Source organism: Polymorphospora sp. NPDC050346 (genome assembly GCF_040655695.1).
GTDB lineage: Bacteria > Actinomycetota > Actinomycetes > Mycobacteriales > Micromonosporaceae > Polymorphospora > Polymorphospora lycopeni.
The window spans coordinates 1-98487 of record NZ_JBFAKM010000028.1 but is presented as its reverse complement, the minus strand read 5'-3'; the positions used below and the strand labels follow the sequence as shown (position 1 = coordinate 98487).

General features: G+C 73.5%; 78 protein-coding genes, 1 tRNA gene and 3 pseudogenes. 28 read left to right on the top strand and 54 right to left on the bottom strand.

The genetic code is table 11. The features are described 5' to 3' along the window. Window positions 1-149: 149 nt before the first annotated feature. From AB0I42_RS25730 to AB0I42_RS25705, 6 genes are all read right to left on the bottom strand, one after another. Window positions 150-680 carry a hypothetical protein gene (locus AB0I42_RS25730; protein WP_357540867.1) on the bottom strand — a complete coding sequence of 177 codons (531 nt, stop codon included), beginning with the start codon at window positions 678-680 and terminating at the stop codon, window positions 150-152. Window positions 681-729: 49 nt separating this feature from the next. After that, complete coding sequence (locus AB0I42_RS25725; protein WP_357540865.1) at window positions 730-1239, bottom strand: hypothetical protein; 510 nt, start codon at window positions 1237-1239, stop codon at window positions 730-732. A gap of 51 nt (window positions 1240-1290) precedes the next feature. After that, window positions 1291-3549 (bottom strand): UvrD-helicase domain-containing protein, encoded by a 2259-nt coding sequence (locus tag AB0I42_RS25720; protein ID WP_357540889.1) that lies wholly within the window; start codon window positions 3547-3549, stop codon window positions 1291-1293. Between the two features lie 240 nt (window positions 3550-3789). Continuing rightward, a complete protein-coding gene (gene gsmA / locus AB0I42_RS25715; RefSeq protein ID WP_357540863.1) occupies window positions 3790-4872 on the bottom strand; it encodes a sporangiospore maturation cell wall hydrolase GsmA in 1083 nt (360 codons plus the stop codon). Window positions 4873-4986: 114 nt separating this feature from the next. Next, window positions 4987-6630 carry a CocE/NonD family hydrolase gene (locus tag AB0I42_RS25710; RefSeq protein WP_357540861.1) on the bottom strand — a complete coding sequence of 548 codons (1644 nt, stop codon included), beginning with the start codon at window positions 6628-6630 and terminating at the stop codon, window positions 4987-4989. Then, entirely contained in the window at window positions 6630-7184 is a 555-nt protein-coding gene (locus AB0I42_RS25705; protein WP_357540887.1) for a MarR family transcriptional regulator, read from the bottom strand. The genes AB0I42_RS25710 and AB0I42_RS25705 overlap by 1 nt, the downstream gene beginning before the upstream one ends. A gap of 130 nt (window positions 7185-7314) precedes the next feature. Between AB0I42_RS25705 and AB0I42_RS25700 the strand changes: the two genes are divergently transcribed. Further along, the gene (locus AB0I42_RS25700; protein WP_357540859.1) at window positions 7315-9459 is read left to right on the top strand and encodes an MMPL family transporter; all 2145 of its coding nucleotides are present in this window, start codon (window positions 7315-7317) and stop codon (window positions 9457-9459) included. 56 nt (window positions 9460-9515) lie between these two features. Here the strand turns inward: AB0I42_RS25700 and AB0I42_RS25695 are convergent, their stop codons facing one another. Further along, window positions 9516-10370 (bottom strand): lytic transglycosylase domain-containing protein, encoded by an 855-nt coding sequence (locus AB0I42_RS25695; protein ID WP_357540857.1) that lies wholly within the window; start codon window positions 10368-10370, stop codon window positions 9516-9518. Between the two features lie 461 nt (window positions 10371-10831). Beyond that, window positions 10832-12181, bottom strand: a pseudogene (locus AB0I42_RS25690) (VTT domain-containing protein); the annotation flags it as partial. 131 nt (window positions 12182-12312) lie between these two features. On the opposite strand from AB0I42_RS25690, the gene typA reads away from it, so the two are divergent. From typA to AB0I42_RS25655, 7 genes are all read left to right on the top strand, one after another. Further along, the gene (gene typA / locus AB0I42_RS25685) at window positions 12313-14181 is read left to right on the top strand and encodes a translational GTPase TypA (RefSeq protein WP_357540855.1); all 1869 of its coding nucleotides are present in this window, start codon (window positions 12313-12315) and stop codon (window positions 14179-14181) included. A gap of 74 nt (window positions 14182-14255) precedes the next feature. Continuing rightward, on the top strand, window positions 14256-15113 hold the full coding sequence (locus AB0I42_RS25680) for a serine hydrolase (protein ID WP_357540853.1): 858 nt from the start codon (window positions 14256-14258) through the stop codon (window positions 15111-15113). A gap of 56 nt (window positions 15114-15169) precedes the next feature. Beyond that, window positions 15170-16240, top strand: coding sequence for a dipeptide epimerase (locus AB0I42_RS25675; RefSeq protein ID WP_357540851.1), 1071 nt, complete (start codon window positions 15170-15172; stop codon window positions 16238-16240). Window positions 16241-16358: 118 nt separating this feature from the next. Further along, window positions 16359-17279, top strand: coding sequence for an NlpC/P60 family protein (locus AB0I42_RS25670; protein ID WP_357540849.1), 921 nt, complete (start codon window positions 16359-16361; stop codon window positions 17277-17279). A 222-nt stretch (window positions 17280-17501) separates the two neighbouring features. Further along, the gene (locus AB0I42_RS25665) at window positions 17502-17795 is read left to right on the top strand and encodes an antibiotic biosynthesis monooxygenase family protein (protein WP_357540847.1); all 294 of its coding nucleotides are present in this window, start codon (window positions 17502-17504) and stop codon (window positions 17793-17795) included. Between the two features lie 57 nt (window positions 17796-17852). Beyond that, on the top strand, window positions 17853-18173 hold the full coding sequence (locus AB0I42_RS25660) for a hypothetical protein (protein ID WP_357540845.1): 321 nt from the start codon (window positions 17853-17855) through the stop codon (window positions 18171-18173). Continuing rightward, the gene (locus AB0I42_RS25655; RefSeq protein WP_357540843.1) at window positions 18173-19423 is read left to right on the top strand and encodes a DUF6745 domain-containing protein; all 1251 of its coding nucleotides are present in this window, start codon (window positions 18173-18175) and stop codon (window positions 19421-19423) included. The genes AB0I42_RS25660 and AB0I42_RS25655 overlap by 1 nt, the downstream gene beginning before the upstream one ends. 11 nt (window positions 19424-19434) lie before the next feature. Here AB0I42_RS25655 and AB0I42_RS25650 read toward each other — a convergent pair whose 3' ends face one another. The 6 genes from AB0I42_RS25650 to AB0I42_RS25625 all read right to left on the bottom strand — a co-directional run bounded on the left by AB0I42_RS25650 (window position 19435) and on the right by AB0I42_RS25625 (window position 25683). After that, window positions 19435-20340, bottom strand: a complete 906-nt coding sequence (locus AB0I42_RS25650) for a virginiamycin B lyase (protein WP_357540841.1) — start codon at window positions 20338-20340, stop codon at window positions 19435-19437. A gap of 133 nt (window positions 20341-20473) precedes the next feature. Then, window positions 20474-21361 (bottom strand): STM4011 family radical SAM protein, encoded by an 888-nt coding sequence (locus AB0I42_RS25645; protein WP_357540839.1) that lies wholly within the window; start codon window positions 21359-21361, stop codon window positions 20474-20476. Next, window positions 21358-22758, bottom strand: coding sequence for an STM4012 family radical SAM protein (locus AB0I42_RS25640; RefSeq protein WP_357540837.1), 1401 nt, complete (start codon window positions 22756-22758; stop codon window positions 21358-21360). The genes AB0I42_RS25645 and AB0I42_RS25640 overlap by 4 nt, the downstream gene beginning before the upstream one ends. Beyond that, the gene (locus tag AB0I42_RS25635) at window positions 22755-23606 is read right to left on the bottom strand and encodes an STM4013/SEN3800 family hydrolase (protein WP_357540835.1); all 852 of its coding nucleotides are present in this window, start codon (window positions 23604-23606) and stop codon (window positions 22755-22757) included. Before AB0I42_RS25635 ends, AB0I42_RS25640 begins: the two co-directional genes overlap by 4 nt. Then, complete coding sequence (locus AB0I42_RS25630; RefSeq protein ID WP_357540833.1) at window positions 23603-24763, bottom strand: STM4014 family protein; 1161 nt, start codon at window positions 24761-24763, stop codon at window positions 23603-23605. The genes AB0I42_RS25635 and AB0I42_RS25630 overlap by 4 nt, the downstream gene beginning before the upstream one ends. Then, window positions 24760-25683 (bottom strand): STM4015 family protein, encoded by a 924-nt coding sequence (locus AB0I42_RS25625; RefSeq protein WP_357540831.1) that lies wholly within the window; start codon window positions 25681-25683, stop codon window positions 24760-24762. Before AB0I42_RS25625 ends, AB0I42_RS25630 begins: the two co-directional genes overlap by 4 nt. Window positions 25684-25857: 174 nt before the next feature. Here AB0I42_RS25625 and AB0I42_RS25620 point away from each other — a divergent pair, with 174 nt between their 5' ends. Further along, complete coding sequence (locus AB0I42_RS25620; RefSeq protein WP_357540829.1) at window positions 25858-26622, top strand: SDR family oxidoreductase; 765 nt, start codon at window positions 25858-25860, stop codon at window positions 26620-26622. 25 nt (window positions 26623-26647) lie between these two features. On the opposite strand, the gene uvrB is transcribed toward AB0I42_RS25620, so the two are convergent. Next, the gene (gene uvrB, locus AB0I42_RS25615; protein ID WP_357540827.1) at window positions 26648-28780 is read right to left on the bottom strand and encodes an excinuclease ABC subunit UvrB; all 2133 of its coding nucleotides are present in this window, start codon (window positions 28778-28780) and stop codon (window positions 26648-26650) included. Window positions 28781-29119: 339 nt separating this feature from the next. Here uvrB and AB0I42_RS25610 point away from each other — a divergent pair, with 339 nt between their 5' ends. After that, a complete protein-coding gene (locus tag AB0I42_RS25610) occupies window positions 29120-30865 on the top strand; it encodes a hypothetical protein (protein ID WP_357540825.1) in 1746 nt (581 codons plus the stop codon). A gap of 55 nt (window positions 30866-30920) precedes the next feature. On the opposite strand, the gene coaE is transcribed toward AB0I42_RS25610, so the two are convergent. Together coaE and rpsA are read right to left on the bottom strand one after the other, a co-directional pair. Continuing rightward, complete coding sequence (gene coaE, locus AB0I42_RS25605; protein ID WP_357540823.1) at window positions 30921-32105, bottom strand: dephospho-CoA kinase; 1185 nt, start codon at window positions 32103-32105, stop codon at window positions 30921-30923. A 231-nt stretch (window positions 32106-32336) separates the two neighbouring features. Further along, the gene (gene rpsA / locus AB0I42_RS25600) at window positions 32337-33824 is read right to left on the bottom strand and encodes a 30S ribosomal protein S1 (RefSeq protein WP_357540820.1); all 1488 of its coding nucleotides are present in this window, start codon (window positions 33822-33824) and stop codon (window positions 32337-32339) included. Between the two features lie 379 nt (window positions 33825-34203). Here rpsA and AB0I42_RS25595 point away from each other — a divergent pair, with 379 nt between their 5' ends. The 4 genes and pseudogenes from AB0I42_RS25595 to AB0I42_RS25580 form a co-directional block, all read left to right on the top strand. Further along, the gene (locus tag AB0I42_RS25595; protein ID WP_357540818.1) at window positions 34204-35025 is read left to right on the top strand and encodes a class I SAM-dependent methyltransferase; all 822 of its coding nucleotides are present in this window, start codon (window positions 34204-34206) and stop codon (window positions 35023-35025) included. Between the two features lie 133 nt (window positions 35026-35158). Next, window positions 35159-35383: a hypothetical protein gene (locus tag AB0I42_RS25590; RefSeq protein WP_357540816.1), complete on the top strand. Its 225-nt coding sequence runs from the start codon at window positions 35159-35161 to the stop codon at window positions 35381-35383. A gap of 83 nt (window positions 35384-35466) precedes the next feature. Next, window positions 35467-35691 (top strand): DUF2945 domain-containing protein, encoded by a 225-nt coding sequence (locus tag AB0I42_RS25585; protein ID WP_357540814.1) that lies wholly within the window; start codon window positions 35467-35469, stop codon window positions 35689-35691. Between the two features lie 27 nt (window positions 35692-35718). Beyond that, window positions 35719-36048 (top strand): annotated as a pseudogene (locus AB0I42_RS25580) (DUF3140 domain-containing protein); the annotation flags it as partial. Between the two features lie 44 nt (window positions 36049-36092). Here the strand turns inward: AB0I42_RS25580 and polA are convergent. The 11 genes from polA to AB0I42_RS25525 all read right to left on the bottom strand — a co-directional run bounded on the left by polA (window position 36093) and on the right by AB0I42_RS25525 (window position 48615). After that, entirely contained in the window at window positions 36093-38780 is a 2688-nt protein-coding gene (gene polA / locus AB0I42_RS25575) for a DNA polymerase I (RefSeq protein ID WP_357540812.1), read from the bottom strand. Between the two features lie 126 nt (window positions 38781-38906). After that, window positions 38907-39659 carry an amino acid ABC transporter ATP-binding protein gene (locus tag AB0I42_RS25570; protein ID WP_357540885.1) on the bottom strand — a complete coding sequence of 251 codons (753 nt, stop codon included), beginning with the start codon at window positions 39657-39659 and terminating at the stop codon, window positions 38907-38909. Between the two features lie 127 nt (window positions 39660-39786). Next, window positions 39787-40761, bottom strand: a complete 975-nt coding sequence (locus AB0I42_RS25565) for an amino acid ABC transporter permease (RefSeq protein WP_357540810.1) — start codon at window positions 40759-40761, stop codon at window positions 39787-39789. 2 nt (window positions 40762-40763) lie between these two features. Further along, complete coding sequence (locus AB0I42_RS25560) at window positions 40764-41669, bottom strand: ABC transporter substrate-binding protein (protein WP_357540808.1); 906 nt, start codon at window positions 41667-41669, stop codon at window positions 40764-40766. A gap of 39 nt (window positions 41670-41708) precedes the next feature. Next, window positions 41709-42419 carry an ABC transporter ATP-binding protein gene (locus tag AB0I42_RS25555; RefSeq protein ID WP_357540806.1) on the bottom strand — a complete coding sequence of 237 codons (711 nt, stop codon included), beginning with the start codon at window positions 42417-42419 and terminating at the stop codon, window positions 41709-41711. Next, window positions 42409-43218 (bottom strand): ABC transporter ATP-binding protein, encoded by an 810-nt coding sequence (locus tag AB0I42_RS25550; protein WP_357540883.1) that lies wholly within the window; start codon window positions 43216-43218, stop codon window positions 42409-42411. The genes AB0I42_RS25555 and AB0I42_RS25550 overlap by 11 nt, the downstream gene beginning before the upstream one ends. 1 nt (window position 43219) lies before the next feature. Further along, the gene (locus tag AB0I42_RS25545) at window positions 43220-44329 is read right to left on the bottom strand and encodes a branched-chain amino acid ABC transporter permease (RefSeq protein WP_357540804.1); all 1110 of its coding nucleotides are present in this window, start codon (window positions 44327-44329) and stop codon (window positions 43220-43222) included. Further along, window positions 44326-45276 carry a branched-chain amino acid ABC transporter permease gene (locus AB0I42_RS25540; RefSeq protein WP_357540802.1) on the bottom strand — a complete coding sequence of 317 codons (951 nt, stop codon included), beginning with the start codon at window positions 45274-45276 and terminating at the stop codon, window positions 44326-44328. The genes AB0I42_RS25545 and AB0I42_RS25540 overlap by 4 nt, the downstream gene beginning before the upstream one ends. 107 nt (window positions 45277-45383) lie before the next feature. Continuing rightward, window positions 45384-46544, bottom strand: coding sequence for a branched-chain amino acid ABC transporter substrate-binding protein (locus AB0I42_RS25535; RefSeq protein ID WP_357540800.1), 1161 nt, complete (start codon window positions 46542-46544; stop codon window positions 45384-45386). 254 nt (window positions 46545-46798) lie between these two features. Then, window positions 46799-47932 (bottom strand): hypothetical protein, encoded by a 1134-nt coding sequence (locus AB0I42_RS25530; RefSeq protein WP_357540798.1) that lies wholly within the window; start codon window positions 47930-47932, stop codon window positions 46799-46801. A gap of 44 nt (window positions 47933-47976) precedes the next feature. Beyond that, window positions 47977-48615 (bottom strand): response regulator, encoded by a 639-nt coding sequence (locus tag AB0I42_RS25525; RefSeq protein ID WP_357540796.1) that lies wholly within the window; start codon window positions 48613-48615, stop codon window positions 47977-47979. Between the two features lie 98 nt (window positions 48616-48713). Here AB0I42_RS25525 and AB0I42_RS25520 point away from each other — a divergent pair. The 5 genes from AB0I42_RS25520 (at window position 48714) to AB0I42_RS25500 (ending at window position 53196) form a co-directional block, all read left to right on the top strand. Beyond that, window positions 48714-48800 (top strand) — tRNA-Leu (locus tag AB0I42_RS25520). Window positions 48801-49045: 245 nt separating this feature from the next. Beyond that, window positions 49046-49588: a hypothetical protein gene (locus AB0I42_RS25515; RefSeq protein ID WP_357540794.1), complete on the top strand. Its 543-nt coding sequence runs from the start codon at window positions 49046-49048 to the stop codon at window positions 49586-49588. 105 nt (window positions 49589-49693) lie between these two features. Next, entirely contained in the window at window positions 49694-50236 is a 543-nt protein-coding gene (locus tag AB0I42_RS25510) for a PLD nuclease N-terminal domain-containing protein (RefSeq protein WP_357540792.1), read from the top strand. Window positions 50237-50426: 190 nt separating this feature from the next. Further along, window positions 50427-51449: an LLM class flavin-dependent oxidoreductase gene (locus AB0I42_RS25505; protein ID WP_357540790.1), complete on the top strand. Its 1023-nt coding sequence runs from the start codon at window positions 50427-50429 to the stop codon at window positions 51447-51449. A 298-nt stretch (window positions 51450-51747) separates the two neighbouring features. Continuing rightward, the gene (locus AB0I42_RS25500) at window positions 51748-53196 is read left to right on the top strand and encodes a pyridoxal-dependent decarboxylase (RefSeq protein WP_357540788.1); all 1449 of its coding nucleotides are present in this window, start codon (window positions 51748-51750) and stop codon (window positions 53194-53196) included. Between the two features lie 124 nt (window positions 53197-53320). Here AB0I42_RS25500 and AB0I42_RS25495 read toward each other — a convergent pair whose 3' ends face one another. The 8 genes from AB0I42_RS25495 to gltB all read right to left on the bottom strand — a co-directional run bounded on the left by AB0I42_RS25495 (window position 53321) and on the right by gltB (window position 66389). Continuing rightward, window positions 53321-53791: an Rrf2 family transcriptional regulator gene (locus AB0I42_RS25495; RefSeq protein WP_357540786.1), complete on the bottom strand. Its 471-nt coding sequence runs from the start codon at window positions 53789-53791 to the stop codon at window positions 53321-53323. A gap of 4 nt (window positions 53792-53795) precedes the next feature. After that, a complete protein-coding gene (locus AB0I42_RS25490; RefSeq protein WP_357540784.1) occupies window positions 53796-54698 on the bottom strand; it encodes an acyl-CoA thioesterase II in 903 nt (300 codons plus the stop codon). Further along, window positions 54695-56143, bottom strand: coding sequence for a pyruvate kinase (pyk, locus tag AB0I42_RS25485; RefSeq protein ID WP_357540782.1), 1449 nt, complete (start codon window positions 56141-56143; stop codon window positions 54695-54697). The genes AB0I42_RS25490 and pyk overlap by 4 nt, the downstream gene beginning before the upstream one ends. Before the next feature lie 132 nt (window positions 56144-56275). Then, window positions 56276-56509 (bottom strand): hypothetical protein, encoded by a 234-nt coding sequence (locus AB0I42_RS25480; protein WP_357540780.1) that lies wholly within the window; start codon window positions 56507-56509, stop codon window positions 56276-56278. Window positions 56510-56659: 150 nt separating this feature from the next. Beyond that, window positions 56660-57544, bottom strand: coding sequence for a hypothetical protein (locus AB0I42_RS25475; RefSeq protein ID WP_357540778.1), 885 nt, complete (start codon window positions 57542-57544; stop codon window positions 56660-56662). Further along, the gene (locus AB0I42_RS25470) at window positions 57545-60103 is read right to left on the bottom strand and encodes an FtsK/SpoIIIE domain-containing protein (RefSeq protein ID WP_357540776.1); all 2559 of its coding nucleotides are present in this window, start codon (window positions 60101-60103) and stop codon (window positions 57545-57547) included. Between the two features lie 219 nt (window positions 60104-60322). Continuing rightward, window positions 60323-61798 (bottom strand): glutamate synthase subunit beta, encoded by a 1476-nt coding sequence (locus AB0I42_RS25465; RefSeq protein WP_357540774.1) that lies wholly within the window; start codon window positions 61796-61798, stop codon window positions 60323-60325. After that, window positions 61791-66389, bottom strand: a complete 4599-nt coding sequence (gltB, locus tag AB0I42_RS25460) for a glutamate synthase large subunit (protein WP_357540772.1) — start codon at window positions 66387-66389, stop codon at window positions 61791-61793. The genes AB0I42_RS25465 and gltB overlap by 8 nt, the downstream gene beginning before the upstream one ends. 146 nt (window positions 66390-66535) lie before the next feature. On the opposite strand from gltB, the gene AB0I42_RS25455 reads away from it, so the two are divergent. Continuing rightward, the gene (locus AB0I42_RS25455) at window positions 66536-67384 is read left to right on the top strand and encodes a GNAT family N-acetyltransferase (RefSeq protein ID WP_357540770.1); all 849 of its coding nucleotides are present in this window, start codon (window positions 66536-66538) and stop codon (window positions 67382-67384) included. 99 nt (window positions 67385-67483) lie between these two features. On the opposite strand, the gene AB0I42_RS25450 is transcribed toward AB0I42_RS25455, so the two are convergent. Further along, window positions 67484-70546 (bottom strand): BTAD domain-containing putative transcriptional regulator, encoded by a 3063-nt coding sequence (locus tag AB0I42_RS25450; RefSeq protein WP_357540768.1) that lies wholly within the window; start codon window positions 70544-70546, stop codon window positions 67484-67486. Window positions 70547-70900: 354 nt separating this feature from the next. Here AB0I42_RS25450 and AB0I42_RS25445 point away from each other — a divergent pair, with 354 nt between their 5' ends. Then, window positions 70901-71848 carry a hypothetical protein gene (locus tag AB0I42_RS25445; RefSeq protein WP_357540766.1) on the top strand — a complete coding sequence of 316 codons (948 nt, stop codon included), beginning with the start codon at window positions 70901-70903 and terminating at the stop codon, window positions 71846-71848. Window positions 71849-71854: 6 nt separating this feature from the next. Here AB0I42_RS25445 and AB0I42_RS25440 read toward each other — a convergent pair whose 3' ends face one another. From AB0I42_RS25440 to trpC, 5 genes are all read right to left on the bottom strand, one after another. Continuing rightward, the gene (locus AB0I42_RS25440; protein ID WP_357540764.1) at window positions 71855-73063 is read right to left on the bottom strand and encodes an NAD(P)/FAD-dependent oxidoreductase; all 1209 of its coding nucleotides are present in this window, start codon (window positions 73061-73063) and stop codon (window positions 71855-71857) included. A gap of 25 nt (window positions 73064-73088) precedes the next feature. After that, complete coding sequence (gene lgt / locus AB0I42_RS25435) at window positions 73089-74357, bottom strand: prolipoprotein diacylglyceryl transferase (RefSeq protein WP_357540762.1); 1269 nt, start codon at window positions 74355-74357, stop codon at window positions 73089-73091. Window positions 74358-74448: 91 nt separating this feature from the next. Further along, window positions 74449-75252, bottom strand: coding sequence for a tryptophan synthase subunit alpha (gene trpA, locus AB0I42_RS25430; RefSeq protein ID WP_357540760.1), 804 nt, complete (start codon window positions 75250-75252; stop codon window positions 74449-74451). Continuing rightward, entirely contained in the window at window positions 75249-76478 is a 1230-nt protein-coding gene (trpB, locus tag AB0I42_RS25425; RefSeq protein ID WP_357540758.1) for a tryptophan synthase subunit beta, read from the bottom strand. Before trpB ends, trpA begins: the two co-directional genes overlap by 4 nt. Beyond that, complete coding sequence (trpC, locus tag AB0I42_RS25420; protein ID WP_357540881.1) at window positions 76475-77278, bottom strand: indole-3-glycerol phosphate synthase TrpC; 804 nt, start codon at window positions 77276-77278, stop codon at window positions 76475-76477. Before trpC ends, trpB begins: the two co-directional genes overlap by 4 nt. Before the next feature lie 550 nt (window positions 77279-77828). Here trpC and AB0I42_RS25415 point away from each other — a divergent pair. Next, window positions 77829-78047: pseudogene (locus AB0I42_RS25415) on the top strand (hypothetical protein); the annotation flags it as partial. Window positions 78048-78297: 250 nt separating this feature from the next. Here the strand turns inward: AB0I42_RS25415 and AB0I42_RS25410 are convergent. The 8 genes from AB0I42_RS25410 to AB0I42_RS25375 all read right to left on the bottom strand — a co-directional run bounded on the left by AB0I42_RS25410 (window position 78298) and on the right by AB0I42_RS25375 (window position 87751). Then, window positions 78298-78906: a Trp biosynthesis-associated membrane protein gene (locus AB0I42_RS25410; protein WP_357540756.1), complete on the bottom strand. Its 609-nt coding sequence runs from the start codon at window positions 78904-78906 to the stop codon at window positions 78298-78300. After that, window positions 78903-80447, bottom strand: a complete 1545-nt coding sequence (locus tag AB0I42_RS25405; protein ID WP_357540754.1) for an anthranilate synthase component I — start codon at window positions 80445-80447, stop codon at window positions 78903-78905. Before AB0I42_RS25405 ends, AB0I42_RS25410 begins: the two co-directional genes overlap by 4 nt. Continuing rightward, complete coding sequence (gene hisI / locus AB0I42_RS25400) at window positions 80444-80947, bottom strand: phosphoribosyl-AMP cyclohydrolase (protein WP_357540752.1); 504 nt, start codon at window positions 80945-80947, stop codon at window positions 80444-80446. Before hisI ends, AB0I42_RS25405 begins: the two co-directional genes overlap by 4 nt. Before the next feature lie 125 nt (window positions 80948-81072). After that, on the bottom strand, window positions 81073-82068 hold the full coding sequence (locus AB0I42_RS25395; protein WP_357540750.1) for an aldo/keto reductase: 996 nt from the start codon (window positions 82066-82068) through the stop codon (window positions 81073-81075). Next, entirely contained in the window at window positions 82065-82457 is a 393-nt protein-coding gene (locus AB0I42_RS25390) for a MerR family transcriptional regulator (RefSeq protein WP_357540748.1), read from the bottom strand. Before AB0I42_RS25390 ends, AB0I42_RS25395 begins: the two co-directional genes overlap by 4 nt. 86 nt (window positions 82458-82543) lie before the next feature. Continuing rightward, window positions 82544-85663 (bottom strand): efflux RND transporter permease subunit, encoded by a 3120-nt coding sequence (locus AB0I42_RS25385; protein ID WP_357540746.1) that lies wholly within the window; start codon window positions 85661-85663, stop codon window positions 82544-82546. A gap of 229 nt (window positions 85664-85892) precedes the next feature. Next, window positions 85893-86561: a response regulator transcription factor gene (locus AB0I42_RS25380; protein WP_357540743.1), complete on the bottom strand. Its 669-nt coding sequence runs from the start codon at window positions 86559-86561 to the stop codon at window positions 85893-85895. Continuing rightward, a complete protein-coding gene (locus AB0I42_RS25375) occupies window positions 86558-87751 on the bottom strand; it encodes a histidine kinase (protein ID WP_357540741.1) in 1194 nt (397 codons plus the stop codon). Before AB0I42_RS25375 ends, AB0I42_RS25380 begins: the two co-directional genes overlap by 4 nt. Before the next feature lie 103 nt (window positions 87752-87854). Here AB0I42_RS25375 and AB0I42_RS25370 point away from each other — a divergent pair, with 103 nt between their 5' ends. Beyond that, complete coding sequence (locus tag AB0I42_RS25370) at window positions 87855-88571, top strand: ABC transporter ATP-binding protein (RefSeq protein WP_357540739.1); 717 nt, start codon at window positions 87855-87857, stop codon at window positions 88569-88571. Beyond that, window positions 88568-89323, top strand: a complete 756-nt coding sequence (locus tag AB0I42_RS25365) for an ABC transporter permease (protein ID WP_357540736.1) — start codon at window positions 88568-88570, stop codon at window positions 89321-89323. Before AB0I42_RS25370 ends, AB0I42_RS25365 begins: the two co-directional genes overlap by 4 nt. Before the next feature lie 155 nt (window positions 89324-89478). Here AB0I42_RS25365 and AB0I42_RS25360 read toward each other — a convergent pair whose 3' ends face one another. Beyond that, window positions 89479-90240: a DUF2470 domain-containing protein gene (locus tag AB0I42_RS25360; protein WP_357540734.1), complete on the bottom strand. Its 762-nt coding sequence runs from the start codon at window positions 90238-90240 to the stop codon at window positions 89479-89481. 73 nt (window positions 90241-90313) lie between these two features. Here AB0I42_RS25360 and rpsD point away from each other — a divergent pair, with 73 nt between their 5' ends. Next, a complete protein-coding gene (gene rpsD, locus AB0I42_RS25355) occupies window positions 90314-90925 on the top strand; it encodes a 30S ribosomal protein S4 (RefSeq protein ID WP_357540732.1) in 612 nt (203 codons plus the stop codon). A gap of 131 nt (window positions 90926-91056) precedes the next feature. Here the strand turns inward: rpsD and AB0I42_RS25350 are convergent, their stop codons facing one another. Together AB0I42_RS25350 and AB0I42_RS25345 are read right to left on the bottom strand one after the other, a co-directional pair. Beyond that, complete coding sequence (locus AB0I42_RS25350; protein ID WP_357540879.1) at window positions 91057-92805, bottom strand: ABC transporter ATP-binding protein; 1749 nt, start codon at window positions 92803-92805, stop codon at window positions 91057-91059. A gap of 38 nt (window positions 92806-92843) precedes the next feature. Then, on the bottom strand, window positions 92844-94703 hold the full coding sequence (locus AB0I42_RS25345; RefSeq protein ID WP_357540877.1) for an ABC transporter ATP-binding protein: 1860 nt from the start codon (window positions 94701-94703) through the stop codon (window positions 92844-92846). A 219-nt stretch (window positions 94704-94922) separates the two neighbouring features. On the opposite strand from AB0I42_RS25345, the gene AB0I42_RS25340 reads away from it, so the two are divergent. Next, window positions 94923-95552 carry a TIGR03085 family metal-binding protein gene (locus AB0I42_RS25340; RefSeq protein WP_357540730.1) on the top strand — a complete coding sequence of 210 codons (630 nt, stop codon included), beginning with the start codon at window positions 94923-94925 and terminating at the stop codon, window positions 95550-95552. Window positions 95553-95648: 96 nt separating this feature from the next. Here AB0I42_RS25340 and AB0I42_RS25335 read toward each other — a convergent pair whose 3' ends face one another. After that, on the bottom strand, window positions 95649-96128 hold the full coding sequence (locus AB0I42_RS25335) for a septum formation initiator (RefSeq protein WP_357540728.1): 480 nt from the start codon (window positions 96126-96128) through the stop codon (window positions 95649-95651). Between the two features lie 103 nt (window positions 96129-96231). Between AB0I42_RS25335 and AB0I42_RS25330 the strand changes: the two genes are divergently transcribed. Together AB0I42_RS25330 and AB0I42_RS25325 are read left to right on the top strand one after the other, a co-directional pair. Next, window positions 96232-96921: a response regulator transcription factor gene (locus tag AB0I42_RS25330; RefSeq protein ID WP_357540726.1), complete on the top strand. Its 690-nt coding sequence runs from the start codon at window positions 96232-96234 to the stop codon at window positions 96919-96921. Further along, a complete protein-coding gene (locus tag AB0I42_RS25325; protein WP_357540724.1) occupies window positions 96918-98201 on the top strand; it encodes a HAMP domain-containing sensor histidine kinase in 1284 nt (427 codons plus the stop codon). Before AB0I42_RS25330 ends, AB0I42_RS25325 begins: the two co-directional genes overlap by 4 nt. The last annotated feature ends 286 nt before the right edge of the window (window positions 98202-98487 follow it).

Sequence of the window (98487 nt, the reverse complement as noted above, 5' to 3'; positions counted from 1 at the left end):
AGACGGGCCTGTCCCTGCGCGAGGCCAAGGACATGGTCGACGCCCTCTGACCCGCCCCCGATCCCCCGCGATCTTGCAGTTGTCTCCCCCGTTCGCCGGATTTGTCGGGCGACAAGTGCAAGATCGCGGCTAGTGGCACCAGGGCCGGGTCAGAGGGCGTCGACCATGTCCTTGGCCTCGCGCAGGGACAGGCCCGTCTCGGCGCGGACCAGCTTGACCGCCTCGATCGGCCGGCCCTGACGCTTCAGGTCGGTGGCCCGGTCGACAACGGACCGGTCGGCGACCTCCGGCAACCGGGGCGGCTGGCCCGGCCAGCGCGCCGGCACCCGGCCCGCCCCGATCTGCTCGACCACCTGCTTCGCCTCGGCCAGGCCCATCGGGCGCCGCGTCCGCAGAACCTTGATCGCGTGGATCTTCCGGTTCCGGCCGAGCAACTCCAGGATCTCGGCGACCAGCGCCCGGTCGGTGGCGTCGAGACGGTCGAGACCTTCGATCCCCTCGGGTCCGGCCACGACACCGGCACCCTTGCCACCGGCCGGTCCGGCGCCGTACCGCGCCCGCTCGGCCAGGGCGCCGCCGACCAGGTCGGCACCGCGGCGGCGGGAGCGGGCGGCGACGAACACGATCACACAGATCACCAGTACGACCACGATCGCGCCAAGGGCCCCGAACCATTCCATGGCCCCACGCTACCGACGGGCCGCCAGCCCACCGCCAGCCTGCCGGCGCTCAACTGACGAGCTTGGTCGCCTCGGACAGCGGAGCGCCGAGCCGCTCGCAGAGCAGCCGTACGGCGTCGGCCTCACGGCCCCGCTTCTTAAGGGTGAACGCCCGGTCGACGATGTACGGGTCGAACTCCCAGTCGGCCCCGACGACCGGCGTCCGGACCGGCCACGTGGCCGGGTGCCGGCCCGCCCCGATCTCGTCGACCAGCCGCTTGGCGTCGGCGCCCGCCATGCCGGTGTGCCCGCGCAGCACACAGGTCGCCTGGCGCCGCTTGCCCCGATCGAGCAGTTCGGCGATCTCGGCGATCACCTCGGCCTCGGCCGGCATCTCCCGCACCGGCGGATCGTCCGACCAGGCCGGAGCGACCGGTTGCCGTGTCCGCAGCGCGCCGCCGACCAGGTCCTTGCGCCGGCCGGCCGCCCGGACCCGACCGATGACGGCGGCGGCCACGCCGAGGACACCCACCGCCCCGACGACACCCACTATCCCGACGGCCGCCGCCCAGTCCACCATGGATCCACGGTACGGCGTACGCCGTACCGATCCGGTCGGGACATCGGGTGATCAGGTCGGCCGATCGGCCAGGTCCGCGAGGGCGGCCGGCAACTCTCCGCTGTGGACGACGCCGAGCCGGCGGGTGGCCCGGGTCAGCGCCACGTAGAGGTCGCTGTCGCCACGGGGCGACTCGGCGGCGATCTCGGCCGGCTCGACGACGACGACCGAGTCGAACTCCAGCCCCTTGGCCTGCCGTACGGTCAGCACGACAACCCGGTTGACCAGGTCGGACCGGTCACCGACCGCCGCGTCCGGGACCGCCGAGGCGACCGCCCGCCCCAGCTCGGCCAGCCGCGCGGCGGGCACGATCACGCCGAGACGGCCGTCGGTGACGTCGTCCGCCTCCCGGGTCACCACGTCGGCGAGCCGGGCGGGCAGTTCACCCGGGGCGGTACGGCTGGCCCACGGTGGTACGCCGGTCTCGCGTACGGACCGGGGTGGGGTCAGCGTGGGGTCGATGTCGGCGAGCAGCCGCGCGGCGACCGACATGATCTCGGCCGGGGTGCGGTAGTTGACCTCGAGTTCGGCGAGCCGCCAGCGGTCCGCCACGTACGGCTCGAAGACCTGTGCCCACGACGAGGTGCCGCCGAGGTCGCCGGTCTGGGCGACGTCGCCGACGACGGTCATCGACCGGTTCGGCGTGCGGCGCATCAGCAGCCGCCAGGCCATCGGGGACAGTTCCTGGGCCTCGTCGACGACGATGTGCCCGAACGCCCACCGGCGGTCGGCGGCGGCGCGCTGGGCGGCGGTCAGCTGGTCGCCGTACTCGTGCCGGTCGGCGAGCAGGTCGGCGTCGAGCAGGTCGGTGGCGGCGAGCAGTTCGGGTTCGGCCTCGTCCTCGACGTCGATCGAACGGGAGCCCATCGCGATCTCCAGGGCGCCCTCGGCGTATTCGATCTGGCGTTGCCGTTCGCGTTCGGCGAGCACGGCCTCGACGGTGGCGTCCTCGCCGAGGAGTTCGGCGGCCTCGTCGAGCAGTGGCACGTCAGCCGGTGACCAGCCGCCGCGCGGGTCGCGGCGCAGCAGCTCCCGCTCGACGGCGGTGAGTTGCGGGGCGGCCGCGGCGAGGCGGGCGTCGGAGGCGAACAGGCCGGCGACGAGTTGCTGCGGGCTGAGGATCGGCCACAGCCAGTCGAGTGTGGCGAGCACCTCGGGTTCGCGACGCAGTTCGCGCCGGATCTCGGCGACGTCGGCCTCGTCGAGCAGGTTGTCGCCGCCGAGCGGGTCGGCGCCGATCTTCGCGGCGAGTTGGGCGGCGAGGGCGTGGATGATCTCGGTGTCGAATAGCGGCCGGGCGAGGTTGTGCAGCTTGCCGGAGCGGCGGGCGCGGGTCCGGGCGTCGGCGACGGTCGCCGGGTCGAGCCGCAGGGTGTCCTGCTCGACGTTGATCTCGATGGGCTCGTCGGGCAGCCGCTGCCGGTCGGCGACGGCCGCGGCGAGTACGTCGACCATCACCGGCCGCCCTTTGATCTCGGCCACCTCGGCGGGCTCGTCGCGGCGGGCGGTCACCCCGGGGAACAGGTCGCCGGGGGTGCGCAGCAGCACGCCGGTCTCCGCCAGCGACGGCAGCACCTGGGAGATGTAGTTGAGGAAGGTCGGGTTGGGCCCGACGACGAGTACGGCACGGGTGGAGAGTTCCCGGCGGTGGGTGTAGAGCAGGTAGGCGACCCGGTGCAGGGCGACGGCGGTCTTGCCGGTGCCGGGGCCGCCCTGGACGACGAGCAGGCCGGCGACGTCGGAACGGATGATCCGGTCCTGTTCGGCCTGGATCGTCTCGACGATGTCGCGCATCCGTCCGGTGCGGCCGGCGCCGAGCGCGGCGAACAGGGTCGCCTCGCCGGCCAGCCCGGTGCTGCCGGTGGGGTCGGCGGCGGTGAGGTCGAGCACCTCGTCGTCGAGGCGGACCACGGTGCGGTCGTTGGTGCGGATGTGCCGGCGGCGGGTCACGCCGTGCGGGGCGGCGGCGGTGGCGAGATAGAACGGCCGGGCGGCGTCCGACCGCCAGTCGAGCAGCAGCGGCCGGTGGCCGTGGGTCTCGTCGAATATCCCGATCCGGCCGACGTGCGCGGTGCGGTCGTCGTCGAAATCGAGCCGGCCGAAACAGAGCCCGTTTTCCACCGCGTCGATCTGCGCCACCTGCTCGCGGTACACCGCGGTGGCGCTGTCGCGCTGGGACCGGGCCTGGGGCGTACCACCGGTTTCACGCAAGGCCCTGGCCAGCCGTTTCGCGGCATGATCACGCATCGCGTCGAGCCGTCGGTAGAGCATCGACACGTGCGCCTGCTCGCGGTCGACCTCGTCGGTGCGCTGGTCGGCGGCGGCCCTGGACGAGATTGACAAATTGTCTCCCTGTTCGATAAAGTCCCAAAAGAATCGCATGTCACATGCGATTCTTTTGTTTTCCCGAACATAGGAGAATAGCGGGTGGCCGGCCATCGCCGCATCTCACCCGCCACATCTCACCCACCGTCGGGCCGCGCCGTGTCCGGCACCAGCCCGACGGCGGCCTCACCGGTCGTAGCGGTAGAGGTCGTACTGCTTCATCAGCCTGATCAGGTTCGTCGCGTACGTCGGCGAGGTGGCGTACCCGGCCTTGTGGATCTCGGCGGCGAACCGGTCCGGGTTGTCGCTGTACGCGAACGCGGGCCGGTACCGGCTGTTGTCCCTGAGGAAGCGGCCGTGGTCGGCGAACGAACCGGCCGCGTCGCGGTAGGCGCGGAAGCTGGCGGTGGTGCCGTAGCAGCGGGTGCCCTCGCACTCGGTGGTCGCGTACGACCGGCAGCCGACCGCGATCGGGCCCGGGGCGCCGAAGCACTTGATCCCGAAGTAGTTGTGGTCGCGGCGGGTCAGGCCGCTGCCGCCCCAGCCGGATTCCTGGATCGCCTGGGCGATGGTGACCGAGGCCGGCACCTTGTACTGGCGGAAGCCGGCCCGGGCCGGCTCGGCGATCCGCTGGATGAACCGGTTGCGGTCGGCGGTCGGTACGGTCGGCGGCGCCTGGCCGCACCACGGCAGGTTCGACGCGGCGGGGTTCCAGGCGACGTACGCGTCGGCGACGAACCGGCCACCGGCCAGCCGGTTCCAGGCGGAGCTGCGCCGTACCGCCCCGGTGACCGTCTGGCCCCAGGTCTGGCATTCCACGGTGAGCCGGCTGCCGTCGGCGACGGTGCCGACGTGGGCGTGACCGGTGCCGGCGCCGGCACGCAGGTTGAGCGGCCCGCCGCCGGTGCGCGCCGTGGCCACGGCCGCCCGGTTGCCGCCGCACCAGGCCACGGCGGGCCGCGACGGGGTCCAGCGGATGTAGGCGTCGGCGACGTACCGGCCGCTGGACAGCAGGTTCCAGTGCGCCGACCGGCCCTGGGTGCCGGTGACGAGTTCGCCGTACACCTGGCAGGTGACGGTGATCCGGGTGCCGTCGCGCAGCGTGCCGACGCGCCGGTCGGCGGTCGAGGCGCCGGCCCGGACGTTGAGCGAGCCGTCGACGCGTACGGTCGCGGCCGGTTCGGCGGCCCGGGCGACGGCCGGCACGGGGGCGGCGAGAGTGGCCGACAGGCCGGCGATGAGCACCGTGGTCGTGGTGGCGACGCGCACGTCGTCCCCTTTCGTACGGGCGACGGCGCGGCTACCGACACCTGACACGGCAGGCTATTTGTCGGTTTTGTGACAGGTGTGGAAATGGTGAACCAGACACCTGAAAGTGGTAGCTCAGCCCGCTTCTACGACGGGGAGCAGGATCGCCGACGGATGGGTCGGATCGTGGTGGATCTCGCGGTCGCCGGCCCGCAGCGTGACCGCCGTACCCAGCGGCTCGCCGGTGCCGGGGTTGCGGGCGTAGCGCGGATGCGCACCCCCACTGACCTGCACCCGCAGCCGGTGGCCGGCGGCGAACCGGTGCGCGACCGGCCACATCGCCACCGGCACGGCCACCACCCCGTCGGCCGACGTCGGGAAGCCTTCCGGCGCCACCCGGACCAGGCCGTCGCACACGTTCCGGGAGCGCCCGCGCCGGTCCACGTCGCACAGCCGGACGAAGACGTCGAAGTAGGGCAGTTCGCTGCGTACCCGGATCTCCGCCGCGACCGGGCCGACCACCTCGACCGGCGCGCGCAGCGGCGCACCGGTGTAGGTCAGCACGTCCGGGCGGGCCTCCAGGTCGCGGTTGTCGACCGTCCCGGCCCGCTGGGCGACGAGCAACGGGCCGCCCAGCGACGGCGTCGGATCGGCCGGGTCGTAGCGGAACCGGTCCGGGGCCGACGGCGGCGGCAGCGCCGGGTCCAGGCCGCCGCCGGGTTGCAGGTGCCAGGCCACCGGCACCGCCGGCGGCGGCCACCACGGCAGTTCACGCCAGCCCGCGCCGCCGCCGACGTGGACGCGTACCGGTGCCGTGCGCAGACCGACGGCGTCACCGGCCAGGTGCGCCCGCAGCCAGGCCACCCCCTCGCGTACGGACGCCGCGAGCAGCCCCGGGCTGCCATGCGTCCACGGCCCGACCGTCAGGTAGGGCCGCCGGCCCGCCGCCCGCAGCCGCGCGTAGTCGGCCAGTTGGGCCGGCAGGAAGATGTCGTGCCAGCCGGTGATCATGCCGACCGGGGCGGTGACCTCGGTGATCCGGGCGTCGAAGACCCGAGCCCGCCAGTACGCCGCCCGCGGCCGGTGGTGCCGCAGCCAGTCCTGGAAGAACGGCACCGCCGCGCCGGTGGCGATCCGGTCGGCCTCGGCCAGCGGCAGATGGGCCAGCCCGGCGACCAGCCCCGGCTGGCCGCGCTTCAGCTCGACCTGCCGGGCCAGCCACGGCACCCGCTGCGCCTCGATCAGTTCCACCCAGGTCAGCACGCTGTCGAGCGAGAAGGCCCCACCGGCGTACGTCGATTCGCGGCTGGTCGACGCGGCGACGACAGCGACCATCGCGCGCAGGTCGGGGCCGGCGTCCGGGGCCAGCGCCCACTGCACGAAGCCCTGGTAGCTGGCGCCGAACATGCCGAACCCGCCCGAGTACCAGCGCTGCCGGCGCAGCCAGTCGACGGTGTCCAGGCCGTCGGCGCGCTCGTCGGCGAACGGCTCGAACACCCCGCCGGAGCCGAACGTGCCCCGGCACGACTGGATCACCACGTGGAAGCCCTGCCCGGCCAGCAGGCGGCCGAGCACCCGCATCGGCAGGCCCCGCCCGTACGGGGTCCGGATCAGCACGGTGGGCGCGGCCGGCAGGTCGGGGGCGTAGTGGTCGGTCAGCAGCTTGACCCCGTCGCGGGCCCGGACCCGCAGGCCGGCCCGGCGGACCACCCGGCGGGTGCGCGCCGGGGGCAGTCGCAGGAGGCGGGCGGCGAGCCCGGCCGCCAGCGCGGCGAACATCAGTCCGGCGGCCGGCCGGCCGGGGCGGCCCGGTCCGCCGCGTCGCCCCCGGGTGCCGGGCCGGTGGGCCGACCGGCCCGTACGTCGTCGCGGTGCTGGCGCATCATCGCCGCCATGTCCCGCATGAACCGGTGCACGACCGTCAGCTCGTCGTCGGTGTAGCCGGACATCACGCCCTCGGTGCGCCAGCCGAGTGGGCGGAAGAAGTCCATGGCGACGCGGGCGCCCCGGTCGGCGTAGCGGAGGAAGACCTTGCGCCGGTCGACGGTGTCCCGGTCGCGGCGGATGTGGCCGGCGCGTTCCAGCCGGTCGATGAGGGCGGTGACCGAGCCGGACGACAGGTTGAGGTGCTCGCCCAGCCGGCCCGGGGTGATCGGGTTTTCCTCCCGCTCCGCGTCCATGATCGCGATGAGGGCCTGGAGGTCGGTGGCGCCGAGCCCGTGCAGGCTGGCGAAGGCGTGCCCGACGTGCTCGGAGTCGATGGTGAGCCGGCGCAGGTCGACGGCGATGTCGGCGGTGAGCGCTTCACGCCGCGTGTCACGCGGCCGGTACATGCCGTGCGTCACCGAGGTTGTCCGCCTTTCCGTGCCTTGCCTCACCTGATTTGCACTCTACCGGAGGCGTCGATAATCTCGATCGTCGAGATACTTGGTTGTCGGCAAGTACGTTTATCGGGAGATGTGGATGACACCGCGACAGGTCACCTCCGGCCGGACGGACACCGAAACCGACGTCGGCCCGGCCGACCCCGCCGGCGACCACCGGCCGACCAGGATCGGCGGCCGGATCGGCGCGATCGTCAGCGGCCGGTGGAGCGCCTGGATCGTGCTCCTCGTCGCGGCCGTGTTCTCCGCCGCCGTCATCCTCGGCGGCGGCCAGGCCTACGAGAGCACCGACCCGACGGCCGCACTGCCCGACACCGCCGAGTCCGTCCGGGTCGCCGAACTCCAGCGACAACTGCCCAGCGGCCAGCTCAACCCGGCTCTCGTCGTCTACTCCCGCGGCGGGCAGCCACTGACCGCCGACGACGAGGCCGCCATCGCCGCCGACGCCGCCGCGTTCGCCGGCGAGGCCACCGGCGGCCAGGTCTCCCCACCCGTCTACTCCCCCGACCGGGCGGCCGCCCTGCTCGCCGTACCACTGCCCGCCGACCTCGACACCGACACCACGATCGCCACCGTCGAACGGCTGCGCGCCACCGCCGTCGACGGCCTGCCCGCCGGCGCGACCGCGCAGGTCAGCGGCGGCGCCGGATTCACCGCCGACATCGCCTCCTCGTTCGACGGCGCCAACTTCCGGCTGCTGCTGGTCACCGTCGTCGTCGTCGCCCTACTGCTGATCGTCACCTACCGCAGCCCCTGGCTGTGGCTCGTCCCGCTGGCCGTCGTCGGCACCGCCGACGTGGTCACCAACGGCCTGATCGCCATGCTCAGCCGGGCGATCGAACTGCCGATCGACCCGTCGACCACCGGCATCGTCGACGTCCTCGTCTTCGGCGCCGGCACCAACTACGCCCTGCTGCTGATCGCCCGCTACCGCGAGGAGCTGCGCCGCGTCGACGACCGGCGCGAGGCGATGCGCCGCTCGCTGTCGTCGGCCGGACCGGCCATCGCCGCCAGCGCCACCACCGTCTGCCTGAGCCTGCTCACCCTGCTCACCGCCGTACTCGGCAACGACCGGGCGATCGGCGTCGCCGGCGCGGTCGGGCTCGCCGTCGCCGCCACGTACGGCCTGGTGGTGCTGCCCGCCGCGCTGTCCGTCTGCGGTCGTGGCCTCTTCTGGCCGTTCGTGCCCCGCGCCGGGCAGGCCGACCCCGCCCGCTCCGGCATCTGGGCCCGCGTCGGCGGCCTCGTCGCCCGCCGCCCGCGCGCCGTGCTCGCCGGCTCCCTGGCCGTGCTCGCCCTCCTCGCCCTCGGCCTCAGCGACGCCCGGCTCGGCCTCAGCCGCACCGAACAGTTCCGGGTCCAGGCCGAGTCGATCGACGGCCTCGACACCCTCGCCCGCCACTTCCCCGCCGGCTCCGCCGACCCGACCAGCGTCATCGGCAACGCCGGCAGCGAGCAGCCACTCCTCACCGCCGTCCAGGACACCCCCGGCGTCGCCAGCGCCCGCGTCGCCGAACGCACCGCCGACCTCGTCGCCATCGACGTCGTGCTGGAGGCCGAACCGGACAGCACCGCCAGCTTCGACACGATCCGCGACCTGCGCGAGCGCGTCGACGACGTACCCGACGCCGACGCGCTCGTCGGCGGCACCGTGGCCAGCAACCTCGACACCCGCGACGCCGCCATCCGCGACCTCAAGGTCGTCGTACCGCTGGTGCTCGTCGTCGTCCTGCTCGTCCTGATCGTGCTGCTGCGCTCACTGGTCGCCCCGCTGGTGCTGGTCACCACCGTCGTCGCGACCTACTTCGCGGCCCTGGGCGCCGGCAACTTCCTGTTCACCAACGTCCTCGACTACGCCGCCCTGGACACCTCGGTGCCCCTGCTGGCGTTCCTGTTCCTGGTCGCGCTCGGCGTCGACTACAACATCTTCCTCGCCACCCGCGCCCGCGAGGAGGCGTTCACCCTCGGCACCCGCAAGGGCATGCTGACCTCGCTGGCCGTCACCGGCGGTGTCATCACCAGCGCCGGCATCCTGCTCGCGGCCGTGTTCGCCGTGCTCGGCGTGCTGCCCCTGGTCACCCTCACCGAACTCGGGATCATCGTCGGCCTCGGCGTGCTGCTCGACACCCTGCTCGTCCGCACCCTGCTGGTGCCGGCCATCGCCGTCACCGTCGGCCGCCGCTTCTGGTGGCCGAGCGCCCTGGCCCGCGCCAAGACCGACTGACCGGTCCGGCCCGCCGCCGCGCCGGATCGTGACACCGGCGCGGCGGCGGGCGGCGGCTAGAACGCCAGGCACTCGCATCCGGTCGTCAACCACCGGACGTTCTCGACGTAGCGCGGGTTCGGGATCACCAGCCCGTCGGCGGTGTCGACCTTCCCGTAGCCGAAGTTGTACGCCGCCAACACCGCGTTGACCAGGCACGGCGCGGTATGGCTGGCGCACTCCCCGTCGTACGTCAGCGTGTAGTCGCCCCCGAAGTAGACGTCGCCGAAGTACTTGATCAGCCAGGCCAGGTAGTTCGCGCCCAGCGTCGCGTTGTCCCGGTAGTCGTCGACGTCGTAGTTCTTCTCGAACCGCATGTTGACGTACGCCGCGGTGTCCGGCATCACCTGCATCAGGCCGATCCCGCCGTCACACGCGATGATGTTGGACTGCCAGCCGCTCTCCTGCCACGCGACAGCCTTCACCAGGTTGACCGGCACCCGGATGCCCGGCGCCGACGTCGGCCAGTACGTCCGCCCCGCCGCCTCGGTCAGCGCCGCCTTCGCCTGGGCCCGGGTTGCCTGCGTGCCCACGTACTTCGGCTTGCAGCCGCTGGGAGCCGGCGCCGGTACGGCCGGCGGCAGCTTGGCCTCGACCGGCGGCTTGCGGGTCGGTTTCGGCCGGGCCGACGGGGTGACGCCCGGCGTCGGGCTGGCACTGGGCGTGGGGGCGGCACCGAACCCCTGCACATGCGGCGGTGGCGGGGTCGGCGACGGCGTGCCGGTGGCCTCGACCACCGGGGCCACCACGTCGGACATCCCGTCCCCGGCCAACCCGTCCCCGGCCAGGTCGCCACCGGCGTCGCCGCAACCGGCGACCGCCAGCACGGCTGCGACCAGCACCACCACTGTCCGGCGTGCCCGTGTCCGCATCGGACGTCCCCTCCCGTGTCGGTCCAGACCGGGCCCCGCCGACCGGCGGCCAGCCGCACGAGCGACGAGCCGCGCAGGTCGTGGCAGGTGGGGACCGGCGCGGGACGCACCATAACAGCGGTTGACCTTGGACGGGACCCGCCCGGGCAAACTGGACGCCGCCTCGGGCGCCCCGGTCAGACCAGGCCCGCAGCCCGTCGCGGCCGGTAGGTGCCCGCGTTCGCCCGACCGCCACCCGCCTCCGGACCGGCCTGCTCCAGGCCCGCGGCACCGACCGCCGGCCGGTCCCCGTCGGCCCGGCCACCGTCGACGACCGGCCCTGGGTCGCCCGCCGGCCACCCGTCCGCCACCGGCCCACCGGTGCCGGCCACCTCGGTGCCGGCTGATGCGATACCGGCCGCCCCGGTGCCGGCTGGTTCGGTGCCGGCTGGTTCGGTGCCGGTCAACCCGTGCGGCTTCGGCACGGCCCGGTCCCGGGTCGCCCAGGCGATCATGAACACCGCCGTCCACAGGACCCCGAGCAGCACCGACGTCACCGTCTCGCTCGCGGTGCTCCAGCCGACGTAGAGCCGGGCACCCGCGACCGTCACCACCCCGACCGCGGCCCCGGTCCACGCCGCCACCGCCACCGGCCAACGCGCCCGCCGCGACAGCAGCCACGCCAGCGTGCACAGGCTCGCCGACGCCACCGCGTTCTGGCCGGGCAGCAGCGCCGCCGGCAGCGGGCCGCCCGCCGACGACTCGTCCAGGATGGTCAGGTCGGCCACCAGCGCGACCAGGACCGGTGGCACGAACGCGCCGACCGTACCGACCACGCCGACCAGGTCGTCGCGCCAGGCCCGGGTGCGCCAGCCGTGTGCCAGCGCCAGCATCCCGACCACCGCGATCAGCAGCGATCCCCGCAACGCGCCGATCGCCGTGTGCGCCACCTCGACCGCGCCGTCGGTGCGCTGCCCGGCGAACCAGCCGGCGATCGCGGTGTCCACGGCGGACAGCCCGCTCCCGTCGACCACCGTCGACACCGCCCAGGCCAGCACCAGGCCGCCGCTGAACAGCAGCACCAGGCCGGCGGCAAGGTTGGCCACCAGTGCCCACCCGGCACCGACCCGCGCCGACAGCCCGGTGAACAGGGCGCCGTACCGGTGCACCGCCCACCGCAGCACCGGCAGCCGGCCGGCCCGCGCCAGCAGCGCGCGTACGGGATCGGGGTTGCGGCCCAGCCACCGGCCGGCGAGCACGATCGCGACGACCGAGACCAGCATCAGCAGCACCGCCGCGGTGGCGCGGCCCAGGTAGTGCGAGACCGCCGCGTACGACTCCCCCGCCAGATAGCCGACGACGATCGAGCCGCCGACCCAGCTCACCACCCCGAGAAGGTTCCACGGCGCGAACCGCCGGTAGCGCATGCCGGTGCTGCCGGCGAGCCGGGGCAGAAGCGTGCGGGCGAACGCCACCCACCGCGCCCCGGCGATGCCGCGGCCACCCATCCGGCCCAGCATCCGGTCGGCCCGGGCCCACCGCTCCTCGCCGACCCGGGCACCGAATCCGCCGGCCCGCAGCCGTGGCCCGTACCGCCGGCCGGCCCGGAACGCCAACGCGTCACCGACGGCCGCCGCGGTGATCATGATCAGTAGCGTCGGGCCGAGTCGCAGCGTCCCGGTGTACGCCAGGAACCCGACCAGCAGAAGCGTCCCCTCGGCCGGCACGAACAGGCCGAGGAGCAGCGCGGTCTCGCCCATCACGAGGGCCGCCGCGACCACGTAGATCAACCCGGGCGGCAGGTCGGCCAACCGCATCAACAGGTCATGCATGTCGCTCCCCCGCCACGAACGTCAGCATGCCAGCCGCCGGACGGCGACAGGCAGCGATTTGCGTGGAGATCCGGGCCACCTCAGGGTGACCCCGACGGGGGCCGGCGACGGGCGAGCGGGAGGATATGAGCATGCAGACCCGCTCCGACCTCCGCAACGTCGCCATTATCGCCCACGTCGACCATGGCAAGACAACCCTGGTCGACGCCATGTTGCGCCAGGCCGGTGCGTTCAGCGCCCGGGCCGAGATGGCCGACCGGGTCATGGACTCCATGGACCTGGAACGCGAAAAGGGCATCACCATCCTGGCCAAGAACACCGCGGTGCGTTACGTGCCCGCCGACGGCACCGGCCCTTTCACCATCAACATCATCGACACCCCCGGCCACGCCGACTTCGGCGGCGAGGTCGAACGCGGCCTGACCATGGTCGACGGCGTCGTCCTGCTCGTCGACGCCAGCGAGGGACCGCTGCCGCAGACCCGCTTCGTGCTGCGCAAGGCCCTCAAGGCCCGGATGCCGATCATCCTCGTGATCAACAAGGTCGACCGGCCGGACGCCCGGATCAAGGAGGTCGTCGACGACACCTACGAACTGTTCCTCGACCTCGACGCCGACGAGGAGCAGATCGACTTCCCGATCGTCTACGCCTGCGCCCGCGACGGCATCGCCTCGCTGACCCAGCCCGCCGACGGCTCCGTACCGACCGACAGCGACTCCCTCGAACCGCTGTTCCGCACCCTGCTCGACACCATTCCGCCGCCGGCGTACGACGAGACCGCGCCGCTCCAGGCCCACGTCACCAACCTCGACGCGTCGCCGTTCCTCGGCCGGCTCGCCCTGTGCCGGGTCCGGCAGGGCACCATCCGCAAGGGCCAGACCGTCGCCTGGTGCCGCACCGACGGCACCACCGAGCGGGTCCGCATCTCCGAACTGCTGATGACCGAGGGACTGGAACGCAAGCCCGCCGAAGAGGCCGGCCCCGGCGACATCATGGCCGTCGCCGGCATCCCCGAGATCATGATCGGCGAGACGCTCGCCGACGTCGACAACCCGGTCCCGCTGCCGCTGATCACCGTCGACGAGCCGGCCATCTCGATGACCATCGGCACCAACACCTCACCGATGGTCGGCCGGGTCAAGGGCGCCAAGGTCACCGCCCGCATGGTCAAGGACCGGCTCGACAAGGAACTCATCGGCAACGTGTCGCTGCGGGTCCTGCCGACCGACCGCCCGGACGCCTGGGAGGTCCAGGGCCGCGGCGAACTCGCCCTCGCCATCCTCGTCGAGCAGATGCGCCGCGAAACGTACGAACTGACCGTCGGCAAGCCGCAGGTCGTCACCCGGGAGATCGACGGAAAGACCTGCGAACCCGTCGAACGGCTCACCATCGACGCCCCCGACGAATACCTCGGCGCCATCACCCAGCTCCTCGCCACCCGCAAGGGCCGCATGGAGCAGCTCGTCAACCACGGCACCGGCTGGATCCGCATGGAATGGCTGGTCCCGGCCCGCGGCCTGATCGGCTTCCGCACCGAATTCCTCACCGACACCCGCGGCACCGGCATCCTGCACCACGTGTTCGAGTCCTACGAACCCTGGTTCGGCGAGCTGCGTACCCGCAACAACGGCTCCCTCGTCGCCGACCGCGCCGGCGCCGTCACCTCGTTCGCCATGCTCAACCTGCAGGAACGCGGCACCCTGTTCGTCGAACCGACCACCGAGGTGTACGAGGGCATGATCGTCGGGGAGAACTCCCGCTCCGACGACATGGACGTCAACATCACCAAGGAGAAGAAGCTCACCAACATGCGCTCGTCGACCGCCGACGAGACCGAGAAGGTGATCCCGCCGCGCAAGCTGTCCCTGGAACAGGCCCTGGAGTTCTGCCGCGAGGACGAGTGCGTCGAGGTCACCCCCGTCGCCGTCCGGCTGCGCAAGGTCGTCCTCGACCAGACCACCCGCGGCCGGGCCGCCGCCCGCCGCAAGCACGCCGGCTGACCAGCCCCGGAAACCGCCCCGCGACCGGCCCGTCGCGGGGCGGTGCCGGCGGTCGGCTCGGCTACCGTCACCGCGTGATCCCGCACGACCTCGACCAGCGCCTGGCCGCCACCCCGGGCACCGTCTCCGCCTACGTCGGCCGCCTCGGCACCCCACCGGCCTACACCCGGCAACCCGACGACACCCACTACGCCGCCAGCACCATGAAGATCGCCGTACTCGCCGCGCTGCACCGCGCCACCGAGGCCGGCACCGTCGACCCCGACCGGCCCGTCGACGTACGCAACGAGTTCGACTCGGCCCACCCGGGCGCGCCCCGGTTCGGATGCGCCCCCGACTACGACAACGACCCCGTGGTGTGGGCCCATCTCGACGGCACCGCCTCCCTGCGCTGGCTCGCCCGCCGGATGATCGTGCGATCCAGCAACCTCGCCACCAACATCGTCCTCGCCCACGTCGGCCTGCCCGGCCTCGCCGACGTCTGGCGCCTCGCCGGCGCCCGCCGCAGCGTCACCGAACGCGGCATCGAGGACTACGCCGCCCGCGACGCCGGCCTGACCAACCTGGTCACCGCCGCCGACCTCGCCGCCCTGCTCGCCACCATCGCCGCCGGCGCCACCCGCCCCGGCCCGCTGGCCGCCCCCGAACACTGCGCGCAGATGCTCGAGGTGCTCCGCGCCCAGGAACACCGCGACTGCCTGCCGGCCGGCCTGCCACCGGGCATACCGGTCGCGCACAAGAGCGGCTGGATCACCGGCGTACGCCACGACGCCGGCGTGGTCCTGCCCGCCGACGCCCCGCCGTACTCGGTCGTCGTCTGCACCACCGCCGACCCCGCCGCCGACGGCTTCGACCGGGCCACCCACGACGCCGCCGCCCGCCGCCTCATCGCCGACCTCTCCGCGGCGGCCTGGCAGGGCCGGCACGGCTGACCACGCCGCCGGTCCGCGCCCCGCACCGCCGCCGCCCGGTGGATAGGGTGCCCCGCATGACGATCGCCGCCGTACGCACCCACCACCTCTCGGCGCCGCTGCACACCCCGTTCGTGACCGCGCTGCGCCGCGCCACGACCGTCGACACGCTGATCGTGGAGATCGTCGACGCCGACGGCCGGTCCGGATTCGGCGAGGCGCCGCAGGTCTGGCAGGTCACCGGCGCGTCCATCGCCGGCGCCCAGGCGTGCGTCGAACAGGTCCTCGGCCCGGCCCTGACCGGACTCGACGCCGACGACCTGCTGGCCAACTGCGCCCGCACCCGCCGGGCGGTGGCCGGCAACGAGGCCGCCAAGTGCGCCGTCGACGTCGCCCTGCACGACCTGGCCGCCCGGCGGGCCGGGCTGCCGCTGGTCCGGCTGCTCGGCGGCACCGCGCTGCGGGTGCCGACCGACGTCACCCTCGCCGCCGGCGACCCCGACGCGCTGGCGGCGGCCGCCGCCGCCCGGACCGCCGAGGGGTTCACCGTGCTGAAGGTCAAGGTGGGCACCGACGCCGCCGGCGACCTGGCCCGGGTACGCGCCGTACGGGCGGCGGCCGGCCCGGCGGCCCGCGTCCGGCTGGACGCCAACCAGGGCTGGTCGCCCCGCGAGGCGGTACGCGTCATCCGGGGCGTCGAGGACGCCGGCCTCGACGTCGAACTCGTCGAGCAGCCGGTCGCCGGCCGCGACCTCGACGGGCTGGCGTGGGTCAGCGACCGGGTGGACACCCCGATCCTGGCCGACGAGGCGGTCTTCGACGTACGCGACCTGGTCGAGGTGATCCGGCGCCGGGCCGCCGACATGGTCAACGTCAAGCTGGCCAAGTGCGGCGGGCTGGCCCCGGCGCGTACGCTGCTGGATCTCGCGGCGGCCCACGGCATGGGCACGGTCGTCGGGTCGATGATGGAGGGACCGATCGGGCTCGGGGCGGCGGCGAGCCTGGTCGCGGCGTACGGTACGACCGTGGTGTCCGATCTGGACGCGGCGTGGTGGCTGGCGGCGTCACCGGTGCGCGGCGGTATTCGTTACGAGGGTGCGACCGTGGTCTTACCCGCCGGACCGGGGCTCGACGTGGGCCTGACCTGAAAGCAACATCCAGACCGTCGTTGTTCATTGCAAGATACTTTCGTATGGTCGGGTTCCGGGACGTTCGTCGATTCCCGGGCGGGGCGGGGTCGCGCAACCTGGAGGGGTGGCGGTGGGCATGACGCTCGAGGCAGGCCGGGAGGCGGTCGTACGGGTCGCCGTCGCCACACTCTGGGCGGGCCCGGAGGCCACCCGTGAGGTCGACGCGCCCGCACTGGGCGACCACACCGACATCCCCGGCTGGATCTCCGCGATGGACCGCGACCAGCAGGTCGGCGAGTGCGTCCTCAGCCAGCTCCTGCTCGGCGAGCGGGTCCTGGTCGAGGAGATACGCGCCGACGGCTGGGCCCGGGTCGTCGCCGTCGAGCAGCCGGCCGCCAAGCTCGACCCGCGCGGCTATCCCGGCTGGCTGCCGGCCACCCAACTGAGCCCGGCACCGGACGTGGACCCGCCCGGCCAGCCCCTCGTCGTCGACGCCACCACCACCAGCCTGCACACCGGCCCGGCCGGCGACCTGGTGCTCGACGGCGTCATCCTCGGCACCCGGCTGCTGCCGGCCGGCCCCGTCCGCGACGGCTGGCGCCCGGTGCACGCCCCCGGCCACCGGCAGCCACTGTGGACACCGGAGAGCCATCTCGTGCCGGTGTCGACCCGCCCGCCGACCGCGACCGAGGTGCTGGCGATGGCGTCCCGGCTGCGCGACGTCGTCTACATCTGGGGCGGCGTCTCGGCGTACGGGGTGGACTGCTCGGGCCTGGTGCACCTGGCCTGGCGCCGGTTCGGGGTACGGCTGCCACGCGACGCCGACGACCAGGCCGACGCCACCACTCCCCTGCGCCTGGGCGCGGAACTCCCCGGCGACCTCTACTTCTTCGCCCGGCCCGGCCGGCCGATCCACCACATCGGGATAGTGACGGCCGCCGCGGACGGCCCGGAGCGGCGCCGGATGCTGCACGCCTGCTACACCCAGCGGCGCGTCATCGAGGAGCCGCTCTCCGCCGACCGCGCCGCCACCCTGGTCGGCGCCCACCGCGTCTAGCCCGTCTTCCTCGCCAGACAGCTCTCCCCGGACCGGGCCGCTGGTTGCGCGCCGTACGCCACACCCGCTACGCCATCCTAGGAGGCTAACCCGCCCTTCCTTATCCGGGCGATCAGGGAGTTTGCACCACGCCCCACCGACGACACGCTCGATCCACTCCCTGATCACACGGATCAGGACCCGGGCGGCGGGGGTGGGCGCAGGCGTGGGAGGCTGCCGGGCATGGTGCTTGAGGTTGCCCTGATCGATGTGGTCGCCGGTCGCGAGGACGAGTTCGCCGCCGCGTACGCCAAGGGACACGAGGTGCTGGCCACGACCCCCGGTTGCCGGTCGGTGCGGATGACCCGCGGCATCGAGTCGCCGACCCGGTTCGTGCTGCTGGTCGAGTGGGACTCGGTCGCCGCCCACGAGGAGAACTTCCGGGCCAGCGAACGGTTCACGACCTGGCGTTCGCTGATCGGCCCCTACTTCGCCGGCCCGCCGGTGGTCGAACACTTCACCGACGTGCCCGCCTGAGTTGTCGTACGGCGGCGCTAGCCTCCACAGCGTCCGTCAACGACCCCGGGAGCGTGCATGTACCGCCAGGGTGATGTCCTCGTCCATCCCATCGAACCCGCCGACGTCCCGGCCGGCCTGGTGCCGGCCGGTCGCGACGCCCGCGGCCGGCTCGTGCTCGCCCGGGGTGAGGCGACCGGCCGTGCCCACGTGGTGAGTGGTTCCGGCGTCACGCTGTGGGCGTTGCCCGACCAGAGCGACCCCTCGGTCCTGCTCATCGAGGGTTACGGCCGGCTCAGCCACGAGGAGCACGGACCGATCGCCCTGCCGGCGGGTTCCTACCGGGTGATCCGGCAGCGGGAATACGTGCCGGGCGCGTGGCGGCCGGTGGCCGACTGATGGCGACCGAGACCATCTCCCCCGCCGACACGCTCACCGACGGGCCGGCGACCGCCGGGGACGCCGCCGCGGCGGCCCTGGCCGGCATCGCCGACCGTTGGCTGGAGCATGGCCTGTGCACCGTGCCGGCCGACCGTCCGGCGGCCGAGGCCGCGGTCCGGGAGGCATACGTCGCCGCCGGCCTGCCCGCCCCGCGCCACGTGGTCTGGCTGCCGTCGCCGTTCGCCGGCGCGCTGGCCGCCGCACTGCTCACCGCCCCCCGCCCCGACGCCGGCCCGACCGCCACCGGCCCGACCGGGTCCGGCCCGGGCACCCCGGCCCCCGACGGCGACACCGTGCCGACCACCCGCACCGCCACCACGATCGACCAGGTGCTGGCGGCGCTGCGTGCCCAGGGCTGCGTGCCCGGCGAGGTCGCGCCGGGCAGGGCGATCCGCGGCACCCTGCGCACCGCCCCGTGGGCGGCGGCCCGGACGGCGGCGACCGAGCGGCTCGGTCCGGCCGGCTGGGCCGCGCACTGGGCGGCCGGCGGGCAGCGCACCTGGAATCTGCTCGTCGACCGGGTCGTCACACCGCTGCGCACCCGGCTCGCCGAGGACCTGGTCGCCGACGTCCGCGACCCGTTGACCGAACGGGCGCGGTCCGCGCTCTTCGACGCCGTCTACGGGCTGCACGAGGCGGCCTGGCTGTCCGCCTTCGACGGCGACCCCCGCCTGCGCGGGCTGGCCAACGTCGCCACCTCGGCCGGCTGGTGGTGGCCCTACGAGCAGGTCGCGGTGCTGACCGAGCGGCCGGTGGTCACCGAGCGCGACAACGTCGGCCGGCTGCACCGTGGCGACGGGCCGGCCCTGGCCTATCCCGACGGCTACGGCCTGCACGTGTGGCGCGGCATGGCGATCCCGCCCGAGGTCGCGCAGGAGCTGCCCCGGCTGACCGTGCAGCGGATCAGGGCGGAGCAGAACGCCGAGGTCCGCCGGGTGATGCTGGAGCACTTCGGCTACGACCGCTACCTGCGGGAGAGCAACGCCCACGCGATGCACCGCGACGAGTGCGGCGTGCTGTGGCGGATCAACCTCAGCGACGACGAGCCGCTGGTCATGGTCGAGGTGGTCAACTCGACGGCCGAGCCCGACGGCACCTACCGGACCTACTGGCTGCGGGTCCCGCCGGACACCCGGACCGCGCGGGGCGGGGTCGCGTGGACGTTCGGCCTCACCGAGGAGGAATACGCGCCGCTGGCGCAGACCTGACCGACGGCCGGCTAGCCGCCCGCTTGCGGCGCGAGCCGGACAACCGTGCCGGTCTCCAGCGCGACCCAGACGGCGGCGTCGGGGCCGACGGCGATGCCGTGCGGCTCCGACGCCGGATCGGGCAGGTCGTGATGGTGGAAGTCCCCGTCGGCGCTGACGTGGCCGATCCGGTTGCCGGCCCATTCGGTGAACCAGCAGCCGCCCGCCGGGTCGGCGACGATCGCGTGCGGCTTCGCGTCGCGGTCCGGCAGCGCGAACTCGGCGACGGCACCGTCCGGGGTGATCCGGCCGATCTGGCCGGCCGCGATCTCGACGAACCAGAGGTTGCCGTCGGTGCCACGGGTGATGCCGACCGGTCCGGCGTCGGCGGTCGGCAGCCGGTGCAGGGTCACCGCGCCGGCCGGGTCGATGCGGCCGATCGCGTTCGCCTGGTTGAGCGTGAACCACATCGCGCCGTCCGGCCCGGCAGTGATCATCGACGGAAAGCCACCCGTGACGGGCAGGGGAAACTCGGTGATCAGGCCGTCGGTGGTGATCCGGCCGATCACGTCGGCGTTCATCCCGGTGAACCACAGCGCGCCGTCCGGGCCTGGCGCGATACCGAACGGCGCGGCCTCTGCCGACGGCACGGGAAACGACGCCGTGACGCCGTCGGTGGTGATCCGTCCGATATGGTGGTCGCGGGACCGGGTGAACCACAGTGCCCCGTCGGCTCCCGTCGTGATGATCGCCGGGCCGCTCGACGGCGTACCGACCGGGTGGCCGGCCACGGTTCCGTCGGCCGCGAGCCGGCCGATCCGGCCGGCGTGGACCAGGGTGAACCACGGCGCCGCGTCCGGCCCGACCGTGATGCCGTACGGGCCGGCGTCGGGTTCGGACACCACGAACCGGCTGATCGGTGGGCGGTGGGTCGGCATGCGGTCTCCTTCTTCCGGTACGGCCCGTCGGGCGCCTGGTCCGCAGCGGCCGACGCCGGCCCGCCGTCCAACCCGCGACGGGTACCGACCAGACTCCCGCCGCCGCCGTGGACCGGGCAACCGGTTTGCCCGGTCAGGAGGCGGCCAGCGCGCGGCGCGGCACCCCCCAGGTCACGCCGCGGACCGGGATGCGTTCCAGCACCCCGCCGGCGAAGACGTCGTAGAGCGGCAGGTTCTTCAGATGCACGTATCCGATGTGGCAGTCGCAGAGCCGGTTGGGGCAGGGGCGTGGCCGCAGCGCGGCGCGGTAGGAGCCGTCGTAGAGGTTGCCCAGCGGTTCGTCGACGAAGTGGCAGCGCCGCACCTGGCCGTCACCGCGTACGGAGATCACGGTCTCGCCGGCCCGGCAGGCCCGACCGGCCGACTCGTGTGGCCGGACGCTGTAGCCGAAGAGCGGGTCGATCGCGGTCCAGTCGGCCTCCTCGGCCGGCTCGTAGCGGTGGCCGTCGGCGGCGTTGACCCACAGGTAGACGTCGTCGGGCAGGGCCGCCCGCAGCGCCCGCGCCTCGGCCAGGTGTTCGGGCTGGCCGACGACGCCGACGGAGAAGCGCACGCCGAGGTCACGCAGGGTCGCGCACCTGTCGAGGAAGGCGTCCCGGCGCACCTGGCCCGGATGGTAGGTGGCCCACAGGGCCAGGGTGTCCCGGTCGGCGTCGGCGACCCAGTCGAGCCGGCAGGCCAGGTTGGTCTGGATCGCGACCCGGTCGACGTGCGGAAGGTGGGACAGCCGGGTCAGCGTCTGGCGGTACCAGGATCGGGTCAGGCCCTCGCCCCACGGGGTGAACAGCACCGAGATCCGGTCGCCGTCCGGGTTGCGGTCGACCCAGTCGGCGAACCGGGCCAGTGCCTCCCGGTCGGCCCGCAGCTCGGCGCGGCTGTCCCGGCGCTTGGCGAAGGGGCAGTAGGGGCAGTCGTAGTTGCAACTGGCCAGCGGCCCCCGGTAGAGGATCGACAGGTTCATCGCGGCACGTGCTCCGCCATCGCGGCGCGTACCGGGCCGGAGACCAGCCACGGGCCGATCGCGTCGGAGCGTTCCAGGCCGGCGTCGGTGAGCGCGAGCCGGCCGGCGTCGCGCCGTAGCCAGCCCCGCCCGGCGAGGAGATCGAGTTGCGGGAAGTCGTCGCCCGGGTCCGCGGCGAACCGGTCCCGGTAGGCGGCCGGGTCGAGGCCCTCGGCCCGCAGCAGCGACTTGACCAGCCAGCGGCGCCGTTTCTCGGTTCCGTCGAGCCGGAACCCGACCTCGGCGTGGTCGAAGTCGACGGCCGGGCGGCGCAGGTAGTCGTCGATGATCGCCCGGACCTGCCCGATGCCGACCGCGTAGTCGAACGAGTAGTGCAGGTCGGCGGTGTAGGAACGGGCGCCGCAGCCGAGGCCGACCATGCCGTCGTCCTGGCACGAGTAGTCCGGCGCGTCGTCGTCGGGCAGGTCGGCGCGGCGGAAGTGCCGCATCGACAGTTGTCGGTAGCCGGCGGCGCGCAGGTGGTCACGCCCCTGCCGGTACAGCGCCAGCCGCTGGGCGTCCCAGGGGTCCTCCCCCGCCGCCCCGGGCCCGCCGAAGTCCGGATCCGGGCCACCGACGGCCGGGTCCGGGCCGCCGGGTGCCGGACCGCCCGCCGCGGACAGCGGCAGGACCCGGCGACCGAGGCCGGTCAGCGGCCGTACGTAGAGCGGGTAGAGGAAGACCTCCTCGGGCCGCCAGGCGAGTGCGGCGTCCAGCGAGTAGGCCCACGTCCGGGCCGTCTGTCCGCCGATGCCGTAGATGAGGTCGAGGTTGAGCACCGGGATGTCGTGGGCCCGGATCGTGGCCAGGGCGCGTTCGACCTCGGCCCGCTTCTGGGGACGGCCGGCGGCGTGCGCCTCGGCGTCGAGGAAGCTCTGCACTCCGATGCTGACGCGGGTGGTGCCGCGCTCGGCCAGCACCGCGATCCGGTCGTCGGTGGCGGTGGCCGGCGACGTCTCGACCGCCGTGGGTACGGCGCCGAGCGGGGCGCCGAAGTCGGCGACGATGTCGAACATCTCGGTCAGTTCGCCGGCGGTGAGGTAGGTGGGGGTGCCGCCGCCGACCGCGAGCCGGGCGATCCCGGGCCGCCCGCCGAGCGCCTCGCGGACCCGGGTCGCCTGGCGACGCAACTGGTCGAGGTAGGCGCGGACCTGCTCGGCGGGTGGGTTGGCGCGGGTGAACAGGTTGCAGAAGCCGCACCGCATCTCGCAGAACGGCAGGTGCAGGTAGAGCATGAGGGCGTCGGTCGGCTCGGCCGACCACACGTCGCGCAGCGCCGGGCGGGGCCGCAGCGGCCGGTAGGCCGTCTTGTGCGGGTACGCGTAGAGGTACCCCTGGTACGGCGATCCGTCGATCATGGAACGACCCGCCCGTCGCCGGCCGGCGCTGCCGTTCCGGAAAGCTCCCACTGCCCCGGCTCGATGACGAACTCGGCGTACGGCACCGTCCACACCACCTCGTGGGCCACCCGGTGCCCGGTGTGGCCGTCCTCGCCGTACGCCGTCCCGTGGTCGGCGCAGATCAGCACCAGGCACGGCCGGCCGCGTGCGGTCGCCAGCGCGAAGAGCCGGCCGATGTGCCGGTCGACGTATTCCAGCGCGGCGGCGTGGCTGTCCCGGCTGTCGGCGGCGGCACCGGGCAGGTAGTGGCGGTTGGGCTGGTGCATCGCGGCGACGTTGACGAACAGGAACAGCGGCCGGTCGGCGGGGACCGCCGGCACGACCGTGGCGATCCGGTCGAGCTGTGCCTCGAGGCAGCCGGGCGCGGTCACCCCGAACTCCGGCTCCCAGTGCGATTCGGCGAACAGGCCGGGCAGCACCCGGCCGAGCGGCGAGCGGTGGTTGAAGAAGCCGACCCCGCCGACGCAGACCGTGTGGTAGCCGGCCGCGGCCAGCCCGCTCACCACCTCGGGGGCGTCGAAGACCCAGGTGTCGCCGCCGGTGGTCTCACTGCCGGGGAACGCGGCGGCGAACAGCCGCGGGTGTGGCCCCGGGGCGGTCGGGGTGGGCAGGAATCCGGCGAAGAACGCCTGGTGGGCGGCGTACGTGAAGCTGGCAGGGCTGTGCCGCCGCTGCCACCGCCCGCCGGGCAGGGCCCGGGCCAGGGCCGGGGTACGGCCGGCCGCCACCAGTTCGGCGGCGACGTCGTAGCGCAGCGTGTCGAGGGTGACGAAGAGCAGGTCGTGGCTGCCGACGAGGTCCTTCACGCCGCCACCCCGGAGCCGACCCGGCCGGCCGGAACCGCACCCGCCCCGCCGGCCGTGGCGCCCCGGACGGTGCGCGGGGCGGTGAACCGGCCGGTGCGCAGGGCGTGCAACTGCGCCGCCCAGGTGTCGCGGCCGGCGTCGTCGCGCAGGCCGGGCAGCAGGTCGCCGAAGGCGTTGACCTCGGCGACCGCGTGCCGCCGCCAGCCGACGCCGGGCAGCAGGTCGACCGCGACGTGCAGGCTCCCCGGGAAGCAACCGGCGGCGCGGGCGCAGGTGTCGAGCGCCGACCGGTAGGCGGCCGGCCCCATCGCCGCCCGCAGCGCCGCCAGGTCGCCGCGGGCGTTGCCGAGGTGCAGGTTGGTCAGCGGGCCACGGCTCGACCGCACCACCGTGTGGGTCGGCTCACCCGCCACCACGAGCACCCGCAGGTCGACGGCCCGGTCGCCGAGGCCGGCCTTGGGAAACCACCGTTCGACGTGCAGGCTGTCCGGGGCCAGCCGGTCGACGATCGCGGCGACGTCCCGTTCGGCCTGGTAGGTGCGGACCCGCAGTGAGTTGAACAGGCGCCCGCCGGTGGTCAGTTCGACCGAGGTCGTCGCCCTGATCCGGCCGCCGGCCAGTTCCAGTGCCAGCACCCCGGACGCCGACGAGCCGTGGGCCGGTTTGACGAACACCCGCGACCAGCCGGCCGCGCGCAGCGCCGCCCGTAGTTCGCCGTAGTCGCGCGGCGCCGCCGGCAGGGCGGCCGGCACCGGCACCCCGGCGGCGGCCAGCCGGGCGTGGCAGGCCCGCTTGTCGAACATGGTGCGGATCTCGTCCGGTGCGTTCAGCAGGGTCGCCCCGGCCGCCCGTGCGGCCGCGGCGAGGCGGTCGAGGGCGTCGCCCAGCCCCCGGTGCCAGGCGGCCAGGCCGGTGATCTCGCCGTGCTCGGCCGGCCGGGCGGCGCCGCGCAGCAGCCGGTCGACCTCGGCGTCCTCACCGGGCGAGTCGATCCGGACGACGGCTCCGGCCGGCAGCCGCACCGGGCCGGTGACGAGGCGCCGCCAGGGCAACACCTCCAGCCGGCCGGGCCAGCCGCCGGCCGCGGCGGCCCGGAAGCCGGTGACCCGGCGGTTGTCCGGGTTGCCGACCACGACCAGCACGGGCGGGAGTGTCATTCCGAGACGGCCACGTAACGGTCGCCCGGGCGGTCCTTCTGCTGGTCGGACAGGTCGACCTCGACGCCGGGCAGTTCCCCGGCCAGCCGCGCGCCGACCTCGTCGCTGATGTAGTGGCGGTGCAGGTCGAGACGCTTGAGGTGGGTCAGCGGCTGCCCGCTGAGCAGGGCGGCGACGCCGTCGTCGCCGAGCATGCCGAGCGACATGTCGAGGACCTCGAGCCGGGCGACGACCGGGGCACCGGCCACCGCGGCGGCGACCTGGTCGGCGATCTCGGCGTTGCGCAGCCCGAGATGGCGCAGCGCCGGCAGCCGGCCACCGGCCAGGATCGGGGCGAAGTCGTCGATGGTGGCGTCGCCGCCGTAGTTGTCGGTGCCGAGCCACAGCTCGAGGTGGGTCAGGCCGGGCAGGTCACACTCGGCGACCTGCCGGACGATCCGGCCGGGCAGGCCACCGGACTCGATCGCGAACTCGCGGAGCGCGGTGTGCCGCACCGGGGTGAGCTCCATGCCCTCGGTGCCGCGCACCCGCAGGATCTCCAGGTCGGGGAAGGCGGTGAACAGCGGGGTGACGTCAGCCTGCTGGATCCAGGAGATCTCCGACTCCTCCATGGTCAGCTCGGCGAGGAACAGCGCCCGCAGCGCGGTGAACCGGGGCGCGAACTCGACCAGCATGTCGACGGGCGCGCTCTCCTCGTACGCCTCGCCCCACTGGCCGATGATCAGGGCCCGCACCTGCGCCGGGGCGACGACGGCCAGGAACTTCTCGAACAGTTCCCGGAACTCGTCGGTGCTGGTCTCGTAGTCGCCCTCGACCCGCCAGGCGGTCGCGGCGGGGTCGGCCGTCGGGGCGGTCGACTCGGGGTCGAAAACGGTGACTGGAAGGCCGGCGAACTCGGTGATGTGCTGGTAGATGGCCACTACGAGGCTCCGGATGCGATCGGTTTGCGGGGGCGGGCCGAACCATAACAACCCTGTGCGACAACCGGGCCCGTTGACCCGCTGGAGGGCCACCCCATCCACGTACGGTGACGAACCGGGCACGGGGCCCGAATTCGCTGGTGGCCGGCACCCCAGGTGGGGTTTGCTCGGACCATGACACAGCCGGTAGCGCTCGTGACCGGGGTCAGCCGTCGGATCGGGATCGGCGCGGCCGTCGCCCGCCGGCTGGTCGCCGACGGCTGGCGGGTGGCCCTCACCGGCCTGCCCGGGTACGACGCGGAGCAGCCGTACGGCGGCGACCCGGACGGCGTGCCGGCGCTGCTCGCCGAACTCGGCGACCGGGCGGAACACGTCGAGGCCGACCTGTCCGACCCGGCGGCCCCGGCCGCCCTCGTCGCGCACGCCCGGGAGCGGCACGGCCGGCTGGACGCGCTGCTGGCGGTGCACGCCTACTCGACGCGTACGGCGCTCGGCGGGCTGGACGCGACGGAGATCGACCGGCACCTGGTGGTCAACGTACGCGCCACGATGCTGCTGGTGGAGGCGTTCGCCGCCGGCTTCCCCGACGGTGCCGAGGGTGGCCGGGTGGTGCTGTTCTCCAGCGGGCAGCGGCTCGGCCCGATGCCGGACGAGCTGGCGTACGCGGCGAGCAAGGCCGGCGTCGAGGTGCTGACCCGGCAGTTCGCGCGGCTGCTGGCACCCCGAGGGGTAACCGTCAACTGCGTCAACCCGGGACCGACTGACACCGGGTATGCGGGGCCGGCCGCCCACAAGGCGGTGGCCCGGCTCTTTCCCGGTGGCCGGTGGGGCACCCCGGACGACGCGGCCCGGTTGGTCGGCTGGCTGTGCTCGCCGGACGCCCGCTGGATCACCGGACAGGTGATCGACTCCGAGGGCGGCTTCGACCGCTACGTCTGACCTGCCGACCGCCGGCCGGCGCCGGCTACTTGACGCCGGCCACGTCCATCCCGCGCAGTTCCTTCTTCAGCTCGGCCACCTCGTCGCGGATCCGGGCCGCCAGCTCGAACTGCAGCTCCCGGGCGGCGGCCAGCATCTGGTCGTTGAGGTCCTGGATGAGCTGGGCCAGGTCGGCGCGGGCCATGCCCTCGCGCGACGGTCCGGTGGTCGCCCGGCCCCGCGAGCGGGTCTCCGGCACCGGCGCCTTGCCCCGCGACATCTGCCGGCCGCCGCCACCGATGATCGCCCCGCCCGGACCGTGCCCGGCGAGCGCGCCCTCGGTGTCGTCGGCCTCGCGGTAGATGTCGTCGAGGATGTCGTGGATCTTCTTGCGCAGCGGTGCCGGCGAGATGCCGTGCGCCTCGTTGTGGGCGATCTGCTTGGCCCGCCGGCGGCTGGTCTCGTCGATCGCCGCGGCCATCGACGGCGTCATCTTGTCGGCGTACATGTGCACCTGCCCGGACACGTTACGGGCGGCGCGGCCGATGGTCTGGATCAGAGACCGCCCGCTGCGCAGGAAGCCCTCCTTGTCGGCGTCGAGGATGGCGACGAGCGACACCTCGGGCAGGTCGAGCCCCTCCCGCAGCAGGTTGATGCCGACCAGCACGTCGTAGTCGCCCTTGCGCAGCTCGCGCAGCAGCTCGACCCGGCGCAGGGTGTCGACCTCGGAGTGCAGGTAGCGGACCCGGATGCCGTGCTCCAGCAGGTAGTCGGTGAGGTCCTCGGCCATCTTCTTGGTCAGGGTGGTGACCAGGACCCGCTCGTCGCGCTCGGTGCGCAGCCGGATCTCGTGCATCAGGTCGTCGATCTGCCCCTTGGTCGGCTTGACGACGACCTCGGGGTCGACCAGGCCGGTCGGGCGGATCACCTGCTCGACCACCTCGCCCTGCACCTGTTCCAGCTCCCACGGGCCGGGGGTGGCGGACAGGAACACCATCTGCCCCACCCGCTCCAGGAACTCGTCGAACCGCAGCGGCCGGTTGTCCTGCGCGCTGGGCAGCCGGAACCCGTGCTCGATCAGCACCCGCTTGCGGGACGCGTCGCCCTCGAACATGCCGCCGATCTGCGGGATGCTGACGTGCGACTCGTCGACGACGGTCAGGAAGTCGTCGGGGAAGTAGTCGAGCAGGCAGTGCGGCGGGCTGCCGGGCAGCCGGCCGTCGATGTGCATCGAGTAGTTCTCGATCCCGGAGCAGGAGCCGACCTGGCGCATCATCTCGACGTCGTACGTCGTGCGCATCCGCAGCCGCTGCGCCTCCAGCAGCTTGCCCTGGCGCTCCAGCTCGTCGAGGCGCTCGGCCAACTCCGCCTCGATGTCGTTGATCGCGCGTTCCATCCGCTCCGCCCCGGCGGTGTAGTGCGTCGCCGGGAAGATCAGCAGGTGGTCGACCTCGCGGACCACCTCACCGGTCAGCGGGTGGAGGTAGTAGAGCTTCTCCACCTCGTCGCCGAAGAACTCGATCCGGACCGCCAGCTCCTCGTAGGCCGGGATGATCTCCAGGGTGTCGCCGCGGACCCGGAACGTGCCCCTGGTGAACGCCAGGTCGTTGCGGGTGTACTGCACGTCGACCAGCCGGCGCAGCAGCTTGTCGCGCTCGATCTCCTGCCCGACGTGCACCCGGACCGCCCGGTCGAGGTATTCCTGCGGGGTGCCCAGGCCGTAGATCGCCGAGACGGTCGCCACCACCACCACGTCGCGACGGGTCAGCAGCGACATGGTCGCCGAGTGCCGCAGCCGCTCGACCTCCTCGTTGATCGAGGAGTCCTTCTCGATGTAGGTGTCGGTCTGCGCGATGTACGCCTCGGGCTGGTAGTAGTCGTAGTAGGAGACGAAGTATTCGACCGCGTTTCGCGGGAGCAGCTCGCGGAACTCCTTGGCGAGCTGGGCGCACAGGGTCTTGTTGGGTGCCAGCACCAGGGTCGGCCGCTGCAACCGCTCGATCAGCCAGGCGGTGGTCGCGCTCTTGCCGGTGCCGGTCGCGCCGAGCAGCACGGCATTGCGGTCACCCCGCCGCACCCGGCGCTCAAGATCATCAATTGCCGTCGGCTGGTCGCCGGACGGGATGAAGTCGCTGATCACCTCGAAGCGACCGTCGAGCCGTGGAATGTCGAGCGCCATGCCATCAAACGTACGCCCAGGGTCTGACAGCCCGCGGACCGGCAACGGTCAGTACACGATCAGCTTCGATATTCCCATTGTGTGGTAAAGGTCACCGGACTACCGTGCTAGGGGTAGGCCGCTCGCGGCGGTCGTCCGGGTCGACGATCGGGCCTCCACACCGGCCGATCGGACCCGGCGCGTGGTTGCAGCCCCGGCACATCGCCGGCGAGCGCACCGGACGCGGTCGCGCGCAAGCGCAGACCGGCCGCCGCGAGCAGCCCCTACGCCCGCCCGGGCGTCCCCATCCCGTTCGTGGGCGCACGTCACCTTCGCCCCGCCACCGGCGTTCAACCACGCGTGAGGTTCTCCCCCACCGGCGACCGCCGCCGGATCGTCGCCCTGGTCGCCCTCGGCTGCATCGCCATCGGATCCGCGGCCGGCCTGGCCACCGGCCTCGTTTCGTGCGCGCCGCCGGCCCAGCCGCAGGCCCGGCCGCTGTCGACGGCCGAGGCACAACGGCTGGCCACGATGCGGATGACCAACTTCCAGCAGGCCCGGGTCGGCGTACGCGCCACCATCGGCGACCCCGGGGCCGAGGTGCGCCTCATCGGCCGGGTCGACTGGACCCGCGCGCTGGCGTACCTGTCGGTGTCCGGGCCGGGCGCGGGCGAACGGCGCGGCCTGCTCCAGGCGATGCCCGGCGTCCTCGCCACCCGGTCGGCGGACCCCGCACCGGACGGCACCGCACCACCCGCCGGAACCGGCGCGGTCGGCACCGTCGGCCCCACCGGCACGGCGGGGAGTTCGGTCGCGGCCGCGCCGCCCGACGTACCGCCCACCGACGGCTGGCGGGTCGAGCGGTTCACCGCCGGCGGGCCGGAGGCCGCACCGGTCGAGTCGTTCCTGGCCCTGCTCTTCGCCATCGCCCACGACCGGGCCGACGCCGCCGACCTGATCGAGCACAGCGAGGCCCGCTGGCTGGGCCGGGACCGGGCCGGCGGGGCCACGGTCGACGTGCTGCTCGGCCCGGCGGTGCCGCCCCAGCCCAAGGCGACCCCGACCGCCACGGCCTCCCCCGCTACCACCCGGCCCCCGACGCCACCGGCCATCGGCCCGTCCGCCGCCGGCCCATCGCCCACCGGCCCCACGGGTACGGCCACCGCACCCGTCGGCAGCCGGACGGCCGACGGATCGGCGTCGGCCGGGGCGGACGCGTCCCGTACCGCCGGGGCGGCGACCACCGACCCGGCCGCTGGGCCGGCGTCGGCGCGACCGGCGGAGACATCGCTGGCGGCGATGGGCGGCGCGGTGCGCTACTGGCTCGACGGCGACGCGCGACTGCACCGGTTCGAGGCCCTGCTCGCCGGCAACCAGCCGGTCAACGCGCATCTCGACCGGGCCGACAGCGCCGGGATCACCGCGATCGACGCGCTCGGCGGCCGGCCGGTCGAGCCCCGGGCCGTCACCGGCGAGGAGGCCGACCTGCTGTCCCGGATGCGGCAGCGCAACCGGGCGCTCGGCGGCGGCAAGGTGACCTTCACCCTGCCGACCATGCCGACCGCGAACCTGCGCGGCACCGGACTGGTCGACTGGCGCAACACCGTCGCGTACGTCGCCGTCGGCGACCTCGACAAACCCGGCGAGACCGCACTGATCCGCGCCGACCGGACCGGCCCGGCGATCCGGGTCGCGCCGCAGCGGGTGACCGCCGACCGGCAGCCGCCGGTGCCGCCACCGACCGACCGGAGCTGGACCCACGTCGACTGGCGCCAGCGCGGCGACGCGCAGGGTGCGCTCGACGTCGACTTGCTGATCACGGAACTGCTGGCGCTCGGCACCGGGGCCCGCGACGACGTGGCCGCGCTGCGCCGGTCGGCGATCCGGCTGCGCGACGACCGGGTGGACGGCACCGCCGTCACCGTCTTCGAGGTCGGCCGCCCGGGACAGCCGGGCGCGCGGCCGGGGCAGGGCCGGCTGCGGTACTGGGTGGACTCCTCCGGCGCGCTGCGCCGGCTGGAGCTGCGGACCCGCACGGGCGCGTTCGCCCAGCTCGACGTCGATCCCGGCCGGGTCGCCTACGTACGCCCGGTGCCGCGCGCCTGACCGGCCCGACCGGCCGGCACCATCGCACCGGCCAGGTCGGTCCGGGCCGGCGCTGTTACGGCTGCCAGCCGGTCCGGTCGGCCCACCGCCGGGCGCGGTCGTAGGCGACGTCGAACCACGGCTCCTTCGCCTCGGCATACTCGTCGACGGTCGCGGAGCGCTCGGCGAGCCCCCGCTTCAGCGCCAGGTACTCGGCGCGTGTCGCCTCGTCGGCGCGCAGGAGGTCGCGCAGCAGCAGGGCGCACCGCCAGCCCGGCGAGCCGGTCACCCGTACGTGCAGGTTGACCGGCCGGCCGGGGTCGGCGTTGACGTGCAGCCGCTTGGTCCACCGCGCCGGGTCGAGATCCGGCGGTTTGGGCGAGTCATACCAGTCACCGGGCGGTCGGGGGAAGCCGCCGTCGGCGAGCCGGTCGGCGAGCGAGTCGGCCTCGGCCAGCGACGACACCGACAGTTGCAGGTCGACGACGTCCTTCGCGGCCAGCCCCGGCACCGCCGTCGAACCGACGTGGTCGATCCGGCGGTCGGGGTCGCCGACGAGGTGACGGATCCGGTCGGCGAGCCGCCAGGCCTGGTCCGGCCAGGACGGGTCGGGCCCGGCCAGCGTCACATCCGCCGGACGCGGCGCCCGCCGCCGGTGCCGGACGTTCGCCTCGTACGGCACCAGCCGCCGCCACAGCCGGTCCACCACCACGTGCAGGTCGGCGAGGTCCCCGTCGTTGCGGAGCACGACGTCGGCGGCCGCCCGCCGCCGCGCGTCGTCGGCCTGGGCCGCGATCCGGTCCAGCGCCTGCCGCTCGGTCATCCCCCGGTCGCGGACCAGCCGCCCGATCCGGATGTCGCGGTCGGTCTCCACGACCACCACCAGGTGGTACGTCGGCGCGAGGCCCCCCTCGACCAGCAGCGGTACGTCGTTGACCAGCACCGCGTCGGGTGCCGCCGCGGCGGCGAGTTCCCGGCTCCGGGCCCGTACGCGGGGATGGGTGATCTCCTCCAGCCGGCGGCGGGCGGCGGTGTCGCCGAAGACGAGGGCGCCCAGCGCCGGCCGGTCGAGGCTGCCGTCGGGGTGCAGCACCCCGGCGCCGAACGCCTCGACGATCTCCCGCAGCCCGTCGGTGCCGGGTGCGACGACCTCGCGGGCGATGACGTCGGAGTCGACGACGACGGCGCCGTGTTCCGCCAGCCGCCGCGCCACCGAGCTCTTGCCGGACCCGATCCCGCCGGTAAGCCCCACATTCAACACGGTCTCAAGTGAACCGGATGCGCTTCTCCCCCTGTCGCGAGGGTCCGCGCCCGCCCCCAGGATCCCCGTGATCAGGGAATTTGCGGCCGACGTGCCGACGACACCCGCGAATCGAACCCTGATCACGCGGATCTTGGGGGACGGGCGGGCGCAGCTGGGCCGGGTGGGGAAAGGCAGCGGCCCGGCCGCCAACCCCGAAGGGTCGGTCGGCCGGGCCGCTGTCGGTACGGGTTACTTGCCGCCGGCGAGCTTCTCGCGCAGGGCGGCGAGCGCCTCGTCGGTGGCGAGGGTGCCGGCCGGCTCCTCCGCCTGACGGGCCGGAGCCGGGGTGGACGACGAGGTCGCCCCGCCGCCGGCCGGAGCCGGGTTGGCGGCAGCCTCGGCGTCGGCGGCCCGGGAGGTCTGCACCTGCTTGGTGTGGGCCTCCCAGCGCTGACGCGCCTCGGCGTACTGCGTCTCCCAGGTCTCGCGCTGCTTGTCGAAGCCCTCGAGCCACTCCCCGGTCTCCGGGTCGAAGCCCTCGGGGTAGATGTAGTTGCCCTCGTTGTCGTACGTCGCGGCCATGCCGTAGAGGGTGGGGTCGAAGTGCTCCTCGCCCTCGACGAAGCCCTCGTTGGCCTGCTTCAGCGACAGCGAGATCCGGCGCCGCTCCAGGTCGATGTCGATGACCTTGACCATGACGTCGGAGCCCACCTGGACAACCTGCTCCGGGATCTCCACGTGGCGCTCGGCCAGCTCGGAGATGTGGACCAGGCCCTCGATGCCGTCGTCGACGCGGACGAACGCACCGAACGGAACGAGCTTGGTGACCTTACCCGGCACGATCTGCTGGATCGCGTGGGTGCGGGCGAACTGACGCCACGGGTCTTCCTGGGTGGCCTTCAGCGACAGCGAGACCCGCTCGCGGTCGAGGTCGACGTCGAGGACCTCGACCTCCACCTCCTGGCCGACCTCGACGACCTCGGACGGGTGGTCGATGTGCTTCCAGGACAGCTCGGAGACGTGCACCAGGCCGTCCACGCCGCCCAGGTCGACGAACGCGCCGAAGTTGACGATCGAGGACACGACGCCCTTGCGGACCTGGCCCTTCTGCAGCTTGTTGAGGAACTCGGTGCGAACCTCGGACTGCGTCTGCTCCAGCCACGCGCGACGGGACAGGACCACGTTGTTGCGGTTCTTGTCCAGCTCGATGATCTTCGCCTCGAGCTCGCGACCCACGTACGGCTGAAGGTCACGGACCCGCCGCATCTCGACCAGGGAGGCGGGCAGGAAGCCCCGCAGCCCGATGTCGAGGATGAGACCGCCCTTGACCACCTCGATGACGGAGCCCCGAACGACGCCGTCCTCGTCCTTGATCTTCTCGATGGTGCCCCAGGCACGCTCGTACTGCGCCCGCTTCTTCGAGAGGATCAGACGACCCTCCTTGTCCTCCTTCTGGAGGACCAGGGCCTCGATCTGGTCACCGACCGACACCACCTCAGCGGGGTCCACGTCGTGCTTGATCGACAACTCGCGCGAGGGGATGACGCCCTCGGTCTTGTAGCCGATGTCGAGCAGGACCTCGTCCCGATCGACCTTGACGACGGTGCCTTCGACAATGTCACCGTCGTTGAAGTACTTGATGGTCTCGTCGATCGCGGCGAGGAAGGCTTCCTCGGAACCGAGGTCGTCGACGGTGACCTTGGTGGCGCTCGAGGTGGCCTCGATGCTGCTCGTCATGTGGGCGGTTGCTCCGGTCGGATGTGTGTGTCACAGCAAGGCTGGTGTCGCAGTGACCTGTTTGCGCCAGCGGATCCGTCGACGCCACATTCGTCATGTCCGTCGACCGCGGACCTGCTCCCTGCCGAGGCACACGATCCGCGAGCGCATCGACTAGCCTACCGTGTGCATTACCACAGCATGCAAGCCCTCCCGGCACGAGTCGGGTCCCTCTTTTTCGCACCGCATTGCCACCCGGCCGATCACCCGGCCGATCTACCCGGACTTCCGACCGCATCCTGGGACGCGAACACACAATCATCTCACCTTCCGGCAAGGGCAGGAAACACCCCGACCGCCGCGCGCCGTCCCCGCCGCCGCGCACCCTAGGGTCTGCGATGTGACGGACGAGGAATCCAGGGTCACCCGGCGAACGGTGACCGACGCGGAGAGCCGGCGGGCCAACCGGGGCTGGTGGGACCAGGACGCCGACGACTACCAGGCCGAACACGGCCCGTTTCTCGGCGACGTCGACTTCGTGTGGTGCCCGGAGGGGCTGCGCGAGTCCGACGCCCGCCTGCTCGGCGACGTACGCGGCCGGCGGGTCCTCGAACTCGGCTGCGGTGCCGCCGCCGTGGCCCGCTGGCTGGTCGGCCAGGCCGCCGAGGTGGTCGCCACCGACCTGTCCGCCGGCATGCTGCGGCACGCCGCCGCCGGCGCCGACAGATCCGGGGTACGCGTACCGCTGGTCCAGTCCGACGCGATGGCGCTGCCGTTCCGCGACGGCTCGTTCGACGTCGTCTGCACCGCCTTCGGCGCCGTCCCGTTCGTCACCGACTCCGGGGCGGTCATGCGCGAGGTCCACCGGGTACTGCGTCCCGGCGGCCGCTGGGCCTTCTCCGTCACCCACCCAATGCGGTGGATCTTCCTCGACGATCCGGGTGAGGGCGGGCTGCGGGCGGTGCACTCGTACTTCGACCGCCGCCCGTACGTCGAACAGGACGAGTCCGGCACCCCGACGTACGTCGAACAGCACCGCACCCTCGGCGACCGGATCCGCGAGCTGGTCGCGGCGGGTTTCGTCGTACGCGACGTGGTGGAACCGGAGTGGCCGGCCGGGCACGAGGGCGTGTGGGGGCAGTGGAGCCCGCTGCGCGGCCGGCTCTTCCCCGGCACCGCCATCTTCGTCAGCGACAAGCCGGCGGCCACCGGCACGGCCTGACCCCGGCCACCGCGCCCACGGCCTGACCCCGGCCACCGTGCCCTGGCCGCCCGTCGGGCCGGCCCGTCCGGGCGGCCCGTTCGCCGCGGCCCGGGCCGGGTATCCGCAGGGGGCAGGCAGCACGGACACGGAGGTGAGACCGTTGGCCCGCGACCAGCAGATGAGCACCGCCGAACTCGCCGAACAGGCCCGGCACGCCGGGGTCACCGACGCCGACCGGATGGACCGGGACGAGTTGATGCACGCCATGCAGGCCCGGCCCGGCCGGTACGGCGGCGGACCGCCGCAGAAGGCGCGGTCGAGCGGCGGTCAGCAGGACCCGGCGACCCGGGGCGGCCGGCCGGGCAACCAGCGCTGACCCCAGGGCGGCGCGCGGCGGAGGACGGCCCGGTGGCCGGCTCCGCCGCGTTTCCACGAGCCCGCCCCGGGTACCCGGCCGGTATGGCGGAACGACGGGGAAAGCCCCGGGTCGGCGACCGGGTGACGTGGCGCAGCCACGGTGTGACGGTGCCCGGCACCGTGGAGGAGGAGATCGACGAGCGGACCGAGACGGCCGGCCGTACCGTCGACGCCTCGCCGGAGCATCCCCAGTTCCGGGTACGCAGCGACAAGTCCGGCCGCGACGCCGTACACCGGCCGGAGGCACTCGGCCGGGAGAAGCGCTAGCCGGGGCACCGGGCGGAGGAGGCCGGGATGCCGCACACCGACGAGGAGACCGACCGGGACTTCCGCGAGGCGGTCAACATGACGCCACGCGAACTGGAGGACTGGCTCGGCACCGACGCGTCGAAGGAGGCCGGGCAGCACAAGGGCGGCGCGGCCGAGACGACCGGGCACGAATCGGGCCGGCGGATCGTCGCCCTGCTGCGTACGAAGAAGCCCGACCTGACCGGCGACGACCGCAGCCACATGCGCAAGGTGGTCGGCTACGTGCACCGCCACCTCGCGCAACGCCCGGACGGCGACGTCACCGACACCCGCTGGCGACACTCACTGATGAACTGGGGGCACGACCCGCTGCGCTGAGCCCGTACGCCGGCCGCGCGCCGCGCGGCCGGCCCGGACGGTCAGTGGTCGGCGCTGTTCCAGTCGGTGCCGAACCCGACCGACACCTCCAGCGGCACCGACAGCGGGTAGGCGGCCCCCATCTCGGCCCGGACCAGGGTCTCCAGCCGCTCGCGTTCGCCGGTGGCGACCTCGAAGACCAGCTCGTCGTGGACCTGCAGCAGCATCCGCGACCGCAGGTCGGTGTCGCGCAGCGCCGCGTCGACCCGGAGCATGGCGACCTTGATGATGTCGGCGGCCGACCCCTGGATGGGGGCGTTGAGCGCCATCCGTTCGGCCATCTCGCGGCGCTGCCGGTTGTCGCTGACGAGGTCGGGCAGGTAGCGCCGGCGGCCGAGGATCGTCTCGGTGTAGCCCTCCTGCACCGCCCGCTTCACCACCGACTGGAGGTAGTCGCGCACGCCGCCGAACCGGGAGAAGTATTCCTCCATCAGCCCGCGCGCCTCCTCGGTCGAGATGCCGAGCTGCTGGGAGAGGCCGAAGGCGCTGAGGCCGTACGCGAGGCCGTAGTTCATCGCCTTGATCTTGCGCCGCTGGTCGGGAAGCACCTCGGCCAGCGGTACGCCGAACACCGACGAGGCCGTGGCGGCGTGGAAGTCGGCGCCGGAGTTGAACGCCTCGATCAGCGCCTCGTCCTTCGACAGGTGCGCCATGATCCGCATCTCGATCTGGCTGTAGTCGGCGGTGAGCAGCGACTCGGCGCCCTCCCCGACCACGAACGCCCGCCGGATCCGCCGGCCCTCCTCGGTGCGGATCGGGATGTTCTGGAGGTTGGGGTCGGTCGACGACAGCCGGCCGGTCGCGGCGACCGTCTGGTGGAACGTGGTGTGGATCCGGCCGTCGTCGGAGACCGACTTGAGCAGGCCGTCGACGGTCGACTTCAGCTTGGCCACGTCGCGGTGCCGCAGCAGGTGTTCCAGCACCGGGTGCGGGTTCTGCGCGAAGAGCCACTGCAGCGCGTCGGCGTCGGTGGTGTAGCCGGTCTTGATCCGCTTGGTCTTGGGCAGGCCCAGCTCGGTGAAGAGGATCTCCTGCAGCTGCTTGGGCGAGCCGAGGTTGAACTCGCGCCCGACCGCGGCGTAGGCCCCCTGGGCGGCCGCCTTCACCTCGGCCGCGAAGTGCGCCTCGAGGTTCGACAGGTAGTCGGTGTCGGCCGCGATCCCGGCCCGCTCCATCGCGGCCAGCACCTCGACCAGGGGCAGTTCGACCTCGGCCATCAGCCGGGCCGACGCCTCACCGTCCCGGTCGAGTTCCTCGTCGATCGCCTCGGCCAGGTCGAGGGTGGCCCGGGCCCGCAGCATCAGGTTCTGCTCGACCTCGCTGTCGTTGCCCAGCCCGTCCAGCGTGAGCTGCCCGTTCTGCGGGGTGTCGATCCGCAGCTCGCGGTGCAGGTAGCGCAGTGCCAGGTCGGTGAGGTCGTAGGACCGCTGGTCGGGGCGGGCCAGGTAGGCGGCCAGCGCGGTGTCGCGCCCGACGCCCCGCAACCGCCAGCCGTGCGCGGCGAACGCCAGCAGCGCGGGCTTGCTGTCGTGGATCACCTTGGGCCGCTCCGGGTCGGCCAGCCATGTCGCCACGGCGGCCTCGTCCTGCGCGTCGAGGGTCGCCGGGTCGAACCAGGCCGCCGGCCCGTCCGCGGTGGCCAGCGCCACCCCGGTCAGCGCGCCGGTGCCCCGGCCGAACGTGCCGGTGACCGCCACCCCGGTCGGCTCGCCGACCACGACGTGGTCGACCAGCCAGGCGCCGACCGCCCCCGGCGCCAGCTTCTCGCCGGCCAGGTCGAAGCCGGCCTCGGCCTCCGGCTCGACCGCCTCCAGGTACTGGTAGAGCCGGTCGCGCAGGACCCGGAACTGGAGGGTGTCGAACACCTGGTGGACCGCCTCGCGGTCCCAGCCCGCCCAGCGCGCGTCCTCGGGACGCAGCGGCAGCTCCAGGTCGGAGACCAGGCAGTTGATGTCGTAGTTGCGGATCACGTCGGCGAGCCGCTCGCGCAGGCTCTCGCCGGCCTTGCCCTTGATCTCGTCGGCCCGGGCGACGACGCCGTCGACCCCGCCGTACTGGTTGATCCACTTCGCGGCGGTCTTCGGGCCGACGCCGGGGATGCCGGGCAGGTTGTCGCTGGACTCGCCGACCAGGGCGGCCAGGTCGCGGTAGCGGTCCGGTCCCACGCCGTATTTCGCGGTGACCGCGGCGGGGTCCATCCTTGCCAGGTCGGAGACGCCCTTGCGCGGGTAGAGCACGGTGACCTGGTCGCCGACGAGCTGGAACGCGTCCCGGTCGCCGCTGCTGATCAGCACCCGCATGCCGGCGTCGCGGCCCTGGCAGGCCAGCGTCGCGAGCACGTCGTCGGCCTCGTAGCCGGGTTTCTCCACCACCGGGATACGCAGCGCGTCGAGGACCTCACGGACCAGGCTCACCTGCCCGGCGAAGTCGGCCGGGGTCTCCGAGCGGCCCGCCTTGTACTCGGCGTATTTCTCGGTGCGGAACGACCGCCGGGACACGTCGAACGCCACCACGATGTGGGTCGGCTTCTCGTCGCGCAGCAGGTTGATCAGCATCGAGGTGAAGCCGTAGACCGCGTTGGTGGGCTGCCCGGTCGTGGTGGAGAAGTTCTCCACCGGCAGGGCGAAGAACGCCCGGTAGGCCAGCGAGTGGCCGTCGAGCAACAGCAGTCGGGGCTGGTTGTCGGTCACGTCGGCCCACTCTAGTCCGGCCCCCCGACGGAAACCGCCCGCGACCCGGCCGGTCGCGCCGCCGGCCGGCCGACGGGCGCCGGCCCCGCCCGGCCCGCCACGGTACGGCGGGCCGGGCGGCCCGGTTCACAGCACCTTGGCCAGGAACGCCTTCGTACGGTCGTGCCGGGGGTTCGCGATCACCTCGCGCGGTACGCCGGACTCGACGACGACTCCGCCGTCCATGAAGACCAGCGAGTCGCCGACCTCCCGGGCGAAGCCGATCTCGTGGGTGACCACGATCATCGTCATCCCGTCGCGGGCCAGGTCCTTCATCACGTCCAGCACCTCGCCGACGAGCTCCGGGTCCAGCGCGCTGGTCGGCTCGTCGAAGAGCATCAGCTTCGGCCGCATCGCCAGCGCCCGGGCGATCGCCACCCGCTGCTGCTGGCCGCCGGAGAGCTGCCCCGGATAGCTGGCCGACTTGTCGGCCAGGCCGACCCGGGCCAGCAGCGCCTCGGCCCGCTCCCGGCCCTCGGCCTTCGACTCCCCGCGCACCCGCAGCGGCGCCTCCATGACGTTGGCCAGCACCGTCATGTGCGGGAAGAGGTTGAACCGCTGGAACACCATGCCGATGTCGCGCCGCTGGGCGGCCACCTCGCGGGACCGCAGCTCGTGCAACTTCCCGCCGCGCTCCCGGTAGCCGATCAGCTCGCCGTCGACCCAGATCCGGCCGGCGTTGATCTTCTCCAGGTGGTTGACGCAGCGCAGGAACGTCGACTTACCGGACCCGGACGGACCGAGTACGCAGCTCACCTCGCCGGTGCGCACGGTCAGGTCGATGCCGCGCAGCACCTCCAGGCTGCCGAACGACTTGTGCACCTGCTCGGCCCGGACCATCACCCCGGGCTCCGCCGTCTCCTTCACGACCTCGGCCACACCGCTCCGCTCGGTCACGCCGCCACCTCGCTCCGCTCGGCGGCGCCGTGCGACACCCTGTGCCTACCGGTTCCCTCGCTCCGCTCGGTCACGATGCCCCCGTCGTCCGGCCGGTGTTCTCGGCGCCGATGTTGCGCAGCCGCATCCGGGCCTTCTCCTTGCGCCCGTAGCCGCGGGAGAAGTGCCGCTCCAGGTAGTACTGGCCGACCAACAGGACGCTGGTCAGCAGCAGATACCACAGGCACGCCGCGACGTACATCGGGAAGACCTGGAAGGTACGCGTGCCGACCGCCTTGAGCTGGAAGAGCAGCTCGGTCGACACCGGTACGAACGCCACGAGCGAGGTGTCCTTGAGCATGCCGATCGTCTCGTTGCCGGTCGGCGGGATGATCACCCGCATCGCCTGCGGCAGCACGATCCGGCGCAGGATCTGCGACCGGGACATCCCCAGCGCCTCGGCCGCCTCGGTCTGGCCCGGGTCGACCGACTGGACACCGGCCCGGACGATCTCGGCCATGTACGCCGCCTCGGTCAGCCCGAGCGCCAGCATGCCGGCCACGAACCCGCTCAGGATGTCGACCGCGCTGAACCCGAACAGCCGGGCCTCGAAGTTCTCCACCCCGAACAGGGCGCCGATCTGCCGGTCGAACGGCAGGCCGAACTCCAGCCGCGACCACAGGATGCCCAGGTTGCCGAAGAGGAGCGCCAGCACCAGCCGGGGCACCGCCCGGAAGAACCAGGTGTAGACCCAGGCCACGCCGCGCAGGATCGGATTCTCCGACATCCGCATGATCGCGATCATGGTGCCGAGTACGACACCGATCAGCATCGAGGTCACGGTCAGCGCGATCGTGCCGCGCAGGCCGGCGATCACCGGCGGCCGGAACATGTTGTCGACCATGAACGACCACTGGAACGCCTCGTTGGTCACCAGCAGGTGCACGAACATCGACGTCAGCACGCCGATGACGACCACCGCGACCCAGCGCCCCGGATGCCGTACGGGCACGGCCTTGATCGGTTCAGGCCGTGCCCGTTCGGTTTCCATCTTGTCGAGCGACATCGCTACGCGTTGACCTCGGGGTTGTCGATGCCGCCGGCCTCGACACCCCAGTTCGCCAACGCCGCCTCGTACGACCCGTCGGCGATCAAGGCCTTCAGGGCGTCCCGCAGCACCTCGGCGAACGCCTGCTGGTCCTTGGTGACCGCGTAGCCGTACGGCGCCGACTCGTAGATGTCGCCGAGCAGCTCCAGCTGGCCGTTGGTCTGCTTCACCGCGTACGCCCCGACCGGCGAGTCGGCCAGCATGGCGTCGTTCTTGCCGCTGACCACGGCGGCGGTCGCGTCGCTCTGCGCCTGGTACTGGTCGATCGTGATCGCCGGCTTGCCGTCGGTGACGCACTTCTCCGACCGGGCGGTGATGTCGTCGAGCTGCACCGTGCCGGTCTGCACCGCGATTTTCTTGCCGCAGGCGTCGTCGGGGTTGATCCCGGCCGGGTTGCCCGTCTTCGTGGCCCACTGGGTGCCGGCCTCGAAGTAGCTGACCATCGTCACCGTCTGCAAGCGTTCGGGGTTGATCGTGAACGACGACACGCCGACCTCGTACTGGCCCGACGTCACGCCCGGCAGCAGCGCGTCGAACGGCGCCGACACGTACTCGGCCTTCAGGCCCAGCTTCGCGGCGACGGCGTTGAACAGGTCGACGTCGAAGCCGATCACCGTCGAGCCGTCGGTGTCGAGGTACTCCGCCGGCGGGTACGTCGAGTCGGTACCGACCTTGATCACGCCGTCGGCCTTGATGGCCTCCGGCACCCGGTCGGCCAGCGCCTGGTCGACCGAGGTCGACGGGGCCGGGCTCGTGCCCGAGGCACCGCCCTCGTTCTCCTGCTCGCCGCAGGCGGCCATCGACAGCGCCAACGCCAACGCGCCCGCCGAGGCGAGCACCGCCCGCCGCGCGTTACCGATCCTCATGTTTCCCGTTCCTCCCCATTCGTGCACCCCGGCAGCCGGTCAGGCAACGCCGAGGTACGCCTCCTTGACCGCCGGGTCGTGCAGCAGTTCCTGGCCGGTCCCGCTCTTGACGATCCGCCCGGTCTCCAGGACGTACGCCCGGTGCGCCCGGGACAGCGCCTGCTGGGCGTTCTGCTCCACCAGCAGGATCGTGGTGCCCTGCTCGTTGATCTCCGTGATGATCGTGAAGATCTGCTGGATCAGCATCGGCGCCAGACCCATCGACGGCTCGTCGAGGAGCAGCAGCTTGGGCCGGCTCATCAGCGCCCGGCCCACCGCCAGCATCTGCTGCTCACCGCCGGACAGCGTGCCGCCGGACTGCTTGCGCCGCTCGGCCAGCCGCGGGAACAGGTTCAGCACCCGGTCGAGGTCGGCGGCGATGCCGGCCTTGTCCTTGCGGGTGTAGGCGCCCATGTCCAGGTTTTCCAGCACCGACATGCCGGGGAAGATCCCCCGGCCCTCCGGCGCCTGGCACAGGCCCCGCTGCACGCGCAGGTCGGCCCGCAGCTTGGTGATGTCCTCACCGGCGAACTTGATGGAACCCGATGCCACCGGCCGGATGCCGGAGATCGCCCGCATCGTCGTCGACTTGCCGGCACCGTTCGCGCCGATCAGGGCGACGATCTCGCCCTCGTCGACGGTGAGGCTGATGCCGTGCAACGCCTGGATCCGCCCGTAGAGCAGGCTGACGTCCTCGATCTCAAGCAGCATCGTCCGGCACTCCAAGGTATGCGGCGATCACCTTCGGGTTCTCCCGCACCTCGGCGGGCAGCCCTTCGGCGATCTTCTTTCCGAACTCCAGCACCACGATGCGGTCGGTGACTCCCATGACCAGTCGCATGTCGTGCTCGATCAGCAGCACGGTGATGCCCCGGTCGCGGATCTGCCGGATCAGGTGGAGCAACTCCTCCTTCTCGGCCGGGTTGAAGCCGGCCGCCGGCTCGTCGAGGCACAGCAGCACCGGATCGGTCGCCAGCGCCCGGGCGATCTCCAGCCGCCGCTGCTCGCCGTACGACAGGTTGCGGGCCATCTCGTGCGTACGGCCCTCGATGCCGACGAACTTGAGCAGCTCGGCGGCCTTCTCCTGGCCCTCGCGCTCCTCTTTCCAGTGCCGGGGCAGCCGCAGCAGCGCCGAGATCACGCTGGTCTTGTGGTGCGCGTCCGCGCCGACCTGCACGTTCTCCAGCGCCGTCATCTCCGGGAAGAGCCGGATGTTCTGGAACGTACGGGCCATGCCCATCTTGGTGATCATGTGCCGCTTCTTGCCGGTCACCTTCTCGCCGCGGAACCGGATCTCGCCCTCGGTCGGGCGGTAGATGCCGGTCATCGCGTTGAAGCAGGTGGTCTTGCCGGCACCGTTCGGCCCGATCAGTCCGAGGATCTCCCCCTTGTAGAGGGTGAAGTCCACGTTGTTGAGCGCGACCACGCCACCGAAGCGCAGCGTGACGTTGTCGACCTCCAGCAGCGGCTCACGGCTGACCGGAGCCGCCGCGGCCTCCTCCTTGGCCAGCTCAGCCACCGACGATCACCTCCTTGCGGCGGTCCTTGAACTCGGCCGCTCTTCGTCGGTTCGGAATCAGGCCCTGCGGCCGGAAGATCATCATCACCACGAGGACCAGACCGAACGCCAGGAACCGGTACTCGTAGAGCTGCACACCGAGGATCTCGATGCCCCGGAACCGCTCGATCAGGTAAGCCACCAGGCCACCGCCGACGATCGCCCCGACGATGTTGCCGGAGCCGCCGAGGATCACCGCCGCCAGGATGATGATCGAGTTGAGCAGCTCGAAGCTCTGCGAGTTGATGAAGTTCTGTTTACCGGCGAACAGTGCACCGGCCAGACCGCCGATCGCCGCACCCACGGCGAACGCCCACAGCTTGAACTTGAACGTCGGCACACCCATGAGCTGCGCCGCGTCCTCGTCCTCCCGGATCGACACCCAGGCCCGGCCGACCCGGCTACGGGTCAGGTTCCGCACCCCGAGGACCACCAGGATGATCAGCGTGAGTACCAGCCAGTAGTAAGGTCGCGGGTCCAGCACACCGAAGATCGGCTTACCGTCCGGGTAGCTGCCCGGCGGGTGCGGAACCTGGTTCATGCCCCGCTGTCCCTTGAGGAACTCCGAACTGGTCGCCGCGATCCGGATCATCTCGGCGAAGCCGAGCGTCACGATCGCCAGGTAGTCACCGCGCAACCGCAGCGTCGGCGTACCCAGCAGCACACCGGAGATCATCGTGATACCGATCGCGAGCGGCAGCGCCGCCAGCCACGGCCACAACGTCTTCAGATCGCTGCCCGGCGAGGTCAGCACCGCCACCGTGTACGCACCGACGGCGTAGAAGCCGAAGTAGCCCAGGTCGAGCAGGCCGGTGAACCCGACCACGATGTTGAGTCCGACCGCGAGCAACACGTAGATCGAGACCGTGAAGAGCACCTGCCCGAAGTTGGACTCGGTGGTCGGGATCGGCCCGAGGTACTGGTAGAACTCCTTGTTCGGCAGGGCGTAGAAGAAGACGATGATCGCGCCGATCGCCGCCCACCGCACCCACTTCGGCGCGTTGTGCCAACGCTCGGCCATCGCAGCCTTGCCGTCGCGCACCTTGTTCACGAACGTTGTCATGCGCGTGCCCTCCCCAGTGACTCCCCGAGCAGACCGGTCGGCCGGAACATCAGCAGCACGACCAGCGCGGCGAAGGCCACGAAGTCTTTCCATTGCGAGCCGAACAGTTCGGCCGCGTAGTTCTCCACGAGGCCGAGCAGCAGACCGCCGACCAGCGCGCCGCGCAGGTTGCCGATACCGCCGAGCACCGCCGCGGTGAACGCCTTCAAGCCCAGCAGGAAGCCCACGCTGTAGGTGAGCACCCCGATCCGGATGTTGTAGAGCAGACCCGCCACACCGGCCATCGCGCCACCGGCGATGAACACCAGCATGATGACCCGGTCCTTGTTGACACCCATCAGCGCCGCCGTGTTCGGGTCCTGCGCGACCGCGCGGACACCCCGGCCGAGCCGGCTGCGGTTGATGAACGTGTCCAGCAGCACCATCATCACCAGTGCCGCGCCGACGGTCAGCAACTGCACCGGGGTGATCCCGACGCCGCCGATGGTGATCACCGGCGTGTTCGAGACGATCGTCGGCACACCCTGCGGCAGCCGCCGGGTGTAGACACCGAACGCCTCGGCGATCACGATCGACGCGCCGATCGCGGTGATCAGGAAGGCCAGCGGCGGGGCGTTGCGCTTCCGCAGCGGCCGGTAGGCCACCCGCTCCACCAGCGTCGCGGTCGCCGCCGACGCCAGCGCCGCCACCACCATCGCGACCAGCAGATAGAGCAAGATCGTCCCGAACCCGCTGATCACCGAGTTCTGGTCGAGTCCGAACGCACTCCAGGTCCACAGCGCGGCGAAGGCGCCGGCGATGAAGACCTCGGAGTGCGCGAAGTTGATAAGTCTGAGCACGCCGTATACCAGCGTGTATCCCAGCGCGACCAGGGCATAGATCGCACCCTGTGTCAAGCCGGTCGTCGTCAGTTCTCCGAAGTTGGAGAACAACCCGTCGAAGTTCAAGGGGGGTGCTCCATCAGGCTTGAAACGAAAGTCGGGTGCGGCCGGGAGCGCGCAAGCTCCCGGCCGCACCCGCGATCACTGCTGAGCCGCCGCAGACGCGGAGACCATCAGGACTTGGGGATCTCCTGGTCCGGCACGACCGCACCGTTGACAACCTTGAACGCCCAGACCTTGACCTGGGCCGGGTCCAGCTCACCGGTCTCGGTGAACTTGTAGGACGCCGCGACACCCTCACCGCTGTAGCCGCCGACGAACTCCAGCAGCCCCGGGCGGGTGGTCTTGCCGTCCTTGATACCGGCGAGCAGGATGTTCGCCGCGTCGTACGCCGTGTCGCTGTAGGTGCCCGGGTCGGTGCCGTTCAGCGCCTTGAAGTCGTTGACGAAGGTGCCACGGGCCTCGGCGGCCGGCGCGCACGGGCAGGTCAGGATCGTGCCCTCAGCCGCAGCCTGGCCGGCGGAGGTGATGTAGGCCGGGTCGTTGACGCCGTCACCGGCGACCAGGGTGGCGGTGATCCCGGCAGCGGTGAGCTGCTTACGGATCAGGCCGGCCTCCTGGTAGTAGCCGCCGTAGAACACGGCCGTCGCGGCCGACGAGCGGACCTTGGCGATGACCGCCGAGAAGTCGACCTGCTTGCCCTCGCCCTGGACCTTGTCCTCGCCGACGATCGCGGTGCCGAGAACCTTCTTGACCTCGTCGGCCAGACCCGCGCCGTAGGCCGACTGGTCGTCGATGACGTAGACCTTGTCGGACTTCAGCACGTTCTTGATGTAGTTGCCGGCGGCGGGGCCCTGGCTCAGGTCGTTGCCGACCGCCCGGAAGAAGGTCTTCCAGCCCTGCTCGGCCAGGCTCGGCCGGGTCGCGGACGGGGTGATGGTGACCAGACCGGCCTCGGAGAAGAGCGGACCAGCGGCCTCCGACTCACCCGAGTAGGCCGGGCCGACGATGCCGAGGATCTTCTCGTCGTCGATGGCGCGCTGCGCCAGCGCCGGCGCCTGGTCGGGGCTGCCCTGCGAGTCCAGCGGGACCAGCTCGACGGTGCAGTCCGGGTTGGCCTTGTTGTACTGGTCAACAGCGAGCTTCACGCCGTTGTTCTCGTTGATGCCGAGCGCCGCCGAACTGCCGGTCAGCGCACCGAAGAATGCGATCTTGTTGCCGCAGGCGTCGCCGCCGGCCTCCGTGCCGCCATCGCCGCTGCTACAAGCTGCGGCACCAGCGACGAGAGCCATCATGGCCACGCCACCGACCACCCGCGCGAGCTTCTGCCTCAAGGCCCGAACCCCTTCTCCATCCGACGGCTCGATCCACCCGCCGTCGATTGGCTCTTGCGGCATGGAGGGAGCCCGACCGTTAACCCGGTCTGGGGCGGGACGTTATCCCACTACACGGGCGGCCCGTAAGGTCTAGCGAGTGGCGTTGACCTAACCGTTACGTGCAGTGCTCAGATCGATGTTACGCGTGTAATACGCACCCGGACTTCCAGGGCGTATGACGCCCATACGCAGGGCCGACAGCCGTCCCGCCGTCACACCGCCGGCGCCACCCACAGCCGCCCCTCCCGACCGTCGTCGACGACCAGCACCACCCGCCCACCGGCCGCCGCCACCCCTGCCGACCGGTCACCGCCGGCCGGCAGGTCGTCCGGCCCCGACAACACCCGCCACGAATCCCCCGCGTCCGGCGACACCCACAACCCGTGCCGGCCACCGTCCCACGTCACCACCACCAGCCCCGCCGCCAGCGGCGCCACCGCCTGCACCGCCCCACCCGCCCCACCCGCGCCGAACCGGCCCACCGCCCGCCACCGCCCCCAGCGGTCGTCCTCCGCCCGCCACGCCCCGAACGACGCCCCACGCACCCCGACCACCACCGGCCCGGCCGCCGTCACCACCACCCGCTGCGGACGCTCCCGCGCCCCGTCGCCCGGCAACCCGACCCGGGTCCACGCCACCGCGTCCGGCGAAACCCACACCACCGCCGCGTCCGCCCCCGCCGTCACCGCCCCGGCCAGCACCCAGCCCGCCGGCCCGGCCGCCACGTCGTACGCCCAGGTGACCCCCCGGTCGTCCGACGCCAGCCCAGGCAACCCGGCCCGCAACTCGAACCCGGCCGCGTCGGGCGAACTCCACACCGCCGCGCCCGACACCCGGTTGCCGGCGATCAGCCAACCACCGGCACCACCGGCGATCCGGCCGACATTGCGGGCCTCGGCACCGCCGTACAACTCGAACGGCGCCGGCACCTCGACCAGCGAACCGTCCGGAACCTGCCGCCAGGTGACCACCCGCGGGTTGCCGTGCACCCCGCCGCTGCGCGCCCCCACCACCGCGACCACACCGTCGCGGCACCCGACCGAATACAGCACCGCCCGCTGGCCGTAGAAGCTCTCGGCGGCCACCCCGACCGGCGACCACGTGCTCGTGTCGGCACTGACCCAGGCCGCCGGCCGGGTCTCGCCGTCCGCCGCCTCCACCGCGCCGACGACGTACCAGCGGTCGCCGCAGGCTGTCACGTCCCGGACGACGACCCGGCCGGGCGTCCCGTCCGGCACCGGCAACGTCCCGCGCTGCCAGCGGACCGGCACCGGCCCGTCGTCGTCGGACGAGCCGCCACACGCGCCGGCGCAGACCAGCACCCCGGCGAGCAGAGCCGCCACCAACCGCCGGCGACTCCCCCGTGGAGCCGGCCGGCGGCCCATCCGGATCAGCTCGCGCCGGTCGTCTCGCCGGCCCCGGCCGCCGGTGTCTGCCCGGTGCCCTCGGCGAGAATCCGCTCGGCGACCTCGCGCATCGTCATCCGGTGGTCCATCGCGGTGCGCTGGATCCACTTGAACGACTGCGGCTCGGTCATCCCGTACGTGGTCATCAACGCGCCCTTGGCCCGCTCCACGACCTTGCGGGTCTCCAGCCGGTCGGTGAGGCCGGCGACCTCCGACTCCAGCGCCGCGATCTCGGAGTAACGCGACAGCGCCACCTCGATCGCCGGCACCAGGTCGCTCTTCTGGAACGGCTTCACCAGGTAGGCCATCGCACCGGCCGCCCGCGCCCGCTCCACCAGGTCACGCTGGCTGAACGCGGTCAGGATGATCACCGGGGCGATCCGCCCGCCGGCGATCCGCTCCGCGGCGGCCAGCCCGTCCATGATCGGCATCTTGATGTCGAGGATGACGAGGTCGGGCTTGAGTTCCTCGGCCATGCGCACGGCCGCCTCGCCGTCGCCGGCCTCGCCGACCACGTCGTAGCCCTCCTCGACGAGCATCTCGGCCAGATCGAGCCGGATCAGCGCCTCGTCCTCGGCGATCAGCACCCGCCTGCGCTCGGCACCCGCCTGCGTCTCGGCCACGAAGCCCTACCCCCACGATCGTCAAATCCAACGCTGCCTCAATGCTGCCGCATCAGCGTAGTCGGGTACAGTGAGTCGCACCCGCCGGGATGGCGGATGCCGGGATGGAGGAATCGGCAGACTCGGATGCCTCAAAAGCATCTGCCCGAAAGGGCGTGCGGGTTCAAGTCCCGCTCCCGGCACCAAAATACCGCACACATGTTCGATAGTGAACAGCGTGCATCCACCCGAACTACGCGCTCGTGCCCGACAGGCGTTTCTGGCAGGCCGAACCGTGACAGACACGGCAAGAGCGTTTGGGCTGCCCTACTCCACCGTCTGGCACTGGTGTGTCGACCGCCCCGATCGAGCCATCCGCGGCACAGCCCTACGTTGCTTCCGCTGCCTGCCTGACGACAACCCCCAGCCAGACCTCGGTTCCTACTCCTATTTGCTGGGCCTCTATCTCGGCGACGGGCACCTGGTCGCATCCGCGCGGGTTCCGGTCCTGAGCATCGCCTGCACGGAGACGTACCCCAGACTGATCGATCTGTGCGAGCAGGCAATGTTGGCCGTACTCGCCAACCGGGTCCAGCGGGTACCGAAGAAGGGCAGGGGCTACGTCGCGGTCCAGAGCTACGGGAAGCACTGGCCGTGTCTGCTGCCCCAGCACGGCCCGGGACCGAAGCATCTGCGTCCGATCGTGCTCGCCGGGTGGCAGCGCCGGGTCGTCGCGGAACGGCCGGGCGACTTCCTGCGCGGCCTCTTCCACTCCGACGGCTGCCGGATCGACAACCGGGTACGCCGGGCGGGTCGCGAGTACTCCTATCCGCGATACCTGTTCACGAACCGGTCGGCGGACATCCTGGGCCTCTGCCGCTGGGCACTGGACCTGCTCGGGATCGCCTGGCGGATGAACCGGCCGGACTCGCTGTCGGTGGCCCGCCGGGACGCGGTCGCCGCTCTCGACCGGCATGTCGGGCCGAAGTCCTGACGGGTGTCGCGGGCGCGCCGGGCCAACGTCCCTGACATCTGTGAATAATCCTCTCCTATCGGACTGCCCAGCGTTAGCTTCGCGGTAGACGCAGAGGGGGAAACCATGTCCGAGGGAATCGGCTTCTGGGAAGCGTTCTGGCTACTGATCATCTTCATACCGCTGCTGCTGGTCTGGGGCTTCGCGATCGTCGACATCTTCCGGCGTACGGACGTGTCCGGCCTGGCGAAGGCGTGCTGGATGGTCGCCGTGGTGCTGATGCCGTTCGTCGGCACCCTGCTCTACCTGCTCTTCCGGCCGGCCCGGGAGACCGCGGCGGCCGCCGGCCCGGCACCGGAGCGGCCGGTGCGGCAGCCCGACCACGGCCCGCAGTACACGGCGCAGAACCGCGCCGAGCAGTTGCGGCTGCTGGCCGACCTGCACGACCGGGGCAAGCTCAGCGATCCGGAGTTCTCGGCGGAGAAGGCGCGGCTGGCGGCCGTACCGGTGCCGGGCGCGGAGTCGAAGGGTCCGCTGCTGACCCGGCCGACCATCACCACCACCCGGATGGCGGCCCCGGAGCTGTCGAAGGAGGGCATGCCGGCCGGGACGCCGGCCAACGGCAGCGCGCCGGCCGAGCCGCCGATGGCGGACAGCGCCAAGGCGTGACGGTCCGCGTGATCAGGAATCTGGTCCCGCGTGTCGCCGGCGTGTCGCCCGCGCCCGTCCCTGATCACGGTGATCAGGGACGGGCGCGGCGGGGCCGGAAGCGGGCGCGGCGGGGCCGGGGACGGGCGCGGCGGGAAACCACCGCGCCGGTTCCGGAAGAAACCGGGTGCCGGACGGGTTGGCAAGGCGTGTGAACGACGTACCTCTCGACGTACCCCTGTCTGTCCTTGACGTTGCCCCGGTCGCGGCCGGGGCGGGCGCCGGTGAGGCGCTGCGGCACACGACCGAGCTGGCCCGGCGCACCGAGGCGCTCGGTTTCCGCCGGTTCTGGGTGGCGGAGCACCACAACATGCCGGCGATCGCGAGTTCGGCGCCGGCGGTGCTGATCGCGCATCTGGCGGCGGCGACGTCGTCGATCCGGGTGGGTTCGGGTGGGGTGATGCTGCCGAACCATCCGCCGCTGGTGGTGGCCGAGCAGTTCGGCACGCTGGAGGCGTTGCATCCGGGGCGGGTCGATCTCGGGATCGGGCGGGCGCCGGGGACCGACCAGGTGACGGCGCTGGCGTTGCGGCGGACGATGGAGGGGTTGTCGGCGGAGGCGTTCCCGCAGGAGTTGGAGGACCTGATCGCCTATTTCGACGGCGAGCGGCGGCGGGGCACGAGTGCGACGCCGGGTGGTGGTGACATGCCGGCGATCTGGTTGTTGGGGTCGAGCGGGTTCAGTGCGCGGCTGGCCGGGTTGATGGGGTTGCCGTTCTCGTTCGCGCACCATTTCAGCGCGGCGAACACGGAGCCGGCGTTGGCGTTGTACCGGGACAGTTTCCGGCCGTCGCGGTGGTTGGAGAAGCCGTACGCGATGGTGGCGGTGAACACGATCTGCGCGGATTCCGACGAGCGGGCGCAGTGGTTGGCGGGGCCGAGCGGGTTGTCGTTCCTGCGGTTGCGGGCGGGGCGGCCGGAGCCGCTGGTGTCGCCGGAGGAGGCGGCGGCGTATCCGTACTCGGATCTGGAGCGGGACTTCGCGCTGGAGCGGCAGCGGGGTCAGGCGGTGGGTTCGCCGGAGACGGTGCGGCGGCAGTTGGCGGATCTGTTGGCGCGTACGGCCGCCGACGAGTTGATGTTGACGACGATGGTGTACGACATCGGGGACCGGGTGCGGTCGTTCGAGTTGGTCGCCGAGAAGGTCGTGGGTGGGTTGCGCCGGGAGGGGTGAGTCCGGGGTGGCCGGTGGGGTGGAGCGAAACATGATCTTCATCTGGGTGACACCGGCTGGTCCCGGTCGCGGCCTAGTCTCGTATCCGGTGGTGGTTCGACGCGCGTGGTCGTGACCGGTTCGGGTGTGCTGGCCGCATGGTGTGCCTGGGTGCATGGTGTGTGCCGGCCGGATCGGTGGCCGCGTGTCGTCGCGGTGTGTATGTGCCGCGCCGTGCCGGTGGGGGTTTGTTCGCTTCCACCGGCGCGGACGGCCCCGGGCCTTGATCGGGGCACCCGGATTTTGATCGACTTCAGTCATGACCACTCACATGGACGCCGAGGAGTTCCGGCGTAACGGGCATGCGGTGATCGACTGGATCGCCGACTACTGGGCGTCGCTGGAGCGGCGCCCGGTGCTGTCCCTGGATCAGCCCGGCGCGGTCGCCGGCCGGTTGCCGTCCGCCGCGCCGGAGCGCGGTGAGGACTTCGACCGGATTCTGGCCGATCTGGACGCGGTGGTCATGCCGGGGGTGACGCACTGGCAGCATCCCGGCTTCTTCGGCTATTTCCCGGCCAACGTCTCGGGGCCGAGCGTGCTCGGCGACCTGGTGAGTTCGGGGCTCGGGGTGCAGGGGATGTTGTGGGCGACCGGGCCGGCGTGCACCGAGGTGGAGACGGTGATGCTGGACTGGCTGGCGGATCTGCTGGATCTGCCGGCGCGGTTCCGGTCGTCGGGGACCGGTGGCGGGGTGATCCAGGATTCGGCTTCGTCGGCGACGCTGGTCGCGACGCTGGCGGCGCTGCACCGGGCGAGCAAGGGGCGGTGGCGCGGCGACGGCGTGGAGGGCCGCTACACCGTCTACACGTCGACGCAGGGTCATTCGTCGATCGAGAAGGCGGCCCGGATCGCCGGGATCGGGGACGGCAACGTGCGGCCGGTCGAGGTCGACGACCGTACGTTGGCGATGGATCCGGCGGCGTTGCGGTCGATGCTCGACGCCGACATCGCGGCGGGGGCCCGGCCGGCGCTGGTGGTGGCGACGATCGGTACGACGTCGACGACGGCGGTCGACCCGATTCCGGCGATCGGGGCGATCTGCCGGGAGTACGGGGTGTGGCTGCACGTCGACGCGGCGTACGCGGGGGCGTCGGCGGTCTGCCCGGAGTTGCGGTGGACGCACGCGGGGTTGGAGTACGCGGACTCGTACTGTTTCGACCCGCACAAGTGGTTGTTGACCGGTTTCGACTGCGACGCGTTCTGGGTGGCCGACCGGGCGGAGCTGGTCGAGGCGCTGACGGTGTTGCCGGAATACCTGCGCAACGCGGCCTCGGAGTCCGGTGCGGTGCTCGACTACCGGGACTGGCAGGTGCCGTTGGGGCGGCGGTTCCGGGCGCTGAAGCTGTGGTTCGTGCTGCGCTGGTACGGGGCGGAGGGGTTGCGGGAGCACATCCGGGGCGGGGTCGAGATGGCGGCCGGCTTCGCCGGGCGGGTACGCGCCGACGACCGGTTCGAGGTGGTGGCGCCGCATCCGTTCTCGTTGGTGTGTTTCCGGCTGCGGGACGCGGACGGGGTGGACGGTGACGCGGCGAGCGCGGCGCTGCTGGCCCGGGTGAACGCGGGTGGCCGGATCTATCTGACGCACACCCGGGTGCGGGGTGCGTACGCGCTGCGGCTGGCGGTGGGTGCGCCGCAGACGCGGGCGTCGCACGTCGAGGAGGCGTGGCGGTTGATCAGTGCGGAGGCGGCGGCGGTGCTGGCCGGCTGAGTGGCGGGTGGCCCCGCCCGGCCGGGCGGGGCCGCGGCGTCTCGTGCGGGCCGGCCGGTCGCGGCGGGTGATGCGCGCCGGCCGGCCGGTCGCGGCGTCTCGTGCGGGCCGGCCGCGGGGTCGGTCAGGTCCAGGCGCGCGGGTCGGCGACGAGGTCGCGGATCCGTTCGGGCAGTTTGCCGGTGGCCACGTCGACGATGGTGACCGTCTCCAGGATCTCCCGTTCGCTGGCGCGCAGCGCGATCCAGACCTCCTGGAGGGCGCTGGCCGCGCCCCGGTAGCCGAGTTCCTCGGGGCGCTGCCCGCGTACGTGGGCGAGGGGCCCGTCGATCACCCGGATCACGTCGGCGAGGGTGATCTCGGCGCCGGGCCGGGCCAGCCAGTAGCCGCCTTCGGGACCGCGCTGGGCGTGCACGATGCCGCCGCGGCGAAGCTGCAGCAAAATGCTCTCCAGGAACTTCGGCGGGATCTCCTGGGCCCGGGCGATCTGTTCGGCGGTCACCGGCGCTCCGGGTCGCCCGGAGGCGGGGTCGGCGGCGGCGGCGAGTTCGGCGGTCGCGCGCAGCGCATAGTCGACCCGGGCGGAGAGACGCATGGCGTCACCCTACTTGCGGTGGTCGTCCCTGCTCACGGCGGACCAGCCCTTCCTGTACGGCGCTGGCGATGTGTCGGCCGTCGGGGCCGAACATGCGGCCGGTGGCGAGGCCGCGGCCGCCGGACGCCGATGGGCTGGCACAGTCGTAGAGGAACCATTCGTCGGCGCGGAACGGCCGGTGGAACCACAGGGCGTGGTCGAGGCTGGCGCCGGCGACACCGCCCGGGCCCCAGACCTCGCCGTGGGTCGACAGGACCGCGTCGAGCAGGGTCAGGTCGGAGGCGTACGTCAGCGCGCAGGCGTGCAGGAGCGGGTCGTCGGGGAGCTTGGCGTCGATCCGCATCCAGACCCGCTGGTTGGGTTCGGCGGGCCGGTCGCCGGGGCGTACCCAGCCGGGTTCGCCGACGTAGCGGACGTCGATCGGGCGGGGGATCTGGCCCCAGATGCCGAGCCGTTCGGGATAGCGGGCGAGTCGCTCGGTCATCGTGGGGACCTCGTCGGGCCCGGGTACGTCGGGCGGCAGCGGGGTCTGGTGGTCGAGGCCCTCTTCGGGGTGCTGGAACGACGCCGACATGAAGAAGATCGTCTTGCCGTGTTGGACGGCGACGGACCGGCGTACGGAGAAGGACCGGCCGTCGCGGATGTTCTCGACCTGGTATTCGATCGGCTCGGTGGGGTCACCGGGACGGACGAAGTAGCCGTGCAGGGAGTGCACGTGGCGGCTCGGGTCGACGGTGCGCCCGGCGGCGACGAGGGCCTGGCCGGCGACCTGCCCGCCGTAGACCCGTAGCGGGCCTACGGGCGGGCTCGTCCCGAGGAAGGTGGTGTCGCCGAGCCGCCTGAGGTCGAGCAGTTCGAGCAGTTGCTCGACGGCGGCGGCGCCGGTGACGGGACTACCGGGGGTCACTGGAGGGCCCGGGCCGCCGCCGCGTCGACGAGTGAGCCGAGCTGGTGCACCCGCAGGGTGTTGGTGGAGCCGGGGGTGCCGGGCGGGCTGCCGGCGACGATGACGACGTAGTCGCCGGGGTTGGCCCGGCCGAGGCCGAGCAGGGCCTGGTCGACCTGGCGGAACATGTCGTCGGTGTGCTGGACGAACGGCATGAGGAACGTCTCCACGCCCCAGGAGAGGGCGAGCTGGTCGCGTACCTCGGGGACCGGGGTGAAGGCGAGCAGCGGCAGTTCGCAGTGCAGCCGGGAGAGGCGGCGTACGGTGTCGCCGGTCTGGGAGAAGGCGACCAGCGCCTTGGCCCCGATGTTGCGGGCGATCTGCGAGGCGGCGACGGTGAGCGCGCCGCCGTGGGTGCGCGGGTCGTGCTGGAGGCGTGGGACACCGATCGAGCCGGACTCGGTGGTGTGGACGATCTTGGCCATGGTGCTGACGGTCAGGACCGGATATTTGCCGACGCTGGTCTCGCCGGACAGCATCACGGCGTCGGCGCCGTCGAGTACGGCGTTGGCGACGTCGGACGCCTCGGCGCGGGTCGGGCGCGAGTTCTCGATCATCGAGTCGAGCATCTGGGTGGCGACGATGACCGGCTTGGCGTTCTCCCGGCTCAGCTGCACGGCCCGCTTCTGGACCAGGGGAACCTGGTCGAGCGGGAGTTCGACGCCGAGGTCGCCGCGGGCGACCATGACGCCGTCGAAGGCGTCGACGATCGACTCGAGGTGGGTGACCGCCTCCGGCTTCTCGACCTTGGCGAGCACCGGCCGGCGGATGCCGACCTCATCCATGATGCCGTGGACGAGCTTGATGTCCTCGGGTGAGCGGACGAACGACAGCGCGATCATGTCGGCGCCGAGCCCGAGCGCGAAGCGCAGGTCCTCGGTGTCCTTGTCAGACAGCGCCGGCACGCTGACGGCGACGTTGGGCAGCGAGACGCCCTTGTTGTTGGAGACCGGGCCGCCCTCGACGACCAGGCAGCGGATGTCGTTGCCGGCGACGGAGGTGACCTCGACGCCGACCTTGCCGTCGTCGATGAGCAGCCGGTCGCCGGCGCGGACCTCCTGCGGAAGCTTGCGGTAGGTGCACGAGACCCGGTCGGCGGTGCCGAGGATGTCGTCGCTGGTGATCACGACCGAGTCGCCGGTGCGCCATTCGTGCGGCCCGTCGGCGAACCGGCCGAGGCGGATCTTGGGCCCCTGGAGGTCGGCGAGGACGGCGACGGCCCGGCCGGCGGCGCGGGCGGCCTGGCGCACCAGCTGGTAGACCTGCTCGTGGTCGGTGTGGCTGCCATGGCTGAAGTTGAGCCGGGCCACGTCCATGCCCGCTTCGACCAGGCCGCGGATGCGTTCCGGCGACGAAGTGGCAGGGCCAAGAGTGCAGACGATCTTTGCACGGCGTGTCACGCCCATCAGGCTAGTCTCTCCCCCGGACCGGCCCCACGACCGGCCCTTGTCGGATATCCGAACACCTATCCAACACCGGATGGTGCACACGTGACCGGATGTCGCCACTCCGGTCGGAATCGGCACTGCCCGGCGTCGTCACCGGCGCTCCCGCGACCCGGTGGTGTCGGCCAGCGGCACCCTGGTCGACGGCGGAACTGTCGGCGGGTGACGGCGCCACCGGGACACACCGCCCTCGGGCACCATCGCCGTCGGCACGGCACTGGTCGGGGCGGCGGCCGCCGGTACGGCGGTGCCGTCGGTCCGGTGCCGGCGGGCATCGGTGACCGCACCGGAAAGCCTACTCCTCGACGTCACCGCGGTGTCGGCCACCACACCCCCCGGGAGAAACCGCCCCTACGGTGCGGTTCCACCCCGGTGCCGACCGGTCGACGCCGGGCCGCCCGCCCGGCACGGCGGCCGGACCGACGTGGTCACCGCCGAACCGGTGCCGGTCCGGCGGGTCCGCCGCCCGGGTCGCGGTCAGCCGCCGAAGACGGTACGCAGTGCGACGACGTACCCGCAGTAGGCGAGGACGGGCAGAACGAGGCAGAGGGCGAATCCGACGAGGACGTACCGGGACGGGGTCTCGTCGACGCCGGGTGGCCGGCCCCAGCGACCGAGCACGAAATAGCCGGCGAAGAACGCCAGCACCGGCAGCCCGGCGCAGGTCCAGGCGTAGAGGGTGAACGTGCCGACCGCGCCGAGCCCGGCACCGATCTCCAGCAGGAACATCGGCACGAGGCTGAGCAGGGCACAGCCCGCGTAGACGGCGGCGGCCCGGGCGAACGGCGACCACGACGGCAGCAGCGGCGGCCGCCGGGCGATCTGCTCGCCGGTGCGCGCGGCGGCGTCGGCGATGTCGGCGGCCTGCCGGGCGGACTCCAGTTCCGCGTCCGGGTCGGCTCCGGCGACGACACCGTCGGCACCCAGCGGCGGGCGGGGCCCCGGTACCGGCGCGGCCGGCAGCGCCGGGTAGCCGGCCGGCGGTGGCGGCTGCCCGGGCTTCGTCAGCTCCGGCCGGCCGGCCGGATACCGCGGCGCGGCGGCCGGTCCCGGTCCGGCGGGGTCCGGTCCCGCACCGGCCGGGTAGCCGGTCGCGGCGACCGGATACCGCGGGTGACCGCCCGCCGGGGCGCCCGGCCCGGCACCGCCGGCCGGCCCCGCCGGCACCGAGTCGGGCCGGCCGGTCGCCCGGCCGAGGTGGCGCAGCCGCTGCTCCTGTGCGTCGAGCCGGTGGCCGAGCTGGTCGGCGGCGGCCCGGGTCGCGGCCCGCCGGGCGGTATCGGCGGCGGCGTCGCGCTCCCCGGCCCGGCGCAGCTCCGACAGGTGACGGGCCAGTGCGGCGTACTCCTCGAAGGTCGACACCTACCGCTCCTCGTCCAGCTCGTGTCCGGGCCGTACGAACGGCACGATCAGCCGGGTCCGCTGGTCGTGCCGGTCGACCAGCAGGGCCCGGTTGGGTCGCGGCGCGTACGACAGGTCGGGCACGCCGAGATAGAGCCCGAGTTCCCCGCCGGGCACGTTCAGCGCCACCAGGCAGGCGACGTCGTCACGGTTCTGCGCGCCGCCGATGTCCTCGGACAGCCGGCGCAGGCCGCGCCACCAGCCGAACAGGTGCACCCCGTGGGCGGGGCCGCGGCGCAGCACCGCCTGCAGGTCGTCGAGCCCGGACCGGAACGTGTCGTCGCGCAGCCCGAGCACGCCGCTGGCGCCGTCCATGCCGAACACCACGACGAACGTGCGGCCGGTCGCCGGTCCGGCCGGCTCCGCCAGGGTACGTAGCTCGTCGCGCAGCCCGTTCGCGTCGATCCGGGTCACCGGGTGCCCGGCGCCGGCCAGCTCGTCGGCGCAGCGGTCGGCGACCTCGTCGGCGGCGGCGACCAGCGCGGCCAGCAGGAACCGGGCCGTACCCGGCTCGTGCTGGCGGGCGACGCTGACCGCCGCGGCGTGCAGGACCGCGGCGCCGACCGCCGACGTGCCCACGACGCCGAGGTGCCGGCCGGGGCTGGTGTCGACCGCGAAGCAGGCCGCGGTCAGGTCGACGTCGACGGTGCGGCCGACCAGCGCCAGCGGGCGGCGGCCGCCGGGCTGGAGGCCGCGGAACGTGGGATCGTCCTCGACGTGGGCGGCGTCGTAGCCGCGGAAGACGGCCGGCGGTCGCGATCCGGCCGGCCGGGCCTCCCAGAGTTCGTGGCGCAGCCGGGTGACGGCACCGGTGCCGGCGTGCGCGTCGGGGAAGCGGACGACGGTGTTGGCGCCGGCCAGGCCGGCGGAGGCGTTGACGACCGCGGAGCCGACCGGCAGGGTGCCGGCGGCCTCGTTGAGCTGGTGCAGCACCCCGTTGCCGCCGGGCAGCGCCACCCGCAGCGGGAACTGCCCGAAAATGGAGTCGATCTTTCCGTAGAGGGCTTCGATGCCGGACATGCTCTGGCTGGCCAGCACCAGGTGGATGCCGTACGAGCGGCCCTTGCGGGCCAGTTCCTCGAGCAGGGCGACCGCTTCGCGGGCCACCGCGTCGTTGCCGGCGAAGAGGACGTGGAACTCGTCGACGACGGCGACGACGCGCGGCGCCGACCGGTCGCGGGGCAGGTCGGCGAGCTTGGTGACGCCGTGGCGTTTCAGTGCCGCGGCCCGCCGGTTGAGTTCGCGGCGCAGTTCGCGCAGCACGGCGACGCCGTACTCGCGGTCCGACTCGATCCCGACGGCGCGGGCGTGCGGGATCCACGACGGGTCGCGGTCGGTGGGTACGAACTCGGTGAAGCTGACGCCTTCCTTGAAGTCGAGCAGGTAGAGGGAGAGCTGGTCCGGGCCGTAGCGGGCGGCGAGCCCGTAGAGGACGTCGAGCAGGAAGACGGTCTTGCCGGAGCCGGTACGGCCGCCGACGAGCCAGTGCGGGGTGGCGTCGTCGAAGGCCAGGGTCACCGGCTGGCGGCCGGACCGGCCGACGACCGTACGCAGCCCGGTCAGCGACGACTCCGTCCAGCGGCGGGGCGGCAGCAGGTCGGTGAAGTCCGTCGTGGAGTGTTGCCGGGTGGCGGCGGCCAGGTGCTCGGCGAGTGCGCGTACCGAGCCGGCGGGCGGGTCGCCGTCGAGGGTGACCGGCGCGGCCAGCCCGGAGCCGTCGGCGCTGAACGCCCGGCCGGGCGGGTCGCCGACCCGGGCGGCGGAGTCGTCGAGCCGGACCAGGGTGGTCGCGCCGAGCGGCGGCGGCGCGTCACCGGCCGGCGGGTAGCCGGCGAGCAGTACGCAGACCGCGGCGGCCGGACCGGCGTGGGTCAGTGCCGCCAGCCGGGCCAGTTCCCGGCCGGGCGGCAGGTTGGCCGCGACGACCAGCAGCAGTTCGCCGCGGGCGCCGGCCGCTTCGGTGGCCGGGTCGCCGCCGTGGTCGTGCTGGGCGGCCCGGGCGTGCCGTTCGGCGGCGTCGAGCAGGTCGCCGACCTCGGCCTCGGTGGTCGCGGGCGGGGCGAGCACGCCGGCGTCGACCAGTGGCCGCAGCGGCAGGAACGTCGCGCCGAGGGCGGCGGTGTCCAGCGCGGCCACCCGTACGGTGCCGGGGGCGGCGGTGGCGACCAGCCGCAGGGTGAGGGCCCGCAGCAGCCCACCGACGCGGGGGTCGCGGCCATCGGTGTCGATGGCGAGGTGGTGGCCGCCGGCGAGCGGGACGACGGCGGGGAACGGGCCGTCCGGGGTGGTCGCCTCGCCGAGCCGGACCGGGACCGGGGCGGTGGTGAGGTCGGCGGCGCCCGGGGTCGGGTTGGCCAGCGTGGTGCCGACCCGGGCGAGCCGGCCGACGGTGTCGGCCGCGGCGGCGGTGTCGCCCGGCCGGCCGGGGGCGGCCAGCGCCGCCCGGGCCCGGTCGAGGTGTTCCCGGGCCTTCCGGTGGGCCGCGACCGCCTGCTCGTACGTGGTCGCGAGCCTGCCCACCCGTACCCCCACCCATGATCACGGCTGCGTAGTCACGAGCACACTAACCGAAGCACCGTACCGGCCAAAGGTCCCGCGCCCGCTCCCCCACGCCGCTGGACCGCCGTGATCCGCGTGATCAGGGACTTTGACCCGCGACGCGCCGAAGACACGCCCGCCCCGGTCCCTGATCACGCGGATCAGGGGCGGGGCGGGCGGGAGAGGCGACGGTCGGAGGATCTAGCCGGGGGTCAGGGCTCTGGTGGTGGGGGTCACCGGGGCGGGCAGGGGGGTGGGGGCGCCCAGGTGGTCGTGGATGGCGGCGGCGGCCGCCCGGCCCTCGGCGATCGCCCAGACGATCAGGGAGGCGCCGCGGTGCATGTCACCGGCGACGAAGACCCCGTCGGCCGCCTGCCAGGTCGCGTCGGTGTCGACGGCACCACGGGCGTTGCGCGCCACACCGAACTGCGAAAGCAGCGGCTGCGGCTCGGTGCCCTCGAAGCCGATCGCCAGCAGCACCAGGTCGGCGGGGAGTTCCCGCTCCGACCCGGGGACCGCGGTCACGACCCGGCGGCCGTCCCGCCGCTCGACGGTGACCTGGGCGATCCGGACCGCGCGGACCGCGCCGGTGCCGTCGTCGACGAACTCCTGGACCGCCACCTCGAAGATCCGCTCGCCGCCCTCCTCGTGGGCGGCGTACTCGCGCAGGATCCACGGCCAGGTCGGCCACGGGTCGCGGGCCTCGTCGCGGCCCGCCGGCGGCAGCGGGTACTGGTCGAGCTGGTAGACGGACTTCGCGCCCTGCCGGTGGGCGACGCCGAGACAGTCGGCGGCGGTGTCGCCACCGCCGATGATCACGACGTGCCGGCCGGCGGCGTCGATCGGCGCGGTCGCCTCCTTTCCGGCGACGACGCGGTTGGCGGCGACGAGGTGCTCCATCGCCTGGTGTACGCCGCGCAGCGCCCGCCCCGGCGTCTCCGGGGTGTCCCGGCCGGCGAGGGCGCCGCAGGCGAGCAGCACCGCGTCGTGTTCGGCACGCAACCCGTCGGCGGTGACGTCGACGCCGACGTTCACGCCGGTGCGGAAGACGACACCCTCGGCGGCCAGCTGGGCCAGCCGCCGGTCGATGTGCTCCTTCTCCAGCTTGAAGTCGGGGATGCCGTACCGCAGCAGGCCGCCGATCTCGTCGTCGCGCTCGTACACGGTCACCCGGTGACCGGACCGGGCGAGCTGCTGCGCGGCGGCGAGACCGGCCGGGCCGGAGCCGACGACGGCGACCGACCGGCCGGTGGGCGCCGGGGCCGGCTGCGCGGCGACCAGGTCGAGGTCGAAGGCCCGGTTGACGATCTCGACCTCGACCTGCTTGATGGTGACCGGTTCGCCGCCGGCGATGCCGAGCACGCAGGCCGCCTCGCACGGCGCCGGACACAGCCGCCCGGTGAACTCCGGGAAGTTGTTGGTGGCGTGCAGCGACTCGATCGCGCTCGCCCAGCTCCCGGTACGGACCAGGTCGTTCCAGTCCGGGATGCGGTTGCCGAGCGGGCAGCCGTCGTGGCAGAACGGGATGCCGCAGTCCATGCAGCGGGTCGCCTGCTCGGTGATCAGCTCGTCCGAGGCGGACGGGTAGACCTCCCGCCAGTCGGAGATGCGGACCGGCACCGGACGCCGGGCGGGCATCCGCCGGCCGTAGCGCAGGAATCCGTTCGGGTCAGGCACGGGCCACCTCCATGACGGCCTGGTCGACGTCACGGCCGGCGGCTTCGGCGGTCCGGATCGCTTCGATCACACGCTTGTAGTCACGCGGTACGACGGCGGTGAACTCCTCGACCGCCTCCGTCCAGCGCTTGAGCAGGGCCTCGGCGACCGCCGAGCCGGTCTCGGTGCGGTGCCGTTCGACGAGTTCGCGCAACACGACCTGTTCGGCGTCGGTCAGCGGGGTCAGCTCGACCAGTTCCGGGTTGACCCGGCGCGGGTCGAGCCGCCAGACGTACGCGGCCCCGCCGGACATGCCGGCGGCGAAGTTGCGCCCGGTCGGGCCGAGCACCACGACGGTGCCGCCGGTCATGTACTCGCAGCCGTGGTCGCCGACCCCCTCGACGACCGCGACGCCGCCGGAGTTGCGTACGGCGAACCGCTCGCCGACCCGGCCGCGCAGGAAGATCTCGCCGCCGGTGGCGCCGTACAGGATGGTGTTGCCGGCGATGATCTGGTCCTCGGCGACGAACGGGGCGCCGGCGTCGGGGCGGATGACGATCCGGCCGCCGGACAGGCCCTTGCCGACGTAGTCGTTGGCGTCGCCGCGCAGCCGCAGTGTGACGCCGCGCGGCAGGAAGGCGCCGAACGACTGGCCGGCGGTGCCGTCGAGGGTGAACTCGATGGTGTCCTCGGGCAGGCCGGCGCCGCCGAAGCGGCGGGTGACCTCGCCGCCGAGCATCGCGCCGACGCTGCGGTGCTCGTTGCGTACGGCGACCGTGGCCCGCACCGGGGTGCCGGCGGACAGGGCCGGGGCGGCCAGGGCGAGCAGTTCGTTGTCGAGCGCCTTCTCCAGGCCGTGGTCCTGGGCGCGGACCCCGCGCCGCGCCGCGTCCTGCGGGACGTCCGGCAGGTGCAGCACCGGCGACAGGTCCAGGCCCTGCGCCTTCCAGTGGTCGACGGCACGCAGCACGTCGAGGACCTCGGTGCGGCCGATCGCCTCCTCGACCGAGCGGAAGCCGAGGTCGGCGAGGATGGTGCGGACCTCCTCGGCGAGGAACAGGAAGAAGTTCTCCACGAACTCGGGCTTGCCGGTGAAGCGGTCGCGCAGCACCGGGTTCTGGGTCGCGATGCCGACCGGGCAGGTGTCGAGGTGGCAGACCCGCATCATGACGCAGCCGGCGACGATCAGCGGGGCGGTGGCGAAGCCGAACTCCTCGGCGCCGAGCAGGGCGGCGACGACGACGTCACGACCGGTCTTCAGCTGCCCGTCGACCTGCACCGTCACCCGGTCGCGCAGCTTGTTGACCAGCAGCGTCTGCTGGGTCTCGGCCAGGCCCAGCTCCCACGGGGTGCCGGCGTGCTTGAGCGAGTTGAGCGGTGACGCGCCGGTGCCGCCGTCGTGGCCGGAGATCAGGATGACGTCGGCCTTGAGCTTGGCGACGCCGGCGGCGATGGTGCCGACGCCGACCTCGGAGACCAGCTTGACGTGCACCCGGGCGGCCGGGTTGACGCACTTGAGGTCGTGGACGAGCTGCGCCAGGTCCTCGATCGAGTAGATGTCGTGGTGCGGCGGCGGCGAGATCAGGCCGACGCCCGGGGTGGCGTGCCGGGTCTTGGCGATCCACGGCCACACCTTGTTGCCCGGAAGCTGGCCGCCCTCGCCGGGCTTGGCCCCCTGCGCCATCTTGATCTGCAGGTCGTCTGCGTTGACCAGGTATTCGCTGGTGACGCCGAAGCGGCCGCTGGCGATCTGCTTGACCGCGGAGCGGCGCTCCGGGTCATGCAGCCGCTCGACGTCCTCGCCGCCCTCGCCGGTGTTGGACTTGCCGCCCAGCCGGTTCATCGCCACGGCCAGGGTCTCGTGCGCCTCGGCCGAGATCGAGCCGTACGACATCGCGCCGGTGGCGAACCGCTTGACGATCTCGCTGGCCGGCTCGACCTCGTCGAGCGGCACCGGCGGGCGCAGCCCGTCGCGGAAGGTGAACAGGCCGCGCAGTGAGCCGGCCCGGCCGGCCAGTTCGTCGACCTTGGCGGTGTAGGTCTTGAAGACCTCGTACTGGCGGCTGCGGGTGGCGTGCTGGAGCAGGAACACCGTCTCGGGGTTGAACAGGTGCAGTTCGCCCTCGCGGCGCCACTGGTATTCGCCGCCGACGTCGAGGCGGCGGTGCGTGTCGTCGGCCCCGGCGGCACCGCCGGCCGGGTAGGCGGTCGCGTGCCGGGCGGCGATCTCGGCGTGGATGCCGTCGAGGTCGACGCCGCCGATCCGGCTCGGTGTGCCGGCGAAGTAGCGCCGGACCAGGGTGTTCTCCAGGCCGACGGCCTCGAAGACCTGGGCGCCGCAGTACGACGACACCGTGGAGATGCCCATCTTGGACATGATCTTCAGGACGCCCTTGCCGAGCGCCTTGACGTAGTTGCGGACCGCCTTGGTCGGGGCGACGCCGGGCAGCGCGCCGGTGGCGATCAGGTCCTCGACCGACTCGAACGCCAGGTAGGGGTTGACCGCGGCGGCGCCGTAGCCGATGAGGACGGCCGCGTGGTGCACCTCGCGGCAGTCGCCGGTCTCGACGATCAGCGCCACCTGGGTGCGGGTCTGCTCGCGTACGAGGTGCTGGTGCACGGCCGCGGTGAGCAGCAGCGACGGGATCGGGGCCAGCTCGGCGGTGGAGTCGCGGTCGGAGAGCACGAGGATGCGTACGCCGTCCTCGATCGCCTCGGAGACGTGCCGGCAGATCTCGGTCAGCCGGGCCTTGATGCCGGCGGCGCCGTCACGCAGCCGGTAGAGCCCGGAGACCCGGACCGCCTTGAAGCCCGGCAGGTCGCCGTCGTCGTCGATGGACAGCAGCTTGGCCAGCTCGTCGTTGTCGATGACCGGGTACGGCAGCACGATCTGCCGGCAGCTCGCCGGGCCGGGGGCGAGCAGGTTGGCCTCCGGGCCGATGGTCGCCTGCAGGCTGGTGACCAGCTCCTCGCGGATGGCGTCCAGCGGCGGGTTGGTGACCTGGGCGAAAAGCTGGTGGAAGTAGTCGTAGAGCAGCCGCGGCCGGGTGGACAGCGGCGCGATCGGGGTGTCGGTGCCCATCGAGCCCAGCGGTTCGGCGCCGCTGCGGGCCATCGGGGCGAGCAGGATCTTCAGCTCCTCCTCGGTGTAGCCGAAGATCTGCTGGCGGCGCCGTACCGAGTCGTGGGTGTAGACGGTGTGCTCGCGCTCGGGCAGGTCGGCGAGGTCGATCAGGCCGGCGTGCAGCCACTGGTCGTACGGCTGCGCGGCGGCCAACTCGGCCTTGATCTCGTCGTCCTGCACGATCCGGCCGGCGACGGTGTCGACCAGGAACATCCGGCCGGGCTGCAGCCGGCCCTTGGCGACCACGGTCGTCGGGTCGAGGTCGAGCACGCCGGCCTCGCTGCCGAGCACGACGAGCCCGTCACTGGTCCGCCACCAGCGCCCCGGACGCAGCCCGTTGCGGTCGAGCACGGCGCCGACGAGCGACCCGTCGGTGAACGCGACCGAGGCCGGGCCGTCCCACGGCTCCATGAGGCTGGCGTGGAAGCGGTAGAAGGCGCGCCGGGCCGGATCCAGGTCCGGGTCGTTCTCCCACGCCTCCGGGATCATCATCAGCACCGCGTGCGGCAGGCTGCGGCCGGCCAGGTGCAGCAGTTCGAGGACCTCGTCGAAGTTGGCCGAGTCGGAGGCGTCCGGGGTGCAGACCGGGAACAGCCGCCGGATGTTGCCGGGGATGTTCGGGCTGGCCAGCAGCGCCTCGCGGGCGTTCATCCAGTTCTTGTTGCCACGGATCGTGTTGATCTCGCCGTTGTGGGCGATGAACCGGTAGGGGTGCGCCAGCGGCCAGGACGGGAACGTGTTCGTGGAGAACCGGGAGTGCACCAGGGCGATCGCGCTGGCGACCCGCCCGTCGGTCAGGTCGGGGAAGAACGCCGGCAGCTGGTCCGGGGTGAGCATGCCCTTGTAGACCATGGTGCGCGCGGACAGCGACGGGAAGTAGACCGGGATGCCCCGCTCGGCGGTCTCCCGCTCGGCCCGCTTGCGTACGCAGAACGCGACCCGGTCCAGGTCGATGCCGGTCAGTGCCGAGCCGGCCGGGCCGGCGGGCGAGTCGGTGAGCCGTTCGGCGGCCAGGAACACCTGCCGGATCCGGGGCCGGGCCGCGAGGGCGGTCTCACCCAGGTCGTCCGGGTTGACCGGTACGTCCCGCCAGCCGAGGATCTCCGCGCCCTCGACCAGGGCGTACTTGTTGAGGATCGTGGCGGCCCGGGCCGCGGCCTCGTCGTCGTCGGGCAGGAAGGCCAGGCCGGTCGCGTACTGCCCGGCCGGCGGCAGCGGGAAGTCGACGACGTCCCGCAGGAACTCGTCGGGAACCTGGAGCATGATGCCGGCACCGTCGCCCGTGTTGTGCTCCGCGCCACGGGCGCCCCGGTGGTCGAGCCGACAGAGCGCGGAGAGGCCCTTGGCGACCACGGCGTGCGACCGGCGGCCGTTCAGGTCGGCGACGAACGCGACCCCGCAGGCGTCGTGTTCGAACGTCGGGTCGTACAGCCCCTGGGCGGGTCCACCGGGGCGGATCGGCCGGCTCTGAGGGTGCGAAGAAGCCACCGGGCCTCCTGTCGTCAGTCACGTTGGTTCACGGTCGGGACGACGTCGGCCCTGGGCGGATATTTGAGTCTACGTTAGGGGGCACCGGACTCCACCAGGGCCGGATTGATCACACTTCCAGGATCTGGGACAGGTAGTCTCGCGCGGTGACCCACCTGGAAGCCGAACTTTTCGACCGGTTGGAACGCTTCTACGACGCCGTACCCCGGGACGTGGCCCGTACCGAGGATTTCGGGGGTCTGGTGCTGTTCGTCCGCGACGGTGCGGGATGGCCGTTCTACGCCCGGCCGCGGCCCGGCGCCTCCGACCCGCCGTCCGCCGCCGACATTACCTCCGCCCGGGCACGGCAGCGCGACCTCGGCCTGCCCGAGGCGTTCGAATGGGTGCACGATCACGATCCCGACCTGCTGGCGGTGGCCCGCTCGGCGGGGCTGTCGGTGCTGGAGGCGCCGCTGATGGTGCTCGACCCGGCGGCGCTGCCGGACCCGGCCACGCTGTCGGACGTACCCGTACGGCTGCTGGACGTCGAGGCGGCCGGCTTCGCCGACGACCTCGCGTCGTCGGCGGCGGTCGCCGCGGTCGGATTCGGTACGCCCGGCGTGGCGGCCGGCCCGGCCGGTGCCGCCGAACGGGACGCCGCCCGGCAGCGGCCGACGGACGAGGCGGTCGCCGAGGCCCGAACCCGGATCATCGCCGGACGGCGCGCGTACGCCGTCGCAGGTACGCCGTCGACCGGCCCGCTCGCCACCGGCATGTACCAGCGGGTCGGCGACGTCGCCGAGATCGCCGGGGTGGCGACGCTGCCGGCCGCGAGGCGCCGTGGGCTGGCCGCCGCGGTCACCGCGACGCTCGCCCGGCAGGCCCTGGGCAGCGGCGCCGGCCTGGTGTTCCTCTCGGCGGGCAGCGAGGACGTGGCCCGGGTCTACCTCCGGGCCGGCTTCCGCCGGATCGGCACCGCCTGCATCGCCGAGCCGGCAGCGGTCGCGGCGGTCTGACCCGCGCGCCTGGGCACGTTACGCCGGGCGCCGCCGGGCGCGTGGCGTCGATCAAGGACTAGTTGCGCGAATCGTGCACACTTTGTCCCGATACATCCCCTAGATTGACGGGACGGCCGGGTGCGCCGGCGGGACGGCCGGAGGCACCGATGGGACGGCGGCCGGGCTGTGCGAAGGGGCGGTCAGGAGGGTGTCGAGGGCGGCGGAGCCGCCGTACCCGTACGCCGTCCGGAATCCGTCGGCGCCCAGGGTGGCCCGCAGCGCCCGCGCGGTCGCCGACACCCCGGCCTGTTCGCAGGCGGGGACCGGCGCGCCGATCTCGGCCCGGATCCGGCCCGCCGCCCCGAGCAGCCGGACGCCGCGTACCGGGACCCCGCCGAGCCGGGCCACCTCGGCCAGCGCCTCGACCACGCTCGCCGTACGCCACCGGTCGCCGACCTGCCGGTGGGCGGCCAGGCTCAGCGTCAGGTGTGCGGCGGCCACGTCGGTGCGGCCGGCCCGCAACTCCACCAGTCCGCGCAGGTTGTGTGCCCAGCCCAGCCCCTCGGGGAAGCCGAGCGCCGCGTAGCGCTCCAGGGCGGCGTCGAGCAGGGCCGCCGCCCGGTCGCCGTCGTCGCGGTAGTACGCGACCGCGCCGAGGTTCATCAGCGCGGTCGCCACCGCCTCCGGGTCGCCGAGCCGGCCGTACCAGCGCAGGCTGGCCCACAGCCGGGAGTCGGCCCGGTCCAGGTCGCCGGAGAGCCAGGCGGTGAAGCCCCGCAACTGGGTGGCCTGCGCCTCGCCCCACTCGTCGCCGCAGGCGGCGTACCGGGCGGAGGCGGCGGCGAGGTGTGCGGCGGAGAGCGCGTACTGGGCGCGTTCCCGGGCCACCGACCCGAGCGTCAGTTCGATCCGGGCGGCGGCCCGCTCGTCACCGGCGCGCTGGCAGGCGGCGAGCGCCGCCCGGGCGTGCCCGGCCGCCGCCGGGTAGTCGCAGAGCAGCATCGCCAACATCGCCGCGGCGCTGCCGGCCCGGGCCCGCAGCGCGGCCGGCGCGTCCGGGTGCCGGTCGAGTCCGGCGGCGAGCCACGCGTGCCCCTCCCGGTAGTGGCCCTCCAGCCGGCAGTACATCCCCAGGGCGGCGGCCAGCCGCAGGTCGCCGTACGGTTCGGCGTCCGATCCGGGGCCGGCGAGCCAGGTCATCGCGGCCCGCAGGTTGGCCGTCTCGCCGCGCAGCCGGTGCAGCCACCGGTGCTGGTCCGCCCCGCGCAGCCGCCCGTCGGCCGCCTCGGCGAGGGCCAGGAAGTGCCGCGCGTGCGCCAGCCGGGCCGCCGGTTCGTCGCCGTCGCGCGCGAGCCGGTCCTGCGCGTGCCGGCGGATCGGCACCAGCATCCGGTACCGGACGGGGGCCGGGGCCGTACCCGGTCCGGCCGGTGCGGAACCGGCCGGCGCCGGCCCGGCCGTGGCCTGGCCGGCGGCGAGCCGGGCCAGGTCGGGACCGGCCAGCGCACCCGGTGCCGGCCGGTCCGGGCCGTCCGTGGGTACGGCCTCGACCAGCGACGCCTCGACCAGGGCCGGCAGCGCGGCGGCCCCGCCCGGGCCGGCGACCGCCGCGACGGCGTCCGCAGCGAAGCCGCCGGCGAAGACCGCCAGCCGGTCGAACAGGGTACGCGCCGCCGCGTCGAGTTGATCCACACTGGACCCGATGGCCGCCGCCACGGTGCGGTGCCGGGCCGGCGCGGTCGGGTCGGTGCTGCGCAGCAGCCGGGGGTCGGCCCGCAGCCGCTCGACGATCTGCGGGACGCCGAGCACCGTCGTACGCGCCGCCGCCAGCTCGATCGCCAGCGGCAGCCCGTCGAGTTCGGCGCACAGGCGGGCCACCGCGTCGGCGCTCGACTCCGGAACCGGGCGGCCGGAGCGGGCCCGGGCCCGGTCGAGGAACAGCCGGGTCGCCGGGTGCGCCGCCAGGCCGGCCAGGGTGTGCCCGCCGACCGCAGCCGGGGTGGCCAGCGGCGGCACCGGCACGGCGGCCTCGGCCGGCAGCCGGAGCGCGATCCGGCTGGTCGCCAGCACCCGCAGCCGGGCGCAGTGGGTGAGCAGGTGGTCGACCAGTTCGGCGCAGCCGGCGACCAGGTGCTCGCAGTTGTCGAGCACGATCAGGGCGTCGGTGTCGCCGATCTCGTCGGCCAGGGTCGCCGGCACGCCGCTGCCGGCGACGTCGCGTACGCCGAGGGCCGCGGCGACCGCGGCCGGCACCAGCGCGGACGCCTCCACCGCGCTCAGGTCCACGAACCGCACCGACGCCGACGGGCGTACGCCGGTGACCCGCTGCGCGGCGGCCAGCGCGAGCCGGGTCTTACCGGCCCCGCCGGGGCCGGTGAGCGTCACCAGGCGGTGGGTGGCGAGCCGGCCGACGACCGTGCCGAGCAGTTCGTCGCGGCCGAGCAGGCTGGTCAGCGGCACCGGCAGCCGGCCCGGCCGGGCATGCGGCCCGGGGTCGGCGGCCGGCCGGGCTACGACGGCCTCGATCGGCGTCGCCCACCGCTGCGCGAGGTCACCGCGCCGGGCCGCCGCGGCCAACTCCGGCAACTGCCCGCCCGGCTCCACCCCGAGATGTTCCAGGTAGGTCCGGCGGGCCCGGTCGTACACCGCCTCCGCCGCCCGGCGCCCGTCCGCCAACGCGGCCGCCACCAGCAGCAGTTCCCACAGCCGCGGCCGCAGCGGGTGCGCGGCAACCGCACGGTCGAGGTCGGTGGCGGTGCCGGCGGCGGTACGGACGGCGGCCGCCGCCGCGGCCACGGCGGCGGTACCGGCGGTGGGCCCGCCAGCGGCGGCGATCGCCGCGGCGGCCAGCCGCAGCACGCACTCCGCGTGGTCCTCGTACACCGCCAGCCGGCGCCGGGCCGGCGCACCGGCGGTTCCGGCCGGGGCCGGGCCGGTCGCCGCGGGCGCGGGCCGGCGGCGCAGCGCGGCGGCGAGCAGCGGTACGGCGCCGGACAGGTCGCCGGCGGCCATCCTGGCCCGCCCACCGGCGGCCAGCACGTCGAACCCGCCGGCCACACCGGTGCCCCGGTCGAACAGGTCCGTGGCGGCGTCCGCGGTCTCCCGTCCGGCCTGAGGAGCTACGCCGGTCGGGGCCGCGTTCCCGGCACCGTGGGGCCGATCGGGATCAACGCGCCGCACGTGGGAGCCCTCTCTCTCGCCTCCGGGTAGTCTGCGCCGGCACCGCGACCCCGGTCAGCCTCCGTTCGGTCCGCGCGACCGGCGAACGGGCGATCCCTCGATCCGCTCGGCGGTCGCCCCGCTGGCCGGGTCGACGGCGACCGCCGGCGGCTGGCGGCCGTCGATATCCGTGGACAGGATGCCGGCCGGCTGCCACGGTGACCGCCATGACCGAGCGGAGCGAGGGCATCGACTGGCTCAGGAGTAGTCATGTGCCGGCTGAGCGAAGCGGGGCTGGCACATGACCGAGCGCAGCGAGGGCATCGACTGGCTCAGGAGTAGTCATGTGCCGGCTGAGCGAAGCGGGGCTGGCACATGACCGAGCGGAGCGAGGGCCGGCACATGACCGATGCGGAGCGACGGGTCTGGGGGCGGCTGCCGGACGGCGCCCGCGACGCCCTGACGGCCCGGCTCGCGCCGGCGGACCTGCGGACGGCGCTGCTCGACGTGGCCCGTACCCGGGCGGCGGCCGTCCGGCCGGCGGACCTGCTGCGGCGGTGGCGCGACGACCGCTTCGTACGCCCCGCCGACAGCGACCCGAGGGTGCTGGCCGAGGTCGAGGCCCGGCTGTGGCGGCTGCTGCCCGCCGAGTTCGCCGGGGTGGAGCTGTCGCCGGTCGTACCGTTGGGCACCTGTTCGGCGGTCGCCCCGGTGAGCCAGGACCGGATCGTCTCCACGATGCGGGCGACCGAGGTGGTCAGCGACGCGACGAACGCGCTGGCCGTCGAGGCCGCCGTCCGGCGCCGCCGGCAGCCGGCGGCCGGCGAGGCGCACCTGGCGGCCAGCCACCGCCACCTGCGGGCCCAGCCCTTCGGGCCGGGGATGTCGGCGCACTTCCGGCTCTTCGCGCTGGTGTCCAGCGCCCGCGACACCGGCTCCGGCAGGACCGAGGCCCGGCTGCTCGTCCGCCACCTCTCGTACTGGCAGCGGGTGCTCGACGCGCTGCCCGCCACCCCGCGACTGCGGTACACGGTGCTGGACGACCCCGTCGTGGCCGAACGGGTCGCCGACACGGTGGGGCCCGCCCTGGCCACGGCCGGCGGCGTCGCCCTCGTCGAGGAGCCCGGGCGGGAGCGCGGCCGCGGCTACTACGTGGCCGCCGCGCTGCGGCTGACCGCCGGCGACGGGTCGGAAGCCGTCGAGTTGGGCGACGGCGGCTTCACCGGGTGGACGGCGCTGCTCACCGGTGACGCCAAGGAACGCTGCCTGGTCTCCTGCCTGTCGACCGAACGGCTCGCCGCCCTCGCCGGCGCCCCGCGCTGACCGGCCTCAGTCCGGTGGCTGCCAGCCCGTCGCGGCGGCCGCCGCCCGTCCCATCAGGCGGGGGCTGATGGTGCCGAGGGCGGCGTCCCGGGCGCGCAGGGCCAGCCGGCCCCGGGTACGCAGCACCGCCGACATCCGCCGGGTCTGCCGTACGACGGTGACCGTGCGGGTGTGGCGCAGCCGCTGGTAGGTCGACAGGGCGGCCCGGGCGCCGGGACCGGGCAGCGCCGAACGCAGCACCGCGGCGAGGGTGGCGGCGTCCTCGAACGCCAGGCAGGCGCCCTGGCCGAGGTGGTGCGGCATGCCGTGCGCGGCGTCGCCGAGCAGCGCGAAGCCGCCGGTGCCGACCGGGAACGCGTACGTCTTCGGCAGCGGCCGCAGTTCGCGTACCTCCTGCTGCACCAGGTCGTCGGGTTCGGTCGCGGCGAGCAGTTCGCCGACCGGTGCGGGCCAGCCGGCGAGCCAGCGGCGCAGCAGGGTGAGCTGGGTGGCCGGGGACTCCGGCCGGGGAGCGCCGGCCGCGGTGGCGATCCAGTAGATGCCGCCGCGGGTCGAGCCGCCGGACGAGCCGCGCTCGCCGAGCGAGGCGGCCACGAACCGGTAGCCGGCGCCGAGGAACTCGCCGCCGACCGGCCCGTCGGCGGGGAGCCGCGGTGCCCGGTACCAGGGGATGACGGCCCGCCAGGCGGCGCAGCCGGAGCTGACGACGGCCGCTTCCGGAGCCAGCCGGCGGCGTAGCGTGCTGTCGATCCCGTCCGCGGCGACGACCAGGTCGGCCTCGAACGTCTGCCGGCCGTCGTCGACCGCCGGCCGCTCGCCGGCGGCGGAGCGCAGCGCCCGTACGGCGACTCCGGTGCGGATGTCGACCCGGTCGCCGAGCCCGGCGACGAGGGCGTCGTGCAGGTCCTCCCGGTGCACGACGACGGCCCGCCCGGCGCCGGGCGGCGGGGCGGGCTTGCGTGGCTGCACCAGCCACTGCCCGTCGGGGCGGCGTACGCCCAGGTCGGGCAGGGGTGTGGCGATGGCGTCGAGGCCCGCGCCGAGCCCGAGCGCGTGCAGCGCCCGGATCCCGTTCGGCCACAGCACCATCGCGGTGTGGTCGGCCCGCAGGCGGTCGGCGCGTTCGAGCAGGGTCACCTGCCAGCCGGAGCGGGCCAGCGCGCCCGCCGTGGCGAGCCCGCCGATGCCCGCGCCGACGACGACAGCCGTACGCATGGTCGCCGTGCCTCCCCGCGCCGGGTCAGCGGTCGTCGCCGCGGGCGGTGGCCTCGCCGGTGGTGCCTGTGCCGCCGGTCGCCGGCTTTCCGACGTCGACTCCGGCGGGCTCGTCGCGCGCCGGTTCGTCGCGCGTCGGCTCGTCGTCCGCGGTCGCGGTCGCGGTGTCGCCGTCGAGGTCGTCGTGCCGGCCGTCCGGTCCGGCGGGGCGCTCGTCGGCCCCGGCGGGCGGGTCGTCGTCGGGGACCTGACCGGTTTCCAGGTAGGTGGCGTACTGCTGCTCGGTCACCACCCGGTAGCCGTCCGGCGCCGGGTTGTCGGGACGGTTGGTGCCGGAGACGTCGACCTGGGAGACGTCGCCGCGCGGCCCGTCGGCTCCGGCCGGCGGCTCCCACCGGCCACCGATCGGCACCAGGAACTCCTGGGGGCCGCGTACGCGCAGGAAGTAGACCAGCGCGGCGGCGAAGACGAGGGCGGCGGTCCAGACGTTGAGCCGGACGCCGAGGATCTCGTTGGCCTCGTCGGTCCGCATCATCTCGATCCAGAACCGGCCGGCGGTGTAGCCCATCACGTACAGCGCGAAGGCCCGGCCGCGGCCGAGCTTCCAGCGCCGGTCGGCGAGCAGCACCAGGCCGGCGACGGCGACGTTCCACAGCGCCTCGTACGCGAACGTCGGGTGGTAGAGCCCGGGTTCGAGCACCGGGTTGCCCTCGGGGTCGAGCAGCGCGTGGCCGGGGCGTTCCGGGTCCATCCGGTGCACCTGCAGGCCCCACGGCAGCGTCGTCGGCCCGCCGTAGAGTTCGTTGTTGAACCAGTTGCCGAACCGGCCGACGGCCTGCGCCAGCGGCAGCCCGGGGGCGAGCGCGTCGGCGATCACGGTCAGCGGGATGCCGATCTGGCGGCCGCCGAGCCAGGCGCCGACCGCGCCACCGGCGACCGCGCCCCAGATGCCGAGGCCGCCCTGCCAGATGTAGAGGGCCGAGAGCGGGTCGCCGCCCTCGCCGAAGTATGCCTCGGGCGAGGTGATCACGTGGTAGATCCGGGCGCCGACGATGCCGAACGGCACCGCCCAGACGGCGATGTCGAGCACCGCCCACGGCGGGGCGCCCCGGCTACGCAGCCGGTATTCGGTCACGACGCAGGCGACGACGATGCCGAGCACGATGCACAGCGCGTAGGCCCGGATCGGCAGCGGTCCGATCTGCCAGACCGCCGTGGAGGGGCTGGGCAGGGCCGCGAGGTAGTCCTGGCCGGACCATGAAGTCGCCTGGACCGGGAGCGAAGCGAGGGTCACGGGTGCACAGGCTACCGTCGTACGCCGGCGGACGGCACCCCGGTCCGGCTGCGGGTTTGCCGCCGCCGGCCGACGACCGGCGGCGGAGCCGCTAGCGGCGGCGGACGCCTTCGGCGAGTTCGGCGCTCAGGGTCCGCAGCGCGGCCAGTCCGGTGGCCTCGTCGGGGGTGTCGAGCAGGCAGCGGACCAGGGCGCTGCCGACGATGACGCCGTCGGCGTAGGAGCCCACCTGGGCGGCCTGCGCGCCGGTGCCGACGCCGAGCCCGACACCGACGGCCAGGTCGGTGACCGCGCGGACCCGGCCGACCAGGGTCGGCGCCGCCGACGAGGTCTGTTCCCGGGCCCCGGTGACACCCATGACCGCGGTCGCGTAGACGAACCCCCGGCAGTGTCCGACCGTCATCGCGATCCGCGCGTCGGTCGACGACGGCGACACCAGGAAGGTGCGGTCGATCTGGTGGGTGTCGGAGGCCGCCAGCCACTCGTCGGCCTCGTCGGGGATCAGGTCCGGGGTGATCAGGCCGGTGCCGCCGGCGGCGGCCAGGTCGCGGGCGAACGCGTCGACGCCGTATTTCTCGATCGGGTTCCAGTAGGTCATCGTCACGACCGGGGCGCCGGTCGCGGCGACCGCCTCGATGATCCGCAGGGCGTCCCTGGTGCGTACGCCGCCGGCCAGGGCGATGTCGCTGGCCCGCTGGATGACCGGCCCGTCCATGACCGGGTCGGAGTAAGGGATCTCGACCTCGATCACGTCGACGCCGGCCTCGACCATCGCGGTCATCGCCGCGATGCTGCCGTCGACGGTCGGGAAGCCGGCCGGCATGCAGCCGATCAGCAGCGCCCGGCCCTCGGCGCGGGCCTTCTCGAACGCCACCGAGATGCTCTGCCCGCTCATGCCTGCTCCCCGTCGAGGATGCCGAAGTAGGCGCCGGCGGTGTGGACGTCCTTGTCGCCGCGGCCGGACAGGTTGACCACAATGGTCGGCTCCCGGCCGAGTTCGGCGGCGAGCCGGGGGGCGATCTGCAGGGCGCCGGCCAGTGCGTGGGCGCTCTCGATCGCGGGGATGATCCCCTCGGTGCGGCACAGCAGCTGGAACGCCGCCATCGCGTCGGCGTCGGTCACCGGCAGGTAACTGGCCCGCCCGGCGTCGTGCAGCCAGGCGTGCTCGGGGCCGACGCCGGGGTAGTCGAGCCCGGCCGAGATCGAGTGCGACTCGACGGTCTGCCCGTCCTCGTCCTGCAGCACGTAGGTGCGGGCGCCGTGCAGCACCCCCGACGAGCCGCCGGTGATCGAGGCGGCGTGCCGGCCGGTGGCGACGCCGTCGCCGCCGGCCTCGAAGCCGTAGAGGCGCACGTCGGTGTCGGGGACGAAGGCGTGGAAGATGCCGATGGCGTTGGAGCCGCCACCGACGCAGGCGGCCACGGCGTCGGGCAGCGCGCCGGTCAGCGCCAGGCACTGCTCGCGGGCCTCGGTGCCGATCCCGCCGACGAAGTCGCGGACGATCTCGGGGAACGGGTGCGGGCCGGCGGCGGTGCCGAGCAGGTAGTGCGTGCTGTCCACGCTGGACACCCAGTCGCGCAGCGCCTCGTTGAGGGCGTCCTTGAGCGTGCGCGACCCGTTGGTCACCGGCACCACGGTGGCGCCGAGCATCCGCATCCGGGCCACGTTGAGCGCCTGCCGCTCGGTGTCGACCTCGCCCATGTAGACGACGCACTCCAGGTCGAGCAGGGCGGCCGCGGTCGCGCTGGCCACGCCGTGCTGCCCGGCGCCGGTCTCGGCGATCACCCGGCGCTTGCCCATCCGCCGGGTCAGCAGCGCCTGGCCGAGCACGTTGCGGACCTTGTGGGCGCCGGTGTGGTTGAGGTCTTCCCGCTTGAGCAGGATCTGCGCCCCGGCCCGCTCGGACAGCCGCCGGGCCAGGTAGAGGGGCGACGGCGTGTTGGCGTAGTCCCGCATCAACGCGGCCAGCTCCGCCTGGAAGGCTTCGTCGCCCTGCGCCTTGCGGTAGGCCGCCTCCAGCTCGTCGAGCGCGGCGACGAGCGCCTCCGGGACGAACCGGCCGCCATAGCGCCCGAAGTGGCCACGCGGGTCGGGCAGCGCCGCGGTGTCGGCGGCGGTCACCGGACCGGCCTCGGGGTCGCCGGGTGGTTGCCGGCGTTGACCAGTTCGGCGACCGCGTCCCGCGGGCTCTTCTTGGTGACCAGCCCCTCCCCGACCAGTACGGCGTCGGCGCCGGCCGACGCGTAGCGGATCAGGTCGTGCGGGCCACGTACGCCGGACTCGGCGATCTTGACGACGTTGCTCGGCAGGCCGGGGGCGATCCGCTCGAAGACCGACCGGTCGACCTCCAGGGTGCGCAGGTCGCGGGCGTTGACGCCGATCACCTGGGCGCCGGCCTCCAGGGCCCGGTCGGCCTCTTCCTCGGTGTGCACCTCGACCAGGGCGGTCATGCCCAGCGACTCGATCCGCTCCAGCAGCCCGACCAGCACGTTCTGCTCCAGCGCGGAGACCATCAGCAGCACCAGGTCGGCGCCGTTGGCCCGGGCCTCGTGCACCTGGTAGCTGGAGATGATGAAGTCCTTGCGCAGGATCGGCACGTCGACGGCGGCCCGTACGGCGACCAGGTCCTCCAGCGACCCGCCGAACCAGCGCCCCTCGGTGAGCACGCTGATGCAGCGGGCGCCGCCGGCCGCGTAGTCACCGGCGAGGTCCGCCGGGTCGGGAATGTCGGCCAGCGGTCCCTTGGACGGCGACGCGCGCTTGACCTCGGCGATCACCCCGACGCCGGGGCGGCGCAGGGCGGCGTACGCATCGCGCGGCGGCGGTGCCGCGGCGGCCAGCTCGCGGACCCGCTCCAGCGGGAGCAGTTGCTGGCGTCGCTCGACGTCCTCCCGCACCCCGGCAAGGATTTCGTCGAGCACGTTCTTGGAGGCCGCCGGCCCGGCGCCGCCATCTTCCGCGTGGGCATGCTCAGCACTCACCTACGGACTCCCCTCTCCGGGTGTCATGGGCCGATGCTAGGTGGCGCCACGCCGTGAACACCGTCCGGGGTATGGCGTGCCTCACCCGATGGGCTGGTGCATAATGCCCGGCCTGTGAAGACAAGATCACGCTGAGTATCCAGCTCCCCACCGAGACGCACCCCAAGATTAGAACACAAGTTTCAATCGACCGCAGTCCACCTACCGGGACCGCGTGATGCCGGTCCGGCCGGGGTGGCCGGGACCACGTTGTGACGTCGGTCAAGACGACGGGCGGCCGGGCCCGGAATCGGCGATCCTGGACAAGGCCGCACGGCGGTACGCGAACCAGGCGGCCGGGCACCGACCCCGCCCCGGCCCCGGTCACCCGAACCGTTGACGCGCAGGTCACCCGGGCGAAACACGCCCCGGGCAGCATCGGTTTCGGGCAGGCTGGCGCACTGGCGACCCGAAACACTCCCGGCGAAGACGTCCCACTGCGGAGATGAAGATGAACACTGCCGAGCGAGGCACCCCGATCGGTCTGCTCTCGATCCCCCGGGCCGTGCTGTCGATCGCGACCGGGGTGGTCGACACCGTCGAGCGGGCCGTCGTCGGCGAGGCCCGGATCCGCACCGCCCGGGGCAACGCCTGGGCCGCCATCTGCGCCGACCGGGAGCGGGCCAGCCAGCGGGCCGAGATCCAGCGCCTGGTGGCGACCCTGAACGCGGCCGACCACACCACCGCGTCCGACCGCACCACCGCTTCCGACCGCGCCACCGCTTCCGACCGCACCACGGTCCCCGGCCACGACAACGTCCCGGTCGGCGAGCCGGTCGAGCCGGCCACCGTCCTGGCCCGCTGACCGGCGGATTCCGCGCCCGACAGCCCGGCGCGCCCGCACGCCGTCCTGATCGTCTGCGGCTCAGGCGGTCGACACGCCGGGCGGGGTACGTCCCACCCACAGACGATCGAGACGGTCAGTTGACCGTCGGGTCCTCGCCCCGGTCGAGGGCATCCCAGGCGGCCGCCGTACCCGCGCCACCGACCCGCCCGTCGGCGCCACGGGCCGGGGCCGCCCGGCGCGCGGCACCGGTCGAACGGTCGTAGCGGGCCCCCATCGCCGGCCAGCGGTGCCCGCCGGCCGCGGTCGACGCCCCACCGGCGGCGACCAGCAGGCCCCCGGCCAGGCAGAGCAGCGGCCAGCCGGGACCGACGTCGACGTCGCTCAGGCCGACCAGCCCGTAGCCGCCGCCGGCGGCGATCCCGAGCCCGATCAGCGTCAGCAGCACGCCGACGAGCCGGCGTACGGCACCCCGGGTGGCCAGCACCGCACCGGCCCCGGCGAGCGCGACCAGGGCCAGCGCCGTCACCCAGGGCAGCAGGTCGCCGCCGGTCGACGTGGTCCGGGTCGGCGGCAACGGCGCGGCCCGCGGGGTCAGCTCGACCGCCCAGGTACGGGTCACCGCGTAGCTGGCCAGGCCGGCGCCGGCCAGCCCGAGCAGCACCGCGACCGTCAGTGCCCGGCGGCCGGTGCCGGCCGGGGCGCCCCCGGCGTCGGCGTCGCCCTCGGGCCGGTCGCCGGTCACCGCGCCGGCCGCAGGGTCTCCGCCGCCGCGATCGCGGCCAGCACGGCCGCCGCCTTGCTGCGGGTCTCCTGCTCCTCGGCGGCCGGGTCGGAGTCGGCGACGATGCCGGCGCCGGCCTGCACGTAGGCCCGGCCGCGCCGGATCAGCGCGGTGCGGATGGCGATCGCCATGTCCATGTCGCCGCCGAACCCGAAGTAGCCGACCGTGCCGCCGTACACCCCGCGCCGGGTCGGCTCCAACTCCTCGATGATCTCCATGGCGCGTACCTTCGGCGCGCCGGAGAGGGTGCCGGCCGGGAACGTCGCGGCCAGCGCGTCGAACGCCGTCCGGTCCGGGCGCAACTGCCCGACCACGGTCGACACGATGTGCATGACATGGCTGTAGCGCTCGATCGTGGCGAACTCCGGCACCTCCACGGTGCCCGGCACGCACACCCGGCCGAGGTCGTTGCGGCCGAGGTCGACCAGCATCACGTGCTCGGCGCGTTCCTTCGGGTCGGCGATCAGTTCGGCGGCCAGCGCCGCGTCGTGCTGCGGGGTGCCGCCGCGCGGGCGGGTGCCGGCGATCGGGTGCAGCAGCACCCGCCGGTTGCCGCCGGTCACCTTCAGGTGCACCTCCGGCGACGAGCCGACGATGTCGAAGTCGTCGAAGCGCAGCAGGTACATGTAGGGGCTGGGGTTGGTGGTGCGCAGCACCCGGTAGACGTCGAGCGGGTCGGCGGTGGTCTCGCGCTCGAACCGCTGGGAGACCACGATCTGGAAGCACTCGCCGGCCCGGATCGCCTCCTTCGCCTCCTCGACGGCCTTCGGGTAGGCCCCGTCGGCGGTCCGGCAGACCACGTCGCCGATCGGCGGCGCGTCGACCGTGGAGATCATCGGTGGGATCGGCCGGGACAGCGCGGTGGTCATCGCGTCCAGCCGGCCGACGGCGTGGTGGTAGGCGGCGGCGACCTGCCGGTGCCAGTCGGGGGCGTCCGGGTCGTCGGGCAGCACCGCGTTCGCGACCAGGATCGCCGAGCCCTCGTGGTGGTCGAGGACGACGAGGTCGGTGGCGAGCATCATGCCGAGTTCGGGCACCCCGAGGTCGTCGTCGGCCCGCGCCGGCAGCCGCTCGAAGCGGCGGACGAGGTCGTAGCCGAGATAGCCGACCATGCCGCCGGTCAGCGGCGGCAGGCCGCTGTCGGCGTCGAGGTCGGCGCTGCCGGCCAGCGCCGCCACCGTCTCGCGCAGCACCCGCACCGGGTCGCCGCCGGTCGGCAGCCCGGCCGGCGGGGTGCCCAGCCAGACCGCCTCGCCGTCCCGCTCGACCAGGGTGGCGCTGCTGCGGACGCCGATGAACGAGTAGCGCGACCAGGTCGCCCCGGCGGCGCCCTGTTCGGCGGACTCGAGCAGGAACGTGCCGGGCCCGCCGGCCAGCTTGCGGTAGACGCCGACCGGGGTCTCCCCGTCGGCGAGCAGCCGGCGGATCACCGGCACCACCCGGCGGGCGCGGGCCCGTAGTGCGAAGGTCGCCTCGTCGGGGCTCACCGCTCCGGTCGTCATCGGTCGTCCTCCGGCCCGGTCGTCGGCTTGCCCTGCGCTGCGGGCAGGTCCTGCAAGGAGGTCGGCTTGCCCTGTACTACGGGCAGGTCCTGGAAAAAACACGTCGGGTTGCCGGTGTGGCAGGCGGCGCCGACCTGCTCGACGCTCACCAGCACCGCGTCGCCGTCGCAGTCGAGGGCCACCGAGCGGACGTACTGGTGGTGGCCGGAGGTGGCGCCCTTGACCCAGTATTCCGACCGGCTGCGCGACCAGTAGGTGGCCCGGCCGGTGGTCAGCGTGCGGTGCAGCGCCTCGTCGTCCATCCACGCCACCATCAGGACCTCGCCGGTGGCGTGCTCGCGGACGACCGCGGCGATCAGGCCGTCGGCGTTGCGGCGCAGCCGGGCGGCGACCGCCGGGTCGAGGTCCGACGGCCGGACGGCGCCGGCCGCCGCCGGGGTCGCCGTGGCCGGGGGCGGCGCGGTGGGCGACCGGTCCGGGTTCAGTTCAGGTACGGGCACAGTCCCCGATTCTCCAGCACGGGTCCCGGCTCCGCCGACCCCGCCCCACGACACCGCCCCGGCCGGCGGCACCGGGTTCCGCCGGGGCCGTCCGGCGGGGCCGGTCAGCCGCCGGTGCGGTGCCGTCAGTGGCCGACGTACCGCATCGCCGCCTCGGGGTAGCGCTGCCCGGCGACCGCGCCGGCCGGCACCGCCGAGTCCAGTTCGGCGACCTGCCCGGCGGTCAGCCGCACGTCGGCGGCGGCGGCGTTCTCGTCCAGGTAGCGGACCCGCTTGGTGCCCGGGATCGGCAGGATGTCGTCGCCGCGGGCGAGCAGCCAGGCCAGCGCCGCCTGTGCCGGGGTGCAGCCGATGTCGGCGGCGACGGCCCGGACCCGGTCGACGAGGGCGAGGTTGGCGGCGAAGTTCTCCTCGGCGAACCGTGGTGCGCCGGCCCGCCAGTCGCCGCTGACCTGCTCGCGGGAGGTGATCCCGCCGGTGAGCCAGCCCCGGCCGACCGGCGAGTACGCGACCAGGGCGACGCCGAGTTCCCGGCAGGTCGCCAGCATCTCGCCCTCGACGTCCCGGGTGAACAGGGAGTATTCCATCTGCACGGCGGCGACCGGGTGCACGGCGTGCGCCGCCCGCAGCGTCGCCGGGCTGACCTCCGACAGGCCGACGAGGCGTACCTTGCCGGCCGAGACCAGGTCGGCGAGCGCGCCCATGGTGTCCTCGATCGGGGTCGCCGGGTCACGCCGGTGCAGGTAGTACAGGTCGATGGTGTCGATGCCGAGCCGGGCCAGCGAGGCGTCGCACGCCTCCCGGGCCCACTGCGGGCTGCTGTCGACGTAGGCGCCGGGCTGGCCGGTGGCTCCCCCACCGGTGGACCGGTTGCCGAACTTGGTGGCGAGGAACACCTCGTCGCGGCGGGCCCGCACGACCGGGCCGAGCAGTTCCTCGTTGGCGCCCCAGCCGTACATGTCGGCGGTGTCCAGGTGGTTGACGCCCAGGTCGAGGGCGCGGTTCAGGGTACGGGTCGACTCGGCGTCGTCGGGCTGGCCGTAGGCGAAGCTCATGCCCATGCAGCCGAGCCCGATCGCGGAGACCTCCGGGCCGGTGGCGCCCAGGCGGCGGCGGATCATGCCTCGCACCCGGCCGACGCCCCGTCGTAGAAACCGATCTTGTAGTTGAGCACGGTGAGGTCCTCCTCGAGTTCGGCCATCCGGGCGAGTACCCGGTCCCGGTGCGCTTTCAACAGGGCGAGCCGGGCCGCGTTGGTCCGGTCCCCCTGCCGGGCGAGTTCGGCGTAGCGCCGCATGTCGCGCACGGGCATGCCGGTACGGCGCAGCCGGGTCAGCAGGACCAGCCAGTCGACGTCACGTTCGGTGTAGCGACGCCGGCCGGCGGTGTCCCGCCCGACCGGGGCGACCAGCCCCTCCTGCTCGTACCAGCGCAGCGTGTAGGTGGTCAGGCCGACCCGCTCGGCCGCCTCGCCGACGGTGAGCGTCCGTTCGGTCAGTTGGGTGTCCACGTACCCAGCCTGGCAGTTCGAGCGCACTCGAAGTCAAGCCCGCCGCGCCCGGGTCCCCGGCGGATCGCCGGGGGCCCGGGCGACGGTCACCGTACGGCGCCGACCAGCGCATCCGTCCGGGCCGGCGGGGTGGGCTCCGGCCGGCCGCCCCGGCGCCGGCGACCCCGGCGCGACTCCACCATCGTGTAGAGCGTCGGGACCAGGAGCAGGGTCAGCGCGGTCGAGCTGACCAGGCCGCCGATGACGACCACGGCCAGCGGCTGGGAGATGAACCCGCCGTGGTCGGTGACGCCCAGCGCCATCGGCGTCAGCGCGAAGATGGTCGCCAGGGCCGTCATCACGATCGGCCGCAGCCGGCGACGGCCGCCCTCGACCACCGCCTCGGTGATCTCCATGCCCTGCTCCCGGTACTGGTTGACCAGGTCGATCAGCACGATCGCGTTGGTCACCACGATGCCGATCAGCATGAGCATGCCGATCAGCGCGGCCAGGCCCAGCGGGGTTCCGGTGACCAGCAGCAGCAGGATCGCGCCGGTGGCCGCGAACGGCACGGAGACCAGCAGCACCAGGGTCTGCCGGATGCTGCGGAACGTCGCCAGCAGGATGACGAAGACCAGCGCGACCGCGGCCGCCATCGCCAGCCCGAGCTGGCGGAACGCCTCGTCCTGGTCGGCGGTGACCCCGCCGAGCGCCCAGTCCGCGCCGCCGGGCAGCGCCACCCCGGAGAGTGCCGCGCGGACCGCCGTGGTGGCCGCGCCGGTGTCGTCGCCGACCGGTGCGGCGGTGACCGTGACGGTAGCCACCCCGTCGACCCGGGTCCGGGTGGTCGCGGCGTCGGCCAGGGTGACGGTGGCGACCCGGTCCAGCCGGACCGGTCCGGCCGCGGTCGGCAGCGTCAGCCGGTTCAGGTCGGCGACGGTCGTCGGGGCCGCGGCCACCGGCTGGACCACGACGTCGTGCCGGGTGCCGTCGAGGGTCACCGTGCTCACCGTGCTGCCGGTCACCGCCCGGCCCACCGCCAGCGCGAGCAGCTGGTCGGTCAGCCCGTGGCGGGCCGCCTCCGGCCGGGCCACGATGCCGATCTGCGGCGCGGCCCGCGCGAGGTCGCTGGTCACGTTGCGGACCTCGGCGACGCCACGCAGCGCGGCCAGCACGGATTCGGTGGCCGTCCGCAGCGCCGCCTCGTCGCCGGCGGTGACGGTGACCTGGACACCGGTGTCGGTGCCGCCGCCGGCGCCGACGGTCAGCTCGCCGGCCGTCGCGCCGAGGCCGGCCAGCCGTCGCGTGAGGTCCGCCTCGACCCGGGCCGGGTCCGCGTCGCCGGCCAGGTTGAGCAGGTACGTGGCGGTGTCGGCGCCGGTCGTGCTGAACGCCGCGCCGAACCCGTCGCCGCTGCCGATGGTGAGCTGGTACGACTCGACGCCGTCGAGCCCGCCGACCACCCGCTCGACCTCCCGGGCGGCGGCGTCGGTCGCCGTCAGGCTGCTGCCGGGGGCGAGCCGCTGGGTCACGGTCAGGGTGTCGGTGTCCGAGTCGCCGATGAAGCTCGTCTTCAGCGCCCCGCCGAGGGCGACGGTGAGGACCAGGACCACCCCGCCCAGGGCGAGGACCCGGCCGCGGTGGGCGAGCGCCCAGCGGATCGTCGGCACGTACCGGGCCTGCATCGCGCCCTGCCGTTCGGCCTCCTCGGCCTCGTGCCGGAACCGCCCCGGGTCGGCGCCGACCGCCGGCGGGCGCAGGAACCAGTACGCGAGGACCGGGATGATGGTCAGCGACACCACCAGCGAGGCGAGCATGGCGACCGCGACGGTGATCGAGAACGGGGTGAACAGTTCCCCGACGACGCCGCTGACCGCGACGATCGGCAGGAACACGGCGACGGTGGTCAGCGTCGACGAGGTGATCGCGCCGGCCACCTCGCGTACGCCGGTGACGACCGCCTCGCGCTTCGCGGTGCCGTACCCGAGGTGGCGTTTGATGTTCTCCAGCACCACGATGGAGTCGTCGACGACCCGGCCGACGGCGATGGTCAGGCCGCCGAGGGTGAGCACGTTCAGCGACAGCTCCTGTTGCCACAGCACGACGAGGGCGACCACCAGCGAGAGTGGGATCGACACGGCGGTGACCACGGTCGACCGGACCGACCGCAGGAAGAACATGATCACCAGGACGGCCATCGCCATGCCGAGCAGTCCCTCGGTCAGCAGGCCCTTGATGCTGTTCTGGACCGCCGGCCCGAAGTCGGAGACGATCTCCAGCTCGCTGCCGTCGCCGAGGGCGGCGCGCAGGTCGTCGAGCTTCTCCCGGACCTGGGTGGAGATGTACGACGAGCTGCCGCCCTGGTCCATGGTGAGCGAGATGCCGAGGCTCGGCTCCCCGTTGGTCCGGGTCAGCGAGGTCGCGGCGGCGTCGGCCAGTTCGACCGTGGCGACGTCGCCGAGCCGTACGGCGGTCCCGCCGGCGGCGGGCGCGACCCGCAGGTCCTCGATCTGGGCGAGCGTGGTCAGCGGGCCGCCGACCTGCACGCTGATCACCGTCCGGTCGCCGGCGAGCACGCCGGCCGGCTGGGTACGGCCGACCGCGGCCAGTGCCGCGCCGACCGCCTCCGGGGTCAGGCCGGCCCCGGCCAGCTCCGCCGGGTCCGGGATGACACTGACCACCTGGGCACGTTCGCCCGTGACGGTGACCTCGTTGACGCCGTCGATGCCGGACAGTTCCGGCACCAGCCGCAGCCGGACCCGTTCGGCGAGCACCTGCTGGTCGACGGCGGTCGAGGTGGCGGCCAGGGTCAGCGTCGGCAGGTCGGAGGTGCTGATCGCGAACACCTGCGGTACGACGCCGGCCGGCAGCAGGCCGGCGGCCCGGCCCACGGCGGTGCTGACCCGGGCCTGGGCGGCGACGAGATCGGTGCCGTAGTCGAAGGAGAGCACCACCGTCGCGGCCCCCTGCCGGGAGACCGACGTGGTGTTACGCACCCCGTCGAGGTCACGCAGGGTCGCCTCCAGCGGCTCGACCACCTGCTGTTCGATCACGACCGGGGACGAGCCCGGATCGGCGGCGACAACGCCGAGGAGCGGAAGGTTCAGGTCCGGCAGCACCTGCTGCTTCAGTGACGGGATGGCGAACGCGCCGATCGCCAGGACCATGAGGGAGATCAGCGCCGCCAGCTTCCGGTTGGCGAGGCTGATCGAGGACAGCCAGGACATGGGTCTCTTCTCTGTGATTGGCCACCGCCGGGCCGCCGCGTCCGGATGCGGACGCCGGCGCCGGGCCTCCGGCCGGCGGTGTCGCGCCCGCCGTGGGCGCCGCGCCGATGCCGTCGAGTCTGCCCAGCGGACCGGCCGGCGTCGTCGTCCCGCCGACGCCACTCGCGGCTACTCCCACGGGAGTAACCGCCGGCCCGGACTCGTCCGGCGCGCCGGCGCCGGCCCTCGGCTATTCGCCGGCCCGGACCAGGCCGCTCTCGTAGGCGATGACCACCAACTGGGTCCGGTCCCGCACCCCGAGCTTGGTCATCGTCCGGCCGACGTGACTCTTGACGGTCAGCGGACTCAGGTAGAGCCGGGCCGCGATGTCCGCGTTGGACAGTCCGGCGGCGACCAGGACCAGCACCTCCCGCTCGCGCGGGGTCAGCTCGGCCAGCCGCTCGTGCTGGTGCGTGGTCAGGGCCCGGGGCTGGGCCCGGAACCGGGCGATCAGCCCGCGGGTGGCGGTGGGCGACAGCAGGCAGTCGCCGGCCGCGACAACCCGGATCGCGGTCAGCAGGTCCTCCGGGGAGACGCCCTTGCCGAGGAAGCCGCTGGCGCCGGCCCAGAGCGCCTCCGCGACGTACTCGTCGACCTCGAACGTGGTCAGGATCAGCACCCGTACCCCGGTCAGGTCCTCGGCCTCGGCGATCTCCCGGGTGGCGGCCAGGCCGTCGACGCCGGGCATCCGGATGTCCATCACCACCACGTCGGCCCGGCCGGCGCGGGCCCGTTCCACCGCCTCCCGGCCGTCGGCGGCCTCGCCGACCACGGTCATGCCCGGGGTGGCGTCGATCAGCATCCGGAAGGTCGCGCGCAGCAGGGCCTGGTCGTCGGCGAGCACCACCCGGATCGTCACCGGGCCACCGCCGGGCCGGCCGGCGCGGCCACGGCGGCACCGCGCAGCACGAGTTCGACGGCCACCTCGAACCCGCCGGCCGGACGGGGGCCGGCCCGGAACGTGCCGCCGACCGCGTCGACCCGCTCCCGCATCCCGATCAGACCGTGGCCGGCGCGGGCCGACCCGTCCGGACGGGACCGGGCCGGGCCGTCGTCGCGGATGGTGATCCGCACCCGGTCCGGCTCGTAGCGCAGGTCCACCTCGGCCCGGCCGGTCCGGGCGTGCTTGTGCACGTTCGTCAGGGCTTCCTGGGTGATCCGGTAGGCGGACAGTTCGACCAGCGGCGGCAGCGGGACCACCTGCCCCGACCGCCGTACGTCCACGGTCAGGCCGGCCCGGGCGAACGAGGCGACCAGGTCGTCGAGCCCGGCCAGGCCCGGCACCGGTTCGCGGGGGGCGGCCGGATCGCCGGACTGGCGCAGCAGCCCGACCGTGGCCCGCAGCTCGTCGAGCGCGACCCCGGAGGTGTCCCGGATGTGCCCGAGCGCCTCCCGGGCCAGCGCCGGGTGCCGGTCCATCAGGTGTACGGCGACGCCGGCCTGGGCGTTGACCAGGGCGATGTGGTGGGCGACGACGTCGTGCAGTTCCCGGGCGATGCGGATCCGCTCGGCCACCACCCGCCGCTGCGCCTCCTCCTCGCGGGTGCGTTCGGCCCGTTCGGCGCGGTCGCGCATCGCGTCGACGTACGCCCGCCGGTTGCGTACCGCGTCGCCGACGGACGTACCCAACGCCGTCCAGATCAGCAGGCCGAACAGGTCCACGGGTGGCACGGCACCGCCGGCGTCGACGAGCGCGCCGATCGCCGTCAGCACGGTGGCGGCCGTACCGCCGAGCCACGCGGTCCGCCGGTCGGTGCGTACCGAGACGGTGTAGACGGTGACCAGGACGGCGATCATGGGGCCCTCGCCGCCGCCGACGGCCGCGGCCAGGGATGCCGCCGCGAGAGCCGGCAACGGCCAGCGGCGCCGGACGGCGACGGCGGCACCGGCGACCAGCAGGCAGCCGAGCCGGACAGCGTCGCGGCCGGTGCCCCCGCCCGGCTCGCCCAGCAACGGCAGCGTGACGGCCAGGACCGTGAGCGCGAACAGGACATCGGTCGGAAGGGGACGGCGGCGGGCCTGCTCCCGGATCCAACCGAAGATCGTCATCGGGCCAGGATATGGACCGGTCGGTGGACGGTCATCCTCCCAGGAGACCAACCCGGGGGCGTCCCGACGCACTAGCCTGGACGTGCCTCATCGAGGAGGGGCCATGGACAGCGCGATCGAGGTCACCGGTCTGGTGGTCGAGCGTGGTGGGCGGCGGGTGCTCGACGGCATCTCCTGCACGATCGCGCGCGGCGCCGTCACCGGGCTGCTCGGCCCCAGCGGCAGCGGCAAGACCACCCTGATGCGGGCCGTGGTCGGCGTGCAGCGGATCAGGTCCGGCAGCGTCACCGTGCTCGGCCAGCCGGCCGGCTCCGCGCCACTGCGCCGCCGGCTCGGCTACCTCACCCAGGCTCCCAGCGTCTACGCCGACCTGACCGTACGGGAGAACGCCCGCTACTTCGCGGCGCTCTACGGCCTGCCCCGGTCCGCCGCCGACCGGGCGGTGACCGACGTCGGCCTCGCCGACGCCGCCGGACAGATCGTCGGCACCCTCTCCGGCGGCCAGCGCAGCCGGGCCTCGCTCGCCTGCGCCCTCGTCGGCGAACCCGAGATCGTCGTGCTCGACGAGCCCACCGTCGGCCAGGATCCGGTGCTGCGCGCCGACCTGTGGGCCCGGTTCCACGACCTGGCGGCGCGCGGCACCACGCTGCTGGTCTCCAGCCACGTGATGGACGAGGCCGGCCGCTGCGACCGGCTGCTGCTGATCCGCGACGGCCGGCTGGTCGCCGACGACACCCCGGACGCCGTACGCGCCGACGCCGGCACCGCCGACCTCGACGAGGCGTTCCTGCGCCTGATCAAGCGGGAGGCCGACCGGTGAACGGGCGCATCCTGGCGGCGACGGTGGGCCGCGTCCTGCGGCAACTGCGCCACGACCGGCGTACGGTCGCGCTGCTCGTGGTGGTGCCGGCGGTGCTGCTCACCCTGCTCGACTTCATGTACGCCGACCAGCCGGTGCCGCCGGGCCAGCCGGCCACCTTCGACCGGGTGGCGCTGGTGATGCTCGGCGTCTTCCCCTTCGTGATCATGTTTCTGGTGACCAGCATCGCGATGCTGCGCGAGCGGACCAGCGGCACCCTGGAACGGCTGCTCACCACCCCGCTGCGCCGGCTCGACCTGCTGTTCGGGTACGGCATCGCCTTCGGCCTGGCCGCGGTGGTGCAGGCCGGCGTCGCCGCCGGGGTGGCGTACTGGCTCCTCGACCTGGACACGGCCGGCAGCCCGGCGCTGGTCCTGCTCATCGCGGTGGTCGACGCGGTCCTCGGGGTGGCGCTCGGGCTGTTCTGCAGCGCCTTCGCCCGCACCGAGTTCCAGGCGGTGCAGTTCATGCCGGTGGTGGTGATCCCGCAACTCCTGCTCTGCGGGCTCTTCGTTCCCCGTGACCAGATGGCCGGCTGGCTCCAGGCGGTCAGCGACGTCCTGCCGCTGTCGTACGCGGTCGAGGCCCTGCAGGAGGTGGGCGCCAACGCCGAGCCGACCGGCACGATGTGGCGGGACCTGGCGATCGTGTCGGGGGCGGTGGTCGTCGCCCTGGTGCTCGCCGCCGCCACCCTCCGCCGCCGCACCGGCTGACCCACCCCCGGCGGCGCTCCCCCGGGGTTGCCGGGGGTTGCCGCGTTGCCGGGTTGCCGCGTTGATCAAGGACTAGTCGTGGTGTTCGCCGCCCGAATCGCGGCATACATCCCCTTGATCAACGTGGCGGCCAGGCCCCCGGCGCGGGGCGGGTCTCAGCGGCGGGGGGCCGTTTCGCCGCAGCGGTGGCAGAGCACGGGGTGCAGCAGTTTGGCCAGGTCGGCGCGGTCGGTCACCGGGCGGGGGAACGCCAGCCGGGCGCAGTAGCGCGAGCCGGGCGGGCCGATCGCGACGACGAAGCCGTACCGGTCGAGGCGGACCACCTGCGGCTGGTGGTCCGGCTCGTGGTCGTGGCCGGCGCCGCGCAACTGGCGGCGGATGAACCCGGCCATCTCGGTGACGTGGTGGTCGCCGAGGTCGGCGAGCAGTTCGCCCTCCTCGTCGCGCAGCGGGTCGGGTTCGGCCTCGGCGTAGTCGTCCGGGTCGATGTCGATCATCACGCCGGCGCGCTCGAGGCGCACCTCGGCGACGTCGACCCGGTGCAGGACCATGCCCCGGCCGACGTCGAGCAGGTCGCCGGTCGGGTCGACGGCGGCGTAGTCGACGGCGGCGGCGACCGCGGCGGCGCCGGTCAGTTCGGCGGCCCAGCCGGAGATCCAGACCCGGCCGAGCGACGGCGATCCGGTCACCGGCGGGACGTCCGGCACGTCGAGCACGACGGCGACGTCGTCGGCGCCGTCGGCCGGGTGCAGGGCGTACGCGGGCAGCGTGCCGGCGCGGGTCAGCAGGAGCAGTTGTCCGGACGGGTCGGTGACGTGGCGGACCGGATGCGGGCCGGGCCGGCAGGCGACGTGCGCGGTGCCGGCCAGTCGGCCGGCGGCGAGAGTACGGGCGACCTCGGCGGGGCTGGGTTGCATGACATCGTCCTCCGGCATCCGTTAGCCTTACCTAAGTTAGGAGAGGCTAACTTATCAACCAGGAGGCGTCCACGTGAACCAAGCTCGTCCGAAGGTGCGACTCTCCCGGGCCCTGGGCATCCCGCTGACCCGCAAGTGCACCAAGTACTTCGAGCGGCGCCCGTACCCGCCGGGAGTGCACGGCCGGTCCCGCCGCAAGACGTCGGACTACCAGGTCCGACTGCTGGAGAAGCAGCGGCTGCGGCACCAGTACAACATCAGCGAGACCCAACTCCGGCGCGCCTTCGACGAGGCGGCCCGCAGCACCGGCAAGACCGGCGAGCAACTGGTCAACCTGCTCGAACGCCGCCTCGACGCGGTCGTGCACCGGGCCGGGCTGGCCCGCACCATCTACCAGGCCCGCCAGCTCGTCGCCCATGGACACTTCACAGTGGACGGCGGCAAGGTCGACCGGCCGTCGTACCGGCTGCGGCCCGGCCAGATCGTGACCGTACGCGAGCGCAGCCGGACCAAGCCGCCGTTCCAGGTCGCCGCCGCCGGCGGATACGCCCCGGACGGCCCGACCGCGCCGTACCTGTCCGTCAGCCTGTCCGACCTGACCGCCACCCTGCTGCGCGAACCGGCCCGACGCGAGGTGCCGGTCCTCTGCGACGAGCAACTCGTCGTCGAGTTCTACTCACGCTGACCCGCGGGCGGCGGCCTCCTCCCCGGCCGCCGCCCCGGCCGATGTTCGACCCGCGCCGGCCCGGCCAGGGGTTCACCCCGCGCCGGCCCGGCCGGCGGGTCGCCCCCGCGCCGCCGGACCGGCCGGCGGGATCAGCGGGTCTGCTCCAGCCAGGAGGCGAAGAGCAGCGCGTAGACCGAACCCGGGTCACGCAGCAACTCGGCGTGCGGCCCCCGCTGCACCACCCGCCCCTTGTCGACGACGATCACCTCGTCGGCCGCCTGTGCGGTGGAGAGCCGGTGCGCGATCGCGACCGTCGTACGACCCCGCGTCACCGCCTCCAGGGTCCGCTGGAGCCGTACCTCGGTCGCCGGGTCGACCGCGCTCGTCGCCTCGTCCAGGACCAGCAGGTCCGGGTCGGCGACGTACGCCCTGGCCAGCGCCACCAACTGCCGCTCCCCGACACTGAGCGCCTCGCCGCGCTCCCCCACCGGGGTGTCGAGCCCGGCCGGCAACCCGTCGACCCAGTCGGCGAGCCCGAGATCGGTGAACGCCGCCGAAAGCTCCCCGTCGGTCAGCGACGGCCGCCCGAAGCGCACGTTGTCGCCGACCGTGGTGTCGAACAGGAACCCGTCCTGCGGCACCATCACCACCCGCCGGCGCAGCGACTCGAACCGTACGTCGGTCAGCGGCACCCCGGACAGCTGCACCTCGCCCTGCGTCGGATCCATCAACCGGGTCAGCAGCTTGGCGAAGGTGGTCTTGCCGCCGCCGGTCTCCCCGACGACCGCGACCCGGGTCTTCGCCGGGATCTCCAGCGTGACGTCGGAGAGCACGTTCGGCCCACGCTCCCCGTTGCCCGCCGGATAGGCGTACGCGACGTCGGCGAACCGTACGTCGATCGGCCCGGCCGGCAGGTCCCGGCCCTTCTCGCCCGGGTCGGCGACGTCCGGCGCCACGTCGAGCACGTCGAGCACCCGCCGCCAGCCGGCGATCGCGTTCTGCGCCTCGTTGAGTACCTCGGTCGCGATCTGCACCGGCTGGACGAACAGCGTCACCAGGAACAGGAACGCGGTGAGCTGCCCGATCGTCATGGAGCCGTCGACACCGAGCCGGACCCCGAGCACGACCACCGCCGCCAGCGCCAGACCGGTCGCGATCTCGCCGACCGAGAAGCTGGTCACGCTGGTGCGGATCGCCCGCTGCTGGGCGACCCGGTGCTGGTCGATCGTCTCGTCCAGCCGCCGGGCGATCCGGCCCGACACCCCGTACGCGCGGATCACCGGCGCGCCGACGACGGTCTCGGACACCGCGGCGAGCATCGCCCCGGTCCGCTGGCGGACCACGCCGTACGCCCCGGCGAGCCGGCGCTGGAACGCCCGGATCACGATCACCGCCGGGACGAACGCGGCCAGGACCACCAGGGTGAGCTGCCACGAGTAGACCGACATCACCACGGCGGTGACCACGACCTGACCGCCGTTGATGAGCAGGATCACCCCGCCCCACTGGAGGAACTGGCTGACCTGGTCGATGTCGCTGGTCACCCGGGACACCAGCGAACCGCGCCGCTCCGACTGCTGGTGCAGCATCGACAGGTCGTGCACGTGCCGGAACGTCCGGGTCCGGATCCCGGCCAGCGCCGTCTCGCTGACCGTGAAGAGCCGGCGCATCATCAGGTAGCCGCACAGCGTGGTCACCGCCAGGATCGCGGCCGTCACCGCCACCACCACGCCGACGACCCCGAGATCCGGGCCGCCCTCGGCGGCGAGGCCACGGTCGATGCCCTGCTGGATCGCGACCGGCACCACGGCCCGCCCGACCATCGCCACCAGGGCGAGCGCGATCGTGCCGCCAAGCCCGGTACGCAACTCCGGCGACAGCGCCAGCCCCCGACGCATCGTCCGCCAGGTGCTCTCCGTCGCGGCAGTCGTGTCACTCACTGGTTCACCTCGCTGCGCTGCGCCGTCGGGCTCGTCGCTGCGGCGTCGTCGGACTCGTACGGCTTCTCGCGCTCCCGCTCGGCCTCGGCCCGCTCGTACGCGGTCACCAGGCTGGCGTAACCGGGCACGTCGGCGAGCAGCGCCTGGTGGCTGCCCCGGGCGACGACCCGGCCGTGCTCGACGTAGACGACCTCGTCGGCGAGCGCGATCGTGGCCCGGCGGTAGGCGACGACGAGGATCGACGTACCGGTGCCGGATTCGCCGCCCGGCCCGGCGCCGGGATCGCGCAGCGCGGCGAGGATGGCGGCCTCGACCCGGGGGTCGACGGCACTGGTGGCGTCGTCGAGCACCAGCAGCCGGGGCCGGCCGGCCAGCGCCCGGGCCAGGGTGAGCCGCTGCCGCTGCCCGCCCGACAGCGACGTGCCGCGTTCACCGACCATGGTGTCCAGCGCCTCGGGCAGCCGGGCGACGAACCCGTCCGCCTCGGCCAGCCGCAGCGCCGCCCACACGTCCTCGTCGCCGATGCCGGACCGGTCCAGCGAGATGTTGGCCCGTACGGTGTCGTCGAAGACGAACGGGACCTGGGCGACGAGCGCGACGGTGCCGGCGAGCGAGTCGGCGGCGAGATCGCGTACGTCGACCCCGTCGAGGTCGACGGTGCCGGACGACGGGTCGACCAGCCGGACGGCGAGCGAGGCGATCGTCGACTTGCCGGAACCGGTCGGCCCGACCAGTGCCACGGTGCGGCCGGCCGGCACGGTGAACGACACGTCGCGCAGCACCGGCTGGCCCGGCCGGTCGTCGTCGCCGGTGGGATAGGCGTAGTTGACCCGGTCGAAGGTCAGGGTGGCCGGGGCGCCGCCGCGCCGGTCGAGTTCGGTCCGGCCGTACGCCATCTCGCCGGTCGCCTCGAGGACCCGGACGAGCCGGTCCCAGCCGGCGACGCTGCGCGGCAGTTCGGCGAGCACCCAGCCGATGGCACGGACCGGGAACGCGAGCACGGTGAACAGGAACGCGACGCTGACGAGTTCGGTGACGGTGATCGCGCCCTGGCTCAGCCGGACCGCGCCGACCAGCAGGATCGCCAGGGTGCCGAGGCTGGGCAGGGTCTCCAGCAGCGGGTCGAAGACGCCGCGCAGCCGACCGACCCCGATCAGCGCGTCGCGCAGTTCACCGGCCCGGCCGGCGAACCGCTCGGTCTCCGGCGCCTCACGCCCCATGGTCTTGACCACCAGGGCGCCGTCGAAGCTCTCGTGCGCGATCGCGGAGACCTCGGCCCGCAACTGCTGGGCGAGTGCCTGCTTGGGTGCCATCCGGCGGGAGTAGACGACGTTGAGGGCGAACAGCGCCGGGAAGATCGCCATGCCGACCAGAGCCAGCACCCAGTCGGTGACGAAAAGCGAGCCCATCGCCGTCAGCAGCATCAGGACCGTGCCGACCGCGAACGGCAGCGGCGCGATCGGGTACCAGGCCGCCTCCACGTCGGAGTTGGCGTTGGACAGCAGCGTGCCGGTGGCGTGCCGCTGGTGCCACGACAGCGGCAGGTCGAGGTAGCGGCGGGTCACCCGGCGGCGGTAGCTGGCCTGGAGGCGGTACTGCATGAAACCGGCGCCGAGCCGGCGGCCGAAGATGCCGACCACCTTGACGACGCTGATCCCGAACAGGGTCGCGGCCCCGAGGGCGAGCAGGCTCACGTCGACCTGGCCGGCGGTGACCGCGGGCGCCGCGACCTCGCCGACGATCGCGCCGACCACGTAGGCGCTCGCGATGGTCACCAGGCCGAAGACGAGGCTGCCGGCCACCGCCACGGTGAAGATCCTGGGCTGTTCCCGGATGGCGTATCCGAGGATCCGCATTCCTCGAAGCAGGATGTCCCGACTCGTCTTCGCCACGCTGTCCCCCGCCGTAAGTTCCCCTACCCGCACCCCGGCCTTACCGGGGCGACCCCCCATCCTGACCCACCCGGCCCCGCTGTGACGACCTGGTAACGGACGTAACCGCCGTCACAGTCGGGCACCGCCGGGTGTCGCACCGGCCGGCGCGCCGGGAAGGCCGATCGCGCCTACGATCCAGGAATGCCGACGTACGCCCAGACCGAACGCCGGGACCTGGCCGACCTGTTCCTCGCCGTCGGCCCCGACGCCCCCACCCTGAACGACGGCTGGCGCACCCGTGACCTGGCGGCCCACCTGATCGTCCGGGAACGCCGGCCGGACGCCGCCGGCGGCATCGTGCTGCCGCCGCTGCGCGGGTATGCCGAGCGGGTCCGTCTGCGGATCGCCGGCCGACCCTACCCGGAGATCGTGGAACTCGTGCGCCATCCTCCGTGGTGGAGCCCGATCAGCAACCCACTGTTCGACCGGGCGGCGAACACGCTGGAGTTCTTCATCCACCACGAGGACGTACGACGGGCCCAGCCGGGCTGGCACCCGCGCGAACTGACCGCCGACTTCCAGGCCACGCTGTGGCGGCGGGCGTCGACGCTGGCCCGGCTGAGCCTGCGCAGGTTCCGCGCCGCCGTGCTCGTGCAGGCACCCGGGTACGGCGAGACGTCCGCCGGCGCCGGCGGTGACCGCCTGCGGCTCGTCGCCGCCCCGGCCGAACTGGTGCTGTTCCTCAGCGGCCGGCAGCGGGCCGCCCGCGCCCAGATCGAGGGCTCCCCGCCGCTGGCGGCCCGCCTCCGCGAGGCGAAACTCGGCTTCTGACCCCTGCCCGCCCCGCACCTTCCCCGCGATCCTGCGGTTGTCTCCCCCGTTCGCCGGGCGACAGGTGCAAGATCGGGAAGGGTGGGCGGCGCGGGGTCAGTCGTCCAGCTCCCAGGTCACTCTGGGCTGCCCGTCGACGCAGGTGACGCTGACCTCGTAGCTGCCGCCCGGGCCGTCGAAGGTGACCTCGGCGTCGTCGTCCGGGCCGCGGTCGACGTCGGACGCCCCGTACCCCTGGTGCGGGGTCCACGAGGTCAGCTCCGCCTCGCCGCCGACGCAGCGGGCCACGACCGTACCGCCCGGGGTGGACAGGGCGTGCCGGGGTTCCGGGGTCGCGGCCGGCGTGGTCGGTGTGGTCGGCGTGGCGCTCGGGGTCGGCTCGGGTGCCGGGCCGGTCGGGCCGGCCGACGGCGGCAGGGCCAGGTCCCGGGCGATCCGCTCCTGGCTGTAGACGTCGCCCGCGGAGCCACCGGTGATCCCGGCCCCGATGACGTTGACCGCCCCCACCCCGGTGAGGGTGGCGGCGGCGACGGCAGCCAGCCAGCCGGCCACGGCGAGTACGGTTCGACGGCGCATGCCCCGACTATCCACCCGCCGCCGTTAACGTCGGGGCCGGGGAACCCTAAAAGAGGGTTAACGGGTGCCGTGAACGCCGATCGACCGGGATAACGTGCCTGCTGTGGCCCGCCTGCTGATCATCGAAGACGACCTGGCGATCCGGACCCCGCTGATCCGCGCGCTGCGCGACCGCGGGCACGCCGTCGCCGCCGCGCACACCGCCCTCGGTGGCCTGCAGAACGCCCTGGACGACCGGCCCGACCTCGTCGTACTCGACCTCGGCCTGCCCGACCTCGACGGCCTGGAACTGCTGCGGATGCTGCGCGCGGTCAGCAAGGTACCGGTGATCATCGCGACCGCCCGCGACGACGAGGCGGAGATCGTCCGGGGGCTCGACGCGGGCGCCGACGACTACGTCGTCAAGCCGTTCACCGCCGCCCAGCTCGACGCCCGGGTACGGGCGGTGCTGCGCCGCGGCGGCAGCGAGCCGGTCGACAGCACGGTGACCGTCGGCGAGTTGCGGGTCGACCCCGCCGCCCGGCTGGCCAGCCTCGCCGGCGCCCCGCTCGACCTGACCCCGCGCGAGTTCGACCTGCTGCACCATCTCGCCGCCCGGGCCGGCCAGGTGGTCAGCAAACGCGAACTGCTGACCGAGGTCTGGCAGGTGCCGTACGGCGGCGCCGACAAGACCGTCGACGTGCACCTGTCGTGGCTGCGCCGCAAGCTCGGCGAGACCGCGCAGGAACCCCGCTACCTGCACACGGTGCGTGGGGTCGGGGTACGCCTCGACGCGCCGGCGGAGCCCCGGTGAGGCGCCGACTGTCGCTGCTGGTCGCCGCCACCACCATCCTGGTGCTGGTCGCCTTCCTGGTGCCGCTGGCGCTGCTGCTGCGTACCGTCGCCCAGGACCGGGCCGTCGGTGCCGCCACCGCCGAGGTGCAGGGCATCGTCGCCGCCGTCGGCGCGGCCGACCCGGACACCCTGCGGCTGAGCGCCGAGCAGGTCGCCGCCGCGTCCGGCCAGCCGGTCACCATCTTCCTGCCCGACGGTTCGGTGCTCGGTACGCCGGCACCGCGTACCCCGGCGGTCGAACTCGCCGCCCGGGGCCGCAGCTTCACCGCCGAGAGCGCCGGCGGCCACGAGATCGTGGTCGCGGTGCAGGGCCGGCCGGACGGCACCGCCGTCGTACGCACCTTCGTCCCCGACGACGAGCTGACCCGCGGCGTGAACCGGGCCTGGCTGGTGCTCGCCGGGCTCGGCGCCACACTGGTGCTGCTCGGCCTGCTGGTCGCCGACCGGCTGGCCCGCAACCTGGTCCGGCCGATCGGCGAACTGTCCGAGGTGTCGCACCGTCTGGCCCGGGCCGAGCTGACCGCCCGCGCCACCCCGTCCGGCCCGCCGGAGCTGCGCGAGGTCGCCGGCGCGCTCAACCACCTCGCCGGCCGCATCCAGGAGCTGCTGCGCGAGGAACGCGAGCAGGTCGCCGACCTGTCACACCGGCTGCGTACCCCGCTGACCGCGCTACGTCTGGAGGCCGAGTCGCTGGCCGACCCGGCCGACGCGGCCCGGATCACCGCCGGTGTCGACGCCCTGGAACGAGCCGTCACCGGGCTGATCACCAAGGCCCGCAAGCGCAGCGACACGCCGGCCCACGACGGCTGCGAGGCGACCGCCGTCGTGGGCGACCGGGTCAACTTCTGGTCCGTGCTCGCCGAGGACACCGGCCGGGCCGTCACCCTCGACCTCGCCGCCGGCCCGCTGCCGGTACGGCTCTCCGCCGACGACCTCGCCGCGGCCCTGGACGCCCTGCTGGGCAACGTGTTCGCGCACACCCCCGACGGGACCGCGTTCACGGTGACGCTGGCCCCGCGGCCGGGCGGCGGTGCCCTGTTGACCGTCGCGGACGAGGGGCCGGGGCTGCCGGCCGACCAGGTACGCCGGGGCGAGAGCCGCGGCGGTTCGACCGGTCTGGGCCTCGACATCGCCCAGCGGGCCGCCCAGTCCAGCGGCGGCAGCCTCGACCTGAGTGCCAGCCCCACCGGCGGCGCCCGGATCACCCTGACCCTGGGCCCCCTCACCCACCCCACCTGACCCCCACCCGCCCCCGCCCCTGCTGCCCGTCCCCGTGCCCCCGTTCTCCCGTTCTCCCTGCCCCGCGATCTTGCGCTTGTCTCCCCTTTCTGCCCGGAATGTCGGGCGACAAGTGCAAGATCGCGAGGGCGGGTGCCGGGAGACCACGGGCGTTCCGGGGATGGGTAGCTGTCGCGGCCCACAGCGAATTCGCTGTCGTTACGCCGAATTCGCTGTGGGACAGGATCCGGGCGGTGATGTTGTAGCCGACGCTCTGCGCGTGGAACACCTCGGTACGGCGTTCCAC

Excerpts from the sequence above, each read along its gene's own strand:
- AB0I42_RS25730 (WP_357540867.1), bottom strand. The coding sequence starts at position 680 with ATGGAATGGTTCGGGGCCCTTGGCGCGATCGTGGTCGTACTGGTGATC.
- AB0I42_RS25725 (WP_357540865.1), bottom strand. The coding sequence starts at position 1,239 with ATGGTGGACTGGGCGGCGGCCGTCGGGATAGTGGGTGTCGTCGGGGCG.
- AB0I42_RS25720 (WP_357540889.1), bottom strand. The coding sequence starts at position 3,549 with ATGCTCTACCGACGGCTCGACGCGATGCGTGATCATGCCGCGAAACGG.
- AB0I42_RS25710 (WP_357540861.1), bottom strand. The coding sequence starts at position 6,630 with ATGTTCGCCGCGCTGGCGGCCGGGCTCGCCGCCCGCCTCCTGCGACTG.
- AB0I42_RS25705 (WP_357540887.1), bottom strand. The coding sequence starts at position 7,184 with ATGTACCGGCCGCGTGACACGCGGCGTGAAGCGCTCACCGCCGACATC.
- AB0I42_RS25700 (WP_357540859.1), top strand. The coding sequence starts at position 7,315 with ATGACACCGCGACAGGTCACCTCCGGCCGGACGGACACCGAAACCGAC.
- AB0I42_RS25695 (WP_357540857.1), bottom strand. The coding sequence starts at position 10,370 with ATGCGGACACGGGCACGCCGGACAGTGGTGGTGCTGGTCGCAGCCGTG.
- typA (WP_357540855.1), top strand. The coding sequence starts at position 12,313 with ATGCAGACCCGCTCCGACCTCCGCAACGTCGCCATTATCGCCCACGTC.
- AB0I42_RS25675 (WP_357540851.1), top strand. The coding sequence starts at position 15,170 with ATGACGATCGCCGCCGTACGCACCCACCACCTCTCGGCGCCGCTGCAC.
- AB0I42_RS25670 (WP_357540849.1), top strand. The coding sequence starts at position 16,359 with ATGACGCTCGAGGCAGGCCGGGAGGCGGTCGTACGGGTCGCCGTCGCC.
- AB0I42_RS25665 (WP_357540847.1), top strand. The coding sequence starts at position 17,502 with ATGGTGCTTGAGGTTGCCCTGATCGATGTGGTCGCCGGTCGCGAGGAC.
- AB0I42_RS25660 (WP_357540845.1), top strand. The coding sequence starts at position 17,853 with ATGTACCGCCAGGGTGATGTCCTCGTCCATCCCATCGAACCCGCCGAC.
- AB0I42_RS25655 (WP_357540843.1), top strand. The coding sequence starts at position 18,173 with ATGGCGACCGAGACCATCTCCCCCGCCGACACGCTCACCGACGGGCCG.
- AB0I42_RS25650 (WP_357540841.1), bottom strand. The coding sequence starts at position 20,340 with ATGCCGACCCACCGCCCACCGATCAGCCGGTTCGTGGTGTCCGAACCC.
- AB0I42_RS25645 (WP_357540839.1), bottom strand. The coding sequence starts at position 21,361 with ATGAACCTGTCGATCCTCTACCGGGGGCCGCTGGCCAGTTGCAACTAC.
- AB0I42_RS25640 (WP_357540837.1), bottom strand. The coding sequence starts at position 22,758 with ATGATCGACGGATCGCCGTACCAGGGGTACCTCTACGCGTACCCGCAC.
- AB0I42_RS25630 (WP_357540833.1), bottom strand. The coding sequence starts at position 24,763 with ATGACACTCCCGCCCGTGCTGGTCGTGGTCGGCAACCCGGACAACCGC.
- AB0I42_RS25620 (WP_357540829.1), top strand. The coding sequence starts at position 25,858 with ATGACACAGCCGGTAGCGCTCGTGACCGGGGTCAGCCGTCGGATCGGG.
- uvrB (WP_357540827.1), bottom strand. The coding sequence starts at position 28,780 with ATGGCGCTCGACATTCCACGGCTCGACGGTCGCTTCGAGGTGATCAGC.
- rpsA (WP_357540820.1), bottom strand. The coding sequence starts at position 33,824 with ATGACGAGCAGCATCGAGGCCACCTCGAGCGCCACCAAGGTCACCGTC.
- AB0I42_RS25585 (WP_357540814.1), top strand. The coding sequence starts at position 35,467 with ATGGCGGAACGACGGGGAAAGCCCCGGGTCGGCGACCGGGTGACGTGG.
- AB0I42_RS25570 (WP_357540885.1), bottom strand. The coding sequence starts at position 39,659 with ATGGTCCGGGCCGAGCAGGTGCACAAGTCGTTCGGCAGCCTGGAGGTG.
- AB0I42_RS25565 (WP_357540810.1), bottom strand. The coding sequence starts at position 40,761 with ATGTCGCTCGACAAGATGGAAACCGAACGGGCACGGCCTGAACCGATC.
- AB0I42_RS25560 (WP_357540808.1), bottom strand. The coding sequence starts at position 41,669 with ATGAGGATCGGTAACGCGCGGCGGGCGGTGCTCGCCTCGGCGGGCGCG.
- AB0I42_RS25555 (WP_357540806.1), bottom strand. The coding sequence starts at position 42,419 with ATGCTGCTTGAGATCGAGGACGTCAGCCTGCTCTACGGGCGGATCCAG.
- AB0I42_RS25545 (WP_357540804.1), bottom strand. The coding sequence starts at position 44,329 with ATGACAACGTTCGTGAACAAGGTGCGCGACGGCAAGGCTGCGATGGCC.
- AB0I42_RS25510 (WP_357540792.1), top strand. The coding sequence starts at position 49,694 with ATGTCCGAGGGAATCGGCTTCTGGGAAGCGTTCTGGCTACTGATCATC.
- AB0I42_RS25500 (WP_357540788.1), top strand. The coding sequence starts at position 51,748 with ATGACCACTCACATGGACGCCGAGGAGTTCCGGCGTAACGGGCATGCG.
- AB0I42_RS25495 (WP_357540786.1), bottom strand. The coding sequence starts at position 53,791 with ATGCGTCTCTCCGCCCGGGTCGACTATGCGCTGCGCGCGACCGCCGAA.
- pyk (WP_357540782.1), bottom strand. The coding sequence starts at position 56,143 with ATGGGCGTGACACGCCGTGCAAAGATCGTCTGCACTCTTGGCCCTGCC.
- AB0I42_RS25445 (WP_357540766.1), top strand. The coding sequence starts at position 70,901 with ATGACCGAGCGGAGCGAGGGCCGGCACATGACCGATGCGGAGCGACGG.
- AB0I42_RS25440 (WP_357540764.1), bottom strand. The coding sequence starts at position 73,063 with ATGCGTACGGCTGTCGTCGTCGGCGCGGGCATCGGCGGGCTCGCCACG.
- trpA (WP_357540760.1), bottom strand. The coding sequence starts at position 75,252 with ATGAGCGGGCAGAGCATCTCGGTGGCGTTCGAGAAGGCCCGCGCCGAG.
- AB0I42_RS25405 (WP_357540754.1), bottom strand. The coding sequence starts at position 80,447 with ATGACGACCGGAGCGGTGAGCCCCGACGAGGCGACCTTCGCACTACGG.
- AB0I42_RS25395 (WP_357540750.1), bottom strand. The coding sequence starts at position 82,068 with ATGATCCGCCGCCGCCTGGGCGCCACCGGCCCGGAGGTCTCCGCGATC.
- AB0I42_RS25385 (WP_357540746.1), bottom strand. The coding sequence starts at position 85,663 with ATGTCCTGGCTGTCCTCGATCAGCCTCGCCAACCGGAAGCTGGCGGCG.
- AB0I42_RS25375 (WP_357540741.1), bottom strand. The coding sequence starts at position 87,751 with ATGACGATCTTCGGTTGGATCCGGGAGCAGGCCCGCCGCCGTCCCCTT.
- AB0I42_RS25370 (WP_357540739.1), top strand. The coding sequence starts at position 87,855 with ATGGACAGCGCGATCGAGGTCACCGGTCTGGTGGTCGAGCGTGGTGGG.
- AB0I42_RS25360 (WP_357540734.1), bottom strand. The coding sequence starts at position 90,240 with ATGCAACCCAGCCCCGCCGAGGTCGCCCGTACTCTCGCCGCCGGCCGA.
- AB0I42_RS25350 (WP_357540879.1), bottom strand. The coding sequence starts at position 92,805 with ATGCGTCGGGGGCTGGCGCTGTCGCCGGAGTTGCGTACCGGGCTTGGC.
- AB0I42_RS25345 (WP_357540877.1), bottom strand. The coding sequence starts at position 94,703 with ATGCGGATCCTCGGATACGCCATCCGGGAACAGCCCAGGATCTTCACC.
- AB0I42_RS25340 (WP_357540730.1), top strand. The coding sequence starts at position 94,923 with ATGCCGACGTACGCCCAGACCGAACGCCGGGACCTGGCCGACCTGTTC.
- AB0I42_RS25335 (WP_357540728.1), bottom strand. The coding sequence starts at position 96,128 with ATGCGCCGTCGAACCGTACTCGCCGTGGCCGGCTGGCTGGCTGCCGTC.